Source organism: Burkholderia sp. BE12 (assembly GCF_002959955.1).
Taxonomy (GTDB): domain Bacteria; phylum Pseudomonadota; class Gammaproteobacteria; order Burkholderiales; family Burkholderiaceae; genus Burkholderia.
Window position 1 is genome coordinate 57,529 of sequence record NZ_PREY01000019.1, and the last position, 94,391, is coordinate 151,919.

General features: G+C 68.3%; 97 protein-coding genes and 2 pseudogenes (1 of these 99 running past the window's edge). 65 read left to right on the top strand and 34 right to left on the bottom strand.

Annotated elements, in window-relative coordinates; all coding sequences use genetic code 11:
- Positions 1-1,213 carry the 3' portion of an aminotransferase-like domain-containing protein gene (locus tag C4B30_RS21515; RefSeq protein WP_027786084.1) on the top strand. The gene continues 212 nt to the left of window position 1, outside the view, so 1,213 of the gene's 1,425 nt are visible here — the last part of the coding sequence; its start codon lies beyond the left edge, outside the window; its stop codon occupies positions 1,211-1,213.
- Positions 1,214-1,307: 94 nt separating this feature from the next.
- Here C4B30_RS21515 and C4B30_RS21520 read toward each other — a convergent pair whose 3' ends face one another.
- The 4 genes from C4B30_RS21520 to C4B30_RS21535 all read right to left on the bottom strand — a co-directional run bounded on the left by C4B30_RS21520 (position 1,308) and on the right by C4B30_RS21535 (position 4,723).
- Positions 1,308-1,775, bottom strand: a complete 468-nt coding sequence (locus tag C4B30_RS21520) for a MarR family winged helix-turn-helix transcriptional regulator (RefSeq protein ID WP_034185505.1) — start codon at positions 1,773-1,775, stop codon at positions 1,308-1,310.
- Positions 1,776-1,820: 45 nt separating this feature from the next.
- Positions 1,821-2,702 carry an NmrA family NAD(P)-binding protein gene (locus tag C4B30_RS21525; RefSeq protein WP_027786083.1) on the bottom strand — a complete coding sequence of 294 codons (882 nt, stop codon included), beginning with the start codon at positions 2,700-2,702 and terminating at the stop codon, positions 1,821-1,823.
- Positions 2,703-3,164: 462 nt separating this feature from the next.
- A complete protein-coding gene (locus C4B30_RS21530; RefSeq protein WP_027786082.1) occupies positions 3,165-3,965 on the bottom strand; it encodes an alpha/beta fold hydrolase in 801 nt (266 codons plus the stop codon).
- A gap of 116 nt (positions 3,966-4,081) precedes the next feature.
- The gene (locus C4B30_RS21535; protein ID WP_027786081.1) at positions 4,082-4,723 is read right to left on the bottom strand and encodes an HD domain-containing protein; all 642 of its coding nucleotides are present in this window, start codon (positions 4,721-4,723) and stop codon (positions 4,082-4,084) included.
- A 130-nt stretch (positions 4,724-4,853) separates the two neighbouring features.
- Between C4B30_RS21535 and C4B30_RS21540 the strand changes: the two genes are divergently transcribed.
- Positions 4,854-5,891, top strand: coding sequence for a GlxA family transcriptional regulator (locus tag C4B30_RS21540; RefSeq protein WP_027786080.1), 1,038 nt, complete (start codon positions 4,854-4,856; stop codon positions 5,889-5,891).
- Positions 5,892-5,899: 8 nt separating this feature from the next.
- Here C4B30_RS21540 and moaD read toward each other — a convergent pair whose 3' ends face one another.
- From moaD to fdhD, 5 genes are all read right to left on the bottom strand, one after another.
- Positions 5,900-6,157, bottom strand: a complete 258-nt coding sequence (gene moaD / locus C4B30_RS21545; protein WP_006498429.1) for a molybdopterin converting factor subunit 1 — start codon at positions 6,155-6,157, stop codon at positions 5,900-5,902.
- Between the two features lie 52 nt (positions 6,158-6,209).
- A complete protein-coding gene (locus C4B30_RS21550; RefSeq protein WP_027786079.1) occupies positions 6,210-6,782 on the bottom strand; it encodes a molybdenum cofactor biosynthesis protein MoaE in 573 nt (190 codons plus the stop codon).
- 47 nt (positions 6,783-6,829) lie between these two features.
- A complete protein-coding gene (gene moaA / locus C4B30_RS21555) occupies positions 6,830-7,954 on the bottom strand; it encodes a GTP 3',8-cyclase MoaA (protein ID WP_027786078.1) in 1,125 nt (374 codons plus the stop codon).
- Positions 7,955-8,162: 208 nt separating this feature from the next.
- On the bottom strand, positions 8,163-9,377 hold the full coding sequence (locus C4B30_RS21565) for a molybdopterin molybdotransferase MoeA (RefSeq protein ID WP_027786077.1): 1,215 nt from the start codon (positions 9,375-9,377) through the stop codon (positions 8,163-8,165).
- Positions 9,374-10,243, bottom strand: coding sequence for a formate dehydrogenase accessory sulfurtransferase FdhD (gene fdhD, locus C4B30_RS21570; RefSeq protein ID WP_027786076.1), 870 nt, complete (start codon positions 10,241-10,243; stop codon positions 9,374-9,376). Before fdhD ends, C4B30_RS21565 begins: the two co-directional genes overlap by 4 nt.
- A gap of 411 nt (positions 10,244-10,654) precedes the next feature.
- Here fdhD and C4B30_RS21575 point away from each other — a divergent pair, with 411 nt between their 5' ends.
- The 4 genes from C4B30_RS21575 (at position 10,655) to C4B30_RS21590 (ending at position 14,655) form a co-directional block, all read left to right on the top strand.
- Complete coding sequence (locus tag C4B30_RS21575; RefSeq protein WP_027786075.1) at positions 10,655-12,055, top strand: cytochrome ubiquinol oxidase subunit I; 1,401 nt, start codon at positions 10,655-10,657, stop codon at positions 12,053-12,055.
- A 2-nt stretch (positions 12,056-12,057) separates the two neighbouring features.
- Complete coding sequence (gene cydB, locus C4B30_RS21580; RefSeq protein ID WP_027786074.1) at positions 12,058-13,065, top strand: cytochrome d ubiquinol oxidase subunit II; 1,008 nt, start codon at positions 12,058-12,060, stop codon at positions 13,063-13,065.
- A 163-nt stretch (positions 13,066-13,228) separates the two neighbouring features.
- Entirely contained in the window at positions 13,229-14,149 is a 921-nt protein-coding gene (locus tag C4B30_RS21585) for a bestrophin family protein (protein WP_027786073.1), read from the top strand.
- 92 nt (positions 14,150-14,241) lie between these two features.
- Positions 14,242-14,655, top strand: a complete 414-nt coding sequence (locus C4B30_RS21590; RefSeq protein ID WP_027786072.1) for a VOC family protein — start codon at positions 14,242-14,244, stop codon at positions 14,653-14,655.
- Between the two features lie 9 nt (positions 14,656-14,664).
- Here C4B30_RS21590 and trpS read toward each other — a convergent pair whose 3' ends face one another.
- The gene (gene trpS / locus C4B30_RS21595; protein ID WP_027786071.1) at positions 14,665-15,678 is read right to left on the bottom strand and encodes a tryptophan--tRNA ligase; all 1,014 of its coding nucleotides are present in this window, start codon (positions 15,676-15,678) and stop codon (positions 14,665-14,667) included.
- 209 nt (positions 15,679-15,887) lie between these two features.
- Entirely contained in the window at positions 15,888-16,043 is a 156-nt protein-coding gene (locus tag C4B30_RS35690; RefSeq protein ID WP_175888595.1) for a hypothetical protein, read from the bottom strand.
- 401 nt (positions 16,044-16,444) lie between these two features.
- Here C4B30_RS35690 and C4B30_RS21600 point away from each other — a divergent pair, with 401 nt between their 5' ends.
- From C4B30_RS21600 to C4B30_RS21625, 6 genes are all read left to right on the top strand, one after another.
- Positions 16,445-16,735 carry a hypothetical protein gene (locus C4B30_RS21600; protein WP_227789570.1) on the top strand — a complete coding sequence of 97 codons (291 nt, stop codon included), beginning with the start codon at positions 16,445-16,447 and terminating at the stop codon, positions 16,733-16,735.
- A 161-nt stretch (positions 16,736-16,896) separates the two neighbouring features.
- On the top strand, positions 16,897-17,952 hold the full coding sequence (locus C4B30_RS21605; RefSeq protein ID WP_227789571.1) for an SEL1-like repeat protein: 1,056 nt from the start codon (positions 16,897-16,899) through the stop codon (positions 17,950-17,952).
- A gap of 545 nt (positions 17,953-18,497) precedes the next feature.
- Positions 18,498-19,187: a hypothetical protein gene (locus tag C4B30_RS21610; protein ID WP_027786070.1), complete on the top strand. Its 690-nt coding sequence runs from the start codon at positions 18,498-18,500 to the stop codon at positions 19,185-19,187.
- A gap of 80 nt (positions 19,188-19,267) precedes the next feature.
- Complete coding sequence (locus C4B30_RS21615) at positions 19,268-19,603, top strand: RebB family R body protein (RefSeq protein ID WP_027786069.1); 336 nt, start codon at positions 19,268-19,270, stop codon at positions 19,601-19,603.
- Between the two features lie 190 nt (positions 19,604-19,793).
- Positions 19,794-20,153 carry a RebB family R body protein gene (locus tag C4B30_RS21620; RefSeq protein WP_034185504.1) on the top strand — a complete coding sequence of 120 codons (360 nt, stop codon included), beginning with the start codon at positions 19,794-19,796 and terminating at the stop codon, positions 20,151-20,153.
- A 184-nt stretch (positions 20,154-20,337) separates the two neighbouring features.
- Positions 20,338-20,661, top strand: coding sequence for a RebB family R body protein (locus tag C4B30_RS21625; protein ID WP_027786067.1), 324 nt, complete (start codon positions 20,338-20,340; stop codon positions 20,659-20,661).
- An 82-nt stretch (positions 20,662-20,743) separates the two neighbouring features.
- Here C4B30_RS21625 and C4B30_RS21630 read toward each other — a convergent pair whose 3' ends face one another.
- On the bottom strand, positions 20,744-21,418 hold the full coding sequence (locus C4B30_RS21630) for a Crp/Fnr family transcriptional regulator (RefSeq protein WP_027786066.1): 675 nt from the start codon (positions 21,416-21,418) through the stop codon (positions 20,744-20,746).
- A gap of 411 nt (positions 21,419-21,829) precedes the next feature.
- On the opposite strand from C4B30_RS21630, the gene C4B30_RS21635 reads away from it, so the two are divergent.
- From C4B30_RS21635 to argE, 8 genes are all read left to right on the top strand, one after another.
- Positions 21,830-22,387 (top strand): RNA polymerase sigma factor, encoded by a 558-nt coding sequence (locus tag C4B30_RS21635; protein WP_027786065.1) that lies wholly within the window; start codon positions 21,830-21,832, stop codon positions 22,385-22,387.
- A 12-nt stretch (positions 22,388-22,399) separates the two neighbouring features.
- Complete coding sequence (locus tag C4B30_RS21640) at positions 22,400-22,795, top strand: RebB family R body protein (RefSeq protein WP_227789572.1); 396 nt, start codon at positions 22,400-22,402, stop codon at positions 22,793-22,795.
- Between the two features lie 113 nt (positions 22,796-22,908).
- Positions 22,909-23,436, top strand: a complete 528-nt coding sequence (locus tag C4B30_RS21645) for a hypothetical protein (RefSeq protein WP_227789573.1) — start codon at positions 22,909-22,911, stop codon at positions 23,434-23,436.
- A gap of 213 nt (positions 23,437-23,649) precedes the next feature.
- A complete protein-coding gene (locus C4B30_RS21650) occupies positions 23,650-24,096 on the top strand; it encodes a hypothetical protein (protein ID WP_027786062.1) in 447 nt (148 codons plus the stop codon).
- Positions 24,097-24,423: 327 nt separating this feature from the next.
- Positions 24,424-25,749, top strand: a complete 1,326-nt coding sequence (locus C4B30_RS21655) for a flavin-containing monooxygenase (RefSeq protein ID WP_027786061.1) — start codon at positions 24,424-24,426, stop codon at positions 25,747-25,749.
- Between the two features lie 83 nt (positions 25,750-25,832).
- The gene (locus tag C4B30_RS21660; protein ID WP_027786060.1) at positions 25,833-26,270 is read left to right on the top strand and encodes a RidA family protein; all 438 of its coding nucleotides are present in this window, start codon (positions 25,833-25,835) and stop codon (positions 26,268-26,270) included.
- A gap of 8 nt (positions 26,271-26,278) precedes the next feature.
- On the top strand, positions 26,279-26,956 hold the full coding sequence (locus C4B30_RS21665) for a DUF1028 domain-containing protein (protein ID WP_027786059.1): 678 nt from the start codon (positions 26,279-26,281) through the stop codon (positions 26,954-26,956).
- A complete protein-coding gene (gene argE, locus C4B30_RS21670) occupies positions 26,949-28,112 on the top strand; it encodes an acetylornithine deacetylase (protein ID WP_027786058.1) in 1,164 nt (387 codons plus the stop codon). The genes C4B30_RS21665 and argE overlap by 8 nt, the downstream gene beginning before the upstream one ends.
- A 76-nt stretch (positions 28,113-28,188) precedes the next feature.
- On the opposite strand, the gene C4B30_RS21675 is transcribed toward argE, so the two are convergent.
- Positions 28,189-29,157 (bottom strand): LysR substrate-binding domain-containing protein, encoded by a 969-nt coding sequence (locus tag C4B30_RS21675; protein ID WP_051421428.1) that lies wholly within the window; start codon positions 29,155-29,157, stop codon positions 28,189-28,191.
- Positions 29,158-29,502: 345 nt separating this feature from the next.
- Here C4B30_RS21675 and C4B30_RS21680 point away from each other — a divergent pair, with 345 nt between their 5' ends.
- Complete coding sequence (locus tag C4B30_RS21680) at positions 29,503-30,924, top strand: purine-cytosine permease family protein (protein WP_027786057.1); 1,422 nt, start codon at positions 29,503-29,505, stop codon at positions 30,922-30,924.
- Between the two features lie 93 nt (positions 30,925-31,017).
- Here the strand turns inward: C4B30_RS21680 and C4B30_RS21685 are convergent, their stop codons facing one another.
- The 5 genes from C4B30_RS21685 to C4B30_RS21705 form a co-directional block, all read right to left on the bottom strand.
- Positions 31,018-33,297: an FdhF/YdeP family oxidoreductase gene (locus C4B30_RS21685; RefSeq protein ID WP_027786056.1), complete on the bottom strand. Its 2,280-nt coding sequence runs from the start codon at positions 33,295-33,297 to the stop codon at positions 31,018-31,020.
- Positions 33,298-33,420: 123 nt separating this feature from the next.
- Positions 33,421-36,288, bottom strand: a complete 2,868-nt coding sequence (locus tag C4B30_RS21690; RefSeq protein WP_027786055.1) for an ATP-dependent Clp protease ATP-binding subunit — start codon at positions 36,286-36,288, stop codon at positions 33,421-33,423.
- A 670-nt stretch (positions 36,289-36,958) separates the two neighbouring features.
- Positions 36,959-37,228 carry a hypothetical protein gene (locus tag C4B30_RS21695; protein ID WP_027786054.1) on the bottom strand — a complete coding sequence of 90 codons (270 nt, stop codon included), beginning with the start codon at positions 37,226-37,228 and terminating at the stop codon, positions 36,959-36,961.
- A 108-nt stretch (positions 37,229-37,336) separates the two neighbouring features.
- A complete protein-coding gene (locus C4B30_RS21700) occupies positions 37,337-38,152 on the bottom strand; it encodes a family 1 encapsulin nanocompartment shell protein (protein ID WP_027786053.1) in 816 nt (271 codons plus the stop codon).
- Positions 38,145-39,194 (bottom strand): Dyp-type peroxidase, encoded by a 1,050-nt coding sequence (locus tag C4B30_RS21705; RefSeq protein WP_027786052.1) that lies wholly within the window; start codon positions 39,192-39,194, stop codon positions 38,145-38,147. The genes C4B30_RS21700 and C4B30_RS21705 overlap by 8 nt, the downstream gene beginning before the upstream one ends.
- A 432-nt stretch (positions 39,195-39,626) precedes the next feature.
- Between C4B30_RS21705 and C4B30_RS21715 the strand changes: the two genes are divergently transcribed.
- From C4B30_RS21715 to C4B30_RS21740, 6 genes and pseudogenes are all read left to right on the top strand, one after another.
- Positions 39,627-39,824, top strand: a complete 198-nt coding sequence (locus C4B30_RS21715; protein ID WP_080681403.1) for a hypothetical protein — start codon at positions 39,627-39,629, stop codon at positions 39,822-39,824.
- Between the two features lie 6 nt (positions 39,825-39,830).
- Positions 39,831-40,283: a phosphate-starvation-inducible protein PsiE gene (locus C4B30_RS21720; protein WP_027786051.1), complete on the top strand. Its 453-nt coding sequence runs from the start codon at positions 39,831-39,833 to the stop codon at positions 40,281-40,283.
- Between the two features lie 84 nt (positions 40,284-40,367).
- Entirely contained in the window at positions 40,368-40,823 is a 456-nt protein-coding gene (locus tag C4B30_RS21725) for a DUF1269 domain-containing protein (protein WP_027786050.1), read from the top strand.
- Positions 40,824-40,855: 32 nt separating this feature from the next.
- Complete coding sequence (locus C4B30_RS21730) at positions 40,856-41,104, top strand: hypothetical protein (RefSeq protein WP_027786049.1); 249 nt, start codon at positions 40,856-40,858, stop codon at positions 41,102-41,104.
- Position 41,105: 1 nt separating this feature from the next.
- Positions 41,106-41,297: pseudogene (locus C4B30_RS35885) on the top strand (PLP-dependent aminotransferase family protein); the annotation flags it as partial.
- A gap of 216 nt (positions 41,298-41,513) precedes the next feature.
- Positions 41,514-43,043: an FAD-dependent oxidoreductase gene (locus C4B30_RS21740; protein WP_027786048.1), complete on the top strand. Its 1,530-nt coding sequence runs from the start codon at positions 41,514-41,516 to the stop codon at positions 43,041-43,043.
- 203 nt (positions 43,044-43,246) lie between these two features.
- On the opposite strand, the gene C4B30_RS21745 is transcribed toward C4B30_RS21740, so the two are convergent.
- Positions 43,247-43,465, bottom strand: a complete 219-nt coding sequence (locus tag C4B30_RS21745; protein ID WP_027786047.1) for a DUF6566 family protein — start codon at positions 43,463-43,465, stop codon at positions 43,247-43,249.
- Positions 43,466-43,587: 122 nt separating this feature from the next.
- On the opposite strand from C4B30_RS21745, the gene C4B30_RS21750 reads away from it, so the two are divergent.
- The 3 genes from C4B30_RS21750 (at position 43,588) to C4B30_RS21760 (ending at position 45,898) form a co-directional block, all read left to right on the top strand.
- Positions 43,588-44,226 (top strand): MarC family protein, encoded by a 639-nt coding sequence (locus tag C4B30_RS21750; RefSeq protein WP_027786046.1) that lies wholly within the window; start codon positions 43,588-43,590, stop codon positions 44,224-44,226.
- 113 nt (positions 44,227-44,339) lie between these two features.
- Entirely contained in the window at positions 44,340-45,545 is a 1,206-nt protein-coding gene (locus C4B30_RS21755) for a zinc-dependent alcohol dehydrogenase (RefSeq protein WP_027786045.1), read from the top strand.
- A gap of 29 nt (positions 45,546-45,574) precedes the next feature.
- Positions 45,575-45,898, top strand: coding sequence for a four-helix bundle copper-binding protein (locus C4B30_RS21760; protein ID WP_027786044.1), 324 nt, complete (start codon positions 45,575-45,577; stop codon positions 45,896-45,898).
- 10 nt (positions 45,899-45,908) lie between these two features.
- Here C4B30_RS21760 and C4B30_RS21765 read toward each other — a convergent pair whose 3' ends face one another.
- Positions 45,909-47,501 carry a PAS domain-containing hybrid sensor histidine kinase/response regulator gene (locus tag C4B30_RS21765; RefSeq protein WP_027786043.1) on the bottom strand — a complete coding sequence of 531 codons (1,593 nt, stop codon included), beginning with the start codon at positions 47,499-47,501 and terminating at the stop codon, positions 45,909-45,911.
- Positions 47,502-47,790: 289 nt separating this feature from the next.
- On the opposite strand from C4B30_RS21765, the gene C4B30_RS35695 reads away from it, so the two are divergent.
- The 11 genes from C4B30_RS35695 to C4B30_RS21820 all read left to right on the top strand — a co-directional run bounded on the left by C4B30_RS35695 (position 47,791) and on the right by C4B30_RS21820 (position 60,058).
- Positions 47,791-48,162 (top strand): hypothetical protein, encoded by a 372-nt coding sequence (locus C4B30_RS35695; RefSeq protein ID WP_027786042.1) that lies wholly within the window; start codon positions 47,791-47,793, stop codon positions 48,160-48,162.
- A gap of 186 nt (positions 48,163-48,348) precedes the next feature.
- Entirely contained in the window at positions 48,349-49,224 is an 876-nt protein-coding gene (locus tag C4B30_RS21775; protein ID WP_027786041.1) for a BON domain-containing protein, read from the top strand.
- Positions 49,225-49,267: 43 nt separating this feature from the next.
- Positions 49,268-52,069 carry an ABC transporter transmembrane domain-containing protein gene (locus tag C4B30_RS21780; protein WP_027786040.1) on the top strand — a complete coding sequence of 934 codons (2,802 nt, stop codon included), beginning with the start codon at positions 49,268-49,270 and terminating at the stop codon, positions 52,067-52,069.
- A complete protein-coding gene (locus tag C4B30_RS21785; RefSeq protein WP_034185503.1) occupies positions 52,011-52,538 on the top strand; it encodes a hypothetical protein in 528 nt (175 codons plus the stop codon). The genes C4B30_RS21780 and C4B30_RS21785 overlap by 59 nt, the downstream gene beginning before the upstream one ends.
- 197 nt (positions 52,539-52,735) lie before the next feature.
- Positions 52,736-53,485, top strand: coding sequence for an SDR family oxidoreductase (locus C4B30_RS21790; RefSeq protein WP_027786038.1), 750 nt, complete (start codon positions 52,736-52,738; stop codon positions 53,483-53,485).
- Positions 53,476-54,087: a D-glycero-alpha-D-manno-heptose-1,7-bisphosphate 7-phosphatase gene (locus tag C4B30_RS21795; RefSeq protein ID WP_027786037.1), complete on the top strand. Its 612-nt coding sequence runs from the start codon at positions 53,476-53,478 to the stop codon at positions 54,085-54,087. Before C4B30_RS21790 ends, C4B30_RS21795 begins: the two co-directional genes overlap by 10 nt.
- Positions 54,084-55,286 (top strand): glycosyltransferase family 9 protein, encoded by a 1,203-nt coding sequence (locus C4B30_RS21800; RefSeq protein WP_027786036.1) that lies wholly within the window; start codon positions 54,084-54,086, stop codon positions 55,284-55,286. Before C4B30_RS21795 ends, C4B30_RS21800 begins: the two co-directional genes overlap by 4 nt.
- 3 nt (positions 55,287-55,289) lie before the next feature.
- Positions 55,290-57,035 carry a carbamoyltransferase family protein gene (locus tag C4B30_RS21805; protein WP_027786035.1) on the top strand — a complete coding sequence of 582 codons (1,746 nt, stop codon included), beginning with the start codon at positions 55,290-55,292 and terminating at the stop codon, positions 57,033-57,035.
- Positions 57,032-58,033, top strand: a complete 1,002-nt coding sequence (locus C4B30_RS21810; protein WP_027786034.1) for a glycosyltransferase family 2 protein — start codon at positions 57,032-57,034, stop codon at positions 58,031-58,033. Before C4B30_RS21805 ends, C4B30_RS21810 begins: the two co-directional genes overlap by 4 nt.
- A complete protein-coding gene (locus C4B30_RS21815) occupies positions 58,030-59,118 on the top strand; it encodes a glycosyltransferase family 9 protein (protein WP_027786033.1) in 1,089 nt (362 codons plus the stop codon). The genes C4B30_RS21810 and C4B30_RS21815 overlap by 4 nt, the downstream gene beginning before the upstream one ends.
- Complete coding sequence (locus tag C4B30_RS21820) at positions 59,108-60,058, top strand: glycosyltransferase (RefSeq protein WP_027786032.1); 951 nt, start codon at positions 59,108-59,110, stop codon at positions 60,056-60,058. The genes C4B30_RS21815 and C4B30_RS21820 overlap by 11 nt, the downstream gene beginning before the upstream one ends.
- 46 nt (positions 60,059-60,104) lie before the next feature.
- On the opposite strand, the gene C4B30_RS21825 is transcribed toward C4B30_RS21820, so the two are convergent.
- Positions 60,105-61,163 (bottom strand): sigma-54 interaction domain-containing protein, encoded by a 1,059-nt coding sequence (locus tag C4B30_RS21825; RefSeq protein WP_089502431.1) that lies wholly within the window; start codon positions 61,161-61,163, stop codon positions 60,105-60,107.
- A 346-nt stretch (positions 61,164-61,509) separates the two neighbouring features.
- Between C4B30_RS21825 and C4B30_RS21830 the strand changes: the two genes are divergently transcribed.
- Complete coding sequence (locus C4B30_RS21830; RefSeq protein WP_027786030.1) at positions 61,510-62,877, top strand: sigma-54-dependent transcriptional regulator; 1,368 nt, start codon at positions 61,510-61,512, stop codon at positions 62,875-62,877.
- 29 nt (positions 62,878-62,906) lie between these two features.
- On the opposite strand, the gene C4B30_RS21835 is transcribed toward C4B30_RS21830, so the two are convergent.
- Positions 62,907-63,830, bottom strand: a complete 924-nt coding sequence (locus C4B30_RS21835; RefSeq protein ID WP_027786029.1) for a glycosyltransferase family 2 protein — start codon at positions 63,828-63,830, stop codon at positions 62,907-62,909.
- A complete protein-coding gene (locus C4B30_RS21840) occupies positions 63,809-64,504 on the bottom strand; it encodes a PIG-L family deacetylase (RefSeq protein ID WP_027786028.1) in 696 nt (231 codons plus the stop codon). Before C4B30_RS21840 ends, C4B30_RS21835 begins: the two co-directional genes overlap by 22 nt.
- A gap of 119 nt (positions 64,505-64,623) precedes the next feature.
- On the opposite strand from C4B30_RS21840, the gene C4B30_RS21845 reads away from it, so the two are divergent.
- Positions 64,624-66,930, top strand: a complete 2,307-nt coding sequence (locus C4B30_RS21845; RefSeq protein WP_027786027.1) for a hybrid sensor histidine kinase/response regulator — start codon at positions 64,624-64,626, stop codon at positions 66,928-66,930.
- Between the two features lie 22 nt (positions 66,931-66,952).
- Here the strand turns inward: C4B30_RS21845 and C4B30_RS21850 are convergent, their stop codons facing one another.
- The gene (locus C4B30_RS21850; RefSeq protein ID WP_027786026.1) at positions 66,953-67,999 is read right to left on the bottom strand and encodes a UDP-glucuronic acid decarboxylase family protein; all 1,047 of its coding nucleotides are present in this window, start codon (positions 67,997-67,999) and stop codon (positions 66,953-66,955) included.
- Complete coding sequence (locus C4B30_RS21855) at positions 67,999-69,318, bottom strand: glycosyltransferase family 4 protein (protein WP_027786025.1); 1,320 nt, start codon at positions 69,316-69,318, stop codon at positions 67,999-68,001. Before C4B30_RS21855 ends, C4B30_RS21850 begins: the two co-directional genes overlap by 1 nt.
- Positions 69,319-69,563: 245 nt before the next feature.
- Between C4B30_RS21855 and C4B30_RS21860 the strand changes: the two genes are divergently transcribed.
- From C4B30_RS21860 to C4B30_RS21890, 7 genes are all read left to right on the top strand, one after another.
- Positions 69,564-69,965 carry a BON domain-containing protein gene (locus C4B30_RS21860; protein WP_027786024.1) on the top strand — a complete coding sequence of 134 codons (402 nt, stop codon included), beginning with the start codon at positions 69,564-69,566 and terminating at the stop codon, positions 69,963-69,965.
- 27 nt (positions 69,966-69,992) lie between these two features.
- Positions 69,993-71,021, top strand: a complete 1,029-nt coding sequence (locus C4B30_RS21865) for an SDR family oxidoreductase (RefSeq protein WP_027786023.1) — start codon at positions 69,993-69,995, stop codon at positions 71,019-71,021.
- A 27-nt stretch (positions 71,022-71,048) separates the two neighbouring features.
- Positions 71,049-71,348, top strand: coding sequence for a DUF2795 domain-containing protein (locus C4B30_RS21870; RefSeq protein WP_027786022.1), 300 nt, complete (start codon positions 71,049-71,051; stop codon positions 71,346-71,348).
- 61 nt (positions 71,349-71,409) lie between these two features.
- A complete protein-coding gene (locus C4B30_RS21875; RefSeq protein WP_027786021.1) occupies positions 71,410-71,976 on the top strand; it encodes a hypothetical protein in 567 nt (188 codons plus the stop codon).
- 128 nt (positions 71,977-72,104) lie between these two features.
- Positions 72,105-72,962 carry an SDR family oxidoreductase gene (locus C4B30_RS21880; RefSeq protein WP_027786020.1) on the top strand — a complete coding sequence of 286 codons (858 nt, stop codon included), beginning with the start codon at positions 72,105-72,107 and terminating at the stop codon, positions 72,960-72,962.
- A gap of 34 nt (positions 72,963-72,996) precedes the next feature.
- The gene (locus tag C4B30_RS21885) at positions 72,997-73,611 is read left to right on the top strand and encodes a DUF4142 domain-containing protein (RefSeq protein ID WP_027786019.1); all 615 of its coding nucleotides are present in this window, start codon (positions 72,997-72,999) and stop codon (positions 73,609-73,611) included.
- 58 nt (positions 73,612-73,669) lie between these two features.
- A complete protein-coding gene (locus C4B30_RS21890) occupies positions 73,670-74,281 on the top strand; it encodes a hypothetical protein (protein ID WP_027786018.1) in 612 nt (203 codons plus the stop codon).
- A 94-nt stretch (positions 74,282-74,375) separates the two neighbouring features.
- Here the strand turns inward: C4B30_RS21890 and C4B30_RS21895 are convergent, their stop codons facing one another.
- Both C4B30_RS21895 and C4B30_RS21900 read right to left on the bottom strand, forming a co-directional pair.
- Positions 74,376-75,668 carry an Nramp family divalent metal transporter gene (locus C4B30_RS21895; protein WP_027786017.1) on the bottom strand — a complete coding sequence of 431 codons (1,293 nt, stop codon included), beginning with the start codon at positions 75,666-75,668 and terminating at the stop codon, positions 74,376-74,378.
- The gene (locus tag C4B30_RS21900) at positions 75,665-76,327 is read right to left on the bottom strand and encodes a UdgX family uracil-DNA binding protein (RefSeq protein ID WP_027786016.1); all 663 of its coding nucleotides are present in this window, start codon (positions 76,325-76,327) and stop codon (positions 75,665-75,667) included. The genes C4B30_RS21895 and C4B30_RS21900 overlap by 4 nt, the downstream gene beginning before the upstream one ends.
- Before the next feature lie 232 nt (positions 76,328-76,559).
- Between C4B30_RS21900 and C4B30_RS21905 the strand changes: the two genes are divergently transcribed.
- The gene (locus C4B30_RS21905; RefSeq protein WP_089502448.1) at positions 76,560-77,039 is read left to right on the top strand and encodes a response regulator; all 480 of its coding nucleotides are present in this window, start codon (positions 76,560-76,562) and stop codon (positions 77,037-77,039) included.
- A gap of 30 nt (positions 77,040-77,069) precedes the next feature.
- On the opposite strand, the gene C4B30_RS21910 is transcribed toward C4B30_RS21905, so the two are convergent.
- On the bottom strand, positions 77,070-78,281 hold the full coding sequence (locus tag C4B30_RS21910; protein ID WP_027786014.1) for an MFS transporter: 1,212 nt from the start codon (positions 78,279-78,281) through the stop codon (positions 77,070-77,072).
- Between the two features lie 35 nt (positions 78,282-78,316).
- Positions 78,317-78,586 carry a DUF4148 domain-containing protein gene (locus C4B30_RS21915; RefSeq protein ID WP_027786013.1) on the bottom strand — a complete coding sequence of 90 codons (270 nt, stop codon included), beginning with the start codon at positions 78,584-78,586 and terminating at the stop codon, positions 78,317-78,319.
- Between the two features lie 192 nt (positions 78,587-78,778).
- Between C4B30_RS21915 and C4B30_RS21920 the strand changes: the two genes are divergently transcribed.
- Complete coding sequence (locus C4B30_RS21920; RefSeq protein ID WP_027786012.1) at positions 78,779-79,672, top strand: LysR family transcriptional regulator; 894 nt, start codon at positions 78,779-78,781, stop codon at positions 79,670-79,672.
- 99 nt (positions 79,673-79,771) lie between these two features.
- Here C4B30_RS21920 and C4B30_RS21925 read toward each other — a convergent pair whose 3' ends face one another.
- The 3 genes from C4B30_RS21925 to C4B30_RS21935 form a co-directional block, all read right to left on the bottom strand.
- Positions 79,772-80,254: a PRC-barrel domain-containing protein gene (locus tag C4B30_RS21925; protein WP_006498342.1), complete on the bottom strand. Its 483-nt coding sequence runs from the start codon at positions 80,252-80,254 to the stop codon at positions 79,772-79,774.
- 91 nt (positions 80,255-80,345) lie between these two features.
- Positions 80,346-80,777: a CBS domain-containing protein gene (locus C4B30_RS21930; protein WP_027786011.1), complete on the bottom strand. Its 432-nt coding sequence runs from the start codon at positions 80,775-80,777 to the stop codon at positions 80,346-80,348.
- Positions 80,778-80,865: 88 nt separating this feature from the next.
- Positions 80,866-81,120: a hypothetical protein gene (locus tag C4B30_RS21935; protein WP_027786010.1), complete on the bottom strand. Its 255-nt coding sequence runs from the start codon at positions 81,118-81,120 to the stop codon at positions 80,866-80,868.
- A 171-nt stretch (positions 81,121-81,291) separates the two neighbouring features.
- On the opposite strand from C4B30_RS21935, the gene C4B30_RS21940 reads away from it, so the two are divergent.
- The 12 genes and pseudogenes from C4B30_RS21940 (at position 81,292) to ligD (ending at position 92,169) form a co-directional block, all read left to right on the top strand.
- The gene (locus C4B30_RS21940) at positions 81,292-81,594 is read left to right on the top strand and encodes a hypothetical protein (protein ID WP_027786009.1); all 303 of its coding nucleotides are present in this window, start codon (positions 81,292-81,294) and stop codon (positions 81,592-81,594) included.
- 194 nt (positions 81,595-81,788) lie between these two features.
- A complete protein-coding gene (locus tag C4B30_RS21945; protein ID WP_027786008.1) occupies positions 81,789-82,040 on the top strand; it encodes a hypothetical protein in 252 nt (83 codons plus the stop codon).
- Positions 82,037-82,348 carry a hypothetical protein gene (locus C4B30_RS21950; RefSeq protein WP_027786007.1) on the top strand — a complete coding sequence of 104 codons (312 nt, stop codon included), beginning with the start codon at positions 82,037-82,039 and terminating at the stop codon, positions 82,346-82,348. Before C4B30_RS21945 ends, C4B30_RS21950 begins: the two co-directional genes overlap by 4 nt.
- A 51-nt stretch (positions 82,349-82,399) precedes the next feature.
- On the top strand, positions 82,400-82,714 hold the full coding sequence (locus C4B30_RS21955) for a hypothetical protein (RefSeq protein WP_027786006.1): 315 nt from the start codon (positions 82,400-82,402) through the stop codon (positions 82,712-82,714).
- A gap of 76 nt (positions 82,715-82,790) precedes the next feature.
- Positions 82,791-83,301, top strand: a pseudogene (locus tag C4B30_RS36205) (DUF892 family protein).
- 190 nt (positions 83,302-83,491) lie between these two features.
- Positions 83,492-84,925, top strand: coding sequence for an RNA polymerase factor sigma-54 (locus C4B30_RS21965; protein WP_027786005.1), 1,434 nt, complete (start codon positions 83,492-83,494; stop codon positions 84,923-84,925).
- Positions 84,926-84,996: 71 nt separating this feature from the next.
- Entirely contained in the window at positions 84,997-85,185 is a 189-nt protein-coding gene (locus tag C4B30_RS21970; RefSeq protein WP_027786004.1) for a DUF3008 family protein, read from the top strand.
- 46 nt (positions 85,186-85,231) lie between these two features.
- Positions 85,232-85,393, top strand: coding sequence for a DUF1328 family protein (locus C4B30_RS21975; protein WP_006498332.1), 162 nt, complete (start codon positions 85,232-85,234; stop codon positions 85,391-85,393).
- Entirely contained in the window at positions 85,390-85,776 is a 387-nt protein-coding gene (locus C4B30_RS21980; RefSeq protein WP_027786003.1) for a DUF3022 domain-containing protein, read from the top strand. Before C4B30_RS21975 ends, C4B30_RS21980 begins: the two co-directional genes overlap by 4 nt.
- A gap of 125 nt (positions 85,777-85,901) precedes the next feature.
- Positions 85,902-88,007, top strand: a complete 2,106-nt coding sequence (gene katE, locus C4B30_RS21985) for a catalase HPII (protein ID WP_027786002.1) — start codon at positions 85,902-85,904, stop codon at positions 88,005-88,007.
- Between the two features lie 361 nt (positions 88,008-88,368).
- The gene (gene ku / locus C4B30_RS21990; RefSeq protein WP_027786001.1) at positions 88,369-89,379 is read left to right on the top strand and encodes a non-homologous end joining protein Ku; all 1,011 of its coding nucleotides are present in this window, start codon (positions 88,369-88,371) and stop codon (positions 89,377-89,379) included.
- A gap of 45 nt (positions 89,380-89,424) precedes the next feature.
- Positions 89,425-92,169, top strand: a complete 2,745-nt coding sequence (ligD, locus tag C4B30_RS21995) for a DNA ligase D (protein ID WP_027786000.1) — start codon at positions 89,425-89,427, stop codon at positions 92,167-92,169.
- A 3-nt stretch (positions 92,170-92,172) separates the two neighbouring features.
- Here the strand turns inward: ligD and C4B30_RS22000 are convergent, their stop codons facing one another.
- Both C4B30_RS22000 and C4B30_RS22005 read right to left on the bottom strand, forming a co-directional pair.
- On the bottom strand, positions 92,173-93,495 hold the full coding sequence (locus C4B30_RS22000) for a cation:proton antiporter domain-containing protein (protein ID WP_027785999.1): 1,323 nt from the start codon (positions 93,493-93,495) through the stop codon (positions 92,173-92,175).
- Between the two features lie 42 nt (positions 93,496-93,537).
- The gene (locus C4B30_RS22005) at positions 93,538-93,894 is read right to left on the bottom strand and encodes a DUF3175 domain-containing protein (protein ID WP_027785998.1); all 357 of its coding nucleotides are present in this window, start codon (positions 93,892-93,894) and stop codon (positions 93,538-93,540) included.
- Between the two features lie 157 nt (positions 93,895-94,051).
- On the opposite strand from C4B30_RS22005, the gene C4B30_RS22010 reads away from it, so the two are divergent.
- Positions 94,052-94,391, top strand: a 340-nt coding sequence (locus C4B30_RS22010; protein WP_105132973.1) for a hypothetical protein, incomplete at its 3' end; no start/stop codon positions are given.

Consider the following 94,391-nt stretch of genomic DNA (forward strand, 5'->3'; position numbering starts at 1 on the left):
CGACAGTCACGCGCCGGTGCGCGAGCTGCGGCCGTCGAAGCCGATCGCGATCTCGTCGTCGGTCGACGTGAGCCGGCTCGTGCTGTCGACGCTGCGCTCGATCGGCACCGACGACGCGGTGCCGCTCGGTTCGCCGTATCCGGACCCGAGCCTGTTCCCCTTCGAGAAGCTGAACCGCTACGCGTATGCGGCCGGTCGCGACAAGTCGCTGTGGGGTGTGACCGACGGATTGCCGCCGGGCCATCCGCGGCTGATCCGGCAAATTGCACGCCGCTACCTGGAAAACGGGATGTCGGTGGACCCGAACGAGATCATCGTGACGGTCGGTGCGACGGAGGCGATCAACCTGTGTTTGCAGGCGGTGGCGAAGCCGGGCGATACGATCGCGGTGGAATCGCCGACGTTCTACGCGATGCTGCATGCGATCGAGCGGATGGGGATGAAGGCGATCGAAGTGGCCACGCATCCGGAATACGGAATCGACATAGCGGCGCTGGCCGCGATCGCGAAATCGCAGCCGATCGCCGCATGCATGGTGATGCCGAACTTCCAGAACCCGCTCGGCTTCCAGATGCCGGATGAGCGCAAGCGCGAACTGGTTGAGTTTGCAACAAGGGCCGGGATGCCGATAATCGAGAACGGCGTGTACAACGAACTGTATTTCGGCGACACGCATCCGAGTTCGCTGAAGTCCTACGACCGGACCGGGATCGTGCTGCATTGTTCGTCGTTCTCGAAGAGCCTGACGGCCGCATACCGGATCGGGTGGGCGTTGCCGGGCCGCTACCGCGATCAGGTCGAGAAACTGAAATTCCTGAATACGCTCGCGACGCCGTCGTTGCCGCAACTCGCGATCGCGGAGTTTCTCGAACGCGACGGCTACGAGCACCACCTGCGGCGCTTGCGCAAGGCGTATGCGCAGCAGGCGAACCTGATGCGCGCGATGGTGTCGCGGTTCTTCCCGGAGGGCACGCGCATTTCGAGCCCGGCGGGCGGCTACGTGCTGTGGGTCGAGTTGCCCGCGCAGGTCGATGCGATGCGGTTGTACCAGCTCGCGCTGGAGCAGGGGATCACGATCGGGCCCGGCTACATGTTCTCGATCACCGACAACTACCGGAACTTCATCCGGCTGAACTACAGCAGCCCATGGTCGCCGGAGATCGAGCAGGCGGTGATCACGGTCGGGAAGCTGGCCGCGGCGTGCATGCGGTGAGCGGGTGCGCTCGGTACGGTGTGCTTCGACGACGAAGCCGGCCTCGTGCCGGCTTCGTTTTTTGACGCTACGAATACGGCTGAATCCTCGATCTTCATTTTTCAACTTCAGGGGGCGGTTCAGCATCGACGCCGACCTTCATTTCCGCAAGGCTGCGACGCAACACGTCCACGTTTTCCGTTCCGTTCAGGACGCTGAACTGGTGCTGCGCCTCATGCCAGAGCGGTGCCGCCTGTTCGAAAAGCTTCGTGCCGTCCGGCGTGAGTTCGACCAGGCGGATACGACCGTCCTCGGCGGACGGCCGTACCCTGACGAAGCCATCGCGCTCCAGGAAGCCGATCATCTTTCCCATGGCCGTGCGCTCGATGTCGAGACGCTCGGCCAGTACATTGACCGACGCGCTTTGCCGCTCGTTCAACGTGGCGAGGATCAGAAACTGCGTGATGCGAAGGCCGGATGGCTGGAGATACGCGTCGTAAAGACGCGAGATCTGACGGGCGGCCTTCCTCACCGTAAAGCAGTTGCATTGATCCACGCCGATGGGTTGGTTTTTCGCCCGCATTTCTCTTCTCCTTGACGTTGGCAAATTGCCGGGTTCGTGCGCATTTCACTCGAAAGCGCCGCGGTACTTCTCGATGAACGCGCGCACCGACAGCGCGGGCGTACCCGTGATCTGCTCGACGACATCGTTGGTACCCTGGAAGACGCCCTCTTGATAATGCTGGGCGACCTCGACGAGATGCTGGACCAGGAACGGAGGGAACTTGTACAGCTGTTCCATCTGTTGCTTGAACACATCGATCGAAGTCGGAGCATATTCGATCTTGACGCCGAGCACCTCGCTGATAATCGCGGCGATCTCCGTATGATTCAATTCCACGGGGCCGTGAAGAGTGTAGGTCTTGCCCCCGTGCCCAGCCGGGTTCGCCAGCAGGTGAGCGATGACCCTGCCCTGGTCGTCCGTGCTGATCGGTGCGTGGCGCCCGTTTCCGAACGGGAACGCGATCTTCTTCGTGGCCCGGATTTCCTTCGCGAAATGCGGATAGACGAGCCAATCCGCGAAGAAGGTCGGGCGCAAGTGAGTCGTTGGTACACCTGACCAGTCGAAAATGCGCTCGGACACCCAGTGGTCCTGCGCCGCATGGCTGGTCGATTCGCGCCGCGCCGAAATCTGCGACATGTTGACGATCGCACCCACGCCGGCTTCCTTTGCCGCCTGCGCGAAATAGGCCGCGGCCCCAAGGATGCCCGGTGCGATCGGGTGCAGGAAGTAGGCGGCACTCGCGCCCTCCATCGCGGCGCGGATCGCATCGATGTCGGTGAAATCCCCGACGGCGATTTCGACACCGCGCGCACGCAGCGCCGCTGCGCGTTCGTCGTCCGAGCGCACATACGCACGGACGCGCTTGCCCATCTGCAGCAGTTCGTCGATGGCTGCACCACCGGTGCGGCCGGTTGCGCCGCTGACGAGAATGGATGTTTCGTTCATGGCAGTAATTCTCCGTGAAATAAAGAGCATATGCTCCTATCAGTCAATATAGGAGCATATGCTCTCATGTGCAAGTTTTTTATGCGGGCGGCTCGGGTATCGCACCAGGTGAAACGTGCTTGCGGCCGCCGAACCAGGGTGAGGGCGCCGCTTAAACGCTGCCATGCGCGAACGACGGCCGGTCGCGCATCGATTTTTGCGTACCAGGCGTGAAGCAGGGGGAGCGCGGACCAATCGAGCGCCTGCCTCACGGCAAAGGCGCTCGTATGGGCGGCGAAGTATGCGGTGTCCGTCAAGAAGCGTTCGGCGCGAACGCGCGCGTCGATGGCGCGACCGGCAAGCAATCGGGCGCCGGGTCGTCGCCTTTCACTTCACGCCGCGCGCCTCGGCGGTAACGGGGCCGCCGATCGGCGCGATGAATCGCGCGGCCTACAGGCAACGGACCATTGCGAGGGCGGACCTTCATGCCTCTCCGCGAAGTGACATCCCCGGTTGTTCGATGAATTGTCGAATGGCCGTTGCGATCGCAACCGGATCTTCGAGGGGAGACAGATGGCCTGTACCGGGGAGCACCATCATTCGGGCTGCCGGGATTCGCGGCAGCAATTCGTTCTGCAGCGTCTCCGGCCGATCGACCTGATCGAGTTCCCCGGCGATGACGAGCACGGGTACGTCGATGGACGCGACGTCGGCGGTAATGTCTTCGACCATGCCGCCGAGCGGCCATGCGCGCTTCGCCTGCGGTGCGCCGCGCAGGCTGTCGGCGATAACCTGTTCGCGAAGTTCCGGTGTCAGTTTTTTCGCGGTGAGGACGTTGTCGAGCGCCCAGCCGATCGACTCCCGGGTGTCATAGACTCGGGCCATCTCGGCCCGCTGCTCGCTGGAAAAGTGCATCGGTGACGGCGGCGACGGCGCGACGAGGACGAGGCCCTCGAGTCCCGGCGGCCGGCGCGACGCGAGCAGCTGCGCGACCTTTCCGCTCATCGAGTGTCCGACGATCACGTAGCGTTCGAGCTTCAGGGCTTCAACGACGTCCTGTACGTCGTTCGCGAGATCGCCGATCGCATAACCCTGCTCGGGCGCGTCCGAGTTGCCCCAGCCGCGGTGGTCCATGCCGACCGTTCGATACCGCCCGCCCAGGCCGTGGATCACGCCGTTCCAGGTTCGGCTCGACCCGCCGTAGTAATGCAGAAACAAAAGCGTCGGTTCACCGCTTCCGCGCGCCTCTGTGTAAATTCGTGTTCCTCGTGTCGTGACATGCATTTCGGTTCTCCAGGTATGCAGATCGCTTTCGATGGCTGACGGTTGCCATACGCATCGCCGGTGCGGGAAACCAGTGGACGGTGGTCGCCGCGAGGGCGGGGTGGCGATATGCCGCGTCAGCTTTCGAACGGCGCATCATGAATCAGATCGCACACGTCCGGAATGTCGAAACCGTGTACGTGACGCCGGCCGATATCAGCAATTCCGGTGCCGACGGTCGTATGCGGCTTTTTTCTGGCGACTTCAGCCAGCGCTTCGGTAAACGCTGCTTTAAATCCGACTCGGGGATAAAGCGCGAGCGTGTCGTCGATCAGCGATGGCGTGACTTCGTCGAGAAACAGTCCGAAGACGTCGAGGTGGGCGCCCATATAAACGAGCGCGATTTCCGGCTGCTTGCGATCGGCGAGGCCGCCGGCGGAGTGAAGCGCGATCGCATCCCACACGAGTTCCGTTTTCGCTTTCGGGTAGTCGTGAGCAAGCAGGATGCGGCTGGCCGCATCGGCACCGCCCACTTCGAAGCGCTGGTCGGCGGCAAATTCGTCCGTGAGACCAAGGTCGTGAAGCAGCGACGCGAGATACACCACTTCCCGGTCGTACTTCAAGCCCCGCTTCCTGCCCAGGAATTCGGCGAACCACCAGGTCCGGTGCACGTGATGCATCATGGCCGGGGAGTGGACCTGTTCGACGAGGGAAGCGGCCTGGCCGGCCATCTTCGAATCCGGCGCACTGACTCCGCCGATAACCACGGGTTCAAGCACGGTATATCTCCAGGAAATGCAACGTAGCAGAGCTGCCCAGTCTAGGCGGCGCGCCGATGGCACAGATGACAGATCCAGGACGATTTCTGCCACAATTGCTGGCCCGAACGCCCCGACACGTGGACCGCTCATGAGAAAACCGACGAAACCGGTCGCCCCGCCTGCAGACGCGGAACAGAAGCGGGTTGTCATATTGGGTTTGCCGCCGGTGGACGCGCTCGACGTGATCGGCCCGGCGGAAGTATTCGCGTGGGCGAATCAGCTTCACGGTGGTGGCACTGCACCGTACGTGCTCGAACTGATCTGCTCGGCTGCCGATCACTACCTGGACAGCGAAACGGGCATCGGGCTCAGAGGACATGGCACGCTCGAGCAAGAGCGTCGCGATAACAAACCCATCGACACCTTGCTCGTGACGACGGGCTCCAGGACGTTCGAACAGGTTGATCGGGCAGCGGTAGCGTGGCTTCGAACGCGCGCGCCGACAGTGCGTCGCGTGTGTTCCATCTGTGTCGGCGCGTTTGCACTCGCGGCCGCCGGCCTGCTGGACGGACGCCGCGCGACGACGCATTGGGGCGTCGCCCGGCGCCTGGCGGAGCGCTATCCGAAGGTGCAGGTGGATCCGGCGCCCATCTGGATAAAAGACGGCAACGTCTATACGTCGGCCGGCATCTCGTCGGGAATCGACCTCGCGCTCTCGCTGGTCGGCGAAGATCTGGGAAACGACTTTGCGCTGGAAATCGCGAAGAATCTGGTGCTGTTCCTGCGCCGCCCCGGCGGGCAGGCACAGTTCAGCTTCGCGCTTCAGTCGCAGCGCGCGCACGATTCGAGTCTGAACGCGTTATGCCTTTGGATCGGCGAGCATCTGCACATGGACCTCACGGTCGAGATAATGGCCGCCCGGGCTTCGACCAGCGTCAGAACGTTGATGCGGATGTTTCAGCGGGAATTGCAGACGACGCCCGCGAAATATGTCGAAAACGTTCGGCTGGAGGCGGTTTGCCGTTCCCTTGCGCTGGGCGGGAAATCGATGCACGACATCTGTCGCCTGAACGGGTACCGTAGCGTCGACGTGTTGAGGAAGGCGTTTACACGCCGCTTCGCGATGAGCCCGACGGAATACGCGCGCCGCTTCGGCGAGCGCGCGACACCGAAGCAGCGCGTTTGACGCGCGTCTTACCCGCCCGTCACCGGCGGAAAGAACGCAACCTCGCTATCCTCCCGCACGACGAATTCCCCGGTCACCATCTCGAGGTTCACGGCCGCCCGCACGGGGCGATCCATCCGCAGCGCGTCCGCGCTGCGGGCGTCGCGTGCGGCCAGCGTGCCGCGCAGCGCGTCGACGGTGAGCTCGCGCGCATCGATTTCGACGGTTTCCTCATCGAGCGCCAGTTGTTCGCGAATGCTCGCGAAATATTTGATCGTCAGTTTCATTGCGATGTCTTGAATGGAATCGGCAGAATCGGAAAACGCGAAGCGAACGGGCTCAGCCCCAGCGCCGCATCGCCTGATCGTCGTGCGCCTTCGCCTCGACCCAGCCGGATTCGCCGTCGTGCCTGATCTCCTTCTTCCAGAACGGCGCATGGGTCTTCAGGAAATCCATCAGGAATTCGCACGCATCGAACGCGGACGCGCGATGTGCGGCGGCCACCACGACCAGCACGACGGGCTGGCCGAGCGGAATGCGGCCGACACGGTGCACGATCCTGACGGCTTCGAGCCGCCAGCGCGCAGTCGCCTCCTCGACGATGCTCCACAGCGCCTGTTCGGTCATCGTCGGGTAGTGCTCGACTTCCAGTGCGACGACGTCGTCGACGTCGCCTTCCTTGCGCACGACGCCGAGAAAATTCACGACCGCACAGACATTCGGATTCCTAACGATAGGCGCAAGCTCCGCGCCCGCATCGATCGGCGCATGCTGCACGCGCACTTCGAAGCCGGCGGCAATCGCGGGCGCCGATTCGGGGTGCGGGTCGGTCGCGTCGACGGGCGGCGGGGGACTGCCGGCACGCAGCGGATCGTCGGGCAGCCCGGCGCGGGATTCGGTGAAGGTCGTCATGACAGGTTCTCCAGTGGGCGGCGCATTCTGTGTCGCGCGGCGGCCCGTCAGCCGCCGACGAGCGACATGCGCACGGTCGGATAGGTCTTGCCCGATGCGCGGGCCGGCCGCGCGGCCCGGCGCTCGGAATAGCGGTCGTCGCGCTGCATCCAGCGTTCGCGCACGGCGGCGGCGAGGTCGCCGGTCGAGGCCGCGTCGTCGAGCCACGGCCGCAGGTCGGTGCCTTGGGTCGCGAACAGGCACGTATAAAGCTGGCCGTCGGCCGACACGCGGGCGCGCGAGCAGGTGCCGCAAAACGGATGCGACACGCTCGCGATGAAGCCGACTTCGCCCGCGCCGTCGATGTGTGCGCAACGGATCGCGGTCGCGTCGTGCCCCGGTTCGCCGACGAGCACGAGCGGGTAGTGTGCGTCGATCAGCTCGCGCATCCGCGCGGCCGGCACGACCTTGTCGCCGGACCAGAAGCTGGCGCCGCCGACGTCCATGTATTCGATGAAACGCACGGCCACGCCCGTATGCCGGAAGTGCCGCACGAGCGGCAGGATCTGGTCGTCGTTCACGCCGCGCTCGATCACTGCGTTGACCTTGACCGGCGCGAGCCCGGCCGCATGCGCGGCCTCGATGCCGGCGAGCACGCGCGACACCGGCACGTCGGCGTCGCTCATCCGGAGGAACACCGCGTCGTCGAGCGCGTCGAGGCTCACGGTCACGCGCGACAGCCCCGCATCGCGCAACGAGCGTGCCTTCGCGGCGAGCAGCGAACCGTTGGTCGTCAGCGCGATTTCGACGGGCTTGCCGTCGACGGTCGTCAGTGCGGCAAGGCGTTCGATCAGCGCTTCGAGATGGCGGCGCAGCAGCGGCTCGCCGCCCGTGATGCGGATTTTCTCGACGCCGAGGGACGTAAAGGCACGCGCGATCCTTTCCAGTTGCGCGAACGACAATCGTTCGGACGACGGCATGAACGCGTAGTCCGCGCCGAAACTTTCGCGCGGCATGCAGTAGCCGCAGCGGAAATTGCACTGGTCGATGACGGACAGGCGCAGGTCGCGCAGCGGACGGCCGAGCGTGTCGGACGGGCGGGAGAAAGCGCCGGGCGATGCGCCGCCGGATGAAGCGGCGACGGCCGGCGCGGCGGAAACGATGGCATTCACGATCGGGTCGTCGGCCTGCATGAAGTAAGCGGAGGGGCGTCGCCGCTCGGCCATGCGGGTGCCGACGTGTCGGCGCACAGGTCGTGACGAGCCTCATCGTGAGCATAGTCCCGCAGGTTTTGCCGGCAGAGACACAATCGCGCCCGAATTGCAGGAATACAGTTCGCCGCGCGGAATGCGCGACGAATGCGGGGAATGCGCCGCATCGGGCGGCTATTCGGCGTCATGCTCATGCGAGCCAGCGCGCGAATTCGTAGTACGGTACCGCGTCGCCGCGCGCGATGCGCCGCCCGGCCGGCAGCCGCGCGAGCCCGCTTGCCTGCACCAGCGACTGCAGCGTGCCGGCGCCTTGCTGACGCAGCGTATCGAGCACCGGCGCGCCGCCTGCGCCCACAGTACAGCACACGCGTACGAAGCGCTCGCGCTGCGCATCCGGCTCGAAGTCGGTGTCGATCGGCAGCGACGGCACGATCGGCAGGCACGCATCGCGCCCCTGCAGGCGGCGGATCAGCGGCGCGACGAACAGCGCGAACGTCGTCATCGCGGCGCCCGGATTGCCGGGCAGCAGCACCACCGGCCGCGCATCGAGCCGCGCGAGCGCGACCGGCTTGCCGGGCTTCATGCGCACGCCGGAGACGACGAACGACGCGTCGAGCGCGGCCAGCGCAGGGCGCAGCAGATCCTTGTCGCCGACCGACGCGCCGCCGACGCAGATCACGAGGTCGCACTGCGCGTGCAGATCGCGCAGTGCCCGATCGACGGCGGCCGTCGTATCGGCCGCGTGCATGCGCATCGCGACGTCGGCACCGGTTCCCGCGACCAGCGCGGCGAGCATCGGCGCATTGCTGTTGTAGATCTGCTGCGGCGCACGCGGCTCGCCGCACGCGACCAGCTCGTCGCCGGTCGTCAGGATGCCGACGCGCAGCGCCGCGCGCACGTCGATCCGCGCGAATCCTTGCGCGGCGGCCACGCCGACGTGCATCGCGCCCATCCGCACGCCGGCCGGCACGAGCCGATCGCCGGCGCGCACTTCCTCGCCGCGGCGGCGGATGTGCGACCCGCTGCGTTGCGACGCGTCGAACGTGACGCCGCCGTCCCGTTCGTGCGCATGCTCCTGCATCACGATGGTGTCGGCGCCGGGCGGAATCAGGCTGCCGGTGAAGATGCGTGCGGCCGTGCGCGGCGCCAGCGGCGCCGGCATGTCGCCGGCATAGCAGCGCTGCGCGACGCGCAGCGGCTCGCCGTGCGCGAGGTCGGCATGCCGCACGGCGTAGCCGTCCATCGCGCTCTGGTCGGCCGGCGGCTGGTCGAGCACCGCGGTCAGCGGCGCGGCGAGCACGCGGCCGGCTGCGTCGGCGACCGGTACGGATGCGGCGGCCTCGAGCGGCGCGAACGCGCCGGCGAATTGTTGCTGCGCGGTATCGAAATCGAACAGGTGTTTCATGACGAGTGGGCCGGGTGCGCCGGTGCGGGCAGTGGGTCGAGGTGAGCGGCGGCGGGCGACACGTATTCGACGAAGCCGTCGTTGCGGCAGAAACCGAGCAGCCGCACGCCGGCTTCGCGGGCGACGTCGATCGCGAGCGACGTCGGCGCCGAGATCGTCGCGATGATCGGGATGCCGACCCGCGCGGCCTTGCGCACCAGCTCGTAGCTCGCGCGGCTCGACAGGAACACGAAACCCGCGCGCGGATCGGCCCGGCGGCGCGCGAGCTGCCCGATCAGCTTGTCGAGCGCGTTGTGGCGGCCGACGTCCTCGAACACGTCGAGCACGGCGCCGTCGCGGTCGCACCACGCGGCTGCATGGATGCCGCCCGTCTCGCGCATCAGCGCCTGTCGGGCCGGCAACGCACGCGCGGCGCGCGCGATCGCGTCGGCGCCGATGCCCGCGGCCGTGCCGGCGGCCGCGATCCGCGGCGGGTGCAGGTCGAGCTGCGCAATGCTTTCGATGCCGCATACGCCGCAGCCCGTGCGGCCGGCCAGCGCGCGGCGGTGCGCCTTCAGCGCCATGAACGCCTGCTGCGACACGGTGAGCCGCACTTCGGCGCTGCCGGGCCGGCATTCGCTTTCGATGTCGAAGACGTCCGACGCGCGCTCGACGATGCCTTCGCTCAGCGCGAAGCCGAGGCCGAACGCGTCGAGGTCGAGCGGCGTCGCCATCATGACCGTGTGCGAGATGCCGTTGAACACGAGTGCAACCGGGGTTTCGTCGACGACGCGATCGACGGTGTCGCATACGTCGCCGGCACGATGGCGGGTCACCTGACACGCGGTGCTGCCGGTCGGATCGTCGGGGCGGGTGCAAAACTCCATACAGGTTTCTCCAGGCGGGCCGGCCGGGCACGGCGCATGCGCCGAACGACGGAAATCGATGCCGCCGGGCGGGTGCCCGACGGGCGCACGACCGCCTCGGGCAGGCGTTGCATGACATGTTAAGTGGAGTGAACAGTGCGCCGGAGGCACAGCGCCGCCACGCGGAAAGCAGTACAGCTGACCGCCCCGCAGGCACGGAATATGTTTTCCGTGCACACATCTTTGGCGGCGCAAGCAGCACAGTTTCAGCGCACGTTCGAGTGATTGCGAGTATCGTTGCAAACGCGATATCGTCATTCACGCTTCGATGCCATGCGAGTGACCGGTTGTGTTCGCATGTGTTGTCGCCAAGCCGTCGCGCGATTTCCTGCTTCGGGCGTACGTCCTCACAATCACGAGCAAATTACGGTCATGGAAATCTTCGATGCGTTCCATCTCGCCCGCTTGCAATTCGCATTCACGGTGTCGTTCCACATCGTGTTCCCCGCGATCAGCATCGGCATGGCGAGCTTCCTGGCGGTGCTGGAATGGCGCTATCTCGTCACCGGCGACGCCGCCTACAAATCCATGTTCCAGTTCTGGTCGAAGATCTTCGCGATCGGCTTCGGGATGGGCGTCGTCTCCGGCGTCGTGATGGCGTACGAGTTCGGCACCAACTGGGCCGGCTTCTCGCGCGTCGCGGGCAACATCACGGGGCCGCTGCTCACGTATGAAGTGCTGACCGCGTTCTTCCTCGAAGCCGGCTTCCTCGGCGTGATGCTGTTCGGCTGGCAGCGCGTGAGCCCCCGCGCGCACTTCTTCGCGACGCTGATGGTCGCGGTCGGCACGCTGATCTCGACGTTCTGGATTCTCGCGTCGAACAGCTTCATGCAGACGCCGCAAGGCTACAAGATCGAGAACGGCCTCGTCGTGCCGGTCGACTGGTTCAAGATCATCTTCAACCCGTCGTTCCCGTATCGTCTCGTGCACATGACGATCGCGGCGTTCATCGTCGCGGGCTTCATCGTCGCCGCGTGCGGCGCGTGGCACCTGCTCAAGGGCCGCCGCGACGAGCCGGTGAAGCGCAGCTTCTCGATGGCGCTGTGGATGTTGCTGGTGCTCGCGCCGATCCAGATCGCAGTCGGCGACGCGCACGGGCTGAACACGCGCGAATACCAGCCGGCGAAGATCGCGGCGATCGAGGGGCTGTGGGAAACCGAGAAGGGCGGCACCGCGCTGAACCTCGTCGGGCTGCCCGACATGCAGGCCGAAACCACGCGCTATGCGATCCAGGTGCCGCACCTCGGCAGCCTGATCCTCACGCACAGCTGGGACGGCGAGATTCGCGGGCTGAAGGAATTCGCGCCGCAGGACCGCCCGTATTCGCCGATCATCTTCTGGACGTTCCGGATCATGGCCGGCCTCGGGATGCTGATGCTGCTCACCGCACTGCTCGGGCTGCTGCTGAGAAAGGGCGGGCGCCTGTACGAGACGCGCTGGTTCCAGTGGTTCGTGGTGGCGATGGGGCCGTCGGGCATCGTCGCGCTGCTGGCCGGCTGGATCACGACCGAGGTCGGCCGCCAGCCGTGGACCGTGTACGGCGTGCTGCGCACCATCGATTCGGTTGCGCCGCTCAGTGCGCAACAGGTCGGCGTATCGCTGCTGATCTTCGTGGTCGTGTACTTCCTGGTATTCGGAACGGGCATCTACTACATGATGAAACTGATGAAGCGCGGGCCGGCTGCCCAGGCCGGCTACATCGAGCTGCACCGGCATCCGGGGCTGCGCAAGAGCGCGCTGTCCACGCCGCTGAACGTCACCGAGGCGGAGTAACCATGCACATCGATCTTCCCGTCGTCTGGGCCGCGATCATCGGCCTCGGCGTATTCCTCTACGTGATGCTGGACGGCTTCGATCTCGGTATCGGGCTGCTGTTTCCGTTCTTCGACGCGAAGGCCGAGCGCCAGGTGATGCTCGACACCGTCGCGCCGGTGTGGGACGGCAACGAGACGTTCCTCGTGCTCGGCGGCGCGGGCCTCTACGGTGCGTTCCCGGTCGTGTATTCGACGCTGCTGCCGGCGAACTACCTGCCGCTGGTGCTGATGCTGGTCGGACTGATCTTCCGCGGCGCCGCGTTCGAGCTGCGCGCGAAAGCCACCCGCACGCAGCACATGTGGGATCTCGCATTCATCGGCGGCTCGGCGCTTGCGGCGTTCTGCCAGGGGATCGTGCTCGGTTCGCTGCTGCAAGGCATCAAGATCGTGAACAACCAGTTCGCGGGCGGGCCGTTCGACTGGCTGTCGCCGTTCAGCATGCTGTGCGGGATCGGCGTGCTCGTCACCTATGCGACGCTCGGCTGCGGCTGGCTGATCCTGAAGGTCGACGGCGAACTGCAGCGCAAGATGCGGTTGCTGATGAAGCCGCTCACGGGCGTGCTGCTCGCGGTGATGGGCGTGGTCAGCCTGTGGACCGTGATCGGGCTGCCGGCCGTCGCGCACCGCTGGTTCGGCAGCGGCAACCTCGGCTGGTTCCTGCCGGTGCCGATCCTCGTCGTCGCATGCGTGTGGGGCATCTTCCACTCGGTGAAGCGGGCGCACGAGGCCACGCCGTTCCTGCTGACGCTCGCGCTCGTGTTTCTCGGCTACACGGGGCTCGTGATCAGCATCTGGCCGAATATCGTGCCGCCGTCGCTGACGATCTGGGACGCGTCGTCGAGCCATTCGAGCCAGTTGTTCGCGCTCGTCGGCACCGTGATCGTGCTGCCGATCATTCTCGTGTACAACGCGATGCAGTACCGCGTGTTCCGCGGCAAGGTGCGCGAGGGCGATATCGGCTATCACTGAGCGGCAAGCAACGTGACGGGGCGCGGCGCGCGCGTATCATCACGCGCAGCGCGCTGCGTCCGGCCCGGCACCCGACCGAAAAGCGGCCCGCCACGCGCGGGCCGTTGCATATCGGGTGCGGGCGCAACGGGTTGCGTAATCCTTGGGCAGTCGAGAAAACATCATGATCGTCAGACCACGACAGAACTGGCTCCGGATGCTGTTCGTATGGAACGGCTCCGTGCTGCAATCGATCATTCCGCAGCTCGTGTTCATGGCGATCGTCAGCACGCTGGCGGTCTTCACGAACGGGCGCATCTTCGGCGAGAAGATTCCGCTCAACACCGCGCCGTTCACGCTGTTCGGGCTCGCGCTCGCGATCTTCCTCGGGTTTCGCAACAACGCGAGCTTCGAGCGCTTCAAGGAAGCGCGGCATCTGTGGGGCAACCTGCTGATCGCCGCGCGCGCCGTGACGTCGCAACTGCATCGCTACCTGCCCGACAGCGTGAGCGACGCCGAGCGCAACCGGCTCGCCGATCTGCTGATCGCGCTCGCGTATGCGTTGAAACATCAACTGCGTCATACCGATCCGACCGAAGACCTGCTGCGCATTCTCGGGGCGGAGCGCACGACCGCGCTCGGCGGCAAATGCTACAAGCCCGTTGCGATCCTCGACGAACTGCGTGGCGGCATCGTCCGTGCGCTGGGGCGCGCGCCCGGCGGCGACGCGACCTGCTGGATGTTCGAGACGCAGCTCGACGAGCTCGGCAAGTCGGTCGGTGGTTGCGAGCGCATCCTGTCGACGCCGATCCCGTTTTCGTACAGCGTGCTGCTCCATCGCACCGTGTACGCGTATTGCGTGCTGCTGCCGTTCGGGCTCGTCGATTCGACGGAGTTCTTCACGCCGCTGATCTGCGTGTTCATTTCCTACACGCTGATCGCGCTCGAAGCGATCGCGAACGAAGTGGCCGAGCCGTTCGGCCTCGCGCCGAATGCGCTCGCACTCGATGCGATGACGCGCACGATCGAGCGATCGATACTCGAACTCGGCGATCGGCCGATGCCCGAGGAATTCGTGCCGGCATCGACGTATCAGATCACGTAGCGGCATGGCCGGTAGTGTGGTCGTCGGTAAGGTTGCTCGGCCGGAGCGATGACGGGTGTGTAGACTCGTGCTCGTTCAATGGAGCCCACACCATGCACCTTCTCGATCACGTGTCGATCGGTGTTCCGGATATCGATCTGGCGCGCCGCTTCTACGATGCCGTCATGGCTGCGCTGGGCGCGACCAAGGTCTATGACCGGCCCGATGCGCTCGGCTATGGTGAGCGTTGCAGCGCGAATGATCCGGAGTCGACTTTTCTGGCGGTGTATCTGGATTCCGCCGAAGTCGGGACGAGCAAGCGGCACTGGTGTTTCAAGGCCGCATCCCGCGAGCAGGTACATGCGTTTTTCGAGGCCGGCCTGTCCGCGGGCGGCCAGCCCGACGGCGACCCTGGATTGCGGCCGCACTACCACGCCGACTACTACGCGGCTTTTGTGGTCGATCCGGCCGGCAACCGGATCGAGGCCGTGTGTCATGCGGCGGCGCCGGGGCGCGAGCGGCCGTGATGGCGTCGCTCAATCGAAATACGTCAATCCCATCGCCCCCTTCACCTCCGCGAGCGTTGCGCCCGCCACTTCCCGTGCATGCAGCGTGCCGCGCTTCAGGATCATCATCACTTCGGCCTTGTCGGCCTCGAACTCGCGGCGGCGCGCGCGAATCGGCTCGATCAGCGCCTGTAGCCGCTCGTTCAGCACGCGCTTGACGACGCTGTCGCCGAGGCCGCCGCGGCGATAGTGGGCCTTCAACTCGTCGACCTTCGCCACGTCCGGCTCGAACGCATCGAGGAACGTGAACACGACGTTGCCCTCGACCTGGCCCGGGTCGCTCACGCGCAGGTGGTTCGGATCCGTGTACATGTCCTTCACGGCTTGCGCGATCTCGTCCGGCGTCGAACCGAGCGTGATCGCGTTGCCGAGCGACTTGCTCATCTTCGCCTTGCCGTCGATGCCCGGCAGCCGCGTGACCGACGACAGCACGGCCTCGCACTCGACCAGCACCGGCTGATCGACGGTTGCATTGAAGCGACGTACGAGTTCGTTGGTCTGCTCGATCATCGGCAACTGATCGTCGCCGACCGGCACATGGGTCGCCTTGAATGCGGTGATGTCGGCCGCCTGGCTCACCGGGTAGGTCAGGAAGCCGGCCGGGATGTCGCGTTCGAACCCGCGCAGGCGGATCTCTTCCTTGATGGTCGGATTGCGTTCAAGGCGCGCGACCGTGACGAGGTTGAGCAGGTATTGCGACAGCTCGGCGAGTTCAGGCACCTGCGACTGCACGACGATCGTCGAGATCGCCGGATCGATGCCGACCGCGAGGTAGTCGAGCGCGACCTCGATCACGTTTTCGGTGACGCGCTGGCGGCGGCCCATGTTGTCGGTCAGCGCCTGCGTATCGGCGAGCAGCAGGAACTGCCGCGCTTCGTGCTGCATCTGCACGCGTGCGCGCAGCGAGCCGATGTAGTGGCCGAGATGCAGCGGGCCGGTCGTGCGGTCGCCGGTGAGGATGGTCGGGCGGGTGGGTTGCGTCATGGTCGTCGTGGGCTCCGGGTTGTCGAAGCCGCCAGCCAGGACGTCAGCGCAGAAACGCAAATGCCGCCATCGCTGGCGGCATCACGTTTGGGACATGCAAAAGGAAACGGGCCGCCTGGGTCAGGCGCGCCACCAGCAATGCACGATCGGCGAGGCGGGTTGGGTTTCCATCGAGCGAGTATAACGCAGGGCGTGATTGGCGGTGCGCGTCAGCGGATCACCGATTCCATCGCGAGGTAGGCGGTTTCGGCGGACGGCCACAGCAGGTACAGCAGGCCGGCCATCAGCAGCCACGCGCCGGCGCGGACGAGCGGCGTGCGGTCTTTGTCGCGTGGGGAATGGGTGAGCTGCTTCGATTTCTTCATGCTTGCAGGCGCGGGGTGCGCCACTCCAACGGTTACTGCAACGGGTCGCGCGGGGCGAGCCGGGGTGTTGCGGGGTTCTACGGGGATAAACACGTGGTGCGCCGTTTGATCGTGCAGTCGGCACGTGCGTCGGTTCGGCGCGCGACGATCCGGGGTGGATCGGTCATGGTGTGCGACCCGCATGCTATCAGGTTGGCTACCCGCCAACCGTAAAGGATTGTCGGGCGATGGCCGAGGCGGTATGCGTCGAGACGGGGCGACGTTTGCCGTCGATTGTCCGAAATAATTTAAAAAACCAATAAAATCAATGAGTTGATCGGGTGGGTGATTGACCAGTGGGGGCATCGCGCATTCATCGCGGCTTCTGGCACAGGAGAATCTACATCCACAGTAAACTGTTGATGACCGACGACAGTTTCTTCACGTTGGGCAGCGCCAATCTGAATTTGCGGGGCGTGGCAGTGGATGCCGGGACCAACGTGGGAACCAACGACCGTACGAAAAGCAGAAGATCTGCGCAAACGGGCGTCGAAGTTTCACACTGGAAACGCAGCGGATTGCAATCCGTCTTCGCTAACTCCGTGGGCCATGTCGAAGGCGTTCCGCAACTGGGTGAATTTGCTGCGGGCCAACGAGATCGTCCGAAAGAAGGGAGACGCGCCAGTTGGTTTCCCGCATCCGTTCCACGATGAGCGTGTGACAGACATTCGCTTATCCTGAGTAGGCCTCCTGAATCGTGCTAAATCAATTACGTTCGACTCCTGCCAACCGCATCGGCTTCGCCCGGTTAGTTTCTGCTTTCCTATTCCTTGCATGTGCTGCCTGCTCGACGAACGATTCTCTTCCTCGCAACATGTCGTTGACCGCCTTCAATCCGCATCGCACGGCGTTCGAGTGCAAACACGAGGCTGACGTGGCTCCCCCGCTCGATCCGGAGGCCGATCGCTGGAATCAGCAGGCAATGGCGCTGACTAGTTCGCTGTTGTGGCCGAACCAGCGCGATTACAAGGGCGCTGTCGATTTGTGGACGAGGGCGGCCGAGCGCAAGCACTGGAAAGCCATGTTGAATCTGGCGAATGCCTACGCCCAGGGGGAGGGCGTGGAACGTAGTTCAGAACAGGCCGTTCAGATCACCGAACAGGCGATGAAACTGGGTATTCCTGCAGCCTACGATCTGATGGGCACGTACCACATGAACGGGATGGGCGTTAAGCAGGATGCTAGCCGCGCTTATGCATTCTGGCAACTGGCCGCCGATATGGGCAGCCCAAGTGCGATGGCGTATCTGGGTGGCAAGATGGACGCGCTCTATGACGACCCGAAGGCGGGCTTCTGGGGTAACCGCAAGATTGCACTCCAGATGCTCGAATGTGCGGTCGCGCAGGGCAACGGACTTGCTGCATATGAGTTGGGAACGACGATTGTGGGTGATCGAGCCGAGTTGAGCGAGAACAACGAACGCGCACTCAGAACGCTGCATGCGGGTGTGAAATTCGGCAGTGCAGAGAGTGCGGGGTGGTTAAGTGCGTCGTTTGGCAAGGGGGACGCCCTAGTCGGCCATGTCAAGGATGAAGCCCGTGCCGAGCGCTACAGCGTCCTTGCCGATCGCCTCGAGCGCGACCCCGACCTGCGTCTGCCGAATCTGGACAAGGTCGTGCCGCTCCCACCCGCCAAGCTGCCCAGGTGGGACGGCAACAAGGAGACGTTGATCGACGCGGCGAAAGCGGTGGCGTCCGTGCCGGTGTCGCCGGTCAAACCCGCCGCGCCCCCCGTGTCGCTACGTACGGGCAGCGCGCATGTGCCCGATGACTATATGCTGGAGAAGCCGCAGGTCGGCGATCCGCCGGATCAGCATGCGCGCAGCTCGGTAACATGTTCGGCGGCGGCAGCGGTGTGCGCCTGGGCTTGAGAAACAAGCATTGAACCGAGAGAAGATCGAATACGGCGGCACTTGCTGCGAAAGTACCGTGTGACGACGCGGAACATCGCGAGGTCGCCACCCCCGCTGTGCCCGGATCCGAATCACATCCGATACGGGCGCAAATGTCTCCGCCGAATCGTGTGATGCGCGGCGGGCCATCCCCGACCGCCCCGGTTTCTGCCCGCCGATACCGGCAAAAAAGATCGTTTCGCGCACGTGTGCTGCCCGTCCGCTCGAACAGCGTGTAGTCCTGCCGATGCCCGCCGTCACGCGAGACCCGGACGTCGGCGACATCGGACTCCAGACACACGCCGCCCGCACGCGGTGCCGACCGACTTCACAGACCCGCCGCACGGTTCGTCCTTGCAGCGGGTCCTGCCGAAATTTCCGGCGGGCCGTCGCGCATCCTTTTCCCGGAGAACACCATGCGATATCCATTGCAGCCCGCCGACCGAGCCATCGTGACACGGCGTCCACCCGATCCCGCGTCGCACGTACCCGTGCCGCGAGCGAATCTCGAGGAGGTGTGAGCCATGAGCAACGAAGCACTCGACCCGCTGCTGCGGCAGTTCGCGGAGAAGCGCCTGGGCCGGCCTCTCGAGCCCGGCGAAGAAAAGGTGCTGCTGGAGGGGTTGCCGAGCCGGCACGCGAACCAGCCGGCGCCCGCCGCCGGCCCGGCCACACCGGCGAGCGCCGCTAATCGGCCATTGCCGCAGTTGAAAACCCGGCAAGAGGCACGCCAACAGGTCAAGCATTTCCTGCAGCTCAACCAGCAAAAGGCGTACGAGAAGATGCGCGGCATCCTGCAGACGATCGACACGCAGAACGAGACGACGCTCGGCATGCTGGCGTCGGAACAGCAGAAAGTATCGGGTGTACTCGACGCGCACGCGCAGGGCGACGACGCGCAGGCATCCGCCACAGCCGAGATCCAGGACAGCACCCGCGAGGCACTGACGATGATCGGGGAACAGCTGACGGGCATGATCCGGCAGGAAATCGAAACATGCTTCCGGCAATACGGCGATGCGCTCGCGGAACGGCTCGCCGAAGGGCTTGCCGAAAGGCTCGCCGAAGGGCTTGCCGAAAGGCTTGCCGAACGGCTCGCCGCCAGGCTCGACGCGATGGAGGACCGGTTGCGAAGCACCGGCGCCGGTCCGGCCGAGCCGTCCAAACCCACCACCGCCGTTCACGATACGCCCGGCCGAGCGTCCATGGAGTAGCACGCGGGTCATGCGGCCGAACGCGAAACCGGCCGGCCCCGATGTGCGACCTCTCAACTACGTGAACCAAGGAGCAACAAATGGCTGATACGTGTCAAGTGTGCCAGGTCAATCCCGCGATTACCGATGCGGTCACACAGGTCAACGTCAAGGTGGTCGCGGAAGCGCCGGCAATGGCGATGGGCTCGCTGTACCAGGCCCAGAGCCATTCGCTCAGCATCCTGTTCGAGAACGCGGTGCAGCAGCAGTCGCAGGCCGCGATCCAGTCGCAAACGTCGACGAACGTGGGGACGATGCAGCTCTACACGATCGGGCCGGAAAGCGCGGGCGCGGCCGCCACGGAAATCGGCGCGAACGGGATCATTTCGATTCTGGCCGACGTGATCGCGATCGGGAAGGCAGTGACCACGCCGTAAGGCGTCATCGCAGCGCCGTGGTTGAGGCGGCGGCTCGAGCGGCACACGCTGCCGATACCGCCGCCGAGCCGCGGATACGTAGCATGACCGCCAGCGCCCGACCAAGGCGCCGCGCGGTGTTCCGGAGCAAACGACGGAACGGGTAGAGCCGATTCGACGCGGTGCCCGTTCGCGAACCAGGAGAAATACGATGCCGAATGACGCAAACGACTCGAAAGACCCGAAGGACCCCTGCAAGACCTGTGCGGTCAACGCCGCGATCACCGACGCGGTCACGCAGACCAACGTCAAGGTGGTCGGCGAAGCGCCCGCGATGGCCACGGGCTCGCTGTACCAGGCCCAGAGCCATTCGCTCAGCGTGCTGTTCGAGAACGCCGTGCAGCAGCAGTCGCAGTCCGCGGTGCAACTGCCGACCTCGACGAACGTGGGCACGATGCAGTTGTACACGCTCGGGCCGGCGAGCGCCGGCGCCGCCGCGACGGAGATCGGCTCGAACGGCGTGCTGTCCGTACTGGCCGACGTGCTCGCGCTCGGCAAGGCGCTGACCTGACGCGTAACCCTGCGTCGACGCCGGGCGGCGGCCCCCGATCGCGGTGGCTGCCGCCCGGCCCCCGACGTCGTGTCGACGCCCGGGGCGGCGGCCACCGTGCCGCGCATCGACGGCGCCGACCGACCCACTCGTGCTTTCGTCATCATGACTGCGCCGCAGCGGCGCGCAACCCAGGAGCAACGACATGCCGGAACAGGTTTCCCCTGCGATGACCGATGCAGTCACGCAAGCCAACGTCAAGGTGGTGGGCGAAGCGCCCGCCGTGGCCTTGGGCACGCTCATGCAGTCGAACAGCCATGCGTCCGCGATCCTGCTTCACAACGCGGTGCAGATGCAGGCGAATCAGGCGGCGTCCAACCTCGCCGCCACGACCGTCGGCATCATGCAGCTCTATGCCGGCTCGCCGGTGGCGCAGGCCAGCGCGGCGCGCTCGTCGAACGACAACTTCGTATCGCAACTGGCCGCCGTCGCGCAGTTGATGAATGCCCTCGGCCACGGGCGCGGCTGACCTTCAGGCGCGCCGCGCAACCCGGCGCGCAACCTGCCCGCACGGCGCCGCCGCGTGACGCACGCGCTTGCCGGGGCGGGCGTCAATTGGCGTCGGCGATGGTCCGGAGCCGTTCCGGTTTCTCGATCGTCACGCCGTGTTCGTGCAGCCGGATCAGACCGTCGCGCTGCATCTTCCGCAGGCTGCTGTTCAGCCGCGGCCGGCTGACGTTGAGCATCGCGGCGAGGATGCTCTGGCTCTCCGGCAGCGGCACCTCGAGATCATTCCCTTGCATGCGGTTCAGCAGATGGCGCGCGAGCCGTGCTTCGAGCCGGTACAGGCACGCCGACTCGACGAAGTCGCTCAACTGGTGAATGTGCCGGCACAGCTGCTCGTGGATGCGCGCCATGAATTCCGCGTTGGCCTGCAGCGGCGCGAAGTGCTGGCGATGCAGCAGCGAAATGCGGCAGTCGGCGCTCAACTGGGCGGTGAAGCTGCGCCGGTGCGCGCGGATCAGCGTGTTTTCGCCGATGAGGTCGCCCGGTATCGAATGGCCGAGAATGATCTCGCGCCCGCCGGGTTCGTGCAGGGTCTTGTAGACGCGGCCCTGGCGCACGAACGCGACGAAATCCCCCGGATCGCCCTTGAAGAACAACAGGCGATTGCCGTGTTCGGGCCAGGGCGTGACGTGCCGCTCGACATGGGCGAGCAGGCTTTCCGGTAGATCGGTGAGTATCGGTATATTGCGCAGCGTTTGAGCGTCAGCAAGGGCAGGCATGTTTTCCGCGCGAGGTTGTTTGACGATACGGCCACCTAGCGAAAAACGCTGCCTTCGGCATTACGTGAAAAATGAATAATGAAAGTATTGAAATAATCGGCAGGCAGTCCGGACAGGGCGGCACTTCGGCGGCAGGCGCGCTTGATCGACCGACATGGAAAGCAGCATGCCGACGCACGGGCGCATCGCGGCGGTAGTCGTTCTTTTTCATCGCAATGCCGTTATTCGGTCAAGCCCGGCGGCGCATCTGAAACGACGGATCGGGCTATGCCGGTTAATTAAAATTTCTGTTCATAATAATCAAGAAAATTTACCGAAGCCGATTATCGTTTTATCGGTGTTACACGGGTAACAGCGCCATTCCCGGCATCGAATCGATTCTGTGTTTTCCATATAAAAGGAAGACACGGGATGACAACCTCGAACCAGCACGCTGCCACGACGCCCGAGTCTTCGGCGCAGCAGCTCGACCGTACGTGGCGGGAAATGCAGGGGAAGCTGCGGCGCCGCGCGCGCATGTTGTGCAAGGGTGATATTCACCGTGCCGACGAACTGCTTTCCGATACCGCACTCAAGGTCCACATCTACCTGCAGCGCTCGCCCGAGCGCGTTCGGAACCTCGCAGGCTTTCTCTTTCTGGCGCTGAATCACGCGTTCCTCGATGGCGCGCGCCGCCGTCTGCGCGAAAGCGGCATGCTCGAATTCGACCCGGCCTGGGACGACGATCACGCCGTCGAGCTGGCCGGCCACGCGCCGTCGGTGGAGCAGCAACTGCTGCTTCGGCAACAGTTGCTCCGCCTCGAGCAGGCGCTGTCCATGCTGCCCCCGCAGCAGCAAATGCTGTTCACGCTGAAGTTCGAGGAGGACCGGCCCTATCTGCACATCGCCGCGACGCTCGGGATCAACGAGCCGCTTGCCAGAAAACGCGTCGAGCTGCTGCGCAAGAAATTGCGCGAGGAACTCGCGTGAGCGCGTTCACGAATGCCGGCAGCAAGCGTTCCTAACGGCATGCGCGGCGTCGATGGCCTGCCGGCCCGCCCGTTCCTTCAATCGCATGCCGGAGCCGAGATCCGAGGAGGCCTCGTGGCAGACAAAGTCAATGAGCAGATTACCGACGCGCTGACGCAGACCAACGTCAACGTCGTCGCGGGATCGCCGGCCCAGGCGCTGGGCATGCTTTACCAGATGTTCAGCCAGGCCGTCGGCATCTCGGCGCAGAACATGACACAGCAGCAGGCGGCGCTGAACCAGATTTCGAACGCCGTCGTGTCGAAGGCGGTGTCCATGATCCTGTCCGTCGAAGCGTCTCCGAAGCCGGCATCGGGCGGCGCGACGCCGCCCTTGGCGAGCGGGCCGCAGACGGGTTCCACGCATTAGGGCACGACGACTATCGGGATACCTGAATAATGAACATGAAAGATTCTTTGGGTGGACGCGGAGACGGCGCGACGCAAGCGCCGGATGACGCCGCGGACGCCGCAGCCGAAGCCATGACGCGGGCCGATGCCGCGCCGCACGCCGCAGTTGCGACAGCCGGCACGCGCGCATGGCCGGTCAGCCGGCTGCGCAGGTTCACCGAGACGCTGAAGGCGCCGGACCAGATCGCGGGTGCGACCGGGGCCGCCACCTCGGCGCTGCAGACCGTGCAGGCGATCAACGCGGAGGCCGCGTCCTACGCGACGACGCAGATCGCCGTCGGCCCGAACATGCTGATCACGCAGGCCGGCGGCATGGTCGCGCAGGCGGCGGCCAACTACTTCGAGGCGTCGACGTCGCTGGCGATCGCGGGCAAGAGCGTGCTGATGAAGGACCTCGCGCAGAAGACCATCGACGAGGACGTGAAAGGCATGGCGATGGATGCGGTGGGCCTGCTGTTGACGGACCTGTTCGTCGCGACCGCGGCGGTCGTCGCGGGCGCCGCGGAGGCGATCGAAGGGGAGGCCGCGAGCATCGCGCTCGACAGGATCGACGAGAGCCTGCAGAAGTATCAGGCGCTGCTGGACAAGAAGGGCACGTAGGGCGCGGCGTCGATGACGAACGTCGCCCGCAGTCATGCGCCGTGAACCGCGGGCGATCGACTGCCGCGCGTGCAGCGACACGGTATCGATCGACACGACCCGCCGGGCCGTCGGGCCCGATGCGGGATGTGAGCGGCGGGAGCGACGCACGTTTTTTGGCTGAACACGTCGCGGTCCGCTATTGGCAGTCCTGTCCAGTCATGTGAGGAACCCATGTCCTACATCATTCAGAACGTACACGGTCCCGCGCCGCTGGGGGTTGGCGAGCGCAAATGGGGCGATGCGACGGAAATCGATTTCGGCGCGATGACGAGCTGCATCGCGCTCGTCGAGCAGACACCGGGTCAGCCGACGCTGGTGCGCGGGGTCCATTTGTCGATCGTCAGCCCCGACGGCACGAAGGTCTGCGATTCGGCGGCGGATGTCGCCGGACAGGTCGAGACGATCATGCAGCAGAGCGGCGACATGCGTGCGTGCCTTGGGCGCATCGACCTCTGGCAGGCCAACGAATCGCAAGAGGTGCAGGATTTCTTCGTCGGATTGATGATGAGCCTCGACATGATCAACTGGGTGAGGGTGCCGGACGGCAACCTGCGGGTGCGGATCCACGGCGGCGTGATGGAGTATCAGAAGGGCACCGACGCCTGGGCCCGCGTGTAGCCGGCACGATCCGCGCAAACCGGCGCCCGCGATGCGCGCGGGCGCCGGCGACATACGGTTCGATGGCGCCGACCATCGACTCGATTGGGTCGAGGCATCCGTTTTTTCGGCACCGGTACGCAGGTGTCGGACTGTTCCCGACCGAGATGCCGCTTCGGATCGCGTGCATGTACTTCGCTAGCCAGCGGCCCCCGCCCCAGCTTTTTGCTCGTCAACACCAACAAAAAACCTCATTTCGCGCCACGCAGCCTGTCCGCAGAATGTCTCCATTCCCACTTACGCGACAACACGAGCGTCGCATGAGCCGCACTTCAGAAGGAGACAGCCGTGGCAGTCGAAACAACCTCAATCGATACGCTCGTCGTCGGCGCCGGGCAGGCCGGCGTGGCCATGAGCGAGCATCTGGGCAAGCTGGGCGTGCCCCATCTCGTGCTGGAGCGCGACCGTATCGCCGAACGCTGGCGCACGGGGCGCTGGGATTCGCTGGTCGCGAACGGCCCTGCGTGGCACGACCGTTTCCCGGGCCTCGAATTCGACGGTCTCGACCCCGACGCATTCGCATCGAAAGACCAGGTCGCGGACTACTTCGAAGCGTATGCGCGCAAATTCGACGCGCCGATCCGCACCGGGGTCGACGTGCGGAACGTGGTGCGCAACACGGGCAAGCCGGGCTTCGTCGTCGAGACGTCCGACGGCACGATCGAGGCGAACCGCGTGGTGGTCGCGACGGGGCCGTTCCAGCGCCCGGTGATTCCGCCGATCGCGCCGGACGACACGCGCCTCGTGCAGATTCACTCCGCCGACTATCGCAACCCGGCCCAGCTTCCGGCAGGCGCGGTGCTGGTGGTCGGCGCGGGTTCGTCGGGCGTGCAGATCGCCGACGAACTGCAGCGTGCGGGGCGGCAGGTCTACCTGTCGGTCGGGCCGCACGATCGGCCGCCGCGTGCGTATCGCGGCCGCGACTTCTGCTGGTGGCTCGGCGTGCTCGGCGAATGGGACAAGGAAGTCGCGACGCCCGGCCGCGAACACGTGACGATCGCGGTGAGCGGCGCGCGCGGCGGCCATACGGTCGATTTCCGCGCGCTCGCGAACCAGGGCGTGACGCTGGTCGGGCTGACGAAGTCGTTCGACGGCGGCGTGGCGGTGTTCGAACGCGATCTCGCGGCCAATCTCGCGCGCGGCGACGAGAACTACCTGTCGCTGCTCGACGCGGCCGACGCGTATGCGGCCCGCAACGGCCTCGACTTGCCGGAAGAGCCCGACGCACGGCGCATCCTGCCGAACCCCGACTGCGTCGCGCATCCGATTCTCTCGCTCGATCTCGCCGCTGCAGGCATCACGTCGATCGTCTGGGCCACGGGCTATGCGGTCGACTACGGCTGGCTGAACGTCGACGCGTTCGGGCCGAACGGCAAGCCGCAGCACCAGCGCGGCGTGTCGAAGGAGCCGGGCATCTATTTCCTCGGCTTGCCGTGGCTGTCGCGACGAGGCTCCAGCTTCATCTGGGGCGTGTGGCACGACGCGAAGCACATCGCCGATCACATCGTCACGCAGCGCAAGTACCTCGCATACCACGACGCGTCGCGGCACCGCGCGGCCGCCGCGCAAGCGGCACGGTCCGACGCACGCCCGCTCGCCGAAGCGACGAACTGACCACCTGACCGCCTGACCCATCCCGCCGCGCCGCGACTGCTTCCGGCGCGGCGGGCGACCCCACCGACACTCGAAGGATCTCGATGAGCCAGCCTACCCATACGCGTATCCGGATGTTCAACACGAAGGATACCTACCCGAACCAGACGCTCGACAACGACCTGTGCCAGGCCGTGCGGGCCGGCAACACCGTCTACGTGCGCGGTCAGGTCGGCACCGATTTCGACGGCAATCTGATCGGCCTCGGCGATCCGCGCGCGCAGGCCGAGCAGGCGATGAAGAACGTCAAGCAGTTGCTCGAGGAAGCCGGCAGCGACATCACGCATATCGTGAAGACGACGACCTACCTGATCGATCCGCGTTATCGCGAACCCGTGTACCGGGAAGTCGGCAAGTGGCTGAAGGGCGTCTATCCGATCTCGACGGGGCTCGTCGTCTCCGCGCTCGGCCAGCCGCAGTGGCTGATGGAGATCGACGTGATCGCGGTGATCCCCGACAACTGGCAGCCGAACCGCGCATAGGAGGCGACATGACTTTCTCCATCGTCGGGCGCTGCCCGGAGACGGGCCAGCTCGGGATCGCGATCAGCTCGTCGAGCATCGCGGTGGGCGCGCGCTGCCCGTGGATGCGCGCGGGCGTCGGCGCTGTCGCGACGCAGAACATCACGCTGCCGGCGCTTGGGCCTCAAACCCTCGACCTGATCGAACACGAGCAGCTTTCGCCTGCCGCGGCGCTCGACCGCGCGTTGAGCGCGAACGGCTGGAGCCAGTACAGGCAGGTCACGGCGATCGACGCGCAGGGGCAGACGGCATGCTTCACCGGCAAGGAGGCGCTCGGCACGCATCACGCGGTGCAGGGCGAACAATGCGTGGCGGCCGGCAATCTGCTGGCCGCGCAAGCCGTGATCGACGCGATGGTGCGGGCCTTCGAACAGGCGTCCGGCCTGCTCGCCGATCGGCTGATGGCCGCGATGCACGCGGCGATGGCGGCCGGCGGCGAGGCCGGCCCAGTGCATTCGGCCGCGTTGAAGGTGGCCGGTGACGTGACCTGGCCGATCGTCGACCTGCGCGTCGACTGGGCCGATGCCGATCCGATCGGGCAGCTCGATGCGTTGTGGCGCGCATATCGGCCGCAGATGCAGGACTACCAGACGCGCGCGCTGAACCCGACCGCCGCGCCGAGCTACGGAGTGCCGGGCGATGAGTGATCCGTCGAGCCGGGCGCTGCTCGAACGGCTGATCGGCTTCGCGACGGTCAGCCGCGATTCGAACCTCGAGATGATCGCCTTCATCCGCGACACGCTCGCGTGTTTCGGTGTGGAAAGCGAACTGTTCTACAACGCGGAACGCACGAAGGCGAGCCTGTATGCGACGATCGGCCCGCGCGATCGCGGCGGCGTCGCGCTGTCGGGGCATACCGACGTGGTGCCGGTCGACGGGCAGGCGTGGACGGTCGAGCCGTTCCGGCTGACCGAGCGCGACGGCCGGCTGTACGGCCGCGGCACCGCCGACATGAAGGGCTTCATCGCGTCGGTGCTCGCGGCCGTTCCGGCGTTCGTCGCGCGGCCGCTGAGCCTGCCCGTGCATCTCGCGTTCTCGTACGACGAGGAAGTCGGTTGTCTCGGTGTGCGGCCGATGCTCGAACATCTGGCCGCGCGCGAACATCGTCCGCGGCTGTGCCTGATCGGCGAGCCGACCGAACTGAAGCCGGTGCTCGGTCACAAGGGCAAGCTCGCGATGCGCTGCCACGTGAAGGGCGCCGCATGCCACTCGGCTTACGCGCCGTCGGGCGTCAACGCGATCGACTATGCGGCGAAGCTGATCGGCCGGCTCGGCGAGATCGGCGCGGCGCTCGCGCGGCCGGAACGGCACGACGGCCGCTTCGATCCGCCGTTCTCGACCGTGCAGACGGGGCTGATCAAGGGCGGCCGCGCGCTGAACATCGTGCCGGCTGAATGCGAGTTCGATTTCGAGGTGCGTGCGCTGCCGGATTTCGATGCGCACGACGTGCCGAGGACGCTGCGGGACTATGCGGAATCCGAACTGTTGCCGAGAATGCGCGCGGTGCAGCCCGATACCGATATTCAGTTGCAGCCGCTCGGCGCGTATCCGGGGCTGGCGACCGCGCCGGACAGCGAGGCCGCGCGCCTGCTCGCGCTGCTGAGCGGCTCCGACGCGTTCGGCACGGTGGCGTTCGGCACCGAGGGCGGGCTGTTCGGGCAGGCCGGCATTCCGACCGTGGTGTGCGGGCCCGGCAGCATGGACCAGGGGCACAAGCCCGATGAGTTCGTCACGCTCGAACAACTGCATGGATGCGACGCGATGCTGGGCCGTCTGGTCGCGTATCTCTCGCTCGCCGCCTGAACGGGCGGCCGGCACGCACGCGCTGCACCCGGCGGCGCGTGCGTTGTCCCGTTCCCGGTCGTCGACCTTGCCGCCGTTATCGAACCGATTGTGCCGATTGTGCCGATTGCGCCGATTGCGCCGATTGCGCCGATTGAGCGACGATCTGCGCGAGCCGCTCGCGGCAGAAATCGACGAACGACTGCGCCTGTTTCGTGAGCTGACCGCGCTTGAGCCGTGCGCTCACGAGCCCGGACGGGCTGACCGTTTCGCTGAGGCCGATCGTCACGACGCGCTGGCCGTCGTACGTATATTCGGAATGCGGGCGCGTGACGAGCAGCGAGAAGCCGAAGCCCCGGCCGACCATTCCACGCACCATCTCGATCGACGGCGAGCCGAACACGATGTTCGGCGTGAGCCCGAGCTCGTGAAACAGGCTGACGAAATACGTGCGGCTCGGCTGCACGTCGAGCAGGATCATCGGCTCGACGCACAGGTCGCGCAGCGACACGTGCGTCTGACCCGCGAACCGGTGGTTCTCCGGCAGCAGCACGTACGGCTGCTGTGGCGGCATCAGCGGCTCGGTTTCGATCGTGCCGTCGAGATCGTGGTCGTACATCAGCGCGAGATCGAACGTACCGGACGTCAGCCCCTGCACCAATTCCTGCTGGTCGCCGTCGCGCAGCCGGATGTTCACGCCCGGGTAGCGCTCGCGAAAACCCGCGATCAGTTGCGGCAGATAGAGCGGCGCGACCGTCTCGAAGCAGCCGATGTCGATCTGTCCGGTAATCACGTCGTTGTCGGCGAGCGCGTTCTGTTCGAACTCGTGCGCGATGCGCAGCAGTTCCTGCGCTTTCCGGTAAAAGCGCGTGCCGCTTGGCGTCAGCGACACGCCCTGCGCGTGGTGGCGAATGAACAGCTTGACGCCGAAGCTCTCTTCCAGCCCCTTGATCGCGCTCGAAATCGACGGCTGCGCGATGAAGAGCTGACGCGATGCCTCGGCGACGCTGCCGGATTCGACCGTCGTGATGAAGTATTTCAGTTGCCGCAAAGTGTAGTGAGCCACAAGCACCTCTGATGCCCGGCCCCGGCGTGCCGCCGCGGGCGCATGCTGTTGGTTTCGCGTAGCACCTTACCTGAAGTCGTTCGGCGCCGAAATTTCCGCTGCAGAGCTTTTTCGTATGTCGCGAAAATATTTTTAGTATTTTCCGGTCCCGATGGGCGTGGCGCACCATCGTCTCCAACCTGGATCGCGACGCGGCCGCGTGTAGCGCCGGCGGGACATGTCATCCGTCCCCGCTTGGCCGTGCACGCGGCGCCCGCGTATCCGGACCGATTGCCGGCGCGCACCCCGACGCGCGCCGGCGCACACGGCACGCGCGCATCGCCGCGCAGGACTGGAGACATCACCATGACGAACGCGCAACCCAATGCGTCCCCGATGATAGAGAAGCACACGATCGGCTATGTGCCGCCCGCGGAACGCCACGGCAAGGTGCGCGACCTGTTCACGCTCTGGTTCGGCGGCAACATCGCGCCGCTGCCGATCGTGACCGGCGCGCTCGGCGTGCAGATGTTCCATCTGAACCTGATGTGGGGCATCGTCGCGATCGTCGTCGGCCAGGCGGTCGGCGGCGTGCTGATGGCGCTGCATTCTGCGCAGGGGCCGCAGATGGGCATCCCGCAGATGATCCAGAGCCGCGCGCAGTTCGGCTCGTGGGGCGCACTGCTCGTCACGGTGATCGCGGCCGTGATGTACGTCGGCTTTTTCGCATCGAACATCGTGCTCGCGGGCAAGTCGGTGCACGGCATCGCGCAGTCGGTGCCGGTCCCCGTCGGCATCGTGATCGGCGCGGTGGGCTCCGGGCTGATCGGGATCGTCGGCTATCGGTTCATCCACATCCTGAACCGTATCGGCACGTGGGTGCTCGGCATCGGCATCGCCGTCGGCTTCTGGATGATCCTGTCGCACGTGAGCACCGCCGATTTCCTGACGCGCGGCGGCTTCGACTTCGCGGGCTGGCTCGCGACGGTGTCGCTGTCGGCGCTGTGGCAGATCGCGTTCGCGCCGTACGTGTCGGACTATTCGCGCTATCTGCCGGAAAACGTCGGCGTCGCGTCGACGTTCTGGGCAACCTATCTCGGCTGCACGATCGGCTCGACGCTCGCGTTCATCTTCGGCGCGGTCGCGGTGCTCGCGGTGCCGGCCGGCGCGGACACGATGGATGCGGTCAAGCAGGCGACCGGCCCGCTCGGTCCGCTGATGCTCGTGCTGTTCCTGCTGAGCGTGATCAGCCACAACGCGCTGAACCTGTACGGCGCGGTGCTCGCGGTGATCACGTCGGTGCAGACGTTCGCATACAAATGGATTCCGACCGCGAAGGCGCGCGCGGTGGTGTCGGTCGCGATCTTCGTCGCCTGCTGCTACGCGGCGATCGGCGCGTCGACGAACTTCGTCGGCAACCTCGTCGATCTGGTGCTCGCGCTGCTGGTCGTGCTGGTGCCGTGGACGGCGATCAACCTGATCGACTTCTACGTGATCCACAAGGGCAAGTACGACATCCAGTCGATCTTCATGGCGGACGGCGGGATCTACGGCCGCTTCAATCCGCAGGCGCTGCTCGCGTATGCGATCGGCATCGCCGTGCAGATTCCGTTCATGAACACGCCGATGTACGCGGGCCCGATTCCCGCCCATCTGGGCGGCGCGGACCTGTCGTGGCTCGTGGGCCTGCTGCTGACGTCGCCGTTGTACTACTGGCTCGCGACGCGCGACAGCGCGTATCGGCGCCGGCAGACGGGCGCGACGATGCCGCCGACGGCGGCGCGATAAAGGAGGGGCCGCCGCGCCGGTCGCGACGCGGCGGCAAGCGAAAGGAAGCGGGCAGGCGCGCGCCGGACTAAATGGCGTGCGCCTGCCGCGGCATCAGACGAGCGCCGAGCGCGCGACGCGCACCGGCACCGACTTGTACGACGGCGTGCCGCTTTCCTTGTCGATGTAGTCGAGCGGCACGAGCACGTTCGCTTCCGGGTAGTACGCGCCGACCGAGCCCGGCGCGATGTCGTACTCGATCGCGGTGATCTTCTCGAGGCGCAGCGTACGGCCCGATGCGGTGACCGTCTCGATGTCGACGAGGTCGCCGTGTTCGAGCCCGTACTTCACGAGATCGGACGCGTTCATGAACAGCACGTCGCGCCGGCCGAACACGCCGCGATAGCGATCGTCGAGCCCGTAGATCGTCGTGTTGTACTGGTCGTGGCTGCGCAGCGTGATCAGGCGCAGCACCTGTTCGGCGCCGAGCACGTCCGCGTCCTCCTTCACGCCCTTGTAGACCGAGAACATCGCCTTGCCGGTCGGCGTCGGCCACACGCGCTCGGTGGGCGGCAGCGGCAGGCGGAAGCCGCCCGGCGTGCGGATCCGCTCGTTGAACGCCTCGAAGCCGGCTACCGTCTTGTCGATCAGGTCGCGGATGCGGTCGTAGTCGGCGATCAGGTCGAGCCACGCGACCTTGCTGTTCGGCAGCGTCGCATGCGCGATGCCTGCCACGATCGCGGGCTCCGAGCGCAACTGGTCCGACGCGGGCTTGAGCTTGCCGGCCGACGCATGGACCATCGACATCGAATCCTCGACGGTGATCGACTGCCGGCCGGTGGCCTGCATGTCGAGCTCGGTGCGGCCAAGCACCGGCAGGATGAAGGTTTCCTTGCCGACCAGCAGGTGCGAACGGTTGAGCTTCGTGCCGAGATGCACGCTCAGGTCGAGCTTCGCCATTGCCGGGAACGACAGTTCGGGATCGGGCAGCGCGACCGCGAAGTTGCCGCCGAGGCACAGCAGCGCCTTCGCGGTGCCGTCGATCATCGCCTGCATGGCCTGCACCGCGTCGTGCCCGTGCCGCGCGGGCGGCGTGAAGCCGCACACGTCCTCGATCTTCTTCAGGAATTCGGCCGACGGCTTCTCGGTGATGCCGACCGTGCGGTTGCCTTGCACGTTCGAATGGCCGCGCAATGGGCACACGCCGGCGCCGGGCTTGCCGATGTTGCCGCGCATCAGCAACAGGTCGGCGATCAGGCGCACGGTGGCCGTGCCCTTGTTGTGCTGCGTGACGCCCATCCCGTACGTGACGATCGTCGCGTTCGACTTCGCATACGCGAGCGCGACCTGTTCGAGCTGCGCCTGGCTCAGGCCGCTCGCGCGTTCGATGTCGTCCCACGACGTGGCGTCGAGATCGGCCGAGAATGCATCGAAGCCGTTGGTGTGCTGCGCGATGAAGTCGCGGTCGAGCACGTCCCCGCGCTCGGCCTCGAGCTGCAGCAGCGCCTTCATGATGCCCTTCAGCGCGGCCGCGTCGCCGCCCGCGTCGACTTGATAGTACGTCGACGCGATTCGCGTCGAGCCGAACGACGCCATCTCGATCATGTCCTGCGGATCGGCGAAGCGTTCGAGCGCGCGTTCGCGCAGCGGGTTGAACACGATGATCGGCACGTTGCGGCGCGCGCACTCGTGCAGCGTGCCCATCATCCGCGGATGGTTCGTGCCGGGGTTGTGGCCGATCGAGATGATCAGCTCGCAATGGTCGAAATCCTCCAGCGACACGGTGCCCTTGCCGATGCCGATCGATTGCGGCAGGCCGACGCTGGTCGGTTCGTGGCACATGTTCGAGCAGTCGGGGAAGTTGTTGGTGCCGAGCTCGCGCGCGAACAGCTGGTACAGGTACGCGGCTTCGTTCGACGCACGGCCCGACGTGTAGAACTCGACCTGCTCGGGCGGCAGCGCGCGCAGCACTTTGCCGATGCGCGCGAATGCGTCGTCCCATTCGATCGCGCGGAACGTGTCGGTCGCGCGGTCGTAGACGAGCGGATGGGTGAGCCGGCCCATGTTCTCCAGTTCGTAGTCCGACATGCGCAGCAGCGACGACACGGTGTTCGCCGCGAAGAACCCGGGCGTCACGCGCTTGGTCGTCGCTTCCCACGTGACGGCCTTCGCGCCGTTCTCGCAGAACTGGAACGTCGACTTGTGTTCCTTGTCGGGCCAGGCACAGCCGGGACAGTCGAAGCCGTCGGGCTGGTTGGTCCGCATCAGCACGATCGGCGCCTCGATGGTTTCCATCTGCGTACGTACCGCATCGGCTGTCGCGCGAAGCGCGCCCCAACCGCCGGCGGGCCCGTCGTATTTCCTGATGCCTGGCACTTCGCGTCGATTTGTCATGTGAATCTCCAATGGCCGGGCCCGGTGCGGGTGGCTCGATTGCGCCGTGTCGCGGCGTGGGGCGGCTCCGTCCGGCGGACGGAGCCGGTCATGCGTGTCCCGCGTTGCGGGGCAGGCGTTTTTCTAGTGGGCGTCCTTCTTCGCGCCCGACGACTTCTTGCCGGGCTTCGCCGCGGGCGGCGGGGCGTCGGCGGGCGTGTCGTCCGGCTTCGCGTCGCCGGCCGCCCTGGCGGCCTTGCCGTTCGCCTTGAGCTTGCCGTCGGCGTCCGGCTTCGCGTCCTTCGTGCCTTTTGCCTCGTTGGTTTCCTTGGCTTCCTTCGCTCCAGGCGCGGCGAGCCGGTTGAACTTCACTTCGTCGCTGTCCTTGTCGTAGTCGATCTCGCACCGGTCGCCCGACTTCAGCCGGTCGGCGAGGATCTCCTTGGCGAGCCGCGTCTCGATGGTCTGCCGGATCTGGCGCTTCAGCTCGCGCGCGCCGAATTCCGGCTGGTAGCCGGCTTCGGTCAGGTGCGCGACGAGCGAGTCGCCCATCACGAGCGTGATGTCCTGCGCGGCGGCCGTGCGCACCACGCGGTCGAGCTGGATCCGCACGATCGCGCGGATGTCGTCCTTCGACAGCGCGTGGAAGACGATCACCTCGTCGATCCGGTTCAGGAACTCGGGCCGGAAATGCCCTTTCAGCACCTGCATCAGTTCGTCGCGGATCGCCTTGTCGGTCTTGCGCGCGGCTTCCGGCTGCGTGAGGTTGTCCATGATGATCGCCGCGCCGAGGTTGCTGGTCGCGATGATGATCGTGTTGCTGAAATCGACCACGCGGCCCTTGCCGTCGGTCAGGCGGCCGTCGTCGAACACCTGCAGCAGCACGTTGTAGACGTCCGGATGCGCCTTCTCGATCTCGTCGAGCAGGATCACGCTGTACGGGCGGCGCCGCACGCGTTCGGTGAGCTGCCCGCCTTCGTCGTAGCCGACGTAGCCGGGCGGCGCGCCGATCAGCCGCGCGACCGCGTGGCGCTCCATGTATTCCGACATGTCGATGCGGATGATCGCCTGCTCGTCGCCGAACACGGTCTCGGCCAGCGCTTTCGCGAGCTCGGTCTTGCCGACGCCCGTCGGCCCGAGGAACAGGAACGTCGCGATCGGCCGGTGCGTCTGGCCGAGACCCGCGCGCGACAGCCGCACGGCATCGCTGACGGCAACCACCGCATCGCTCTGGCCGACCACGCGCTCGCGCAACTGCTCTTCCATCTTCAGCAGCTTCTGGCGTTCTTCCTGCGTGAGTTCGGACACGGGGATGCCGGTCAGCCGCGACACGACCTCGGCCACCGATTCGACGGTCACTTCGAGCGTCTCCGAACCGGTCTTGCGCTGCCACGCCTCCATCATCTCGTCGACGGCCTTCTGCTTCGCGTTGATCTGCTCTTCGAACTGCTTCGCTTCGTCGAAGCGCTTGCGCGAGGTCGCATAGTCCTGCTCGCGCTTCAGTTGCACGATCTGCGCTTCGCTTTCCTGAATGTCGATCGGGCGCGACGTCGCGCCGATCCGCACGCGCGCGGCGGCCTGGTCGATCAGGTCGATCGCCTTGTCGGGCAGGAAGCGCGACGTGATGTAGCGGTCGGCGAACTCGGCGGCCGCGACGAACGCGTCGTCGGCGAACGTCACCTGGTGGTGCGCCTCGAGGCTGTCGCGCAGTCCGCGCAGGATCACGATCGTCTGCTCGACGCTCGGCTCCGGCACGAACACGGGCTGGAAGCGGCGCTCGAGCGCGGCGTCCTTCTCGATGTACTTCTGGTATTCGTTGAGCGTCGTCGCGCCGATCAGGCTCAGTTCGCCGCGCGCGAGCGCGGGCTTCAGCACGTTCGCGATGTCGAGCCCGCCTTCGCCGCCGCCCTGGCCCGCGCCGACGATCGTGTGCAGCTCGTCGATGAACAGGATCAGTTCGTCCTGCTTCGCCGTCACTTCGTCGATCAGCTGCTTCGCGCGTTCCTCGAATTCGCCGCGATACTTCGCGCCGGCCACCATCGAGTTGATGTTGACTTCGACGAGCCGCTTGCCGCGCAGCACCTCGGGCACGTCGCCGTTGACGATCCGCTGCGCCAGCCCTTCGACGATTGCCGTCTTGCCGACGCCCGGTTCGCCGATCAGCACCGGGTTGTTCTTCTTGCGGCGCGCGAGCACCTCGATCGTGCTTTCGATTTCCTGCGCGCGGCCGAGCACTGGATCGAGCTTGCCCTGGCGCGCGATCGCGGTGAGGTCGCGGCCGAACTTGTCGAGGTTCGGCGTGCCGGTCGGCGCATCGACGCGGCCGTCCTCGGCGCCCTTGCCGACCACCTTCACGACCTTCTGGCGCAGCGCCTCGGGCGTCACGCCGTATTTCTTCAGCAGCGTGCCGGCGACGCTGTCCGGCACCGATGCGAGACCGATCAGCAGGTGCTCGGGGCCGATGTACGAGTGGCCGAGATCGCGCGACGCCTGGAACGCGTACTGGACGGCCTTCTTCACGCGCGGCGAGATCGACAGCTTGTCGAGCGGCGCATCGGGGGCGGCCGTGCCGGTGTGCGCGTGCTCGTCGATGTACGACCGGATGTCCTGCGGCGACAGCTTCAATTCCTTCAGCAGCGCGGCGCAGACGTCGGTGTCGGCGAGCGCGTACAGCAGGTGCTCGGAATCGAGCTCGCCGCGGCGCAGCTCGTGCGCCTTCTCGGCCGCGCGCTGCAGCAGTTCGAGCGTCTGTTCGCTGAACGCGTCGGTCGGGTCGACCGATTCGCGCGGAATCTCGGCGGCGAGCGGCGATTCGTCGCCGAGCCCGCCGAACAGCGACGACGGTCCGCCACCGCCCAGCAGCGAATCGAACGGATTCAGCATGCTCTGATGCCGCATCAACTGTCGGAAGTGGTAATCGCAGATCGAGATCGTCTTGCGCTCGCCGTCCTGCATCACGGTTGCGCGCGCGACGGCCGGCCGGGCGTGACAGATATCGCAAAGTGCGGGCATGGTGGTCTGGCTCCTGTCGGTGAAGGTGGGTCGAAGGGTGAAGCCCGATGCGGTGCGGCGCTCGCGCGTTCCGACCGCGCATGCGCGGCACGCACGACACGCACGACACGCACGACACGCACCGCGGCGGCGCGCGTGCCGCACCCGTGCGATCGTGCAGCGCGCGCGCCGGCGTGGCGCACGGTCGCGATCGGGGCGAAAAGCGCGAGTGCTGCGAGGAGCCCGCGGCATCGTTTCGACTGCGTTCAAAATAGCGAATCGGCGCGAGCCATCCAAGACACAGTTCCATGCCGGACCGGCCGTGAATTGCACCCTCACATGGGCGCGCGATTCGGCGGCGAGGAGTACAGACGGGCGCGCACGGCGGCGCGGGCGTGCGCGGCGTGTGCGGCTTGCGGTGGAAGGGGGCGGGAAAGGGGCGGTAAAGGACGACGGGCGAACGGCGCGGTGCGACATCGGCGCGCAGGGCGCGGGCAGCCGGCAATCGGGGAGCGAAGCGGAACGAAAAACGGGACGCCACGCGCAGCGCGGGCGCGAACCGGTTACGTTCGGCCCCGCACGCCCCGCACGCCCCGCACGCCCCGCGGCCGATGCGCGCGGTGGGGCCGGCGAAGGCGAGCGCGGTGTGTACGGTACGCGCCGGACATCGCGCGACCGCGGTGAACCGCGATCAGTCCGTCAGCGTCATCGCGAGCCGTTGCCGTGCGATCTGCTTCACGTCGGCCGAGAGCGCAGCATTCGGCAGACCATTGGCCCAGACGGAGAACGAATCCTCGATCAGGTTGCGCGTGTCGGGCGGCAACTCGGCCAGCATCAGCGACACGACGGTAAACAGCACGGCGGTGTCGCCGGCCTGGCTGCCCGCGTTTGCGTCGACCGTCTGCTTCAGGGAAGCGACGGACGCCTGCAGCGCCTGTAATGCGTCATTCGATTCGCTCATGACATCCTCCGTGCGAGATGGGCTGGATCGGCGACGAACCCGCGGCCGGCCGGCGGTGCGGCCGCCTCGCGCGACGCCCGGGCGGGCATCGCGCGCCGGCAACCGCGCTCAGGCGGCCGCGTTGCCCTGCGGCGCCACGGCCACCGATGCCTCGCTCGTCAGCATCAGGAACGTGAACGTTTCACGCAGGTACAGGCGGACGTCCTTGTCGGTGTGGCTCGTGTAGCCGATCGACACGTCTTCCCCGAGGTGCAGCTCGTAATCGCCGCCGCGCGTGGACAGCACGCAGCCGCCGCTGATCGCCGGCGCCCAGATGATCTCGCCGCTGACGATGCGTTTGATATGGCCGAGGACCGGATAGCCCTGGTCGCGCGCTTCGCTGAGCGCGGTGTACGCGTCCGACCCGAGCACGACCGAGTACGGGCCGTCGACGCCGGCGAGGCGCAGCGCTTCCAGCGCATCGCTGATCGCGTCCGGGTACGCGCCGACGTCCGCCGGCAGCGTGAGCCGGCGGTTCGACGTGCCTTCGCGGATGCCGACGATGCCGGCCGCGCGGTAGCCGTCGAAGATCGCGTCGTCTTCGGCGAACGCGAGCCGCTGCGCGGCTTCCTTCGCCGGCTGCCAGTCGGCGTCGCGCGCGCCGCGCTCGACGCTGTCGATCGCGGCGCGGCTCAGCTCGAACGGCACCGTCAGCTCGACGATCGTGCGCACTTCGCGCAGCCGCGCGTTCACGTGCTCGCGCGGCGCGTCGACGTCGAGCAGATGCCCGGTGCCGACGGCCGACAGCTCGGCGCCTTCGGGGCCGTCAACATCGACGACGCGGCGCCCGGCCACCGATCGTTTGAACGTGCGCGCCACTTCCTCCTCGATCTGTTCCCAGGCGGACGACGAGATCGGGGCGAGTTCACGGTGCAGGTTATTCATAGGTCGGGATTCCTTTCAGCGAGCCGATGTTCAGTGAGCCGTCGCGCTGCGGTGCGGACGGCGCGGCTTCCGGTTGGGCGGCGCCGGCGGCCGGCGCCGCGCGATCGGCGAGCGCTTCGAGCAGGTCGGCCGACGGCACGAAGAACAGCGAGCCGGTGACCGCGCGGCTGTAGTCGAGCAGGCGGTCGTAGTTGCCGGGCGGGCGGCCGACGAACATGTTCTCGAGCATCTGCTCGATCGGCGCCGGCGAGCGCGCGTAGCCGATGAAATAGGTGCCGAATTCGCCGGCGCCCGGGCGCCCGAACGGCATGTTGTCGCGCAGGATCTTCACTTCCTGGCCGCCCTCGTCGAGCGTGGTCAGCGAGCTGTGCGAGCACGACGGCTTCACGTCCGGCGCGAGCTCGATGTCGGCCAGCTTGGTGCGGCCGATGATGCGCTCCTGCGTCTCGACCGCGAGCGCGTTCCAGCCGGCCATGTCGTGCAGGTACTTCTGCACGAGCACGTAACTGCCGCCCGCGAATTCGGCATCCTCGTCGCCGATCACCGTGAAGTCGACCGCTGCGCGGCCTTCCGGATTCTCGGTGCCGTCGACGAAGCCGATCATCGCGCGCTGGTCGAAATTGCGGAAGCCATGCACCTCGTCGACGACCGTGACCGCGCTGCCGAGCGCGCCGAGCAGTTGGGTCGCGAGTTCGAAGCACAGATCCATCGCTTCGGCGCGGATGTGCAGCAGGATGTCGCCGGGCGTCGCGGCCGCGACGCGCTGGCCGGCGCCGAATTCGCGGAACGGATGCAGCGACGCCGGGCGCGGCTCGCCGAACAGCGCATCCCATGCGTCGGAGCCGAAGCCGCATACGCACGTGAGGTTGCCGCCCGGTACGCGCTTGCCGACCGAGCGCACGAGCGCGGCGATGTCGCCGCACCACGAACGGATCGTGTCGGCGTGATCGGCACCGGGATTGATCGTCGCCACGAGAAAGATCGCGGTGCGCGTGATCGTGCTGTGAACGGCCTGGGAGATCGGGGAAGGGGTGGTCTGCATCGCGGCCTGCCGGTCAGTCGTGTCGGGACGGACGGGCCGCGGCAGCCGCGGCGCGCGAAGGCGAACGGTTGAACTGTGTCATGCGACTGTTCTCTGTGTGACATGCGGATGAAGGACGTTGCGCGGGCATCGCGCAACGGGCCGCAGCGGCGGTGGCAGCCCCCCGGGCGCGAAGAGGAGGCAGACAGTGGCGCCGCGCGTTCGCCCGGCGCGTGAGCCGCCGCACCGCGTAACGTCGTCGAGCATGCAATCTAGCAGCTTCGACGGGTCTTTGGAACACGTATCGACGATCTGTCATTCGAATGGGTCAAACAGGGCGGTTTTTTGTGCGGCGACGGCGCAGCTGTACTCCTGACGCCCGCGGCGCTGTGCTCTTGAGCGTGCGTGTCGCGTGCAGTAGATTAGGTTCCGCTGCACCCGGCTGAGGCCGTCATGATGAACCTTCTGAAAGCGATGCGTATCGTCGGTGCAATCGTCGAGCATGGCGGGCCGTCCGGCGCGATCGAAGCCGATGCGGGCGCAACGGTTTGCCGTTCGCCGGTCGCAGGCTGTCCTTTGCCCGAGGCCACTCGTCGCGGCGACGCGGCATCGATCGCGGCCCCTACGACACTGCACCGGTTAACGCGTTGAATAGCCTTGAATACGTCCACTGCATCCGCCGATACGACCGCCGAGCGCATTCGCCGCCGCTTCGGCCATTTCCTTCACGCGGCCGAGCTGGCCGGGCTGGTCGTGATCGGGCTGGCGACCGCGTTTGCGATGACGCAGGAGGCGTGGAAGGTCGTGCTCGCGGGCGAAGTGTCGCTGACCGACCTGCTGCTGATGTTCCTGTATCTGGAAGTGCTCGCGATGGACCTGCGCTACCTGCGGCTCGGCCGGCTGCCGGTGCGGTTTCCGCTGTTCATCGCGATGACGTCGCTCGCGCGCGACCTGATCCTGCGCGGCGCGACCGACGGCCCCGAGCGGATGTTGATGACGACCTTCGGGATCGTGCTGCTCGCGCTCGGCGTGCTGATCCTGAGTTTCGGCCAGCACCGCTTTCCGGCGGACGTCGACGATGTCGAGGACGACGTGCATGCCCGCCGGTAACGCGCGGGCGGCAGTCGAAGCGAACCCCGGCGCGCCGTGCGAGGTGCGGCGGCCCCACCCTCATCCCAACACACGAGGTGTCGCATGACCAGGCAATTGATCGTCGCCGTGTTCGGCAGCGTCGACACGGCTCGCCAGGCCGCGAACGATTTCGACGCGCTGTCGGAGAAGAACGAAGGATTCCACATCGAGAACGGCGTCGTCGTCGAGAAGGACGCGAACGGCAAGCTCGCGGTGCTCGACGCCGAATCGCGGCCGTTCAAGGGCGGCGTGATCGGCGCGATCGCGGGCGGGTTGCTCGGCCTGCTGGCCGGGCCGATCGGCGTGGTGACCGGCATGGCGGCCGGCGCGGGCGCCGGCATTCTCGCGCATGCGGCCGGCAATGCGCTGCTCGACGGTACGTTCGTCGAGACGGTCGCGGCGCGGCTCGTGCCCGGCAGCGTCGCGGTCATTCTCGAAGCGAAGGAGGACACGCCGTTCTCGGTCGACAACGTCGTGACGGGATTCGGCGGCAAGGTCTTTCGCCAGGCGCTCGACTGAGCGCCCCTTTCGAACCGATTCGGGAGCTTTGCATGCGCATCGATCAATCGTACCGGCGCTTCGACATCGCGGCGACGCTGTCGCCGTTGCTCGGCAACCGCGCGCTCGCGGTCGTCGACGTGACGACCGACGATCCGGACCGCATCGCCGATCTCGGCACCGGCCAGTTCCTGCAGATCCGCAAGTGGATCGAGTCGAACGACATCGCGCTGCTGACGGTGGTGTTCGACGAGTGCAAGGTTGCGATCGACCACTACGCGGACAACGTCGACGACGCTTGAATGTGCTGTAGCCGATCGCTTCCAGAACCCGCTCGGCTTCCGGATGCCGGACGAATGCAAGCGCGAACTGGTTGAGTGCGCAACAAATGCCGGGATGCCGATCACCGAGAACGGCGCGTACGACGAACCGTATGTCGGCGACACGCATCCGAGTTCGCCGAAATCCTGCGACCGGACCGGGATCGTGCTGCATCGACGGAGGAGGTGGCACGCGGCTTGCGCGGGTCGCAGGCCCCCCTCGCACAGCGGCCGGCGTGTTGCGCCGCAACGTCGATCACGTTCTACGCCGGTCACGGACCGCGTACAAGCGACAGCCGGTGTGTGCATGCGCTGCGGGGCGTCCGCACCTGTTCTTTTCAGGACGGATGTCGATAATGGGATCGTTACCTGACTTTCCGGGAGCCACGTCATGACTGAAAGGGATGCTGCGTCCTCACCCGATCTCACGCAAGGGATCGCCCTCGACGATCTCGCCGACGGCGCGATGATCGAGGGCCATGTCGGCGAAGCGGCGGTGCTGCTCGTGCGCCGCGCCGACGAACTGTTCGCGGTGGGCGCGCAATGCCCGCACTACGGCGGCCCGCTGGCCCAAGGCCTGCTGGTCGGCGACACGATTCGCTGCCCATGGCATCACGCGGCGTTCTGCCTGCGCACCGGCGAGAGGGAGCGCGCGCCGGCGCTCGACGGGCTGTCGTGCTGGCGCGTCGAGCGGCGCGATGGCCGCGCCGTCGTACTCGATGCGCGGCCTGCCGCCGTAGCGCCTAAGCCGAACACAGCCGGGCTGCCCGCGTCGGTCGTGATCGTCGGCGGCGGCGCCGCCGCGATCGCGGCCGCCGTGATGCTGCGGCAGGAAGGCTATCCGCATTCGATCACGCTGCTGAGCGCCGATGCCGATCCGCCGTACGACCGGCCGAATCTGTCGAAGGATTACCTCGCGGGCACGGCTCAGGCCGACTGGCTGCCGCTGCGCGCGCCGTCGTTCTATGCCGAGCAGCGGATCGACGTACGCTGCAATACGCGGGTCGCGCGCATCGATCCCGCGCAGCGGGCGGTCGAGCTGGCCGACGGCAGCCGTGTCGAATACGGCGCGCTGCTGCTCGCCACCGGCGCCGAGCCGAACCGGCTGGACGTGCCCGGTGCCGATCTGCCGCACGTCTGTGTGCTGCGCTCGCGCGCCGATTGCGATGCGCTGATCGGCAAGCTGAAAACGGCGCGCCGTTGCGTGGTGGTCGGCGCGAGCTTCATCGGGCTCGAAGCGGCCGCCGCGTTGCGCACGCGCGGGCTCGACGTGCATGTCGTCGCGCCCGATACGCATCCGATGGGCCGCGTGCTCGGCGATGCGCTGGGCGACACGATCAAGGCGCTGCACGAAGCGCACGGCGTCGTGTTCCATCTCGGCGCGATGCCCGCGCGGATCGGGCCGGACAGCGTGACGCTGTCGAACGGCGACGTGCTGCCGGCGGACGTCGTGCTGGTCGGCATCGGCGTGCATCCGAATGTCGAGCTCGCGCAGGACGCGGGGCTCGCCGTCGAACGCGGCGTGACGGTCGACCGCTTCCTTCAGACGAGCGCGCCCGGCATCTACGCGGCCGGCGACATCGCGCGCTGGCCCGATCCGCTGACGGGCGAGCGGATTCGCGTCGAGCACTGGGTCGTCGCCGAGCGGCAGGGCAGCGTCGCGGCGCGCAACATGCTCGGCCAGCAGCAACCGTTCGACGCGGTGCCGTTTTTCTGGAGTCAGCATTACGACCTGACGATCCGCTATGTCGGCCATGCCGAGCAATGGGATCGCGTCGAGATCGACGGCGACCTCGGCGCGCACGATTGCTCGATCGGGTACTGGCGCGGCGACACGCGGCTCGCGGTCGTGACGATCGGCCGCGATCTCGACAGCCTGAAGGCGGAAGCGGCCCTCGAGCGGCAGATGGCCGCCGTGTGACGGCGGCGTGACGATGCGCATCGTTGATGGAGGCGAGATGAACCCCGACGTCCGTGCACGTGTTGAAGCCGGGTTCGCGCCGCGCATCGCGACGCGGCGGCGTGGCCTGTATCGGCGTGGCGATGCTGATCGGCGACCTCGATTCGATGCATGACCCGCACCGTGCCATGCCGGCCGACGATGCGCGGATGATGCACGCGTCGTTACCGGTCGCGCGTCCTGATCATCACGCGCCCCTCGTCGATGCCGCCGCGCAGCGCTTCGTCGCACGTGAGCCATTCGGGCGTGACGAGTTCGGGCGCTGGCAGATCGACCGGTGCGCCGTCGCGGAAGATCCGCACCTGCGCGACCCACGCGCCGTTCGCGTTGCGCGTGGCGTCGACGCGAATTTCGTGATCCATGAAAGTGTCGGTGGCTTGCATCGGTCGGGGCCCTCCGTCGTGCATGAACGCGGTGCGTCGATCGTATCAGCATGGCGGATGCCGCGCATCGAAAACGAACCGGCGTTTGCCTTTCACTTGCCGCGCGAGACGGGAGCGACCTCGTGGCCTTCGACCTGACTTTTTCCATCAAGGTATTCGCGGCGCTGTTCGCGATCATGAACCCGATCGCGAACATCCCGGTGTTCCTGTCGCTGACCGAAGGCGCGGCGGACGCCGTGCGCCGCAAGGTCGCGCTGACGGCCGCGATCGGCGTGACGGTCGGCTGCATCGTGTCGGCCGTCGCGGGCGGTGCGATCCTGCGCGTGTTCGGTTTGACGATCGACGATTTCCGCCTCGCGGGCGGGCTGCTGGTGCTGCTGATCGCGCTGTCGATGCTGCATGGTGCGCCGAGCCGCCAGCATGCGCCGGGCCGCGACGAAGGCGCGGATCCCACCGCGGCCGAAAGCGTCGCGATCTACCCATTGACGATCCCGTTGCTGGTGGGCCCCGGCACGATCGCGACGATGATCGTGCTCGGGCACGGCGCGGTCACGACCGGGCAGGAGTTCGCGTTTGCGCTCGGGCTTGGCGCGTTTCTCGTGCTGCTGGCGGTGTCGCTGCTGTCGGCGCCGCTGATCGGCCATTACCTGTCGCCGCGCGTGACGGCCGTCACGCAGCGCCTGATGGGGATGATTCTCGCGGCGATCGCGATGCAGATGATCGTCGCGAGCCTGAAAGCCGCGTTCGGGTTGCCGCACTGAGCGCGCCCGTTCGCGCATCGCGGCGCGCCGCGCGCGCTGCGCAGGCGCATGCCTTGCTCGATCGGCTCGACGGTCACATTGACCGTTTCCGCTTTCGACAAGGAGGGCCAGACATGAAAGCAGTCGTATTTCACGGCATCGGCGACATACGCATCGACACGGTGCCCGATCCGGAAGTCTCCGAGGCGACCGACGCGGTCGTGCGCCTGACCGCCAGCGCGATCTGCGGCACCGATCTGCACATGGTGCGCGGCACGCTCGGCGGCATGAAGCCGGGCACGATCCTCGGCCACGAAGGCGTCGGCATCGTCGAGGCGGTCGGGCGCGACGTGCGCAACCTGCGGCGCGGCGACCGCGTGCTGATTCCGTCGACGATCGCGTGCGGCAGTTGCGCCTACTGCCGCGCGGGCTACACCGCGCAATGCGACGTCGCGAACCCGGGCGGGCCGCGCGCGGGCACCGCGTTCTTCGGCGGGCCCGCCGAGACGGGCCCGTTCGACGGGCTGCAGGCCGAATACGCGCGCACGCCGCTTGCGCACGCGAGCCTGATCCGGCTACCCGACGCGATCGACGACGATCGCGCGATCCTGATGTCGGACATTTTCCCGACCGGCTATTTCGGCGCGCAGCTCGCGGAAGTGAAGCCGGGCGATACGGTCGCCGTGTTCGGCGCGGGGCCGGTCGGCCAGTTCGCGATCGCGAGCGCGAAGCTGATGGGCGCCGGACGCGTGATCGCGATCGACCGCATCGCGTCGCGGCTCGAGATGGCCTGCGCACAGGGCGCCGAGATCGTCGATTTTTCCGAGGACGATCCGGTCGATACGGTGCTGCGACTGACGGGCGGGATCGGCGTCGACCGCGTGATCGACGCGGTGGGCGTCGACGCGATGCGCGCGACGCATGGGCCGGCGGCGGCCGATCGCGAGGCCGCGCGCGCGTTCGATGCGGAAGTCGACGCGATCGCGCCGCACCGCAAGCCGGACGGTCGCAACTGGGTGCCGGGCGACGGCCCGTCGCAGGTGCTGCAATGGGCGGTGCGCGCGGTCGCGAAGGCCGGTACGGTCGCGGTGATCGGCGTGTATCCGCCGGCGGCCCGCGTGTTTCCGATCGGCGAGGCGATGAACCGCAACCTGACGATCAAGATGGGCAACTGCAATCACCGGACGGTGACGCCGCCGCTCGTCGAGCTGGTGCGCAGCGGCGCGTTCGATCCGCTGTCGGTGCTCACGCGCTGCGAGCCGCTGACGAACGCGATCGACGCGTATCGCTCGTTCGACGTGCGCGAGCCGGGCTGGATGAAGGTGAAGCTGACGCCGTGACGACATGAACCGCAACCGGGAGCACTGCAATGACCGATCGATACGACAACTGCATGGCCGCGTGCGACGCCTGCGCGCACGCGTGTGATACCTGTGCGGCCGCCTGCCTTGCGGAGCGCGACGTGCACGCGCTGGCCGGCTGCATCGCGCTCGACATCGAATGCGCGCAGCTGTGCCGCTTCGCGTCGGGCGCGATGGCGCGCCGCAGCGCGTTTGCCCCGCGCATTTGCGCGCTGTGCGCGCACGCGTGCGACCTGTGTGCGGCCGAGTGTTCGCGGCACGCGCACGAACATTGCCGCCGCTGCGCGCTCGCGTGCGAGGCCTGCGCGGCGATGTGCCGCGCGATGGTCTGAGCACGCGCGCTTACGGCGTATCCTGAATTTCGCGGGCGACGCGCTCGAGCAACGCATCGAGCACGGCCATCTCGACGGGCTTCACGAGATGATCGTCGAAGCCCGCGCGTTCGGAGCGCGCGAGATCCGACGCGCGTGCATGGCCGGACAGCGCGACACAGGCCGTATCGCGCAGTGCGTCGATCGCGCGCAGCTCCTGCAGCAGCGTGAAGCCGTCGACGTCCGGCATCGTCAGGTCGAGCAGCATCAGCTGGGGCGCATAGTCGCGCGCGAGGGTCAGCGCGTCGGCCGCGTTGTACGCGACGCGCGGCGCATGGCCTTTCAGTTGCAGCAGCACCGCGAGCGTGTCGGCCGAGTCGCGGTTGTCGTCGACGATGACGATGCGAAGCGGCACGGCGGCCGGCTGCGCGGGCGCGGCCGGCGCATGCGGTGCGGCGCGCTCGTTGCGCGTCGTTTGCACGATCGGCAGCCAGACCGTGAACGTCGAGCCGTGGCCGGGCCCGTCGCTTTCCGCGACGATCCGCCCGCCGTGCAGTTCGACGAAGGACCGGCAGATCGCGAGGCCGAGCCCGAACCCGCCGGACGGAGAGCGGCTCGACGCACCTTCCTGATGGAACAGGTCGAAGATCGTTTCGAGCGCGCCGGGCGCGATGCCCACGCCGTGATCGACGACGTCGATCGCCACCGACGATCCTTCGATACGCGCGCCGACGTCGATCCGGCCGCCGTGCGGCGAGAATTTCGATGCGTTGTCGAGCAGGTTGTGCAGCACCTGGACGAGCCGTGCGTCGTCGCCGTGCAGCACCACGGAATCGGCGGGCAGGTCGACACGGATCCACTGCCCGCGCGCGGCCAGTTTCGGCTGGATGCTCTCCACGCCGCGGCACACGACGTCGCGCACGGTGACGGGGCGATCGTCGAGTTCGACCTTGCCGGCCGTGATGCGCCCGACGTCGAGCAGATCGTCGACGAGCCGTGTCAGTTGCCCGACCTGGCGGTGCACGGCGTCGCGGCACTGCGCGAGCGCGGGCGCCGGATCGGGGAGGCTCTGCAGCACGCCGACCGAATGGCGCAGCGGTGCGAGGTGATTGCGCAGCTCGTGCGCGAGCATCGCGATGAACACGCTGAGCCGGTGCGTCGACGCTTCGAGCTCCTCGAGCCGCTTGCGCTCGGTCATGTCGCGCGTGATCTTGATGAAACCGCATAGCTGGTGCGTCGCGTCGTGCACCGGCGTGATCGTCACGCTCGCCCAGAACTGCGTGCCGTCCTTGCGCACGCGCCACCCTTCGTCCGCGAAGTGGCCGCGCGCGGCGGCCAGCGCGAGCCCGTGCTCCGGCCGGCCGGCCGCGATCGCGTCGGACGGATAGAACAGCGAGAAGTGGCGGCCGACGATCTCGGGAGCGCGGTAGCCCTTGATGCGCTGCGCGCCGGCGTTCCAGGTCGCGACGTTGCCGTGCGGGTCGAGCATGAACACCGCGTAGTCGGTGATCGACTCCACCACGGTCTGGAACCGGAATTCGGCGAACCGGTGCAGCAGATCCCGCGGGCCGGGCGGGCCGGGTGGCGGGGAAGGCGAGTGAAGGTCGGCGTCGTCGTTCGTCATCGGAGCGGCAGGTCGAAAATGCGGGCGGCCGAATACCGCCCGGCCGCCGCCGGACACGCCGGGGGCGGCTACACGAACCGGATTGGCACGTCCGAAAGAATAAAGGAACTCGATTCAGCTGATCAATGGGTGCGCATCGGCCGTGCCGTCCGTCATGTCCGCGAGCCGGATCCGTGCCGGCGCACCCGGCGGCGGGCGCGGCATGCCGATTGCACGACCGTGCGGTGCGCCTGCCGTGCCACGGCCGTTCGGCCGATCGTGCGGCCGCAAGCCACGCAAGGAGATCCATATGAACAGCACGTTGAATCCCGACAACGAACCGGCCGGCCCGGACGACGACAACGCCAGCCGCGGCCGCGACGGTCGCGCGCTCGGCCCGAGCGACTCGTCCGACAGCGGCAGCGACACGGCGGGCGCACGGCGCCATCCGTTCGATATCGATTCGCCGCTGGACGATCACGCGCTCGAACGCGGCGACGCATCGCTCGACAGCGATACCGACCGTGCGGGCACCGGCGAGCGCGCGTCGGCGGACGGCGACTCGACGCTCGAGGAAGGCGCCGACATCGAGCCGGACCGCACCGAGCGGCTGAGCGAACCCGGTCGCACGGATGAACCGGATGGCGGCGACGACCCGGACGACCTCGGCGCCGCGCCGTGACGTCCGGCACGCAAAAACTGCAATCGCGTTGCAGATTGGGGCGCCTGGCGGCTTCCCGGCGCTGCGGCGCACAACCGCGGCGGCACGGCAACGACGCCGGCACGCGATTTGCATTGACCCGACCGACGCGCGCCGCGACGCGGCATGGAGCCGTGCGCAGCGCAGGCGCGATCAAGGAGAGACACGATGCAACGACGATATCCCGGACGGCACGGCGAGCGCGGCGGCCCGCCCGACTGGCAGGAGCGCAACGAACGCGCGTACCGGGGCGCCGGCGAGCACGGCATCCCGGACGACCCGGCCCGATGGCCGGAAGAAGACGATGAATCGGCTTACCGCCGCTTCGCGAGCGAAGACGTGGGCCCGGAAGACTGGGGCAGCGAGTGGACCGAGCGCGCCGCGCGCCCGGCCGACCAGCGGCGCGGCGGCGCCGACCCGGACTGGCCGGGCGGCGCGCGCCAGCCGGCGCGGGATCCGGAGCGCGGCTATGGCGGGCCAGGCCGCCGTGCGCAGGGCCACGAAGGCCGATACGGCGGCGAGCGCCCGGAATTCCGCGGCCAGCACCGGATGGGCTGGTACGGCGGCGAGCGCGATATCGGTAGTCTGCGCGGCGATCCCCGTGGCGACCCGCGCTACGGCGGCCATGCCCCCGACCTCTCACGGTTCGGCAGCGAAGCCGAACGCGACGCGCTGCGCCACCGCCGCGGGCCGAAAGGCTATACGCGCTCGGACGAGCGGATTCGCGAGGACGTGTGCGAGCGGCTCGCGCATGCGCTCGAGATCGACGTGAGCGATGTCGCCGTGCAGGTGAAGGAAGGGCGCGTCGAGCTGGACGGCACGGTGCCGGCACGCTGGATGAGGCACGACATCGAGGATCTCGCCGACGGCTGCATGGGCGTGCTCGATGTCGAGAATCGCGTGCGCGTGCGCCGCGACGGCGAACACGATACGGGCATGGTGCTGCATCCGGATCAGCGGACCGTCACGCCGACCCAGCCTGCCGTGCGCGACCCCGAGCCCGGCACCGTCGTGCCCGGCCGCGAGCGTGAATCGCGCCACTGACGACCGTGCGTGAAACGGCCCGACCCCCGACCGCAACGCGTGCATGACGACCGGAATCGACGACACGCCAATCAGGCACCGTGAGGCACCCGCAGCCCGCGACCGCCGCGATCGCCGCGACGGGCGCGGCCTGCGGCTGCGGATCGCGGGCGAACTCTGGCGCGCGATCTGGCATTACCGCGCGCGCGTGCTCGCGGCGATCGTGCTGCTGGTACTCGCGAAAGCGGCGGCCGTCTCGGTGCCGCTGCTGCTCAAGGACATCGTCGACGGCTTCGGCCGCGCGGCCGGCCAGCCGATGGCGTGGCCGGTGCTGCTGCTGTTCGCGTACGCGGTCGTGCGCTTCGCGTCGAATGCGCTGAACGAAGTGCGCGACATGACCTTCGTGCAGGTCACGCAGCATACGGTCGCGTCGTTTACCGTGCGCACGTTCGGTCACCTGCACCGGCTCGGCGCACGCTTTCATGCACAGCGCGAGACGGGCGCCGTCGTGCGCGACCTCGAGAAAGGCACGGCCGGCATCGGCTATCTGCTCGGCGTCGCCGTGTTCACGGTCGTGCCGACGGCCATCGAGATCGGCTCGGTGCTCGTGATCGTGATCAGCAAGTACGGCGGCGGCTTTACCGCGATCATTCTCGTCACGTTCGCCGTCTACGCGGCGTATACGGTGGTGTTCACGCGCCGCCGCATGCGTTACCAGCGGCGTGTGAACGCGCTCGAGGCCGAGTCGAATTCGCGGGTGGTCGACAGCCTGCTGAACGTCGATACGGTCAAGTACTTCGCACGCGAGGACGTCGAGCGCGATCGGCTCGAGCGCGTGCTCGACGCGTGGCGCGAAGCCGGCGTCGACAACCAGTATGCGCTGTCGATGCTGCACATCGGGCAGAGCGCGTGCATCGGCGCGGGGATCGCGGCCGTGATGCTGCTCGCCGGGCAGCAGGTCGCGCGCGGCGCGATGACGATCGGCGATCTCGTGCTGATCAACGCATACATCATCCAGATCAGCCTGCCGCTGAACGCGCTCGGCTTCGTGTTTCGCGAGGCGAACGACGCGATGACGAACATCGAGCGGCTGTTCGGGCTGCTCGATGCGCGCGGCAAGCCCGGCGAGGACGGCGATGCGCCCGGTGCGCAGCCGCTCGTCGTGCGCGGCGGCGCGATCGAGTTCGAGCATGTCGACTTCGGCTACGAGCCGAGCCGGCAGATCTTGTCCGACGTGTCGTTCCGCATCGAGGCCGGGCAGACGATCGCCGTGGTCGGCGGCAGCGGCTCGGGCAAGTCGACGCTCGCGCGACTGCTGTTCCGGCTGTATCAACCCGACGCGGGCACGATCCGGATCGACGGCCAGGACTTGCGGCTCGTCACCGAGCGCAGCCTGCGCGACGCACTCGGCATCGTCCCGCAGGACACCATCCTGTTCAACGACACGCTCGCGTACAACATCGCATACGGCAAGCGCGATGCGACGCGCGGCGACGTGATCGCCGCCGCGCGCGGTGCACAGCTCGACGCGTTCATCGAGCGGCTGCCCGACGCCTACGACACGCGCGTCGGCGAGCGCGGCGTGCGGCTGTCGGGCGGCGAGCGGCAACGTGTCGCGATCGCGCGCGCGTTGCTGAAGGCGCCGCCGATCGTCGTGTTCGACGAGGCGACGTCGGCGCTCGACACGCGCTCGGAGCGCGCGATCCAGCAGGAGTTGATGCGCGTCGCGCAGCATCGCACGAGCCTCATCATCGCGCACCGGTTGTCGACCATCGTCGATGCCGATCGCATTCTCGTGATGGAGCACGGCCGGCTCGTCGAGCACGGTACCCACGACGAGCTGCTCGAAAGCGGCGGCGTGTATGCGCAGATGTGGTCGCTGCAGGCGAAGCAGCGCGAACTGGAACGCACGGAGGCGAAGTTCGCGCGGCAGCCGGTGCGGATCAATCCGCTCGTGTCGCAGGTACTCGATTCGCTGGCGGAGGCGGCCGCGCAGCGCGGCGTGCCGGTGTTCCGCCACGTGTCCGACGAGGATCTCGTCGTCAAGGCCGATCCGGCCGCGCTGCGGCGCTTCGTCTGGGAACTGTGCCGCGGCGCCATCGACGCGAGCAGCGGCGGGCAGCTCGAGGTGCGCACGGCGCGCCACGATCCGGAAGCGCGGATCACGATCGCGTGCGCGGGCGTCGACGCCACCGAGCTGTCGCTGATCGATCTCGAACGACTGCAGGACACGATCGAGGAGGCCGGCGGCTACGTCGTGCGCGAACGCGACGATATCGGCGTGACGCTGCACCTGTCGCTGCCGATGTGCGCGGTGGCGCCGGCATCGCTGCAGCCCGACGGCGCCGGGCCGAACGCGGAGGCCGGCGCGGCGGAGACGGCAACGCCGCTCGACGGCCTGCGCATCGCGTGCGTGGACGATCACGACGAGGCGCGCGAGGCGCTCACCGCGCTGCTGAAGGTGGCCGGCGCCGACGTGCACGCGTATGCGTCGGGTCAGGCGTTGCTGGACGACCTGTGGCGCGCGCGCCGGGCCGACTGGCCGGCGCTGCTCGTCTGCGACATCGACCTCGGCGAAGACGAGGAGGACGGCTATACGGTGATGTCGCGCGTGCGCCAGCTCGACGCCGCGCGCGAGCGCGACGGCCGCGCGCCGCTCGAGGCGCTGGCATTGTCCGGCCATGCGCGCGATCGCGATCGCACGCGTGCGGTCGAAGCCGGTTTCCATGCGTACCTGACCAAGCCCGCGGTAGCGGCCGACCTGATCGCGGCGTTGCGTGCGCTCGCGTTTTCCTCCGGAGAAATCCATGCCGAACCTTCTGAATCCGACGACACCCGAAGCCCTGAACGCGCGTCGCGGCGGTAGTGCGTTCGCCGACCGCCAGGCCGCGGTGGCGGCCGTCGAGCTGCTGTTGCCGAGCCTGGCCGCCGCGCTGCAGAGCGACTTCGTCGGCGACAGCGGCTGCCTGCACATCGTGATCATGGACCCGGCGCTCGGGCCGCACGACGCGGCGTTCGAGGACGCGATCTTGTATGAGTTTTCGCTGCCCGACCCGAAGGACTGGGACGCCGACTATCGCGCGTATGCGCGGGCCAAGGCGCGGCTGTCGTGGGAAACGGGCCGCGACGGCCACGTCGTGCAGGCGCTCGAGCCGTACCGGCTGCGCGCGGGCGACACGAACCTGTGGGGCGGCGTCGCGCTCGGCGGCATCGTGGTCGGCGTGTCGGGCGCGCAGCCGTGGTTCGACGAGGCGTTCGCGGGCTGCATCGCGCACTGCCTGCGCGCGCTCGCGAAGCACCGTGCGCAGGCGACGCCAGACGGGCTCGCGATCTGAGGGGGCCGCCTGGGCGCGGCCGCCCGGACCCGTTTTTACAGCCGGTTATAAAAAAGCCAGCGAGCGCGCGGCCCGGCCCGATGCGGCGTGGGCGCGCGCAGGCCGGCACGGTTTTCGCTGTACCTCCTGCACGGACGGTTGTCGCGACAAGCGTCGCCGTCAGCCGGATTGCTTTCCGACATCGACAGGAGGTGCAGGTGAACGCGATTCCCGATTCAGCCAGACCGCCGCTCGCCGGCCGGACCGCACTCGTGACCGGGGGCGGCCGCGGTCTCGGCGAAGCCATTTGCGAAGAGCTTGCGCGCCATGGCGCGCACGTGGTCGTCGCCGACCTCGACGGCGATCGCGCGGCGGCCGTCGCGCAGCGGCTCGAACGGCACGGCGGGCAGGCGGTGGGCCGGCCGCTCGACGTGCGCGACGAGGCATCGGTGCTGCAGGTCGTGCACGATGCGCGCGAGTCGCTCGGCGACCTCGACGTGATCGTCAACAACGCGGCGATCGACGTGACCGCGCCGATCGACGACGTGAGCGTCGACGCGTGGCAGCAGGTGCTGATGACGAACCTGTTCGGCCCGTACCTGATGTGTCACGCGGCCGTGCCGATGATGAAGGCGCGCGGCGACGGGCATATCGTCAACATCGCGTCGACCGCGTCGAAGCGGGCGTGGCCGAACGCGTCCGCGTATCACGCGACGAAGTGGGGGCTGCTCGGCCTGTCGCACGCGCTGCATGCCGAACTGCGGCCGAGCGGCGTGCGCGTATCGGCGATCGTCGCGGGCGGGATGCGTACACCGTTCCTGCTCGACCGTTTTCCGGACATCGACGAGGACACGCTGCAGCCGCCGGAGCACGTCGCGGCCGCCGTGCGCTTCGTGCTGACCCAGCCGCCGGGCACGGTCGTGCCGGAACTGATGGTGCTGCCGATGAAGGAGACGTCATGGCCCTGAAGCGCGAAGGGCGGCTGCCCGGCGCGGTGCTGCTCGACAAGGACGGCACGCTGCTCGACGACGTGCCGTACAACGTCGATCCGGCACGGATGCGCCTCGCGCCGGGCGCGGCGCGCGCGCTGCGCACGCTCGGCGCGACCGGCATGCCGCTGGCGGTCGTGTCGAACCAGTCGGGCGTCGCGCTCGGCCGCTTTACCGAAAACGAGCTTGGCGCGGTCCGCCAGCGTCTCGCCGAATTGTTCGAAGCGAACGGCGCGACGCTGGCGGATTTTTTTTACTGCCCGCATCACCCGCAGGGCAGCGTGCCGCGCTACACCTGTGACTGCATCTGCCGCAAGCCGCGCCCCGGCATGCTGCGTCGCGCGCTGGCGGCGCTCGGCGCCGTCCCCGAATGGAGCTGGATGATCGGCGACATTCTCGACGACGTCGAGGCCGGCCGCACCGCGCGCTGCGGCACGATCCTGGTCGACTGCGGTCACGAGACCGAATGGCGCGTCAACGCCGCCCGCACGCCGCACCACGTCGTCGACCGCGTCGACCTGGCCGCCGACATCGTCGTGCGCGAAGCCGTGCGGCGGCACGGCTCGTGGGTGCGGCGATGAGCACGGCCTGGAGCCGCGCCCGCCGCATCCTGTGCGTGCGGCTCGACAGCCTCGGCGACGTGCTGATGACGACGCCCGCGCTGCGCGCGCTGAAGGAAAGCGGCCCGGACCGCCGGCTGACGCTGCTGACGTCGCGCACGGGCGCCGCGCTCGCCGGGCATCTGCCGATGGTCGACGACGTGTGGAGCTACGACGCGCCGTGGGTCAAGCATCCCGACGTGCGCGGCGATCCGGTGGCCGATCTCGACATGATCGACCGGCTGCTGGCGGGCCGCTTCGACGCGGCCGTGATCTTCACCGTCTACAGCCAGAATCCGTTGCCCGCCGCGATGATGTGCTGGCTCGCCGGCATTCCGCTGCGGCTCGCGCATTGCCGCGAGAACCCGTATCAACTGTTGACCGACCGCGTGCCGGAAACCGAGCCGGAATCGCACGTGCGCCACGAGGTCGCGCGCCAGCTCGCGCTGGTGCGCACCGTCGGCGCGACGACGTCGGACTGGCGGATGGCGTTCGATCCGGGCGACGCGGCGCGGCGCGCGGTGCACGCGCGCTTGCAGGCCGCGTTGCAACGCCCGGGCGGCGCGCGCGGGGCGGATGCGCGGCGCGCGCGCTGGCTGGTCGTCCATCCGGGCGCGAGCGCGGCGTCGCGGCGCTGGCCCGCCGAACGTTTCGGCGAAGCGGCCGCCGCGCTCGCGCCGCTGTTCGACGGCATCGCGGTGACGGGCAGCGCGGGCGAACGCGCGCTGGTCGACGCGGTGTGCGAACGCGCCGGGCCGCGCGCGGTGCCGCTCGCCGGCGTGTTGCCGCTCGGCGAACTCGGCGCGCTGATCGAGACGGCCGACCTGCTGCTGTCGAACAACAGCGGCCCCGTGCATCTCGCGGCCGCGCTCGGCACGCCGGTGGTCGACCTGTACGCGCTGACCAATCCGCAGCACACGCCGTGGCGTGTGCCGCACCGTGTGCTGAACGTCGACGTGCCGTGCCGCAACTGCTACCGCAGCGTGTGCGATCAGCCCGGCCACCCGTGCCTGCTCGGCGTGAGCGTCGACGACGTGGTCGCCGCCGTGCACGCGTTGCTGCGCGGCCGTGCGCGCCATGCGCAACGCGCGGCCGCGCGGGCTGCCGGGCACGGCAGCGAGCCGGTTGCGGTGAACGCATCGAACGTGCTTCCGTTCGCGCACGTCATCACGAGGAACTGACGTATGCCTGACCCGATCCATACGCTCGGCATCAATGCCGCTTTCCACGACAGCGCCGCGTGCATCGTGCGCGACGGCGTCGTGATCGCGGCGGCCGAGGACGAACGCTTCACGCACGTGAAGCACGCGAAGCGCCCGGTGCCGTTCTCGACCTGGGAGCTGCCCTTTCACGCGATCGACTATTGCCTCGCGGAAGCCGGCATCACGCTCGCGGACGTGGACCACGTCGCATATTCGTACGACCCGTGGTTCGAACTCGACCGCGAAGGCACGGCGCCGTCGCTGACCTTGCCGCTGTCGCCGTCCGCGCATGCGCCGCGCGAAGACGGCGCATCGCCGTGGCATCCGCTGTTCCTGTCGTCGATCGTCAACGCGCCGCGCCAGCTCGCGGGCGGCGTGCCGCATCATCTGCAGCGGCGCTTTCGCGGCGTCACGCACGACGGGCCGTTCCGCTGGCATTTCATCGAGCACCATCTCGCGCACGAGGCGAGCGCGTTTCTCGCGGCACCGTTCGAGCGCTGCGCGGTGATGACGATGGACGGGCGCGGCGAGCGCGCGACGACGAGCTACGGCGTGTTCGACGGCCGCTCGTACCGGCGGCTCGGGCAGGTCAACCTGCCGCATTCGCTCGGGCTGCTGTACGAGCGCGTGACCCGCTATCTCGGCTTCCTGCACTCGTCCGACGAATACAAGGTGATGGCGCTCGCGTCGTACGGCAAGCCGGTGTTCGCCGACGAGATGCGCAAGCTCGTGCAGTATCGCGGCGAAGGGCGTTACGACGTGATCGACGCGGATCTGGCCGCGCAATTCGGGCCGCCGCGCGAACGCGGCGGTCCGATCGAGCCGCATCATTGCGACATCGCGCATGCGTTGCAGCTGGTGCTCGAGGAGACGACGCTGCAGGCGGTCGACTGGCTGGCCGCGGAAACCGGCGAGCGGCAGCTCGCGATGGCGGGCGGCGTCGCGCTGAACTGCGTGATGAACGCGAAGATCCGCGATCGCGGCCCGTTCGACGACGTGTGGGTGCAGCCGGCCGCAGGCGACGCGGGCACGGCGCTCGGCGCCGCGCTGTGGACCGACTTCCGGATGCGCGGCGAGCGCGGCGCCTGGCGGATGGACCATGCGTATCTCGGGCCGGCTTACGACGACGATACGATCGAGGCGTTCCTGAAGGAAGCGCAGTTGCCGTACCGGCGGCTCGCCGACGTGGCCGCGCAGACGGCCGCGCTGCTCGCGGCGAACCGCGTGATCGGCTGGTTCCAGGGGCGCATGGAATTCGGCCCGCGCGCGCTCGGCGCACGGTCGATCCTCGCGTCGCCGATCGACCCGGACATGCAGCGCAAGCTGAACCGGATCAAGGATCGCGAGGATTTCCGGCCGGTCGCGCCGGTCGTGCTCGAAGACCGTGCGCATCACTGGTTCAGCGGCGGCCGAGTCACGCCGCTGCGCGCGCCGTTCATGCTGTTCGTCTACGACGTCGTGCCCGAGCGCGCCGCGAAGATTCCGGCGGTGCGCCACATCGACGGCACCGCGCGCGTGCAGACCGTAGACGACACGCAGCATCCGCTGCTGCATGCGCTGCTGACCGAGTTCGACGCGCTCACCGGCGTGCCGGTGCTCGTCAACACGTCGTTCAACACGCGCGGCGAGCCGATCGTATGTTCGCCGCGAGACGCGATCGAATGCTTCTGGACGTCGCCGCTCGACGCGCTCGTGATCGGCCCGTTCCTGCTGGAGAAACCCAGATGAACGCGCGCGACACGCATCTGCCGCCGGTCGTGTCGGTCGTCGTGCCCACCTACCGGCGGCCCGACCTGCTCGCACGCTGCCTCGACGCGCTGTGCGTGCAGGTGTTCGATCCGACCACCTACGAGATCGTCGTCGTGGACGACGATCCGGCCGGCAGTGCGCGCGCCGTCGTCGATGCGTGCCGCACGCGCGTGACCGACGTGCCGGCGATCCGCTACATGACCGCGCCCGACACGCAGGGCCCGGCCGGCGCGCGCAACGTCGGCTGGCGCAGCGCGTGCGGCGCGCTGATCGCGTTCACCGACGACGACACGATTCCCGACCCGACCTGGCTGCGCCACGGCGCCGACGCGCTGCTGGCCGAGCCGTCGGCGGCGGCCGCGGCCGGCCGGATCGACGTGCCGCTGCGGCCGTGCCCGACCGACTACGAACGCGATGCGGCCGGGCTCGCACATGCGGAATTCGCGACCGCGAACTGCTTCGTGCGGCGCGCGGCGCTCGAACGCGTCGGCGGCTTCGACGAACGCTTCACGCGCGCGTGGCGCGAGGATGCCGACCTGATGTTCGCGCTGCGCGAGCATGCGGGGCCGATCGTCGAGGCCGACGCCGCACGCATCGTGCATCCGGTGCGTCCCGCACGCTGGGGATCGAGCATCGGCGCGCAGTCGAAGGTGTATTTCGACGCGCTGCTGTACAAGAAGCATCGCGCGACTTACCGGCGTCATATCCGGCCGGTGCCGCCGTGGCATTACTACGCGGCCGTGCTGGCCGCGCTCGGCGCGCTTGGCTGCCTCGCGGCCGGCTTGCCGGCGCCGGCCATCGCCTGCGCGGCGGTGTGGGCCGCGATTACCGCGGGGTTCTGCGCGAAACGATTGCGCGGCACGCAGCTCACGGCGTCGCACGTGGCCGAGATGATCGTCACGTCCATCGCGATTCCGCCCGTGTCGCTGTATTGGCGCATGCGCGGCGCGCTTCACTTCCGAGTACTGTTCCTATGAAGCTCGACCCCAACGTCGATTCCGACGGCCGGCGCGGCCCGAAGCGGATCGCCGTGTTCCGCGCGCTGCAGCTCGGCGACATGCTGTGCGCGGTGCCCGCGCTGCGCGCGCTGCGGCGCGGCGAACCGGATGCGCGCATCACGTTGATCGGCCTGCCGTGGGCCCGCGAGTTCGCATCGCGCTTTTCGGACTACATCGACGGTTTCATCGCATTCCCCGGCGCGCCGGGGCTCGCCGAACAGCCCGAACCCGACGCGGCCGCGCGCGAGGCGTTCGTCGCCGAATGCCGTTCGCGCGATTTCGATCTCGCGATCCAGCTGCACGGCAGCGGCGCGCACACGAATGCGATCGTCGCGTCGCTCGGCGCGACGCGCACGGCCGGTTTCGTGCCGGCCGACGGCGGCACGGCCGCGCTCGACTGCGCGCTCGTGTGGCGCGACGACGAACCGGAAGTGACGCGCTATCTGGCGCTCACGCGCAAGCTCGGCTACGCGGACTGGGGCGACTACCTCGAATTCCCGCTCGGCGGCCTCGACTATGCGCTGTGGCACGTGCTCTGCGACGAACACGCGCTCGATCCCGGTCGCTACGTGATCGTCCATCCCGGCGCGCGGATGGCGTCGCGGCGCTGGCCGGTCGAACGCTTCGCGCTCGCCGCGCGGCAGCTCGCCGACGACGGCTGGCAGATCGTGCTGACCGGCACGCGCGCGGAACTGGCGCTGGCGAGCGCGTTCGCCGAGCACCTCGGGCGGCCGTGCGTGAACCTGTGTGGCCGCACGCCGCTCGGCGCGCTCGCCGCGCTGATCGCCCGCGCGCGGCTGCTGTTGTGCAACGACACGGGCGTGTCGCATGTCGCGGCGGCGCTCGGCACGCCGAGTATCGTCGTCGCGTGCGGCAGCGATACGGCCCGCTGGGCGCCGCTCGACGCCGAACGCCATCGCGTGCTCGCGAACTACCCGGCGTGCCGGCCGTGCATGTTCGATACGTGTCCGTACGGGCACGAGTGCGCGACGGCGATCGGCGTCGGCGAAGTGATCGACCGGGCGGGCGAACTGCTCGCGGAGGAGAGACGTCATGTCACGTAAGCGGTTGCGCGTGCTGACCTGGCACGTGCATGGCAACTATCTGTATTACCTGTCGCAGGCGCCGCACGACTTCTACATCGTGACGAAGCCGCAGCATCCGCCCGGCTATGCGGGCCGCGTCGGGCACCTGCCGTGGGGCGACAACGTGCACGAGGTGCCGGCCGAGTGCGTGCGCGACACCGAGTTCGACTGCGTGCTGTACCAGCACGTGAATCATTACCGGCACGACCGCCTGCGGCTGCTGAGCGAGGCGCAGCGCGCGCTGCCGACGCTGTTCGTCGAGCACGATCCGCCGCGCGAGCATCCGACCGACACGCTGCATCCGGTGCAGGATCCGAACGTGTTGCTGGTGCACGTGACGCCGTTCAACGCGCTGATGTGGGACAACGGTGTGACGCCGACGCGCGTGATCGAGCACGGCGTGCTGATGCCGGAAGGCATCGAGTATCACGGCACGCTGCCCAAGGGCGTGGCCGTGGTGAACAATCTCGCGCGCCGCGGCCGGCGCCTCGGCGCGGACCTGTTCGAGGTCGTGCGGCACAGCGTGCCGATCGACCTGGTCGGGATGGGCTCGACCGAACTCGGCGGGATCGGCGAAGTGCCGAACCCGGCGCTGCCGCAGTTCCTGTCGCACTACCGGTTCTTCTTCAATCCGATTCGCTACACGAGTCTCGGGCTCGCGGTGATCGAGGCGATGATGATCGGGCTGCCGATCGTCGCGCTCGCGACGACCGAGATGGCGCAACTCGTGAAGACCGGCAGCAACGGCGTGGCCGATACGCGGCCGGCCGTGCTGATCGACGCGATGCGGATGCTGATTCGCGATCAGGAACTGGCGCGCGAGTGGGGCGCGGCGGCCAGGCGCGACGCCTGCGAGCGATTCGGCATCGAACGCTTCGCGCGCGACTGGGACGCCGCATTGCGCGACGTGGCGGCGTGACGGCGGCGGCGTGACGACGTGACGAAGGCGGCGTGAGCCGCCGCATTCACGGCGCCGTCGCGGGCGGAGAAGCGGACGGTGAGGGCGGCGAAGCGCTCGCGCTGCCGCCGCTCGCGGCGTTCGGCGCCGCCGGCGCGATGCCGCTGGCCGCATTGCGCTCGTTTTCGGGCAGCAGCGCGAGGCGGTTGTACAGCGTTTTCAGGCTGATGCCGAGCGCCTTCGCGGTGCGCGGCTTGTCGCCGTTGAAATGGCGCAGCGACGCGACGATGAAGCGCTGCTGCGTATGCGCGAGCGTCGTGCCGATATGCAGCGTCATCGCGTTGTGGCGCACTTCCTCGCGCGGCGGCTGGCGGCGCGGCAACTGCAGTTCGATCTGCTCGTCGGCGAGGATGAATGCGCGCTCCAGCGCGTTGCGCAGTTCGCGCACGTTGCCGGGCCACGTGTACGCGCGCAGCGCCTTCATCGCCTGCGTCGACAGGCGCTTCCTCGTGCGGTGCCGCGCGTTCAGCCGTTCGACGATCTGCAGCGCGATGTCGCCGACGTCGTCCTCGCGCTGCCTGAGCGCGGGCACGTGCAGCGCGACCGGTGCGATCCGGTAGAACAGGTCTTCGCGCAGCCTGCCGCTGCGCAATGCCTCGACCGGATCGTGGTGGGTGGCCGCGACGATTCGCACGTCGAGCGGAATCGCCTCGTGGCCGCCGACGCGCACGATCGTGTTGGTTTCGAGCGTGCGCAGCAGCTTGACCTGCAGCTCGGCGGGCATCTCGGCGATTTCATCGAGAAACAGCGTGCCGCCGCGCGCGGCTTCGAACATGCCGACATGTTGCGCCACGGCGCCCGTGAAGCTGCCTTTTTCGTGACCGAACAACTGCGACTCCGCGAGGTCCTTCGGAATCGCGCCGCAGTTGACGGGCACGAACGGCCCGCGCCGGCGCGGGCTCATGTCGTGAATGAGCCGGGCGACGATATCCTTGCCCGCACCGCTTTCGCCGACCACCAGCACACTCAGGCGGGTGGCGGCGACGCGCGACACTTTCAGCAGCAAATCCTGAATTGTTCGCGAACGACCGAACAGTCGCGTGCCGTCATCGTCGGATTTCGACATGGGGTATGACCGGGTTGGGAAGTTTTGACCGAACGTGTCGTGATCAGGTAAAAAACGACGTGGCATACGTCGTCTTTCACGTAAGCAGGATACCTTTTATACCGATTCGTCGACATTGAATCTGGCAATGCAGCTTGCGCCGGCAGATAGATTTATTCGATGAGCGGCGAATGCACGACATCGTTCTTCTATACTGCTAAGCACTCGTTTTCAGTGCAGGACAGCTTGTCTGCCCGTTCGTGTGCAGCGTTGAAAGTGCCGTCGTGGGCTCGCTGACGCGCATGACGCTGCACGTGGTCGCGGTGCCGGCCCACGTATGCGCCGGGCCGCATTACAAGGAGCCTCGATGCCTTACGTCCTGATCGTCGAAGACGACGCCGATACGCGAACGATGCTGGCCACGCTCGCGCGCACGCAGCAGCTTACGTGCGATACGGCCGCGACGCTTGAAGAAGCGCGCACGCTCGTCTCGACGCATACCCCCGATCTCGTGCTGTGCGATCTCGTGCTGCCCGACGGCAACGGGATGGATCTGTTCGACGCATTACCCAAGCGCGGGCATTGCGAAATCGTGTTGACCACCGGCCACGCGAGCCTCGAAACCGCGATCGATGCGTTGCGGCGCGGCGCGACCGACTATCTGGTGAAGCCGCTCAACATGCAGCGGCTCAACAGCATCTTCGCGCGCGTGCCTCGCACGACCGCGCTGCACGAGGAAATCGCGGAGCTGCGCTCGGAACTGCAGCGCCTCGGCCGGTTCGGCCGCATGCTCGGCAGCTCGCCGGCGATGCAGGCCGTCTACGACGCGATCGGCCGCGTCGCGCGCACCGAGGCGTCGGTGCTGCTCACCGGCGAATCGGGCACCGGCAAGGAGCTCGCCGCGCAGACCGTGCACGACCTCAGCCTGCGCCGGCGCGGCCCGTTCCTCGCGGTGAACTGCGGCGCGATCGCCGCGAATCTCGTCGAGAGCGAGATGTTCGGCCACGACCGCGGCAGCTTCACCGGCGCGGAACGCCAGCACAAGGGCTTCTTCGAACGCGCGGACGGCGGCACGCTGTTTCTCGACGAAATCACCGAGATGCCGGTCGAATCGCAGGTCAAGCTGCTGCGCGTGCTGGAGACCGGGCGCGTCACGCGGCTCGGCTCGACGCGCGAGATCGACGTCGACGTGCGTATCGTCGCCGCGACGAACCGCGACCCGGAAGCGGCGATGGCGGACGGCAAGCTGCGGCCCGACCTGTTCCACCGGATCAACGTGTTCCCGATTCCGCTGCCGTCGCTGCGCGAACGCGGCGACGACATCCCGATGCTCGCCGACGCGTTCCTGCAGCGCTACAACGAGGAAAGCGGCCGCAACCTGCGCTTCGCGCCCGCCGCACGCGAGGCGCTGAAGAGCTACGAATGGCCCGGCAACGTGCGCGAGCTGCGCAACTTCGTGCAGCGCGCGAGCATCTTCACCGATGCCGACGTGATCGAGACGCTGCCTCCACCAATCATGGACGAGCTGTCCAGCATGGTCGATTCGCATGAAGATCGCGTCACGGTGCCGTTCGGCACGCCGCTCGAGGAGGTCGACCGCAAGCTGATCCTTGGCACGATCGCGCAATGCGGCGGCGTGAAGGCGCAGGCGGCCGAGGTGCTCGACGTCAGTCTGAAGACGATCTACAACCGGCTCGCGCAACTGGAAGACGAAACGGAAAAGCCGGATTCCTGATGTGGCCTCGATCGCGCTCATGTACCCGCTCACGTACCCGTTTCGGCCTCGCGGTGCGTGTCGCGCTCGAGCCGGCGACGCATGCGTTCGACGTGCGGCGGGATAGCACGTCGTTCGCGCAGGATCCACGGCAGGCCGGCGAACGTGCGCAGGAGCGCGCGTTCGCGGCGCAGCACCGGCAGCATGCGCACCGTATGCTGCCACGCCGCCGTGGCCGGCCATCTGAGCCACGCCGTCCATACCGCGTTGCGGGCGGCGGTGCGCGCGCGCGTAGGCCGGTCGCGCAGCGCCGACGGGTGGTGATGGACCGTCAGGTGGGGCGCATACACGAGCCAGTGGCCGGCGCGAGTCAGGTCGAGCGCGAGCAACGCTTCCTCGCCGCCGAGAAAGTAGCGCGGATGGTAGCCGCCCGCGCGCACGAACGCGTCGCGCCGGAACGCGGTCGCGCCGGCCAGCAGCCCGAGGATCGGCCGGCCCGGCAGCGCGACGGGCGCGTCCAGCGGGCTGTCGGCCATCAACCGGCAGGTCGGGTCCTCGCGCCGGTCGGGGCCGACGAGCACGCGCGCGGTGACGGCCGCGACGTGCGGATACGCGTCGAGCAGGTTCGCGGCTTCGGCGATCGAACCGGGCGCCCACCACGTGTCGTCGTCGCAGAACGCGACATGGCGCGTGCGGGCCACGGCCACGCCGAGATTGCGGCCGGCCGCGCCGAGGTTGCCCGGCGCGTGCACGAGCGCGACATGCGCAAAGCGCTCGCGGATCAGCGTGGCCGTCTCGGCGTCGGCTGCGTTGTCGACGACGACGATCGCCGGCCGGTCGGGCAGCGCGGAAAGGTGTTCGAGCGTGCGCGCGAGTTCGGCGGCGCGCCGGCAGGTCAGCACGACGGCGGTCACGCGCGGCTCGGCCGGCGGCAGCGCGACGCGCGCGGGCGTTACGCGGACGTGACGTCGCATTCGAGCCGCCAGATCGTTTCGGGTTCGCGGAGAGCAGCGCGCATATGAGGTTCGAACAGCGTTACCTGGCTTGCATAGGCTTCGACGGCGGCGGCTTTCGCGGTGGCGCCTTCCGTATCGCCGCCGGCCGGCGGCGCGACCGGATGCGCGATCCAGCCGCGCTCGCGCCAGCCGATCACGCGCCTGGCCATCAGCCCGTCGATGCGGCGGTAGGGCATGTCCTCGTAGAAGCGCCAGATGCGCGACGGCTCGTCTTCACGCAACAGCGACAGCATGGCTTCCTGCACCTGCAGGTGATCGCGGTGGAACAGGCCGGCCGGCGCGAGCACGCCGAAGCCCGGGTGCGCGTCGATCGTCGCGGCCACGCGTGCGGCGATCGCGGTCGACGTGGCCGGCAGGCCGTACTGATCGTCGAGGAAGTCGAGCCACACGGGGTGCGCGTCGAGCAGCGCGAGCGCGCGGCGGTCTTCGTCGCGGCGCGCTCGCACCGCCTCGTCGGCTTGCTGGAACCCCGCGCGGCGATCCCATGGCGGCGCGGGCGTGCCGCGCGGCGGAATCCCCGCGAATACGGTGACGACGATCGAACCGGGCGCCTGCGCGAGCAGTTGCCCGCAACTGAAGACGGCATCGTCGAGATGCGGCGAGACGACGAGCCAGCGTGTCGGATCGGGCATGGCGTGAAGATCTCCATCGTGAGCGGCCGGGCCGCCGGTGCCGATCGGCCAGCATGCGCCGTGCCCGCCGGCGGCGCCCGCGCGGGCCGCTGTCGACTGTTTCCGCAGGAGCGTGTTCAATGATCGAAATTGCACGGCCGCAGGCCGGAAATTACGCAACGGCCGTGATGCTGGTCGCGATCGCGACCGTGTTGCAGACGCTCGCGATCCGGTTCGGCGGCGTGAATCTGCCGTTCGTGCTGTATTACCCGCTGCTCGCCGGCGCCGCGTGGGCGACGTCGTTCCTGTTCGGGATCGTGTCGACCGTGGTCAGCGGGCTGCTCGTCTGGACGCTGTTCCTGTCCGATCCGGCCGCTTATACGGCGCCGCTGCCCGAGCGGCTCGTGCAGCTCGGCACGTTCATGCTGGTCGGTGCGCTGGTGTGCGCGATCGCGTCGATGCTGCATCACACGCGCGTCACGAACGATCGCGCGAGCCGACGCGAGGCGGCCGCGCGCCGGCAGCTCGAAGCCGTGCTGGGCGCGCTGCCGCACGGTGTGATCGCGACCGATACGAAAGGCCGGCTCACCTATCTCAACGCGGCGGCGGCCCAACTCGTCGGCTGCCAGGCGGACGATGCGGTCGGGCGGCCGGTGCGCGACGTCCTGCGGATCGTCGACCACGAAGGCCGTCGCGTGCCGACCACACCGCTCGATCGCGCGCTCGGCGGCGCCGAGGCGACGTCGGACCGGCACTGGCTGCAGGCCGGCGACGGCGAGCCGGTGCCGATCGTCGCGGTCGCGTCGCCGCTCGGCGATGCGGACGGCAACCTCGACGGCGCGGTGCTGTTGCTGCGCGATGCCGGCGCGGACCGTGCGCGCGTCGACGCGTCGCGGGTGCAGCATGCGGTCGTCGACGCCTCGCCGGACGCGATCGTCGGGATCGACGCCGGCGGCCGTATCGCGAGCTGGAACCCCACTGCGCAGCGGATCTTCGGATACGACGAGGCCGATGCGCGCGGCCGCCGGTTCGACACGCTGATCGCGCCGCGCTGGCTGAGGCTCAATCCGCTCGCCAAATCGTTCGACGCGATGCGCGAGCCGGTCGGCCCGCTCGAGCTGCTGTGCGTGCGGCGCGACGGCCGGCGTTTTCGGGCGACGGTATCGGCGTGCCCGGTGCAGGGCGATGCGCGGGCCTGCGTCGCGCTGTCGCTGACGCTGCGCGAAACCGGCGCGCAGCGCCGCCGCGAACTGCGGGCCCAGCGCTCGCTGCAGGGCGCGCGCCATGCGCGCGAGCAGGCCGACACGTCGAACCGGCTGAAGGACGAATTGCTGGCCACGGTGTCGCACGAATTGCGCACGCCGCTGAACGTGATCTACGGGTGGATCGAGGTGCTGCGCAATACCGGCGACCATGCGTTGCAGCATCAGGCGATCGACGCGATCGACCGCAGCGCGCGTTCGCTCACGCGGATGGTCGGCGACATCCTCGATGCGTCGTCGCTCGCGACCGGCAAGCTGCGGCTCGACGCGACGCCGGTCGACGTCGTGCGGCTGTTCTCCGACCAGGTCGGCACGTTCCAGACCGCCGCATCGTCGGCGGGCATCATGCTCGAATTCGACTGCGACGTGTCCGCGTGCATCGTGTCGGGCGACGCCGAGCGGTTGCGGCAGATGCTGTCGAACCTCATCTCGAATGCGCTGAAATTCACACCGGCCGGCGGCAGCGTGACGGTCCGGCTCGCGCGCGAAGACACGCATGCGGTGCTGACCGTCGTCGATACGGGGCAGGGTATCGCGACGGAATTCGTCCCGTACGTGTTCGACATGTTCCGCCGGGCGGACGATTCGCCCGCGTCGCCGCGGCGCGGGCTCGGTCTCGGCCTGTCGATCGTGCGACACATCGCGCAGCTGCACGGGGGCCGTGTGACCGTCGCGAGCGCCGGCCGCGATCGCGGCACGACGTTCACGGTGACGCTGCCGGCCGGATGGCAGCCGGGCGGCGCGTTGGCGTGGGGGATCGTGCACGCGGGCAGCCGTCGCGATGCGCTCGTGCTCGATACGCAGCGCATCCTGATCGTCGACGACGATGCAACCACGCGTGCCAGCCTCACGGCCGCGCTCACCACGTTCGGCGCGGCCGTCGCGATCGCATCGTCCGGCCGCGAGGCGCTCGCGATGGCGGCCGACATGCGGCCGACGGTCGTGCTGTCCGATCTCGCGATGCCCGACGGCGACGGCTTCTGGCTGCTGGACGCGTTGCGGCGCGGCACGACGAACGGCGACAACGGTCCGCTCGACGTGCGCGTGCTGGCCGTCACCGCGCATGCGGGCCTCGCCGACGAACGCCGCGCGCTGGAAGCCGGCTTCGACGGCTACCTGTGCAAGCCGGTCGACGTGCGCGAACTGGCGCTGAAGATCGCGCACGTGACGAAGCGCGACGGCTGACGCGCGTCGCGCTTCGGCCGCGTCAGGTGGTCGGCGCCGGCCGGTTCTGCGTATGGACCTGGGCGAGCAGATGCGACGCGATTCGCGTGCTGCGCACGAGATCGCCGGGCGTGTGATGCGTGACCTGACGCTGAATGAAGTATCGCGCGGTGTGCGCGAGTCCGTTCGCGAGCGTCGTCGTCGCGCGCCAGCCGAGTCGCTTCTGCGCGGCGGCCAGATTCGGCCGCCGCTGGCGCGGATCGTCCGACGGCAGCGGCCGGAACTCGATCGGTACGCTCGCGCCCACGATCCGTACGACTTCCCGCGCGACGTCGATCATCGCGATCTCGACGTCGCTGCCGAGATTGACCGGCTCGCTCGCGTCGCCCGGTTCGTCCATCAGCCGGATCAATGCGTCGATCATGTCGTCGACGTAGCAGAACGAGCGCGTCTGCTTGCCGTCGCCGTAGACGGTCAGCGGCTGTTCCGCGAGCGCCTGGGTGACGAAGTTCGACACCACGCGCCCGTCGGCCGGGTGCATGCGCGGGCCGTACGTATTGAAGATCCGCGCGATCCGCACGTCGACCCCGTACTGGCGGTGATAGTCCGCGAACAGCGTTTCCGCGCAGCGCTTGCCTTCGTCGTAGCACGCCCGGATGCCGGTCGGATTGACGCGCCCGCAGTAGTGCTCGTCCTGCGGATGGACGTCGGGGTCGCCGTACACCTCGCTCGTCGATGCCTGCAGGATGCGTGCCTTCACGCGTTTCGCGAGGCCGAGCAGGTTGATCGCGCCGTGTACGCTGGTCTTCGTCGTCTGCACGGGGTCGCGCTGGTAGTGAACGGGCGACGCCGGACACGCGAGGTTGTAGATCTCGTCGACTTCGACATAGAGCGGAAACGTCACGTCGTGGCGCATCAGCTCGAAGTTCGGCGCATCGAGCAGGTGCGCGATGTTGTCCTTCGTGCCCGTGTAGAAATTGTCGACGCACAGCACGTCGTGCCCGGCCGTCACGAGCCGTTCGCACAGATGCGAACCCAGGAAGCCGGCGCCGCCGGTGACGAGGACGCGTTTTCGATCGTAGCCCTTCATTACGTATTCTCCTTGCGGTGTGCGAGCATGCCCGTCGTGGGGCCGACCGGCGTGCGCCGGCCGGTGCCGGCCGACGTGCCGGCGCGCTGTGCGTGGGCGACGTCGCGATAGATGGCGACGAGCCGGTCGGCTACGCCTTGCCAGGTGTAGAAGCGATGCGCGCGCAGGTAACCGGCGCGGCCGAGCGCCGCGCACAGGTCGGGTTGCGCCCGTAGTTGCACCAGGCGCGCGGCCAGCGCGGCCGGGTCGCGCGGCGGCACGAGATAGCCGGTGGTGCCGTCGTCGACCGTCGTGCGGATGCCGCCGACGTCGCTGCCGATCACCGCCGCCGCGCACGCCATCGCCTCGACCGGCGTGATGCCGAACGGCTCGTACCACGGCGTCGTCACGAACACGTCGGCCGCGCTGTAGTACAGGTGCAGCGCGTCGCGGTCGCGCCGGCCGACGAAGGTCACGCGGTTCGCGATCCCGAGTTCGTGCGCGAATGCGGCGAGCCGCGCGAGTTCCGGGTCGCGCGCGGGGTCGGGCTCCGCCTGGCTGCCGCCGACGACGTACAGGTGCGTCGGCCGCTGCGGATCGCGCGGCATGCGCGCGAGCGCGTCGATCACGGTATCGATGCCCTTGCGCGGCACGAGGCGGCCCAGTTGCAGCACGACGAACGCGTCCTGCGGCCAGCCCAGCCGCGCGCGCGCATCGACGCGCGGCACCGGCCGGAATTCCCGCGCGTCGAAGCCGCACGGCACGATCTCGATCCGCGCGGTGTCGGCGCGATAGTGCGTCGTCAGGTCGAGCGCATCCTGCGGACACTCGGCGATCAGGCGGTCCGAGCGGCGCGCGAGCGTGTCCTCGATCGCGAAGCGCGCGTCGGGGAAGCCATCGGCCGTGCCCTGGTGCAGCCGCCGCACGCGGCCGAGCGCATGGAACGTCGTGACGAGCGGGATGCCGAGCGCTTTTTTCACGCGCAGCGCCGCGTCGCCGGACATGAAGAAGTTCGCGTGCATCACGTCGACGGGGTCGGGCTCGCGCCGCATGCGCGCGATCATGTATTGCGCGAATGCGCCCATGTACGGCAGCAGCCGCTCCTTGGGCACGTCGGTCGGCGGTCCGGCCGGCACGTGGATCACGCGCATGTGCGGGCCGATCGGCACGACTTCCGGCAAATGCGGATTGTCGCAGCGCGTATAGACGTCCACGTCGAGGTCGCGCTCCGCGAGTTGCTTGGCGACGTTCGCGACATAGATGTTCTGACCGCCGGCGTCGACGCCGCCGATCACGCCGAGCGGCGATGCATGTTCACTGATCAACGCGATTCTTTGCATGGTATTGCTCCCGATATCGGGGCCGCGCACACGGGCCGCCGTCATCGGTCGCTCGGCAATCGGCATGCCCGGGGGATTGCGGGGAAAACCGCTTCCCTGTGTGCCGAAAAAATTACAACGCGTTGGATGAAAGGGCGTCTGATCGCGGTTTCCCGCAGGCATGCGGCGCACGCGGCGCGGCACGCGATTTGCGCGACCTCTGCTCACCCGCCGGCCCGGCCGGCCCGATGAAAAAGGAGGTCACGATGAAGGTATTCCAGCTGCAAGCCCGCTCCCCGCGCATCCGCCGCCAGCGCGCGATGCGCACCGGCATGGCGGTCGCGATCGCCGCGGCCACCGCGTGCATGGTCGTCGCGCCGAACGCGGTCGCCGCCGGCGACGACGGCGCCGCATCGTCGTCGACGTCGTCGCATTCGAGCACCGGCACGAAGATCCGCGACGCGACGATCACGACCAAGGCGAAGGCCGAACTCGTCGGCACGAGCGGCCTGTCGGCCGGCGACATCCACGTGAAGACGCGGCACGGCACCGTGACGCTCACCGGCAGCGTGCCCGACGAGCAGCAGCGCACGCAGGCCGTCGGCGTCGTGAAGCAGGTGGACGGCGTGCAGTCCGTGCGCGACCAGTTGACCATCCGGCCCAAATAACCGCGCGGCCGTAACAGGAGTCCAGCGATGAACTGCATGCTCAAACCGGTCGGCGAACAGACGATCGTAATCACCGGCGCGACCAGCGGCATCGGTCTCGTCACCGCGCGCAAGGCGGCACGACGCGGCGCGAAGCTCGTGCTGTTCGCGCGCAACGAGGAAGCGCTGAACACGCTGTGCGAGGAAATCCGCCAGCACGGCGGCCTCGCGGTGCCGGTCGCCGGCGACGTCGGCAATATCGAGGACCTACAGCGCGCGGCCGCGAAGGCGGCCGACACGTACGGCGGCTTCGACACCTGGGTCAACAATGCGGGCGTGTCGATCTTCGGCACGGCCGCCGCGGTGCCGCTCGAGGATCAGCGCCGGCTGTTCGACACCAACTACTGGGGCGTCGTGCACGGCTCGCTCGTCGCGGCCGACCATTTCCGGCGCAAGAGCGATTTCCACGGCGGCGCGATCATCAACATGGGCAGCGAGGCGTCCGACGCGCCGGTGCCGCTGCAAAGCGCGTATGTCGCGTCGAAACACGCGGTGAAGGGCTTCACCGATTCGCTGCGGCTCGAGATGGAGGCGGATCACCTGCCGGTGTCCGTCACGCTGATCAAGCCGGCCGCGATCGACACGATGTTCGTGATGCACGCGAAGAACTACATGAACGTCGAGGCGAAGCTGCCGCCGCCGATCTACGACCCCGATCTGGTGGCCGACGCGATCCTGTTCGCGGCCGCGCACGCGCGCCGCACGCTGTTCGTCGGCGGTGCCGCCAAGTTCACGTCGGCGAGCGCGTACCACGCGCCTCGCCTGTTCGATCGCGTCGCGGCCACGCTGTTCTCGCGCGGCCAGCGCACGGTGCGTCCGGCGCGGCCGCGCGACGACAACGCACTGTACGACTCGCGCCACGCGCTGCACGAGCGCGAAGGCATGGAGGGGCCGGTGCTGCGCAGCTGTGCGTACAACACGGTGGTGCAGCGGCCCAAGGTCGCCGGCGCGGTCGCGCTGGGCGCGGCGGCGGTGGTGTTTGCCGCGTTCGCGCGGTCGCGCCGCTCGTCCGCGTGATTTCATCGATTTTCCAAGGAGGCTTTCATGACATCCCGACAACATACGGGCCACGAATACAGCCACTCGCGCGCGCACGAAGGCGAGCGCACGCAGCAGGACCACGACAAGGGCGGGCACCAGACCGGGCACGGCAAGCCGCCGAGCCCGGTCGACGTGCAGAAGGCGCTGAAGGGAATGGACTACCCCGCCAGCAAGTCCGACGTCGTGCAGTGCGCGGAACGCTCGCATGCGGACCGCCAGGTGCTCGACATGCTGCGCAAGATTCCCGAGCGCGAATACGACACGCCGGCGTCGGTATCGAAGGAACTCGGGCGGCTGATGTAAGCGCCGCCCCGTTGCGTCGCGCGCGCGAGCGCGCGGCGCACCCATCATGAGGAGCACGACCATGGCGATGATCGTCGCAGGCCGTTTCACGACGTTCGATGAAGCGGAAGGTGGGGCGCGTCACCTTTACGAGCGCGCGTTCGGGCCCGACGACGTGTCGATCTTCTTCCTGAACCCGGGCGGCCAGCATGCGCGCTTCCCGATCGGCGGCGACGTATATGCCGACACGGCGGCGAAGCCGGGCGGCCGGGGCGCGATGATCGGCGCGATCCGCGGGTTGCTGATCGGCGTCGTCATCGGTTTGATCGTGTACGCCGTCGGCTTGCGCTACTGGTTCGTGCCGGCCGCGGGCGCGCTGGCCGGCGCGTATCTCGGCGCCTTCGGCGGCGCGCTCGGCCGGATGCGCGGCCAGCAGGCCGAAGGCAAGGGCACGCTTGCGCAGAGCGAAACGGGCGTGATCCTCGCCGCGCGCGTGACGCCCGACACCGCGACGGCCGCGGAAGACGTGCTGCGTGCGACCGGAGCGAAGTCGATCGAGCGCGTCGAAGGCGAATGGCAGGACGGCGAATGGCGCGACTTCGATCCGGTGCGCCGGCCGGACGAAGCCGAATCCGGCGGCCCGCACTGAATACGCCCTTTTTTCCAAACGCTTGCAACGCCAGCCGTCGAAACACGGCGGCCGCGTGCGGGCCGGCGTGCGGCCCACGCGGCACGCCGCTTGCGCAGCCTCGGCGGCATCCGTTCAAGGAGGAACCCATGACCACCCCACAGACGCCGCCGCCGCAGAAACAGGCGCATCAGCCGGGCACCGAGCGCGACATGCATCCGAAGCCGCGCGACGAAGCGGCCGACTACGTCGGCAGCGGCAAGCTCGCCGGCAAGGTCGCGCTGGTGACGGGCGGCGACAGCGGGATCGGCCGCGCCGTCGCGGTCGGTTTCGCGAAGGAAGGCGCGGACGTCGCGATCGTCTACCTGAAGGAATCCGACGATGCCGCGCATACGAAGCAACTGATCGAGCAGGCCGGCCGGCGCTGCGAGGCGATCGCATGCGACGTCGGCGATCGCCGGCAGGCGCGCGACGCGGTCGCCCGCACGGTCGAACGGCTCGGCCGCCTCGACGTGCTCGTGAACAACGCGGGCGAGCAGCACCCGCAGCCGGGCATCGAGGACGTGTCCGAGGAACAGCTCGAGCGCACGTTCCGCACGAACGTGTACGGGATGTTCTTCTGCACGCAGGCCGCGCTGCCGCACATGAAGCAGGGCGGACGCATCGTCAACACGGCCTCGGTCACCGCCTATCACGGCAGCCCGAAACTGCCCGACTACTCGGCGACCAAGGGCGCGATCGTCGCGTTCACGCGGTCGCTGTCGATCGAGCTGGCCGAACGCGACATCCGCGTGAACGCGGTCGCGCCGGGGCCGATCTGGACGCCGCTGATTCCGTCGACGTTCACGCCCGAACAGGTCGAGAAATTCGGCTCGAACGTGCCGCTCAAGCGGCCGGGGCAACCGGACGAACTGATCGACTGCTACGTGCTGCTCGCGTCGGACGGCGCGAGCTACATGACCGGGCAGACGCTGCATCCGAACGGCGGCTCGATCGTCGGCGGCTGACGGCCGCGCTCACGCAAATACAAGGAGAAAGCAGATGAGACAACCCAACTGGACCATTGCGGCGCTCGCCGCCGGCGTGCTCGCCGTGTCGGGCCTCGCCCGCGCGCAGATGCCGAGCGAGCCGCCCGCGTCGAATTCGCATGTGCCGGGCGGCGTGATCAATCCGTCGTCGGGCGCGGGCGGCGCGGGTGACCCCGGCATCGCGAAAGCGCCGAAGGGCGCCGACGCGGAGTTCGTCGACAAGGCCGCGATGGCCGGCAAGGCGGAAGTGCAGGCAAGCCAGCTAGCGCTGAAGCAGGCGCAGTCGGCGGACGTGCGCGCTTTCGCGAAACGGATGGTCGCCGATCACGGCAAGGCGAACGCGAAGCTCGAGGAAATCGCCGCGCGCAAGGGCATGAAGCCGCAGGTCGACCAGATCTCGGACCCCGACGTCGAGGCGCTGCGCGGCAAGAGCGGGCACGACTTCGACACCGCGTATCTCGCGGCGGCCGGCCCCGATGCGCACAAGAAGGCGGTCGCGTTGTTCGAGGACGAAGCCCGCGACGGCAAGGACGCGCAACTGCGCGCGTTCGCCAAGTCCACGCTGCCGACGCTCAAGCATCACCTGAGCATGGCGGAGACGGTTGCACGCAAGGTGGGCGCGCAATAGTGCGTGCCCGGTTCACCTCCGGGCCGCACGTGCGGCCCGCTTTTTCGGAGAAGCAGTCATGGCCCAACGGCAATCGAAGCACGAAGGTATCCTCGAACTGCTCTGCCAGGCATACGAGACCGAGCTTGGCGGCGCGCAGATCTACGAGGCCGCACTCCAGTGCGCGACCGACGAGGACCTGCACAAGGAATGGGAGAAATACCACCGCGAGACGCTGCATCACCAGGAGGTGCTGCGCAAGGTATTCGAAACGCTCGGCCTCGATCCCGATGCGCAATCGCCGGGGCGCGCCGCGGTAGCGGCCACCGGCAAGTCGCTGGTGCAGGTGATCGAGCAGGCGAGGAAGCAGGCCGACCCGGCGGTCGCGCAGGTGGTGGCGGCCGAGTGCGTGGTGCTGGCCGAAACCAAGGATCACCTGAACTGGGAACTGATCGGCTACGCGGCCGACCAGTTGCCCGACAGTGACGCCGCGAAGGCGCTGAAGGCCGCGCACGACGAGGTCGAGGCCGACGAGGATCATCACCTGTATCACACGCGTGGCTGGGCGCGCGAGATGTGGATCGAGTCGATGGGCTTCAAGGCGGTGCTGCCGCCGCCGGAGGAAGTGAAGAAGGTGGAATCCGCCGCCGATGCGGCACGTGCCGAGCGCTCGCGCGGCAAGATGATGTAACGCCCGGGCGGGCGGCGTCGCGCGTGGCGCGGCGCCCGCCTGCTCGTCATGAAGGTTGCGTACGCAACTTACTGTACCCGGCCGTATCGATCCCTCACGTCAGCGCGTCGACGATCATCGTCACCACCGACGCCGCCATCAGCACCACCGCCAGCCAGCCGAACAGTTTCGATACCGGGCCGCTCCCGGGCTGGCCGGCAGCGTCGCGCTTCCCCGACAGCAACATCACGAGCACGAGCATCGGCACCGCGGCCACGCCGTTGAGCACGGCGCTCCAGTACAACGCCCGGATCGGGTCGATCGGGCTGAAGCAGATCGCGATGCCGACGATCACGCACAGCGCCAGCACCGTGTAGAAGGCGGGCGCGCGCCGCACGGGCTCGTTCAGCCCTTCGCGGAACCGCCAGGCTTCCGCGCAACCGTAGGCGGCGCTGCCCGCGAACGCGGGAATCGCGAGCAGGCCGCAGCCGACGATGCCGAACGCGAACACCAGGAACGCAGCTTCGCCGGCGATCGGCCGCAGCGCCTCGGCGGCCTGCGCGGTGCTGCCGATGTCGTGCCGGCCGTGCGCGAAGAAAACGGCCGCGCCGATCACCATGATGCAGAACGACACCGCGTTGGTGACGACCATGCCGGTCCACGTATCGACCGTGACGCGCTGCTCGGTCTCGCGGCGCGTGTCGCGTTCGCCGTCCTGTTGCTCGGCCGTGGTTTGCTCGACTTCGAGCGCGGCCTGCCACACGAACAGGTACGGGCTCAGCGTCGTGCCGAGCACGGCGACCGCGGTGGTCGCATACGCATGCGTGAACGCGATCTGCGGCAGCACGATCGCATGCAGCACGTTGCCCCAGTCGACGTGCACGAAGCCGAGTTCGAGCACGTACGCGATCAGGCCAAGCGTCATCCATTTCAGCCAGCGCGCGTAGCGCTCGTATGACAGCATCACCTGCAACGCGAGCGATGCGATCCCGTAGACCGGCGCATACCAGTAGCTGCGGCCGCCGACGACGAGCGCTGTCGCATCGCCCATCGCCGCAAGATCGGCGCCGACGTTCACGACGTTGACGATCACGACCATCACGATCAGCGTCTTCGCGACGCGATCGGAAAAGTGTTCGCGAATGCCGGCCACGAGACCTTCGCGATTGCGTCGCCCGATGAACGCCGCCGCGAGCTGCACGGCGACCATCATCGGCAGCGTGACGACGATCATCCACAGCATGTTGAAACCGAACTGGCTGCCGGCCTGCGCGTAGACGGCGACGTTGCTCGGATCGGCGTCCGACGCGCCCGCGAGCAGGCCGGGGCCGAGCCGCCGATACCACGGTTTCGCGGCGGGCGGCGGCGCCCCGGCCGCCGCCCGCGCGTCTTCGCCCAGTCGGCTCATCCGGCATCCCCGTGCGACGGGTGCCCGCCGCCGTGGCGTCGCTCGCGCGCGAGGCGCGACGCGGTGCGCAGCGCGTCGACCAGCGTGCGGTACGCGTGTTCGCGGGAATCGGCGCCGCGCGTGCGCAGCACGTACGACGGATGATAGGTGGCGACGACGAGCCGGCCGTCGTCGGTGCGCACCGGCGCGCGCGTGCGCTCGAGCGTCGCGTCGTTGTCCTGCAGCACCGCGCGCAACGCCGTCGCGCCGAGCGCGACCACCACGCGCGGCTGTACGGTTTCCAGTTCGCGTTCGAGCCAGTAGCGGCACGCGGCCACTTCGCGCTGCGCGGGCGTCTTGTGCAGCCGCCGCTTGCCGCGCGGTTCCCATTTGAAGTGCTTGACCGCGTTCGTCAGGTAGACGTGCGAGCGTTCGATTCCGGCTTCGTCGAGCGCGCGGTCCAGCATGCGGCCGGCCGCACCGACGAACGGCATGCCCGCGCGGTCTTCCTGGTCGCCCGGCTGCTCGCCGACCAGCATGATCGTCGCGTCGACCGGCCCTGCGCCCGGCACCGGCTGCGTCGCGTGTTCCCACAGCGCGCAGCGGCGGCACGCGTCGAGCGTGCGCGGGGCCTCGTCGTCGGGCGGCGAAGCCGGAGGGGCGGGCGCTTTGCGGGTCATGCGGCGCCTCCGGCGCAGGCCGACGCAGCAGCGCGCCGCGATCGGGCGGAACGCTTCGGCAATCGCGTGGTCGCACGCGCAGAGGGAGGCAATCGGGCCGATTGAAGCCGCATCGCACGCATGAAGGACTCCGGAGTCGACGATACGAACGAGACAGCAACCGGCATGCCGCATGCGGTCGGTATGGGCGCGCGCCTTGCGTGGCAAGCCCGGCCAACGACAGGAGAAGCAGATGCAACCCGACCCCGGCGACGATCCCGCCGCCGACGACGTGCTGCTGTGGCGCGCGCCCGACAGCGTGCCGCGCCGCCCGCGCCGCGTGCTGGTCGTCGACGACTATCGCGATGCGGCGGATGCGCTGCGCCTGCTGCTCGAGGCGCGCGGCTTCGAGTGCCGGGTCGCCGACGATCCGTTCGCCGTGTGCGACGTCGCGCGCGACTGGCAGCCGTTCGCGGTCGTGCTCGATATCGCGATGCCGGGCCTCGACGGACTGGAACTCGCGACGCGGCTGCGCGGCGATCCGCAGACATCGGACATGCTGCTGGTCGCGTGCAGCGGGCTGGCGTCGCGGCGGGATCGCGAACAGGCGAAGGAAGCCGGCTTCGATGCGCATTGCGCGAAGCCGCTGACGCCGCACCGCCTGCTGGGCTACCTCGAATCGGCGAGCGGCGGTGCGGTGACGCCGGACGAGGACGTTACACGACCCTTGTAAAAAGGCCGGCGGCGCGCAGGGCGCGGCCGGTCAGGCGACGGTGCGCGGCGCGGCACGGGCGCTCGACCGCCCCGCCGCGACGGCCAGCGCGCTGGCGAGCACGAGCAGCGCGGCGCTGAACGCGAAGGTCGCACGGTAGCCGTGCAGGTCGAACAGCAGGCCGCCCGTCGTCGCGCCGAGCGTGATCGCCAGTTGCACGACCGCCACCATCAGCCCGCCGCCGGCCTCCGCGTCGCGCGGCAACGTGCGCGCGAGCCAGGTCCACCAGCCTACCGGCGCCGCCGTACCGAGCAGGCCCCACAGCGCGAGCAGGCACGCGGTTGCCGCCGTCGACGCGCCGAAGCCCGTCAACGCGAGCGCGATCGCGGCCATCAGCAGCGGCGTGGCGACGAGTGCCCGGTACAGCCCGTATTTCAGGACGCCGCCGATCAGCGCCGTGCCCGCGACACCCGCGATGCCGATCCCGAGCAGCATCAGCGACAGCGCGGTCGTGCCGGCATGCGTGACGGTTTCGAGAAACGGGCGCAGGTAGGTGAACAGCGCGAACTGTCCCATGAAGAACACGCCCACCGCGGCCATGCCGACCGCGACCGGCGGCCGGGCCAGCAGCGTCGCCGCACCGACCCGCGTGCGCTGCGGCGCCGAGGGCATCGACGGCAGGCTGACGAGCTTCCAGCCGAGCGCGAGGGCGGCCACCGGCACGACGCAGAAGAATGCCCAGCGCCAGCCGACGATCGCGCCGAGGAAGCTGCCGAGCGGCGCGGCCACGACGGTCGCGAGCGCGTTGCCGCCATTCACGATCGCGAGCGCGCGCGGTACCTGCCGGTCCGGCACGAGGCGCATCGCGGTCGCGGCGGACATCGACCAGAAACCGCCGATCGCCACGCCGATCAGCGCGCGGCCGGCGATGAACGCCGCATAGTTCGGCGCGAACGCGACGACCGTGCCGGACACGATCGTCAGCAGCGTCAGCGACAGCAGCACGCGCTTGCGATCGCAGCGCCCGGCGAGCGACGCGATCAGCAGGCTCGTCACGAGCGCGAACGCGCCCGATACGGAGATCGCCTGGCCGGCCTGACCTTCGCTGACGTGCAGGTCGCCCGCGATCGGCGTGAGCAGGCTGACCGGCATGAATTCGGAGGCGACCAGCGCGAACGCGCCGAGCGACATCGCAAGGACGGCGCCCCATGCGGCGGTATGGCCGGCTGCGGCGCCGCGCTCGGGAGTGGAAACGGAGGGCATGACGGGAATCGATGCGGAAGGCGTCGGTCGTGCGCTCAGTCGCAATGCGCGGCCGTGTCGCGGCCGGCCAGATGCGTGCTCGCGTCGTCGTTGCGCGCGGCCTGCACCTTCACGGCGGCGGCCTGTGCGTCGTCGACCCACGTGCGCGGATTCATGCGGGCGGGATTGAAACCGGCCGATGCGTAGCGAACCATGTCCTCGCGGACCTGGTCGCGCGTGAGGCCAGGCGCGGATTGCGCGAGCAGCGGGGCGGAGCCGACCAGCGCGGCGACGGCGGTAACGAGGGGGAAAACGCGGATTTTCATGGCGTGTGGTTCCGAAAGGGGCGGCGTGTCGGCTGGGAGCGCGACGCGACGCGATGGGTCGATGGCTTCGCAGTCTAGCGAGCCGTCCGGCATCGATTAAGTAGCTCGCCGCGCTTGGACTTATTAGCCACGCCGATGAATTGGCGCGGGCGGTGCTAGGATTGACGTTCGTCCCGACCGGAGCCTGCCGACATGGCGCGCGAAAATTTCAACGACCTGCTCGTCTTTCTCGCGGTGGCCCGCGATCGCAGCTTCACGCGCGCGGCCGCGCGGCTCGGCGTGTCGCAATCGGCGCTGAGCCAGACCGTGCGCGATCTGGAAACGCGGCTTGGCGTGCGGCTGCTGGCGCGCACGACGCGCAGCGTGTCGACGACCGAGGCCGGCGAGGCGCTGTTCCAGGCGGTGGCGCCGCGCATCGACGAGATCTCGGCGCAACTGGCCGCGCTGTCCGATTTCAGGGACAAGCCGGCCGGCGTGGTGCGCATCACGGCCACCGAGCATCCGATCGACACGGTCGTCTGGCCGAAGCTCAGGAACGTGCTGCCCGACTATCCGGACATTCGCGTCGAGCTGTCGGTCGACTACGGGCTGTCGAACATCGTCGAGGAGCGCTACGACATCGGCGTGCGGTACGGCGACCAGGTGGCGCAGGACATGATCGCGGTGCGGATCAGCCCGGACATCCCGATGGCGATGGTCGCCGCGCCGTCCTATCTCGACGGCCGCAAGCCGCCGAGGAAGCCGCAGGATCTGCTCGACCACGACTGCGTCACGCTGCGGCTCGCGACCGCGAAGGGTATCTATGCGTGGGAATTGAAGAAGGGCAAGAACGCCATCCAGGCGCGCGTGAACGGCCGGATCACCTGCAATACGCAGCCACACATGGTGCAGGCGGCGCTCGACGGTTTCGGCATCGCGTTCGTCGCCGAGGATGTCGCGCACGCGCATCTGCGCAGCGGCGCGCTGCGCATCGTGATGCCGGACTGGTGCCCGGTGTTTCCGGGCTACCACGCGTACTATCCGAGCCGCCGCCAGGCGTCGCGCGCGTTTTCGGTCGTGATCGACGCGCTGCGGCACCGGCCGTAGCGCGCGGCGTTCGCCGCCGCGGCGCGGGCAAAAAAACGCCCCGCGGGCGGGGCGTGTCGAACCGATGCGCCGGCGAACCGGCGCCGCGTCATGGTGCGGTCAATGGCGGCCGCGCGTGCGCGGATCGTCGAGGTCTTCGGTCGGGTCGGTCAGCCCGAGCTCGTCGCCGGCACTCCAGTACGGGGTGCTGCCGTAGAACTCGTGCAGCGGCTCGGCCCATTGCGGATCGGCCATCGCCGGCCAATGGTCCTTGTCGAACCCCGGCGCGTTGCGAATCCGTTCCGACGATACCGACAGCAGGAAGCACTTGCGTTCGGTGTCGAGCGTCAGCGCGCTCCACGGAATCGCGTGGAGCTTGTCGCCGATGCCGAGGATGCCGCCGCTCGACAGCACCGCATACGCGATGCGGCCGGAGCGCACGTCGAGCATGATGTCCTTGATCTTGCCGACATCGTCGCCGTCCGTCGTATAGACCTTGTCGCCTTCCAGCGTATCGGCCGCCATCACGTCGGGGCCGGGGCCGGCCGCCGTCGCGGCGCCCTTGCCGATGATGCGGGTCTGACCTTGATCGGGAGTCTGCATGGTTTCCTCCAGGCTGCGTGGGGCGCGACCGTGCCCGGGGCGGGCCCTGCGGGTCGCGCGGGGTTGTCGAGGCGGGGCGGAAATCGCTCCGTCACGTCTGCTTCGGTTGCGACACGCCTTCCAGCGTGTTCGCCACGTCGTCGCGCTCGGGGCTGGCCGTGCGCGTCGCGATGTCGGCGAGCGACAGCATGCCGACCAATCGCTTGTCGTGATCGACGACGGGCAGCCGGCGCAGTTGCGCATCGGCCATGTAGTGCTGGATCTCGTCCAGCGAATCGTCGTCGAAGCACCATTCGATCGGGCCGGACGCGACCTCGTGGACCCGCGTCTCCGGCGGTTTGCCGGCCGAGATCGCGCGCACCGCGAGATCGCGGTCCGTCACCATCCCGATCAGCCGGTTGTTGTCGCACACGGGCAGCGCGCCGATGTCGTAGCGCTCCATCAGTTGGGCGGCGTGACGGATCGAGTCGGTCGGGGCGATCCGCACGACGTCCTGCGACATGATTTCGTTGACGCGATGCATGAAATTCTCCTTGGCGGTGGGTGAAGCAATGTGCCGATGCGGCCGCTCCGTCTCCAGCAAACCGCATGCCGTGCGCGGGCCGTCCTTGTCATTCGTCGTCGCGTTTGCGCTTGTCCTGCCACGGCCCGTCGTCGTGCGTCCCGGGCGGCGTGTCGGGCTCGATGCGCGTGACGCCGCCGGTCGCGGGCGGGTCGCTCGCCGGAAACGTGTCTTCGAGCTGCTTGTCGATATGACGCTCCGAGTGGCGCGTGTGCGTGCGGTCCTGATGCTTCAGCGGCGGTTGCGGATCGGGCTGCCGCTCGTGCGCCGGTGCGTCGTGGCCGTGCCGGGTCGAATCCTTCATGGCGGTGCTCCGTATCGGGGACGATGAGCCCGCTCTGCCGCAACCTGCGTTCCCGGCCCCCGCGCGCGGCACGCGACTTGCCGCCGCAGCGGCGATGACCACGACGACGACCATGACGACACGGCGCAGCAGGGTTGCCTGCTGCGCGCACATCGAGCAGGAGGCACGACGATGATTCCGAAACGACGACCAGGAGTGCGCTACGAGATCAACGTATGCGGCGGCGGATTCGATTCGGTGAAGAGCCATTTCGATACGTGGAAGCACGAACCGCTGATCTACCGGCCCGAGCGCCGGATGTTCGAAGGCAAGGCCGACGTGCGGCGGCTCGGCGACGAGACGTTCGGCGCGACCGAGCCGGCGCGCTTCGCGCTGCAGTGCGCGTGCGAGCCGTCCGATCCGTACGCGCTCGCCGCGCGCGTGCGGGACGACGGCCGCGAGCTGTGGCTGGTGATGGCGGCGTACGACGCATAGCGGTGCGCTTGCAAGTTTTGCAGCGAGCGGTGTAGCGAATGCATGGCGAAGGCATGGCGCTTCGTCCGCGGCCGCGCGGCGGCGCGGCGACTCCGTGTAAGGGCGATACGAACGGACGGCACGCGGTTTGCGAATCATTCGGTACGCGCCCGGCGCGCCGATATCGACCCGAACCCCGCAACGATGGAATGCCGATGACCCACGAACCCGTGCAATGGCTGCAACGGCCCGAACCGCCGATCCCCGACATCGAGCCGGACCCCGAGCCGCCCGATCCCGACGACGTACCGCCGGACATGCCCGAACCGTACCGGGAACCGGAGGGCGATCCGCCCGGGCATGCGCCGCCGGAACGCGATCCGCCGTCGCCGGAGCCGCCGGTGCGTGCCGGCTTGGCGGGGCCGGTGCGCGCAAGGCCGCGAACGAAAACGGAGGTGCTGCAATGAGCATTCGCGTGAACCCCGGCATGCTGCGCGACCTCGCCGAGACGTTCGGCCGCCATTTCGAGGCGCGCGAGATAGCGTTCCATGTGGAGGAACAGCCGCCCGGTGCGCTGCATATCGGTTTTCGCGTCGACGGCCATCCGGCGTCGCTGACCGTCACGTTCGACCCCGACGCCTTCGCCGCGCTCGAACGGGCCGACGTCGAACGGCAGCGCGGCACGCTCACGCGCGTCGCGGCCGAATTCGACGCGATGATGGCGCGCCGCGCACCGACCGCTTACGCGGGCGATTTCCATTTCAACCGGCTCTGAACGGTGCCGCCGCGGCGTGGCCCCGAGCCGTCGACTCCAGGGAGGGATTCGATGAACACGATCCAGACGATACGGGTGGGCGCCTGTGCGTTCGCCGCTGCGTGCGCGCTGGGCGCATGCACGCAACCGACCAGCGGCCCCTACGGCGCGCATCCGGCGCCGCCCGCGCCGCCCGACGGCCGTGGCGCGCAGTCGACCACGACGATGCCGGATGCGAATACGCGCTACGACCCGCGTCCGTCGCCGGGCAATACGATGCCGCCGGGCGCGACCGTCGGCGAACCGGTCGACGTGCCGCCGCCGGGGCCGAATGGCACGCAGGGCGACCAGCCGCTGCCGGGCACGCCGCCGCCGATGCAGTACTGACACGACGCGTTGCGGCGACGCGTCGCGGCGTTGCGGCACGGGCAACGCCGCACCGCGATGCCGCGGGAGGAATGCGATGGCGAATCAGCACGAACATCTGGAGGACTGGCTGCGCGATGCGTACGCGATGGAGCGCCAGGCCGAGATGATGATCGACGCGCAGATGAAGCGGGTCGGGCACTATCCGCAATTGCAGGATCGGCTTCGGCTGCATCTCGACGAGACGCTCGCGCAGCAGGCGCTCGTCGAAGCGTGCCTGATGCGGCTCGGTACGTCGCCGTCGGCGACCAAGGATCTCGCCGCGCGTGTCGCCGCGTACGGTCAGATCGCGAGCGGCATGCTGGCGGACGACGAAGTCGTGAAGACCGCGTTGGCCGGTTATGCGTTCGAGCAACTCGAAATCGCCGCGTACACGGCGCTCGTCGCGGCGGCGCACGCGGCCGGCGAGGAAGAGATCCGTGCGTGTTGCGAGCGGATCCTGCAGCAGGAGCGCGACATGGCCGCATGGTTGCTGCGCCATCTGCCCGAGTTGACGACCGCCTTTCTCGATCGTTCGGCCGGTCGACCGCATCGATGCGAAGCGGTGACGGGGCGCTCCCCGAGCGAAATGCGTGCCCCAAACTTCCCCCGGCTTGTAAAAAAGCGGCCTCGGCGTCCGGCAAAATGGGGTGCGAACTCCCGAGAGCCGCGACATATCGCGCTTCGCGCGACTGGCACGGAAGCTGCATCACGTTCGGCAGAAGACATACCGCGAACCGAACCGTCAGGAGGCTTTCGATGCCCGTCTCGCTTGCGCTGCAGATGCGACAGCATCTGGCACTTACGCCGAGGCTTCAGCAGTCGCTGCGGCTGCTGCAGTTGTCCTCGCTCGAGTTTCAACAGGAATTGCGTCAGGCGCTCGACATGAACCCGTTTCTCGAAGACGGCCAGGGCGACGAGGAAACGGCTGCCGAGGCCCCCGAGCAACCGACCGAAGCGGCCGCGCCCGAAGCGGCGCCCGAGCGCGACGAAATCCGCCCGCCGGATGGCGAGGTGCCGTTTACCGCCGCGCCCGCGCCGCGCGGCACGAGCCGCCAGGGCGAGGACGGAGACGGCCTGTCGCCGGGCGAATGGATGGCCGCCGAGCCGTCGCTGCATCAGCAATTGCACGATGCACTCCGGCTCTATCCCCTCAACAAGCGCGACCGCGAAGCCGCGCGCCTCGTGATCGATGCGCTGGACGACGACGGCTACCTGCGTCAGGAGCTTCCCGAACTCCTGGTCGCCGCCGATCCGGCGTGGCTGCTGTCGGAGCAGGATCTCGCGGTCGCGCTGCGGCTCGTGCAGATGCTCGACCGGCCCGGGATCGCCGCCCGTTCGTTGTCCGAATGCCTGGTGTTGCAGCTCGATGCGATTCCGGCCGGCACGCCGGCGCTCGCGGAAGCGAAAGCGATCGCGCGCGAGCATCTGGAACGTCTTGCGCGCCGCGAGACGGCCGAGATCCAGCGGCGCCTCGGCTGCAACCAGCAGACGCTGCACGCGGCCTGCGCGCTGGTGCGCGGGCTGGACCCGCGCCCCGGCAATCACTACGGCAGCACGCGCGGCGATTACGTGGTGCCCGACGTGATCGTGCGCCAGGTGCGCGACGAGTGGATCGTCACGATCAATCCGGCCGTGCTGCCGCGTGCACGCTTGCACGAGCGCTACGCGACGCTGTTCGCGCAGTCGAGCGGCGAGCGCGATTCGCCGCTCGGCCAGCAGTTGCAGGAGGCGCGCTGGCTGATCCGCAACGTGCAGAAGCGCTTCGACACGATCCAGCGCGTGGGCGAATGCATCGTCGCGCGGCAGCGCGATTTCTTCCGCTACGGCGAGATCGCGATGAAGCCGCTCGTGCTGCGCGACATCGCGGAAGAGCTCGACCTGCACGAATCGACCGTCTCGCGCGCGACCGGCAACAAGTACATGGCCACGCCGCACGGCACGTTCGAGTTCAAGCATTTCTTCCCGCGCAAGCTCGAGGCGGCCGGCAAGGGCGTGTGTTCGGCGTCGGCCGCGAAGGTACTGATCCGCGACATGATCGCGGCCGAGCGGCATACCGATCCGCTGTCCGACGTCGCGCTCGCGGAGAACCTCGCGGGCCGCGGCATTCTTCTTGCGCGTCGCACGGTGACGAAGTATCGCCAGGCGATGAAGATTCCGCCGGCCGACTTGCGGCGTCGCGACGCCGCGTGACGGCCCGATTGTCCCAACCCGCGCGTGCCGCGCATGGCGTCGGCGCGCGCGCCAACGAGAGGAGCGCAACCATGCCAGCCAAATCCCAGGCCCAGCAGCGCGCCGCGGGGGCCGCGCTATCGGCCAAGCGCGGCGACACGAAAGTGAAGGATCTCAAGCCGCCGGCGAAATCGATGGCCAAGTCGATGAGCGAGAAAGAGCTCGAGAAAATGGCGTCCACATCCGCGCACGGCAAACCGAAACACAAGCACGATGCGTGACCGGCGCCGACGTTTAGTGACGACTGCTGTCATCCAGGAGGGTTCCATGCTTCGATACGCCATCATTTTCTTCGTCATCGCGATCATTGCCGCCGTGTTCGGCTTCGGCGGCATCGCCGCGGGCGCGGCCGAGATCGCGAAGATCCTGTTCTACATCTTCGTCGTGATCTTCCTGGTCACGCTGCTGCTGGGCGTCGTCCGACGATGAGCGTGACGCCCGACCGGTCGGAGCGCGTGAAGGAGCTCGAGCACGCGTTCGCGATCGGTTTTCCGTCGCAGTCGACCGTCGTCGTGCAGCCGGACGACGCATCGGGTCGGCTGACGATCCACGTGTCGTGGGTGCGCGTGCCGTCCGACGAGGACGCGCGCGAATGGCGCTGCACGGTCGACATGCGGTTCGATGCGGACGTGATCGAACGCTACGCGTTGCTCGATGACGCCGACCGGCTGCGCGTGCGCACGCAGCTATGCGACCGCGCGCGGCGCGCGGTGGACGAGCACAAGCCGCGCATCGAGGATGCCGCGATCGAATGCAACGTGGCGCTCGACGTGACGCGCACCCAATTCGACGCGGCGCTGCGCGCGCCCTGACGCCGCGGCCGGCCCGCGGTCGTTCGCGGCGCGCCGGGCCGGCTTTCCCTGCCGTCCGCACGCGTCGCGCCGCGGCGCGTCGCCGTGCGGCGGCTTCCTATCGAATGCCACGAGGACACCTAGCGATGACGAATCCCCCATCCGCCGGCAAGACCCCGCCGACGCAACCGCACGACAGCGTGAAGTCGCGCCAGCTCGAGGAGAACCGTGCGCGGCCCGACGGCGAGGCGCTGCGCACCAACCAGGGCGTGCGGATCGCCGACAACCAGAACACGCTGCGAGGCGGCGCGCGCGGCCCGTCGCTGCTCGAAGACTTCATCATGCGCGAGAAGATCACGCATTTCGATCACGAGCGCATTCCGGAGCGCGTGGTGCATGCGCGCGGGTCGGCCGCCCACGGCGTGTTCCGCGTGTACGAGCCGATGGCCGACTACACGAAGGCCGCGTTCCTGCAGGACCCGGCCGCCGAAACGCCGGTGTACGTGCGTTTCTCGACCGTGCAGGGGCCGCGCGGCTCGTCCGACACCGTGCGCGACGTGCGCGGCTTCGCGGTGAAGTTCTATACCGAGGAAGGCAACTACGACCTCGTCGGCAACAACATGCCGGTGTTCTTCATCCAGGACGCGATCAAGTTCCCCGACTTCGTGCACGCGGTGAAGCCGGAAGCGCCGAACGAGATGCCGACCGGCGCATCGGCGCACGACACGTTCTGGGATTTCGTGTCGCTGGTGCCGGAAACGACGCACACGGTGCTGTGGCTGATGTCGGACCGCGCGTTGCCGGCGAGCTATCGCGCGATGGACGGCTTCGGCGTGCACACGTTCCGCTTCGTGAACGCGGCCGGCGTCGAGCGTTTCGTGAAATTCCACTGGCGGCCCGTGAGCGGCGCGTATTCGCTGCTGTGGGACGAGGCGCAGCGAATCGCCGGCCACGACCCGGATTTCAATCGGCGCGACCTGTGGACGGCGATTGAGCGCGGCGACTATCCGGAGTTCGAGCTCGGTGTGCAGATGATCGATCCGGCCGACGCGGACAAATTCGACTTCGACCTGCTGGATGCGACCAAGCTCGTGCCGGAAGAGCTCGTGCCGGTGCGGCCGATCGGCCGGATGACGCTGAACCGCAACCCCGACAACTTCTTCGCGGAGACCGAGCAGGTCGCGTTTCACCCGGGCCACGTGGTGCCGGGCATCGACTTCACGAACGACCCGTTGTTGCAGGGGCGGCTGTTCTCGTACACCGATACGCAACTGAGCCGGCTCGGCGGCCCGAATTTCCACGAGATTCCGATCAACCGGCCGGTGTGTCCGTTCGCGAACAACCAGCGCGATGCGCTGCACCGGCAGACGATCAACGTCGGGCAGGCGTCGTACGAGCCGAACTCGACGAGCGGCGGCTGGCCGCGCGAGACGCCGCCCGCGCCGTCCGGCGGCGGTTTCGAGACCGTGCCCGAGCCGCTCGAAGGCAACAAGGTGCGCGTGCGCAGCGAATCGTTCGCGGACCATTTCTCGCAGCCCGCGCTGTTCTATCAGAGCATGACCGAGATCGAGCAGCGGCATATCCGCGACGCGTACTGCTTCGAGCTCGGCAAGGTCACGCAGCCGAAGATTCGCGAGCGGGTGGTCAACGAGATCATCGCGCGCTTCGACGCGGGGCTCGCCGCGCAGGTCGCCGAGCGGCTCGGGCTGCCCGCGCCGCAGGCGGCCGCGACGCCGGCCGTCGCGCAGCGCTCGCCCGCGCTGAGCCTGATCGGCCGCGCGAAGCCCGGCATCCGTTCGCGCAAGATCGCGCTGATTGCGACGCCCGGCGTGAATCAGGTGCTCGTCGAGCAGGTGCGCGACGCGCTGCAGGCCGCGCACGCGGTGCCGACGATCGTCGCGCCGACGCTCGCGCCGATCGGCGGCATCGTGCCGGAGGCGACGCTGGTCGGCATGCCGTCGGTGATGTTCGATGCGGTGTTCGTCTGCGGCGGCGACGGCGACGGGCGCGACCTCGCGCACAGCGCCGACGCCCGCCATTTCGTGCGCGAGGCGTTCAAGCACCTGAAGCCGATCGCGGCCGTCGGGTCGGGGCGGCAACTGCTCAGCGCCGCCCACCTGCCCGATCCGGCCGAAGGCGTGTGCGTCGGGCAGGCGGTCGATCTCGACAAGGTGCTGAACACGTTGTCGGATCACCTCGGCCAGCATCGCGTGTGGGCGCGCGAGCAGCAGGCGGCTGAACTGCCGGCATAGGGCCGGCTGCGGTTTGCGCCGGTCGGCGCGCCTGCCTTTGGGCGGGCGCGCTTTCGGCCAGGGCCTGTTCACGCTAATAACGGGCTTGCGCTGGCCCCCAGAAGGGCCGAGCGCAAGGATTGCGACGAAGCGAATACTCGACGTATTCGCGAGGAGCATGACGCGGCGATCGGCCCTTCTGGGGGCCAGCCCCGCGAATGCATTTTTCTAAACAGGGGAACGTGCCTTTCCGCCCGCATGGCGGCGTCGTTCGTCGTTGCAATAGCAACGGCTATTGCGCCTCCTCTCTTCTTGCCCTGCGGGCGGAAAGGCACGTTCGCAAGCCCGTTATTAGCGTGAACAGGCCCTAGGAGGAACACGCATGGCACCGCGGATGATATGGAAAGGCGCGATCAGCTTCGGGCTCGTGCACGTGCCCGTGCAGTTGTTCCCGGCGACGCGCACGGTGAAGCCGTCGTTCCGGATGCTCGACAAGCGCTCGATGGACCCGATCGGCTATCGGCAGATCAACAAGCGCACCGGCAAGGAGGTCACGCGCGAGGACATCGTGCGCGGCTACGAGTACGAGAAGGAGCGCTACGTCGTGCTCAGCGACGACGAAATCCGCGCGGCGAATCCGGAATCGACGCAGACGGTCGACATCCTGACCTTCGTCGACGAGGACGCCGTGTCGTTTCTCTATCTGGACACGCCTTACTACCTGGTACCCGACCGCAAGGGCGAGAAGGTCTACGCGCTGCTGCGCGACGCGCTGAAGGACAGCGGCAAGATCGGCATCGCGCTCGTGGTGATGCGCGACCGCCAGCATCTGGGCGCGCTGATTCCGGTCGGGCCGATGCTCGCGCTCGATACGCTGCGCTGGCAGGAGGAATTGCGGCCGCTCGCCGAATTGTCGGTGCCGGCCGACGACGCGAAGGGCGCCGGCGTCACCGCGCGCGAACTCGACATGGCGAAGAAGCTGATCGACGACATGTCCGGCAAATGGACGCCCGACGAATATCACGACACGTTCCGCGACGATATCCTCGAACTGGTCGAGCGCAAGGTGCGCGCGGGCAAGATCGAGGAGATCGAGGACCGGCCCGCGCAGACCGGGCGCGCGGCGAGCAACGTGGTCGATCTCACCGAGCTGCTCAAGCGCAGCCTGAAGGGCGGCGCCGGCGCGCGCGCGGCGGATCTGCGCGACGAGCGCGGCGAAGCGGAGGGCGAGGCGTCGTCGTCGCGGGGCGGCGCGCGCCGCAAGCCGGCGGCGAAATCCGCGGCGAAAGGCGCGGCGACGAAAACCGCGGCGAAGCGAACCGCCGCGAAACGCGGCGCGACGAGCGCACCTGCGGCGAAGAAGACCGCCGCGCGCCGCAAGCACGCGGCGTGATGCCGATGACGCCGATTCCGACTCCGATTCCGACGAGGTGACGCGATGGCCGGCAAGCTCGATCCGTACCGCCGCAAGCGCCATTTCGGCGCGACGCCCGAGCCCGAAGGGGCGCACGGGAAACGTCGCGCGAAAGCGCAGACGCAAGCGGACACGAAGCCGAAGGCGAAGCCTGCCGCGCGTGCACGCCATGCGCTGCGCTTCGTGATCCAGGAGCACCACGCGCGACGGCTGCACTACGACTTCCGGCTCGAACTCGACGGCACGCTCAAGTCGTGGGCCGTGCCGAAGGGGCCGAGCTTCGATCCGCGGGTGAAGCGGCTCGCCGTGCACGTCGAGGACCATCCGCTCGAATATGCGTCGTTCGAAGGCGAGATTCCGGCCGGGCATTACGGTGCGGGGTCGGTCGTCGTCTGGGACGAAGGCACGTGGACGCCCGATGGCGGCGTGGCGCACGCGCGCGAAGGCTATCGGGCGGGCAAGCTGACGTTCCGGCTCGACGGCCACAAGCTGCACGGCGGCTGGGCGCTCGTGCGCAGCGGGCGGCAGGAAGGGCGTCAGGAGCAGTGGCTGCTGATCAAGGAGCGCGATGACGACGCGCGCGGCGCCGATGAATTCGACGTCGTCGGCGAGCGGCCGGGAAGCGTGCATGACGGCGCGTCCAACGGCGCGGCGCGCAAGCGCGCGGCGTCTCGCCGCGAATCGGCTGGCGCGGACGGCGATGCACGCGACGCGCGACACGACAACCAGCGTCCCACCGAACCGTCGCAAGTCGAAGGCGCGGTGCGCGCGCCGCTGCCCGAGCGCGTCGCGCCGCAACTCGCGACGCTGGTCGACGCACCGCCGACCCAGGGCGGTTGGTGCTACGAACTGAAGTTCGACGGCTATCGGATCCTGGCGCGTATCGTGGGGAAGGGCGCGCGTCGGCGCGTCACGTTGATGACGCGCGAAGGCCGGGACTGGACCGCGAAGCTGCGCGCGCAGCGCGACGCGCTCGCGGCGCTCGACGTCGACGACGCATGGCTCGACGGCGAGGCCGTCGTGCTCGGCGAAAACGGCCTGCCCGATTTCCAGGCGTTGCAGAACGCGTTCGGCACCGGGCGAGCGGATGCGATCACTTTCTTCGTGTTCGATCTGCCTTATCTCGACGGATACGACCTGCGCGATGCGCCGCTCACGGCCCGCCGAGCGCTGCTCGAACCGCTGCTCGCGAACGGCGACCCGGCGCGCGTGCGCTTTTCGCCCGATCTCGGCGAGGACGTCGCGTCGCTGATCGCGAGCGCCTGCGACACCGGCCTCGAAGGGCTGATCGGCAAGCGTGCGGACTCGCGCTATCGCGCCGGCCGTTCGCCTGCCTGGATCAAGCTCAAGTGCCGGCGCCGGCAGGAGTTCGTGATCGGCGGCTTCACGGAGCCGTCGGGCAGCCGGCACGGCTTCGGTGCGCTGCTGCTCGGCGTGCACGAACCGGCGCCGGCCGGCAAGCGGCGGCGCGGGCCCGGGCCGCTGCGCTACGTCGGCCGTGTCGGCACCGGCTTCGACGCGCGGATGCTCGATCGTCTCGCCGCGATCCTGCGCCGGCACGAACGCGACACGATGCCGTTCGATGCACCGCCGCGCGAACGCACGCGCACGCGCGTGCACTGGGTCGAGCCGATACTCGTCGCCGAATGCGAATTCGCGGAATGGACCGGCGACGGCATCGTGCGGCAGGCCGCATTCATCGCGCTGCGAGAGGACAAGCCGGCGGAGCAGATCGTTCGCGAGATGCCGAAACACATGGAAACGGAGGGGGCGATGGATCAGCATTCGACCACGCAGGACAAGCCGCGGCGTGCGTCGCGCACCGATCGTCACGCGAGTACGGGCACGGCGCGCGGCGCGCGCGCCTCTGCCGACGCCGATACGCTCGGCCGCGTGCGCATCACGCATCCCGAGCGCGTGCTCGACCCGCAAGGCGGCACGCGCAAGATCGATCTCGCGCGGTACTGGCAATGGGTCGCGCCGTGGCTGTTGCCCGACCTGAAAGGGCGGCCCGTCTCGCTCGTGCGCGCACCGGGCGACATCGCCGGCGAACTGTTCTTTCAGAAGCATGCGGAGCGCCGCGAGATTCCGTTCGTCACGCAGCACGAAGGGCTCGATCCGGGCCACGGGCCGCTGCTGTCGCTCGATAGCGTCGATGCGCTGCTCGGCGCGGCGCAGATGGGCACGGTCGAACTGCACACGTGGAACGCGCATGCGTCGAACATCGAGCGACCCGACCGCATCGTGTTCGACCTCGATCCCGACCCGGCGCTGCCGTGGCGCACGATGATCGACGCCGCGCAACTCGTGCGCGGGCTGCTCGACGAACTCGGCCTCGTGTCGTTCTGCAAGACCAGCGGCGGCAAGGGGCTGCACGTCGTCGTGCCGCTCACGCGGCATGCGGGCTGGGACGACGTGAAGGACTTTTCGCGCGCGGTCGCGCAGCACGTCGCCGGCACGCTGCCCGACCGTTTCACCGCGACGATGGGGCCGCGCCACCGGCGCGGCAAGATCTTCGTCGACTACCTGCGCAACGGGCGCGGCGCGAGCACGATCGCCGCGTATTCGGTGCGCGCGCGCCCCGGCATGGGCGTGTCGGTGCCGCTCGACTGGGACGAAGTGCCCGACACGACGGGCGGCGCGCAATGGACGATCGATACGCTGCACGAACGTCTGGACACGTTGAAGCGCGATCCGTGGGACGGCTACGAGAAGGCGCGCCAGCGCATCACCGCGGCGATGCGGGCGCGGCTCGGCGCCGACGCGTGACCGTCAGCGCCGATGCTGCTGCAGCCGGTAATACCAGTTCATCAGCGGCGTCGCCGAAATCCCGTGCGCGACCACCGACGCGGACACGACCGCCAGCACCGGCGCCGCGAGCGGGCGTACGACCTCGGACGGACCATGCTCGAGCGCGAACAGCAGGTAGTAGAACGAACCGATCCCGCGGATGCCGAACCACGCCATCAGCCGCCGCTGCGCATGCGTCGCGCGCGACCCGGAAAGGGTGACCAGCACCGCGAGCGGACGCACCGCGACGAACAGCACGGCGGCCAGCGCGGCGGCACCCCACGTGATCAGCGGGCCGGGCAGCGTCGAGAGCACGCTGCCGATCATCGTCATCACGATCGCTTCCGCAATCCGTTCGAGCTCGATCGTGAAGCCGAGCACCGATTCGGCCATGAACGCATGTGCCTTCTCCGGATGCTTTTCGGTGGCGACGACGTCTTCCGAATCGATCTGGCCGATCACTTCGCGCGGCGGGCGGTCGCCGCTCGCGCGATGCTCGACGCGCCGCATCGCGACGCCGGCGGCGAACGTCGCGATGAAGCCGAACGTATGCGCGAGCTGCGCGGCGCCGAACGACAGCACGATCAGCGCCAGCGCGAAGAAGCCTTCGAGGCCGAGCGCCTGCGCGTGGCGCGTGCGCAGCCAGCCGATCGTCTTCGTCGTGACCCAGCCGAGGCCGCCGCCGATCGCGGCCGCGCCCGCGATGCCCCACAGCGCGACGAGCGCGAACGTGCCGGACAGCGGCGGGATGCCGTACGTCGCATCGGGTGCGCCGCACAGCGCGAGCCCCGCGAGCGCGAACGGCAGCGCGATGCCGTCGTTCATCCCGCCTTCGCCGGACAACGCGAAGCGCACCAGGTCGCGATCGCCGGGATCGTGCACCTGCACGTCGTGCGCAAGCACCGGGTCGGTCGGCGCGAGGATCGCCGCGAGCAGCAGCGCCGGCCCCCAGCCGAGGCCCAGCGCGAGCACCGCGCACACCGCGAGCAGCGGCACGGTCACGATCATCGCGAGCAGCCCGAGCCGGCACGGCACGAGCCACAGCTTGTCGGACAGCGGCACGCGCAGCCGCAGCCCGATCGCGAACAGCGACACGAGCAGCGCGACTTCGACGATCTCGCGCAGCAGGCGGCCGTCGCGTTCGAGATCGAGGTGCAGCAGGCCGGCGCCGGCCGGGCCGAGCGCGACGCCGAGCACCAGGTAAATCATGGCCGAGCTGCAGGGGAGGTGGCGCAGCGCGGACGTCACGACGCCCATGGTCAGCAGCACCGCGCCGATGATCAGATACCAGAGGGTTTCATGCATGCGTGTGATCGCGGCAGGTCGGTACGGGCGGCGCGCCCACCGTCAGGGCTTGCGGCCGAACGCCTCGCGCAGTTTCCGCTTCGCGCGTTCGAGCGTCGTGCGGCGCGTCTTGGGCAGGTTGCGGCCCGCGCGGTTCACGTAGAAATTCAGCATCGACATCGCCGACTGGAACGGCGACGCCTTGCGGCGGCGGCTGTGTTCGGCCGAGCGCTTCAGCGACGCAGCGATCGCGGCCGGATCGTCGGATTTGAAGATGTCGGGCTCGATGTCGAGCGCCTCGCTTTTTTGCGTGACTTCGCCGGACCAGCGCTTGCGGTGGGCCGGGTCGGCGCTGCGCGCGCGGCCCGGGCGGCGCGTGTGGCGCTTGCCGTGCGGATGGGAAGCAGAAGCGGAAGGCATGGGGCAGGGCTCCGTATGGGGTCAGAGGACAGGCGTGTGGAGAAAGGCGACGCAAAGCGCGTGCCGCACCACGAACGTTGCCCGCGACGGCATGGGCCTTGCTGACAGATCGGAGCAGGAATTCCCATCACGCAATCATCCACAAGGAGAAAACGCCATGAAGTCAGCATTCGAATCGAAGTTTGTCGCGCGGCGTGTGCTGGCCTGCGCGGCTGTCGCGCTCGTCGCGGCCGCGCCGGCCGCGTGGGCGCAGAACTCGCAGCGCTCGGACGAGGGCACCGGCGCGCCGAATCCGTCGATGGACATGTCGACGCCGGGCACCAACGGCAATACGGCCGCGCCGCCTCCGCCGGCGGGCACGCAGCGGCACGGCATGAAGCACGGGATGCGCTCGCACGGCGCGTCGGCCCGTCACGTGAAGCCGGGCGGCGGCCCGAACGGCGCGGGCGAGGGCGGTAGCGGCGCCACGGGCGGCGGTGTCGGCGGCGGCTCGGGCG

Bases quoted from the DNA above. Each gene is read 5' to 3' on its own strand.
- C4B30_RS21730 (WP_027786049.1), top strand. From the start codon at position 40,856: ATGCGCATCGATCAATCGTACCGGCGCTTCGACATCGCGGCGACGCTG.
- C4B30_RS21715 (WP_080681403.1), top strand. From the start codon at position 39,627: ATGATGAACCTTCTGAAAGCGATGCGTATCGTCGGTGCAATCGTCGAG.
- C4B30_RS21835 (WP_027786029.1), bottom strand. From the start codon at position 63,830: ATGCGACGTCACGTCCGCGTAACGCCCGCGCGCGTCGCGCTGCCGCCG.
- C4B30_RS21955 (WP_027786006.1), top strand. From the start codon at position 82,400: ATGAACACGATCCAGACGATACGGGTGGGCGCCTGTGCGTTCGCCGCT.
- C4B30_RS21785 (WP_034185503.1), top strand. From the start codon at position 52,011: ATGCCGAACCTTCTGAATCCGACGACACCCGAAGCCCTGAACGCGCGT.
- C4B30_RS21890 (WP_027786018.1), top strand. From the start codon at position 73,670: ATGGCCCAACGGCAATCGAAGCACGAAGGTATCCTCGAACTGCTCTGC.
- C4B30_RS21590 (WP_027786072.1), top strand. From the start codon at position 14,242: ATGCACCTTCTCGATCACGTGTCGATCGGTGTTCCGGATATCGATCTG.
- C4B30_RS21630 (WP_027786066.1), bottom strand. From the start codon at position 21,418: ATGCCTGCCCTTGCTGACGCTCAAACGCTGCGCAATATACCGATACTC.
- C4B30_RS21820 (WP_027786032.1), top strand. From the start codon at position 59,108: ATGTCACGTAAGCGGTTGCGCGTGCTGACCTGGCACGTGCATGGCAAC.
- C4B30_RS21755 (WP_027786045.1), top strand. From the start codon at position 44,340: ATGAAAGCAGTCGTATTTCACGGCATCGGCGACATACGCATCGACACG.
- moaD (WP_006498429.1), bottom strand. From the start codon at position 6,157: ATGAAACTGACGATCAAATATTTCGCGAGCATTCGCGAACAACTGGCG.
- C4B30_RS21725 (WP_027786050.1), top strand. From the start codon at position 40,368: ATGACCAGGCAATTGATCGTCGCCGTGTTCGGCAGCGTCGACACGGCT.
- C4B30_RS21900 (WP_027786016.1), bottom strand. From the start codon at position 76,327: ATGACCCGCAAAGCGCCCGCCCCTCCGGCTTCGCCGCCCGACGACGAG.
- C4B30_RS21930 (WP_027786011.1), bottom strand. From the start codon at position 80,777: ATGCATCGCGTCAACGAAATCATGTCGCAGGACGTCGTGCGGATCGCC.
- C4B30_RS21665 (WP_027786059.1), top strand. From the start codon at position 26,279: ATGACTTTCTCCATCGTCGGGCGCTGCCCGGAGACGGGCCAGCTCGGG.
- C4B30_RS21620 (WP_034185504.1), top strand. From the start codon at position 19,794: ATGCCGAATGACGCAAACGACTCGAAAGACCCGAAGGACCCCTGCAAG.
- C4B30_RS35690 (WP_175888595.1), bottom strand. From the start codon at position 16,043: ATGAAGAAATCGAAGCAGCTCACCCATTCCCCACGCGACAAAGACCGC.
- C4B30_RS21815 (WP_027786033.1), top strand. From the start codon at position 58,030: ATGAAGCTCGACCCCAACGTCGATTCCGACGGCCGGCGCGGCCCGAAG.
- C4B30_RS21690 (WP_027786055.1), bottom strand. From the start codon at position 36,288: ATGCCCGCACTTTGCGATATCTGTCACGCCCGGCCGGCCGTCGCGCGC.
- C4B30_RS21695 (WP_027786054.1), bottom strand. From the start codon at position 37,228: ATGAGCGAATCGAATGACGCATTACAGGCGCTGCAGGCGTCCGTCGCT.
- C4B30_RS21625 (WP_027786067.1), top strand. From the start codon at position 20,338: ATGCCGGAACAGGTTTCCCCTGCGATGACCGATGCAGTCACGCAAGCC.
- C4B30_RS21640 (WP_227789572.1), top strand. From the start codon at position 22,400: ATGCCGGCAGCAAGCGTTCCTAACGGCATGCGCGGCGTCGATGGCCTG.
- C4B30_RS21880 (WP_027786020.1), top strand. From the start codon at position 72,105: ATGACCACCCCACAGACGCCGCCGCCGCAGAAACAGGCGCATCAGCCG.
- C4B30_RS21680 (WP_027786057.1), top strand. From the start codon at position 29,503: ATGACGAACGCGCAACCCAATGCGTCCCCGATGATAGAGAAGCACACG.
- C4B30_RS21530 (WP_027786082.1), bottom strand. From the start codon at position 3,965: ATGCATGTCACGACACGAGGAACACGAATTTACACAGAGGCGCGCGGA.
- C4B30_RS21875 (WP_027786021.1), top strand. From the start codon at position 71,410: ATGGCGATGATCGTCGCAGGCCGTTTCACGACGTTCGATGAAGCGGAA.
- C4B30_RS21610 (WP_027786070.1), top strand. From the start codon at position 18,498: ATGAGCAACGAAGCACTCGACCCGCTGCTGCGGCAGTTCGCGGAGAAG.
- C4B30_RS21970 (WP_027786004.1), top strand. From the start codon at position 84,997: ATGCCAGCCAAATCCCAGGCCCAGCAGCGCGCCGCGGGGGCCGCGCTA.
- C4B30_RS21650 (WP_027786062.1), top strand. From the start codon at position 23,650: ATGTCCTACATCATTCAGAACGTACACGGTCCCGCGCCGCTGGGGGTT.
- C4B30_RS21915 (WP_027786013.1), bottom strand. From the start codon at position 78,586: ATGAAAATCCGCGTTTTCCCCCTCGTTACCGCCGTCGCCGCGCTGGTC.
- C4B30_RS21920 (WP_027786012.1), top strand. From the start codon at position 78,779: ATGGCGCGCGAAAATTTCAACGACCTGCTCGTCTTTCTCGCGGTGGCC.
- C4B30_RS21605 (WP_227789571.1), top strand. From the start codon at position 16,897: ATGTCGTTGACCGCCTTCAATCCGCATCGCACGGCGTTCGAGTGCAAA.
- C4B30_RS22000 (WP_027785999.1), bottom strand. From the start codon at position 93,495: ATGCATGAAACCCTCTGGTATCTGATCATCGGCGCGGTGCTGCTGACC.
- cydB (WP_027786074.1), top strand. From the start codon at position 12,058: ATGCACATCGATCTTCCCGTCGTCTGGGCCGCGATCATCGGCCTCGGC.
- C4B30_RS21870 (WP_027786022.1), top strand. From the start codon at position 71,049: ATGACATCCCGACAACATACGGGCCACGAATACAGCCACTCGCGCGCG.
- C4B30_RS21945 (WP_027786008.1), top strand. From the start codon at position 81,789: ATGACCCACGAACCCGTGCAATGGCTGCAACGGCCCGAACCGCCGATC.
- C4B30_RS21845 (WP_027786027.1), top strand. From the start codon at position 64,624: ATGATCGAAATTGCACGGCCGCAGGCCGGAAATTACGCAACGGCCGTG.
- C4B30_RS21615 (WP_027786069.1), top strand. From the start codon at position 19,268: ATGGCTGATACGTGTCAAGTGTGCCAGGTCAATCCCGCGATTACCGAT.
- C4B30_RS21705 (WP_027786052.1), bottom strand. From the start codon at position 39,194: ATGCAGACCACCCCTTCCCCGATCTCCCAGGCCGTTCACAGCACGATC.
- C4B30_RS21885 (WP_027786019.1), top strand. From the start codon at position 72,997: ATGAGACAACCCAACTGGACCATTGCGGCGCTCGCCGCCGGCGTGCTC.
- C4B30_RS21550 (WP_027786079.1), bottom strand. From the start codon at position 6,782: ATGACGACCTTCACCGAATCCCGCGCCGGGCTGCCCGACGATCCGCTG.
- C4B30_RS21565 (WP_027786077.1), bottom strand. From the start codon at position 9,377: ATGAAACACCTGTTCGATTTCGATACCGCGCAGCAACAATTCGCCGGC.
- C4B30_RS22005 (WP_027785998.1), bottom strand. From the start codon at position 93,894: ATGCCTTCCGCTTCTGCTTCCCATCCGCACGGCAAGCGCCACACGCGC.
- C4B30_RS21910 (WP_027786014.1), bottom strand. From the start codon at position 78,281: ATGCCCTCCGTTTCCACTCCCGAGCGCGGCGCCGCAGCCGGCCATACC.
- C4B30_RS21795 (WP_027786037.1), top strand. From the start codon at position 53,476: ATGGCCCTGAAGCGCGAAGGGCGGCTGCCCGGCGCGGTGCTGCTCGAC.
- C4B30_RS21520 (WP_034185505.1), bottom strand. From the start codon at position 1,775: ATGCGGGCGAAAAACCAACCCATCGGCGTGGATCAATGCAACTGCTTT.
- C4B30_RS21585 (WP_027786073.1), top strand. From the start codon at position 13,229: ATGATCGTCAGACCACGACAGAACTGGCTCCGGATGCTGTTCGTATGG.
- C4B30_RS21865 (WP_027786023.1), top strand. From the start codon at position 69,993: ATGAACTGCATGCTCAAACCGGTCGGCGAACAGACGATCGTAATCACC.
- C4B30_RS21925 (WP_006498342.1), bottom strand. From the start codon at position 80,254: ATGCAGACTCCCGATCAAGGTCAGACCCGCATCATCGGCAAGGGCGCC.
- argE (WP_027786058.1), top strand. From the start codon at position 26,949: ATGAGTGATCCGTCGAGCCGGGCGCTGCTCGAACGGCTGATCGGCTTC.
- C4B30_RS21840 (WP_027786028.1), bottom strand. From the start codon at position 64,504: ATGCCCGATCCGACACGCTGGCTCGTCGTCTCGCCGCATCTCGACGAT.
- C4B30_RS21800 (WP_027786036.1), top strand. From the start codon at position 54,084: ATGAGCACGGCCTGGAGCCGCGCCCGCCGCATCCTGTGCGTGCGGCTC.
- C4B30_RS21700 (WP_027786053.1), bottom strand. From the start codon at position 38,152: ATGAATAACCTGCACCGTGAACTCGCCCCGATCTCGTCGTCCGCCTGG.
- C4B30_RS21740 (WP_027786048.1), top strand. From the start codon at position 41,514: ATGACTGAAAGGGATGCTGCGTCCTCACCCGATCTCACGCAAGGGATC.
- C4B30_RS21805 (WP_027786035.1), top strand. From the start codon at position 55,290: ATGCCTGACCCGATCCATACGCTCGGCATCAATGCCGCTTTCCACGAC.
- C4B30_RS21635 (WP_027786065.1), top strand. From the start codon at position 21,830: ATGACAACCTCGAACCAGCACGCTGCCACGACGCCCGAGTCTTCGGCG.
- C4B30_RS21575 (WP_027786075.1), top strand. From the start codon at position 10,655: ATGGAAATCTTCGATGCGTTCCATCTCGCCCGCTTGCAATTCGCATTC.
- ligD (WP_027786000.1), top strand. From the start codon at position 89,425: ATGGCCGGCAAGCTCGATCCGTACCGCCGCAAGCGCCATTTCGGCGCG.
- C4B30_RS21745 (WP_027786047.1), bottom strand. From the start codon at position 43,465: ATGCAAGCCACCGACACTTTCATGGATCACGAAATTCGCGTCGACGCC.
- C4B30_RS21760 (WP_027786044.1), top strand. From the start codon at position 45,575: ATGACCGATCGATACGACAACTGCATGGCCGCGTGCGACGCCTGCGCG.
- C4B30_RS21905 (WP_089502448.1), top strand. From the start codon at position 76,560: ATGCAACCCGACCCCGGCGACGATCCCGCCGCCGACGACGTGCTGCTG.
- C4B30_RS21935 (WP_027786010.1), bottom strand. From the start codon at position 81,120: ATGAAGGATTCGACCCGGCACGGCCACGACGCACCGGCGCACGAGCGG.
- C4B30_RS21600 (WP_227789570.1), top strand. From the start codon at position 16,445: ATGACCGACGACAGTTTCTTCACGTTGGGCAGCGCCAATCTGAATTTG.
- C4B30_RS21645 (WP_227789573.1), top strand. From the start codon at position 22,909: ATGACGCGGGCCGATGCCGCGCCGCACGCCGCAGTTGCGACAGCCGGC.
- moaA (WP_027786078.1), bottom strand. From the start codon at position 7,954: ATGCAGGCCGACGACCCGATCGTGAATGCCATCGTTTCCGCCGCGCCG.
- ku (WP_027786001.1), top strand. From the start codon at position 88,369: ATGGCACCGCGGATGATATGGAAAGGCGCGATCAGCTTCGGGCTCGTG.
- C4B30_RS21825 (WP_089502431.1), bottom strand. From the start codon at position 61,163: ATGTCGAAATCCGACGATGACGGCACGCGACTGTTCGGTCGTTCGCGA.
- C4B30_RS21980 (WP_027786003.1), top strand. From the start codon at position 85,390: ATGAGCGTGACGCCCGACCGGTCGGAGCGCGTGAAGGAGCTCGAGCAC.
- C4B30_RS21660 (WP_027786060.1), top strand. From the start codon at position 25,833: ATGAGCCAGCCTACCCATACGCGTATCCGGATGTTCAACACGAAGGAT.
- C4B30_RS21775 (WP_027786041.1), top strand. From the start codon at position 48,349: ATGCAACGACGATATCCCGGACGGCACGGCGAGCGCGGCGGCCCGCCC.
- C4B30_RS21860 (WP_027786024.1), top strand. From the start codon at position 69,564: ATGAAGGTATTCCAGCTGCAAGCCCGCTCCCCGCGCATCCGCCGCCAG.
- C4B30_RS21895 (WP_027786017.1), bottom strand. From the start codon at position 75,668: ATGAGCCGACTGGGCGAAGACGCGCGGGCGGCGGCCGGGGCGCCGCCG.
- C4B30_RS21765 (WP_027786043.1), bottom strand. From the start codon at position 47,501: ATGACGAACGACGACGCCGACCTTCACTCGCCTTCCCCGCCACCCGGC.
- katE (WP_027786002.1), top strand. From the start codon at position 85,902: ATGACGAATCCCCCATCCGCCGGCAAGACCCCGCCGACGCAACCGCAC.
- C4B30_RS21810 (WP_027786034.1), top strand. From the start codon at position 57,032: ATGAACGCGCGCGACACGCATCTGCCGCCGGTCGTGTCGGTCGTCGTG.
- C4B30_RS21940 (WP_027786009.1), top strand. From the start codon at position 81,292: ATGATTCCGAAACGACGACCAGGAGTGCGCTACGAGATCAACGTATGC.
- C4B30_RS21850 (WP_027786026.1), bottom strand. From the start codon at position 67,999: ATGAAGGGCTACGATCGAAAACGCGTCCTCGTCACCGGCGGCGCCGGC.
- C4B30_RS21780 (WP_027786040.1), top strand. From the start codon at position 49,268: ATGACGACCGGAATCGACGACACGCCAATCAGGCACCGTGAGGCACCC.
- trpS (WP_027786071.1), bottom strand. From the start codon at position 15,678: ATGACGCAACCCACCCGCCCGACCATCCTCACCGGCGACCGCACGACC.
- C4B30_RS21975 (WP_006498332.1), top strand. From the start codon at position 85,232: ATGCTTCGATACGCCATCATTTTCTTCGTCATCGCGATCATTGCCGCC.
- C4B30_RS21525 (WP_027786083.1), bottom strand. From the start codon at position 2,702: ATGAACGAAACATCCATTCTCGTCAGCGGCGCAACCGGCCGCACCGGT.
- C4B30_RS21540 (WP_027786080.1), top strand. From the start codon at position 4,854: ATGAGAAAACCGACGAAACCGGTCGCCCCGCCTGCAGACGCGGAACAG.
- C4B30_RS21950 (WP_027786007.1), top strand. From the start codon at position 82,037: ATGAGCATTCGCGTGAACCCCGGCATGCTGCGCGACCTCGCCGAGACG.
- C4B30_RS35695 (WP_027786042.1), top strand. From the start codon at position 47,791: ATGAACAGCACGTTGAATCCCGACAACGAACCGGCCGGCCCGGACGAC.
- fdhD (WP_027786076.1), bottom strand. From the start codon at position 10,243: ATGGAGTTTTGCACCCGCCCCGACGATCCGACCGGCAGCACCGCGTGT.
- C4B30_RS21965 (WP_027786005.1), top strand. From the start codon at position 83,492: ATGCCCGTCTCGCTTGCGCTGCAGATGCGACAGCATCTGGCACTTACG.
- C4B30_RS21830 (WP_027786030.1), top strand. From the start codon at position 61,510: ATGCCTTACGTCCTGATCGTCGAAGACGACGCCGATACGCGAACGATG.
- C4B30_RS21685 (WP_027786056.1), bottom strand. From the start codon at position 33,297: ATGACAAATCGACGCGAAGTGCCAGGCATCAGGAAATACGACGGGCCC.
- C4B30_RS21855 (WP_027786025.1), bottom strand. From the start codon at position 69,318: ATGCAAAGAATCGCGTTGATCAGTGAACATGCATCGCCGCTCGGCGTG.